The organism is Halomonas icarae, assembly GCF_009901955.1.
Classification (GTDB): domain Bacteria; phylum Pseudomonadota; class Gammaproteobacteria; order Pseudomonadales; family Halomonadaceae; genus Halomonas; species Halomonas icarae.
Window position 1 is genome coordinate 1,493,876 of record NZ_WUTS01000001.1, and the last position, 115,343, is coordinate 1,609,218.

Genomic DNA, 115,343 nt, shown 5'->3' on the forward strand with positions numbered 1-115,343 from the left:
ATGATCATCGTCGCGGCGGTCTACCTGCTGATCGCCAGCGTCTCCGAGTGGGGCTTCGCCCGCCTGCAGAAGCGCTATGACGTCGGCTTCGGGGAGGTCAAGTGATGGACACCCTGATGAGTCGACTCGAGGCCCTGCTGGCCGACAACAGCATCTTCACCCTGCAGACCCTCGGCTACTACGGCGAAGGGCTGGTGACCACCGTGCAACTGGTGTTCCTGTCGCTGGTGATCGGCCTGGTGCTGGCCATTCCCCTGGCCATCGGCCGCGGTTCACGGCATCGCTGGATCAGCCTGCCGATCTTTCTCTACTGCTACGTGTTCCGGGGCACACCCCTGCTGGTACAGCTTTACCTCATCTACTACGGAGTGGTGTTCGTCGAGGGCATCCAGGATACCTGGCTATGGGTGCTGCTCGAGAAGCCCTTCGTGCCGGCGCTGGTCGCCTTCACCCTCAACACCGCGGCCTACACCACCGAGATTTTCCGTGGTGCCATCAAGGCCACCCCCCGCGGTGAGATCGAGGCGGCACGCGCCTATGGCATGACCCAGCGCCTCATGCTGCGCCGAATCGTGCTGCCCAGCGCCTTCCGCCGCGCGCTGCCCGCCTACGGCAACGAGGTGATCTTCATGCTCCACGCCAGCGCCATCGCCAGCGTGGTTACCATCATGGACCTGACCGGGGCGGCGCGTTTCGTCTATGCACGCTTCTATGCCCCCTTCGACGCCTTCCTGTTCGTGGCGGCCATCTATCTCTGCCTGACCTTCGCCATCCTCTACCTGTTCCGCTATCTGGAGAAGCGGCTGCTGGCCCACCTCAAGCCCGCCGGCGGCTGAGAATGCGTCAAACGATCGTTGGGAGCTGGCGTTTACCTCCACGCCGGCTCCCCTTTCGACCCTCTGTCGGATCCGCTAAGGTTGGCCTGTCATCACCCCCAAGGTGATTCCATCAACAATGACAGGACCCACCCATGAAGCTACACAAGATTCTGAGCCTCGGCACCGTCGGTGCCGCCCTGGTGGCAGGCGCCGCCAGTGCCGAGGTGCGTGACCTCCGCATCGCCGTCGACGTCCCCTACGAGCCCATGGAGTACCGTACCCCGGATGGCGAACTCACCGGCTTCGATATCGATCTGGGCAACGCCCTGTGTGCCGAGATCGGTATCGACTGCGAATGGGTCGTGCAGGGATGGGACGGCATCATCCCCGGCCTGATGGCGCGCAAGTACGACGCCATCATGTCGTCGATGACCATCAATGAGCAGCGCCGTGAGCAGGTACTCTTTTCCGACCCCTACATCACCCCACCCTCGGCCTGGTTCGCCCCTGGCGACATGCAGATCGGCACCCCCTCCAAGGAGACCCTCGAGGGTCTGACCATCGGCGTGCAGCGTGGCACCCTGCAGGACAACTACGCCACCGACATGTATGGCGACGTGGCCGACGTGAAACGCTACGCCACCGCCGACGACATGGTGCTGGACATGGACTCCGGCCGCCTCGACGCGGTCTTCCTCGACTTCCCGATCGGCAAGTCCACCCTGCTCGACAGCGACGCGGGTGACTACAAGGTGGTCGGCGAGATGATCACCGAGCCCAGGGAATACTTCGGTGAGGGCTTCGGCATCGCCTTCCGCAAGCGTGACCAGGAGCTGGCCGAGACCTTCAACGAGGCCCTGGCCGAACTGAAGGCGAATGGCACCTACGACGAGATCCACGCCAAGTACTTCGGCGAGTGATTGATGTTCTGCCCCGGCACCCCCGGGGCAGTCCACGACCCGACCCGCGACCACGCTCCCTTCCTCTTTCGCCTCCCCCCTTCTCTCGCCTACGCCATGACCTCCCGGCATTGAGTCGACCCTGCAACTCCTCCTACCTGTCATTCGCTCTGCCATACAGCTTCGTACTGGCTGTTTGCTCTGAAAAACTCGCTTCATCTCGATATAATTGACGGGACAAACCTCCATTCTCGAAGATTGTTTCTGCCCTCTCTCTATATCGCGAGACCTTACATGTATCGACCCAAGCTACTGCTGGCCGCCGCCCTGTGCACCAGCCTGGCCACCTCATCCGTCCAGGCCGAGGCACCTCTGCGCCTGGCCACCGACGTGCCCTATCAGCCCTTCGAGTACAGCCTGCCCGACGGCACCCTGGCCGGCTTCGACATCGAGCTGGGCAACGCGATATGCGCCTACCTTGAGCGGGAGTGCGAGTGGGTGGTGCAGAGCTGGGATGGGTTGATTCCGGGGCTCAAGGCCCGCAAGTACGACGCCATCATGTCTGCCATGACCATCTCCGAGGTGCGTCGTCGCCAGGTGCTGTTCTCCGACGCCTACTTCCGGATGCCCAGCGTCTGGGTCGCCCACCAGGATAGCGACATCGATATCAGTGACCCCTCCAGCCTCGAGGGCAAGGTCGTCGGGGTGCAGACCGCCACCCTGCAGGACAACTACGTGACCGACCTCCATGGCGACAGCCTCGAGGTGCGTCGTTACGCCAGCTGGGCCGACGTGGTCGCCGACATGCGCACCCAGCGCCTGGATCTGGCCTTCATGGAGTACCCCACCGCACAGTCCTTCGTGGATATCGACGAGCAGGAGAGCGACTTCCGGCGCCTCGGCGAACTGGTTCGCGAACCGGCCCGTTACTTCGACCAGGGCGTGGGCGTCGCCTTTCGCAAGCGCGACCGCGAGCTGGCCAGAGACTTCAACGAGGCCTTGACCGCCCTGAAGGAAGACGGCACCTACGACGCCATCGCCCGGAAGTACTTCGATACGCCTGACCTCTGAGAGCTCCCCACCAGCAGGCTAGCGCTGAGCCGGGACTGCCTGTAGGTGTTCAACGGGTGTGGACTCGCGAAGGAACACCTTGAACGCCTGCCACAGCGGGCTGCGATAACGCCCGGGGTGCCATACCAGGGAAAAGGTCCGACGCAGGTCCAGTTCGCTGTCCAGCGGGACGAGCTCGCCGCGGGCGAGCTCCCCGGCCACGCTCAGTCGTGACAGGCACCCCAGCCCCAGGCCGGCCAGCACCGCCTGCTTGATCGCCTCATGCTGCCCAAGCTCCATGCGTACCCGGGGCAACACCCCGCGATCGCGCATCGCCTGCTCGAAGACCTCTCGCGTCCCGGAGCCCGGTTCCCGCAGGATCCATGCCGCCTCTTCCAGGGCGATATCATCCAGCCGCGCGTGACCCGCCAGTGGATGAGAGGGGGCACAGACCACCACCAGGCGGTCTTCACACCAGGATTCGCTCTCCAGCCTCGGCTCCCGGCACTCGCCCTCGACCAGGCCGAGATCCGCCTCCAGGCGCAATACATCGCGGATCACCTCGTGAGTATTGCGCAGCCGCAGGCGCAGATCCGTCCCCGGGTGGGCCTCGCTGAAGCGCCCGACCAGCCCCGGTAGCAGGTAGGTGCCCACGGTGGCACTGGCCGCCACATCGAGCACGCCATGCAGCTCACCTTCGGGCTCGGTGGCCGCCGCCACGAAGGCGTCTACGCCATCGAGCAGCTGTTCGGCCCTGGGCAGCAGCTGGCGCCCCAGGTCATTGAGCCGCAAGCGCCGGCCATGGCGTTCGAACAGTGCCACCCCCAGCTGGCGCTCCAGCTCCGAGAGGGCCTGGCTGGTCGCCGACTGCGACAGGCACAGCTCTCGGGCCGCGGCGCTGACCGAGCCGAGACGCGCCACCGTGGCGAAGACCTGAAGCTGACGAAAGCTCACCATAGGTGTCATATCGGTTTTTCCGAAAAGCCAGTTCGTTATTAACTGATAACCTGATGTGTTATTAGGGCATAACATACGCCACATCAACAGCACTAGAGAGTAACGACATGTGGCAAGGCTTGCTGGTCTGCACCACCCTGACGATAACCGGCTTCGGCCTGACGCGGCTCCCTCCGCTGGCCGATGCCGGGATAAGCCCCCTGGTGCTGGCGCTGCTGCTGGGCATCGTGGCTGGTAACCTGCCCCTGGCCCGGCGGCTTACCGCCACCGGCCCGGGGTTGAAGTTCGCCACTCGCTGGCTGTTGCGCGGCGGCATCGTGCTGTTCGGTCTCTCCCTGACCCTGCAGCAGATCATGGCACTCGGGCCAAGGGTCCTGCTGCTCGACGCCCTGGTGATCATCAGCGTGCTCACCGCGGGCTACTTGATCGGCACCCGGGTGCTCGGCATGGATCGCGAGACCACCCTGCTGACCAGCGCCGGAAGCGCCATCTGTGGCGCCGCGGCGGTACTCGCCACCGAATCGACCATTCGCTCGCGCCCCGCTGCCACCTCCATGGCCGTGGCCACGGTGGTGCTGTTCGGTTCCCTGGCGATGCTGGTCTACCCGCTGCTCTACCCGCTGCTGGGCATGGATGAGGGGCTATTCGGTGTCTATATCGGTGCCACCGTGCACGAGGTCGCCCAGGTGGTCGCCGCTGGCGAGGCGGTGGGCCCCGATGCTCTGGCCAATGCGGTGATCGTCAAGCTGGTGCGGGTGATGCTGCTGGTGCCTTTCCTGCTGATCGTCGGACAGTGGTGGCTGCGCCACCAGCCCGCCGAGGCCGGCGCAGGAAAGGCCAGCCTGGTGATCCCCTGGTTCGCGTTCGGCTTCCTGGCCATGGTGGTGTTCAACAGCCTGGTCACCCTGCCTGCCCCGCTGCACGCTGGGTTGGTCATGGCCGGCCAGCTGGCGCTGACCATGGCCATGGCGGCACTGGGCTACGAAACGCGGGTAGAGAAACTCAAGGCCCTGGGTATCAAGCCCTTTATCCTGGCCCTGACACTGTTCGTGCTGTTGCTCGGGGGTGGCCTGCTGGCCAGTACACTGCTGATGGGCTGAGCCCCTCCTCCGCTACCGGTTCATGGAGCGTCCAGGACATACAATGCAGACAGGCCGCCCCAACCGGGGCGGCCTGTCTGATTGAGACTCTGACACGGCCGGGGCGGGCCTGCCGGCCTACTCGAAGCTGAAGCTCGGCGCGGGTGCCTCAGGGAGCAGCGCGGCACAGGCGCGAACCCGCTCCAGCAGCGCCTCGTGAGTCGGCGCGAGAAGATTGACATGGGCCAGCTTGCGGCCGGCGCGCTCGGTCTTGTCGTAGCGGTGCAGATGGGCGTCCGCAAGCGCCAGGATGGCGGACGGGTCGCCTTCCTGGCCGATCACGTTGACCATGCAGGTGGGCATGCGTGCGGCGGTATCCCCCAGCGGCAGCCCCTGAATCGCACGCAGATGGTTCTCGAACTGGCTGGTCACCGCACCATCCTGTGTCCAGTGACCGGAGTTGTGCACTCGAGGCGCCATCTCGTTGGCCAGCAGGCTGCCGTCGGCACACTGGAACAGCTCCAGGGTCAGCACGCCCACATAGTCGAGCTCATCGAGCAGCGCCCGAATATAGCCATCGGCGGTCTGCTGCAGGCTGTCGGCCAGGTCCGGCAAGGGAGCGATGGAGTAGCGCAGGATGCCATCCACGTGCTGGTTCTCGGCCATGGGGTAGAAGACCACCTCGCCATCGCGACCACGCACCGCGATGATCGACACCTCACGCACGAAGTCGACGAAGGCCTCCACGATCAACCGCGGATGGGCGATGGCACGCCACGCCTCGGCCGCCTCGGCGGGATCTCGCAACACCGCCTGCCCCTTGCCGTCGTAGCCCTCGGTGATCGACTTGGCCACCACCGGCGTGCCCAGTTCTCGGGCCGCCGCCTCCAGCTCGTCGGCACTCTCCACCAGGCGGTAGGCCGGGGTGGGAATGCTCAGGCGATCGAACAGCGCCTTCTCCTCGGCGCGGTTCTGGCAGACGCGAATCGCTTCGCTGGAGGGGTAGACCGGTTTCACCTCCTCGATCTCCTGCACCAGCGACACCGGCAGATGCTCGAACTCGTAGGTGACCAGATCCACCTTCTCGAGGAAGGCCGCCAGGTGCCTGCGGTCGGTATCTACCATCACATCGCCGATACCGGCACTGGGATGCCCGGTGGTATCGAGAAAGGTGAAACGGTTGGCCAGCGGGTAGCCGGCCAGGGCCAGCATGCGGCCGAGCTGACCGGCACCCAGAACACCGATGTTCATGATGATCTCCTCATTGTCTCTCTATCAGGCTATCAGGGCTGGCTATTCAGGGCTCGGTCCGTGAATCAGGCCGGGGGTCAGGATTGTCGAGCACCGTCTGCGTCTGCTCGGCGCGAAACGCCTCCACGGCGGCGCGCACCCTGTCATCCTGAAGCCCCACGATCTGCGCCGCCAGCAGTCCCGCATTGGTGGCACCCGCCTTGCCGATGGCCAGGGTACCCACGGCGATGCCACCGGGCATCTGCACGATGGAGAGCAGTGAGTCCAGCCCCTTGAGCGACTTGGACTCCACCGGCACCCCCAGCACGGGCAGCGCGGTCTGGGAGGCCACCATGCCCGGCAGATGGGCGGCGCCGCCGGCGCCGGCGACGATCACCTCGAGGCCGCGCTCGGCCGCCGACTTCGCATAATCGAACAGCAGGTCCGGGGTACGGTGGGCCGAGACGACTCGGGTCTCGTAGGCCACTCCCAGACGCTCGAGCATCTCGACGGCATGTTCCATTATCGGCCAGTCAGATTTCGACCCCATGATCACGCCGACCTTCGGCGTCTGTGTAGCGGACTGCATGGCCTGCTCCTCGGAACTTCCCCTAGAGGAAAAGAGTGAATAAAAGGAAAGCCGGCCATTTTAGCGATACAGGCCTTTCCAGTCATCTTGACCGGTCAGTCAGCCAGATTCACGCCTCAGGTGTTGCCGAGAGCAGACAGCAGCTTTCATGCTGCCTGCTTCATTGGCTGCTACAGTGCTGCTGTGTGGGCAGATTGGACTAGCTCGCCTGAAACTCAAAGAAGGAGACTAACCATGAAGCGTTCCCTGATTTTCACCGCGGCATTCGCCGGCTCGCTGCTGCTGGTCGGTTGCGACTCCGATAACGACCAGACGACTCAGCACGAGGAGGCCGCCAAGCAGGAGGCGCAACAGGCAGCCGAGTCCGCCGAACAGGCCGTCGAGGAGTCGGCCGACGCTACCGCAGAGGCCGCAGCGGCCGCGGAAGCGGAGCTCGATGAGGCGTCCGGCGAGGCCGGCGAGGCCCTGGACGAAGCCGCCGCCGAGACCGAGCAGGCACTGGATGAGGCCGCTGCCGAATCCGAACAGGCCGCCGAGGAGGCAGAGCAGGCACTGGATGAAGCCGCTGCCGAATCCGAACAGGCCGCCGAGGAGGCAGAGCAGGCCCTGGAGGAAGCGGGTGACGAAGCCGCCCAGGAAACCGGTGAGGCCGCCGAGGCCGCCGGCGAGAACCTGGAGGCCGCAGGTGACGAGGCCGCTGACGAAACCGCCAGCGCCCTGGATGCGGCGGGTGACGCCACCGCCAATGTTGTCGACTCGGCCAAGGAGATGACCGCCGACGCAGTCGAGGCCGCTCGCGAGAAGACCGGCGAGCTGGTCGAGGGCGCCAAGGAGATGGCACTGGGTGCCACCGAAGAGACGGCCGAGGCCACCAAGGAAGCCGCAAATGCCACGGCGGACGTGGCGGCAGAAGCCGAGGCGGAGGCCGAAGCGGAAGCCTCGACCCAGTAACTCACGCATCTTGCATCAATCCTGCACCAAACGGAGGCCCGCTCGGGGAAACCGAGCGGGCCTCTTTCGTCATGCCACGCTTCGGGCGATGGCCGTGGCGTCAGGCGGGGAGAGCGCTACGCCGGCTCGCCACCCAGTTGCCGACGATCACGGCAAGCATCGTCGCAGCGCCGGCGGCTTCCACCATCAGACTGGGGTAGAACACCGCCACGATGGCCGGCAGCAGCAGCGCCCGCGAGGGCCAGCCCATGCGGGTAAACAGATAGCCCTCCAGCGCCGCGGCGAAGGCGGCCAGGGCAAGGAACCCCGTCAAGCCGGTCCATATCAGCAGCGGCAAGGGCCCCCCCATGATGATCTCGGGGTTGTAGACCATGAACAGCGGGATCAGATAGAGCCCCTTGGCAAACTTCCAGGCCTGGAAGCCCGTTTCCATCGGCTTGGCCCCGGCGATCGCCGCCCCGGCGAAGCCGGCCAGGGCGATGGGTGGGGTGACGTTGGAGTCCTGGGAGTACCAGAACACCACCAGGTGGGCGATCAGCAGCGGAACGCCGAACTCGGCGGTCAGTGCCGGGCCGACCAGCACGATCAGCACGATATAGCTGGCGGTCACCGGTAGCCCCATGCCCAGCACCAGGCTGGCCAGCAGCACCATGACCAGAGCCAGCAGCAGATTGCCGCCCGAGAAGGCCAGCATCATGGAGGAGAACTTCAGACCCAGCCCGGTCAGCCCCACCACCCCGACGATGATGCCGGCCACCGCACAGGCCATGGAGACGGCAACCGCATTGCGAGCCCCCAGCTCGAGTCCTTCCATCAGCTTCAGCAGGCCATTGCGGATGGCGGTGGCCAGGCGTTCGCCGGTGACCGGCTCCCCCTGCTGCGGGGCCACGAAGAGCATCCACACCACAAAGCGCAGCACCGCCACGGCCAGCATGGTGAGGATGGCGTAATACCCCACCCGCATCGGCGACATGTTCATCACCAGCAGCCACACCAGCACCGCCAGCGGCAGCAGGAAGTGCCAGCCGGAAGACATCACGTCGCGCATCTGCGGCAGCTCACTCCTGGCCATGCCCTGCATGCCCTGCTTCAGGGCAATGATGTGCACGAAGAGGTAGACCGTACCGAAGTACATGATCGCCGGCAGGATGCTGACCTTGACCACATCGAGGTAAGGCATCCGAGTGTACTCGGCGATCAGGAAGGCGCCGGCGCCCATCAGCGGCGGCATGATCTGCCCACCGGTGGAGGCCGCCGCCTCGATGCCCCCGGCCTGATGGGGCTTGTAGCCAAGACGCTTCATCAGCGGGATGGTAAAGGCGCCGGTGGTCACCACGTTGGCGATGGCGCTGCCGGAGATCGATCCCATGCCGGCCGAGGCGATCACCGCCGCCTTGGCCGGTCCACCACGCTGACGGCCGGTAGCGGCGTAGGCCAGGTCGATGAAGAACTTGCCGGCGCCGGTAATCTCGAGAAAGGCGCCGAACAGCACGAAGATGAAGATATAGGTGGCCGCCACGCCCATGGGCAGGCCGAAGATGCCCTCCTGCCCCAGGTAGAGCTGGCCTACCAGACGATCGAGACTGTAGCCACGGTGCTCGAGGATGCCGGGCAGCCACTCGCCCAGCCACGGCAGGTCACCACGCGGGCCGGCGAAGGCGTAGAGCAGCGCGACCACTCCGATCACCGTCATGCCCAGGCCTACCGCACGGCGCGCCGCCTCGAGCACGGTGATGACCGCGATGCAGCCGACCATGATATCGGTCTGACTCCAGAAGCCGGCACGATTGATGATCTCGTCGAGGTAGAGCACCAGGTAGCCGCCGGTGACCAGCGCCCCGGCGAAGAAGGTGGCATCGAGCAGCCAGCCGACGAGCCCGCGGGGTCGTCGCGATCCGAATACCGGAAACATCAGGAAGGCCAGCATCATGATCAGCATCAGGTGAATGCTGCGCTGGTAGAAGAGCCCCAGCGGCTCGATGCCGGCGGAGTAGAGCTGGAACAGCGACAGGCCCACCGCCACCAGCGTGATCAGCCACAACACCGGCCGGGCGTGGCTCGCCTGGCTGCCGGGCACGATAGGAGAGTTGTCCGAATCATTCATTGCGATTTTCTCAGGGTGTTGGATCGCCAGCGGGAGTGACCAGGCGCACGGTAACGCGGTGGTCGGCGGCCAGCTGGCTCAGACTGATGCGTTGCCCATCCACCACCAGGCGGTGATCGACGGCGAGACTCCCCACCCGCAGGCGGTAGGCATTGCCCGGCACCGGTTCGTCGAGATCCTCGATCCAGTACCCCCCTTCGCCGTCCGATACCTGGCGACCACGGCCGGGGATATGATCGAGCCCGGCGGCAAAGTCCGGCAGGTGGCTGCGCTCGAGCACCATGCGTCCATCACGATGGCGATAGCAGTCGAGGACCGGGAACCCCTCTACCGAGTGGTTCCACTCCAGGCACCAGTCCTCGCCCTCGGGCATGGGCAGCGACACCAGGGTGGCCCCCTGCTCGCCGCTTACCTCCAGGCGGGCCGGCTCCTGACCCACCGCCGGGCTGGCCAGAAACAGGCCTGCACACAGCAGCAGGGCGGGCCTGGCGGCCCGCCCTGCAGTCAGATGCCAGTCACGCACCGCCTCAGGGACGCTGGTGGTCGGCGATCTCGGCACCAACTTCCTCGTAGTAGCGCAGAGCGCCCGGATGGAAGGCGATGGGGGTGGAGTTGACACTGAACTCCACGGTGGTGTCGTTGGCCGCCGGGTGGACCTCGATCAGCTCATCGGTACGCTCGAAGAGCATCCTGGTGATCTGGTAGGCGAGCTCCTCGTCCATCTCGCTGCTCACCGCCAGCACGTTGGGGATACCAATGGTCTGCACGCCCTCTTCCATGCCCTCATAGAGGCCGGCACGCAGCTCGTAGGGAGCGAACACCGAGACACTCTCGCGAGCATTGGCCACCTCCTCGTCGGAGAGGCCGACCAGGCGGACATCCCGGGTGGTGGCCAGGTTCATGATCGAGCTGGTGGGCGGTCCCACGCTCCAGAAGCCGGCGGCGATATCACCGTCACGGATGGCATCGGCCGTCTCGTTGAAGTTGAGGCGGCGCGGATCGAAATCCTCGTAGCTGATGCCGTTGGCCTCGAGCAGCGCCCTGGCGTTGAGCTCGGTGCCACTGCCCGGCGCCCCTACCGACACCGTCTTGCCCTTCAGGTCGGCAAGGCTCTCGACACCGGAGTCGGCCAGGGTCACCAGCTGAACGGCGTTGGGGTAGACCGATGCCAGCGCACGGATGTTCTCGAGCTGGCGGCCCTCGAAGTCGCCGGTGCCGCTGTAGGCCTGGTGAACGGTGTCGGCCAGGGCCAGGGCGAGGTCCGAGTCACCGCGCCACACCAGCCCCATGTTCTCCACCGAGGCCCCCGTCACTTCGGCGACGGCCTCGTAACCCTCGAGATGCTTGCCGATCATCTCGGCAAGGCCACCCCCCAGTGGGTAGTAGGTGCCGCCGGTACCACCGGTGGCGATGGAGAGCTGCTGCTGGGCAGCCGCCAACGGAGCCGTCGCGATCAGCGAGGCGACAGCGGCATACTTCAAGGCTTTCATGGCATTCCTCCGGTCCTGCAACCAGGTTGTCTTGTAGTCGTTTCCGACGCCTGAACAGCGTACGGCCCCCAAGCTAGCACGGACCCAGCGTGAGAACCTATCGGCGCAAATTCTACGTTTCAGAGGAATTTCGGCAATGCCACGATGGTCTGGGGCTCACCCCTCAACCATCGTCTTCACCTGGTCGACGATATGACTGCCGATGGGGAGCGCCGAGGTCGCGGCTGGCGACGGTGCATTGCCCACGTTGAGGGTACGCCGGGTGTTCACGAACAGGAAGTCGTCCACCAGCTTGCCGTCTCGGGATACCGCCTGGGCGCGCACGCCCGCCGGATAGGGCTCGAGATCCTCGACCGTCAGCTCCGGACAGTACTTGCGCACCAGCTCGAGATAGCCGCGCTTGTGCAGGGAGTTCTTCATCTCGACAAGGCCCGGGCGCAGGTTCTTGCCCAGCACCTTGAGGATCCCCGGATTGGTGAACATCTGTGCCAGGTCGCGAGGCGAGATATCACGACGACGATAGCCCTCGCGCTTGAACGCCAGCACCGCATTGGGGCCCACCGTCACGCTGCCGTCGATCATGCGGGTCAGATGCACCCCGAGAAACGGCATGGAGGGGTCGGGGATCGGGTAGATCAGGTGATTGACGATGCGGTTGTGCTTCTCCGGCAGCCGATAGTATTCGCCGCGAAAGGGGCAGATGGTGAAGCCCGGGTCCTGGCCCAGCATGCGGACCACTCGATCGGCCATCAGCCCCGAGCAGGTGACGAGATAACGCCCGGTGAACTCACCGGCCGAGCTGGCGACCACCACCTCCCGGGAGCGCTCCTCCAGGCCGGTGACCTCGGCGTTGTAGCGGATCTCGCCGCCCATCCGCTCGAACTCGGCGGCCATCGCGCGCGTCACCTCGGCATAGTCGACGATGCCGCTGGAGGGCACGAAGATTCCGCCCAGCCCGGTGATATTGGGCTCACGCTCGGCCAGCGCCTCGGCGGAGAGCCACTCCCGCTCAAGACCGTTGGCGGCGGTACGCTCCCATAGCGCCTCCATGCGCTGCATCTCGAGGTCGCTGGTTGCCACCAACAGCTTCCCGCAGGTGTCGTAGGCGATGCCGTGCTCGTCACAGAACGCCCTGGTGGCGCGATTTCCCTCGAGACAGAAGCGCGCCTTGAGGCTGCCCGGGGTGTAATAGACCCCGGCATGAATCACGCCGCTGTTATGGCCGGTCTGATGCCGTGCCGGTCCCGCCTCCTTCTCCAGCAACAGCATCCTGCGGTCGGGATACGCCTGCTTGAGTTGCATGGCGGTGGACATGCCCAGGATGCCACCGCCGATGATGATAAAGTCGTGCATGCCGTTCTCGCTCCAGCAGTCAGTCTCGTTCCAGCAATAGAATAGCCACGCCGTTTCCACGGCGTGGCCTCGTCAGGGTAACCCGTTGATCCCGGACACGCTTACACCTGGCGCGGATCGCGCAGGGTCTTGGCGTGGGTAAAGTAACCGCGCTGGCGCATCAGCTCGCGACGCAGGTCCGGATGCGGCTTGAAGCGATCGCGACCATGCAGCCAGAAGTGGTTGTTGATCAGCAGGAAGCTGCCCACCGGATTGGGCACCGAGAGAATGCCCGGGCTGTTCTCCAGGGAGTCGGAGAGGTCGGTCAGCCAGTTGCCCTCCTCGAAGTCCCTGGGCTGCACGAACTGGTCGATATAGGACATGACCGGGCGACCTTCGCGGTCGACATCGAACACCGGGTGGAAGACGTCACGGGCCACGTTCTTGCTGGGTGGCGCCGTCCAGCGCATGGGGCGATGAGCCAGCGGGTGAGCAAAGAACCGCTCCAGCTCCTCCCAGTCGTCCAGGTGCAGCAGCAGGGAGTTGCCGCCCTCCATGTTCTGCTCGTCGATCTTCATCATCAGCACATAGTCGGTGTCCTGCTCGACGAAGGTGCCGTCATTGTGCAGCTCCATCACGCGATGCGGCTGGCGCAGGTAGCTGTCGGAGTTGTCGACGTTCTTGACCACGAAGCGCGCATAGTACTGCCCGCTCATGGCATCGAAGTTGGAACGTCCCATCAGGTGAGCCACGGCGGTGGCCAGCTTGACCATGTCATCGGCCTGCTCGACATCATCCAGACCTTCCGGCACCACCTGGAAGCCACCGGTGTCACGATCCACCAGGGTGTTGATCAGCACCGGCTGCAGGGTGTTGTCGCACAGGTCATCGAGAATCCTGGCGACCCGAAACCGCAGCATCGACTTGTACTCCAGCGCCTGCACCGGCCACTCGCTGACCGCCGCGAGGAAGGCCTCGACCACCTCGCGGGAAATGGTCAGCTGCAGCAGACGCGGGGACTGGGCAGAAGGTGCCAGGGTAAAGCCGCGGATATCGGCGGGCAGAGGCATGGCGATTTGGGGAAGCTGGCTCAGCACGGTCATGTCAGGGACTCCAGGGGATATCGGATTGCCCAGACAAAATATCGATACTTTTCAATATCGTCAACTGTATTTGTTTTTATAATTTTTATTGAGGCGCGCCTGCTCGATCGTACGCTGTGACTTTCCCTGCCGATATCCGCCCCATGACACACAAGCAGGGCACACCAACAGGGCACACCAACAGGGCACACCAACAGGGCACACCAACAGGGCACACCAACAGGGCACACCAACAGGGCACGCAAGCGGAACACACACGACATCGCCCCGCCACGGGGCCGAGGCGAAAAACAGACTTCAAAGGCCTACTCGTGCAGGAGGGCGTCAACGTCCCGAGTAGGGGTCACCGCCGGCCAGCTCACGCTGCATCATCCTGTCGCTGTAGGCGACACCGTAGCGGACACGGGACCAGGCATAGAGGGCCAGGCCAAGCAGCATCCAGCCGGCGAAGAGCATCCACTCGACGGCCGACAGTGCCGAGGGGCTGCCCGGCAGATACATGGCGGAAAGCCCGAGGGAGAGCAGTACCGCCAGGGCCCCGACCAGCTTGCCGTGGCGTACCTTGAAGGGGCGCTCCATGTCGGGCTCGCGACGGCGCAGCACGACGAAGGAGAGCGAGACGAACAGATAGGCAATCACGATCCCGAGGCCGCCAGCCACCACCAGCCATACCAGTGCCGGACGGCCCAGGAAGGGTGCGATCGCCGAGAGCACCCCCATCACCAGGATGGCGTTGGTGGGCGTGCGATAGCGCGGATGCAGCTTGCCGAGCCAGGCCGGCAGCATGCCGGAGTGCGCCAGGGCGTAGATGGCACGCGAACCGCCGATATAGAAGGCATTCCAGCTGGTGATGATCCCCGCGATACCCGCCAGGATCATGAGATTGCCCGCCCAGGGCGCCTGAAAGACCGCCTGCATGGCGTCCGGTACCGCCAGCGAGCTCTCGCCCAGCGCCTCGGGGTCGAGCATCAGGGAGGTGCCAAGAATGATGAAGGCATACCAGAACACCGCCAGGATCACCGAAATCATCAGCACTCGACCGATCTCGCGAAACGGCAGGTTGATCTCCTCGGCGGCCTGGGGAATCACGTCGAAGCCGACGAACATGAACGGCACCATGATGATCACCGTCATGATGCCGCCCATCACGCCCTGCTCGACGCTGAACAGCGGCTGCATGGTATCGCTGCTGCCCTGGAACAGGGCCCCGGTAATGAACATCACGCCTACTGCCAGGATCAACAGGGTCACCACCTTCTGGACCAGTGCCGCGGTGCGCACGCCGACATAGTTGATCCACATCATCAGCAGCGAGCCGATGACACCGACCGCCACCCAGGTGGCCTTCACTTCCCAGCCGGCGATGGTCCACAGGTGCCCTACCGCGTAGCCGGGAAACAGGTGCTCCACCACGGTGGGTAGCGCCACGGCCTCGAAGGAGACCACGCTGACATAGCCCAGGGTGATCGCCCAGGTGCACAGGAAGGAGGCGAAGTGGCCAAGGGCGCGATAACTATAGACGTGCTCGCCACCGACCTGGGGCATCGCCGAGGCCAGCTCGGCGTAGGTCAGGCCCACCAGCACGATGATCAACCCGCCCAGCAGGAAGGCGGTGATCGCCCCCAGGCTGCCGGCCGACTGGATCCAGCTGCCGGTCAGCACGATCCAACCCCAGCCGATCATGGCCCCGAAGGCCAGGGCGAGAACGTCCTTGCGAGCCAGCACACGCGAGAGCTGGCCCTGAGAGGTCTCGACATCTTGAGTCATGGGGATCCTCGAAAATTATCGTTTTAAGGAAAAAATTCTGTTTTGAATTAACGTCGACAAAATAGAGAAGCCCACGGCTCACAGCAATAGTCGTGCCACATACCTGGGGTAGACATTCGTCGACAGTTCCCCACTACCCCCCACCAAAGCCGTAGGCAATCGCCACTGGAAAAAACGGCAACGAGTCGCCATAGTGTCTCTGTCGCAACCGCCTAATGGAGCATCATGAGCACGGCACGACAGTCCCGACCCGCGGAACTCCTGGACCCTCCGCGAAGCAGCCCTGACCTCGATGTCAGGGACCTGGAACAACGTACACGCCTCATGCGCATCGTGACCCGGCTGATCGCCGTGTCAGACCTCGGCAGCCGCGAGATCGCACGCCGCGCCGGGCTACCGATGCAGAAAATCAGCGACCTCCTGGCGGGGAAGCTGGAGCACCTCTCGATCGATGAGCTACGCCTCGTCCACCGCACGGTGGCTGAGCAGGGGGCTACCCACTGACGACGCGATCGATGACCCTCCCCCGAACAGCGAACGCCCTGCCCTGAGCAGGGCGTTTTTTATGGCTGGCATTTCAAAATAAAGTCTATATCTATCAATATTTTAATGAATCATTAAGCCAAAATTAATCGCCTGCTAATAAAACCTTGACCGACATCAAGCGCCTCGACCTTGGTCGCCGGTAGCCTAGTGGTATCAGCCTTCCCCTTGTTCATACGGAAGCTCCCGCTCACCACAGGCTGCCGGAGGCGCCATGGACCCCATACGCCGCACCCTTCTCGGCCAACTGGCCCGCTTGAGTGCGGGGGCCGCTCTGATCCCGCTCGCAGGCGTCGCCAACGCCGGCATCAACGACCAGCCACCGCGGCGCGAAGGCGACCCCACCAAGCGCTACGGCATGCTGATTGATCTGCGCCAGTGCATCGGCTGCCAGGCCTGTACCGTGTCGTGCCATATCGAGAATGCCGCTCCACTGGGCAACTTCCGCACCGTGGTGTCGCAGTTCGAAGTGGAGGAGCAAGGCAGCGGAGAGGTAGCGACCTTCATGCTGCCCCGCCTCTGCAACCATTGCGAGAACCCGCCCTGCGTGCCGGTCTGCCCGGTGCAGGCCACCTACCAGCGCCAGGACGGCATCGTGGTGGTCGACAGCGACCGCTGCGTCGGTTGCGCCTACTGCGTCAACGCCTGCCCCTACGACGCCCGCTTCATCAACGAGCAGACCCAGACCGCCGACAAGTGCACCTTCTGCGCCCACCGCCTGGAAGCCGGCCTGCTGCCGGCCTGCGTGGAGTCCTGCGTGGGCGGCGCGCGGATCATCGGCGACATGCGAGACCCCGACAGCGAAATCAGCCGCCTGATCGAGAAGCACCGCGAGCAGCTGATGGTGCTGCAACCGGAAAGGAACACCCTGCCGCAGGTTTTCTACCTGGGCATGGACGAGCGCTTCACCACTCGCCCCCAGGCCGAGGCGGGCATCTGGGATGTGCTGGGAATGGATGGCAAGGAGGTGGGCTATGAGTTTGGTCACTGAAGTCGTCGTGCCGCGCTACGGCATCGCCTGGTATCCCTGGGCGGTCCAGTATTTCTTCCTGATCGCCCTCTCCTACTCGACGCTATGGCTGGCCGCCCCGGGGCTGATCCTGGGCAAGCAGGCGTGGATGACCACCGCACGCATCGCGCTGCTGGCCTGTGTCTCCACCACCCTGGTGGCCCCCGTTGCCCTGCTGGCCGATCTGCACCAGCCGCTGCGCTTCTGGCACTTCTACGCCCACCCGACACCCTGGTCGTGGATGTCGCTCGGCAGTTTCCTGCTGCCGATATATCTTGGTGCCGTGGTGCTGCTGGCCTGGCTGGCCTGGCGTCCTGCCCTCAAGGCACGCAGCCACCAGAACGATGGCTGGTTCTCCCGCGTGGCAGGATGGCTGGCCTGGGGCGAGTGGCAGGCGCCGCGTGCGGTGCTCGCACTCGTCGGCGCAGGAGCACTGGTCGCCTCGCTGGGTATCATGCTCTACACCGGGTTCGAGGTGGCCATCGTCAAGGGGCGTCCGCTGTGGAACACCAACTGGCTGCCGCCGATGTTCGTCGCCACCGGCGTGATCGGCGGCTGTGGCCTGATTCTGGTGCTCAACCGCATCACATCCATCCGTCATCCTGACACCAACCGCCAGATGCTTGCCATCCTGGTCGGCGCCTGCGTGGTCACCGGTTTCATCGCCCTGACCTGGTTCCTCGACGGCGTCAACGCCGTCTCGGGTTCGGTGGCCGCCGCGCTGGATTCGGTCAGCCAGAGCGCCGCCTGGCGCAGCACCGCCATCGAAGGCGGCATCGCCGGTGGACTGCTGGCCACCCTGGCCTTCGTCATGCGCCGCTCACCGGCGCGCCGCAAGGCCATGGGCTGGATTCTCGGCCTGCTGGCCCTGCACGTCGCCTGGATGTTCCGCTGGGTGGTGCTGATGAACGTCCAGACCGTGGCCCGCAACAGCGCCGGCTTCCACGACTATCACGTCGCCTTCGGCTCCTACGGCCTGCTCGGCATCATTGGCATCTTCGGCCTGTGGCTGACTGCCGTAATGCTGATCGACCTGTTCGTGCCCTGGCGCGAGGCCTCCAGCGATCCGCAGGCAGAGCCTGTCGCCACCGCGCCCGAGGCCACTTCCATCTCCGCATCATTTGAAGGAGCCCCCAGCCATGGATAAGTCACGTCGTCGCCTGCTCAAGGGTGCCGTCGCCGCCGGCGGCGCGGCCACCTTCGCCGCCGGCTACTCCGGCCCGCTGGCCAAGATGGCCAAGGGGGTGACCGGCAGCGCCGGCGAGAAGCCGGATCATCACATCTACGGCAACGCCCTGGCGCCGGAGTACCGGGTCGACCTGGAAAGCGGTGAACTGACGCTGAACCCCGATCAGCGCACCGCCTTCACCGTCTGCTACGGCTGCACCACCAAGTGTGGCGTGCGGGTGCGTCTCGACAACGAGAGCGACGAGGTACTGCGTACCATCGGCAACCCCTATCACCCGCTCTCCTCCGACCCGCACCTGCCGATGCACACCCCGGTGGTTGATGCGCTGAAGAGCGTCAGCGCCTATCAGGAGCAGGGCCTGGCCGGACGCTCGACCGCCTGCGCCCGGGGCAACGCCATGATTGCCCAGATGACCGGCCCCCACCGAGTCACCGACTGCCTCAAGCGGGTCGGCGGCCGTGGCGAGCGGCGCTGGGAGCGCATTTCCTTCGAGCGCCTGATCGAGGAGGTCTGCGAGGGGGGTGATCTGTTCAGTGAGGGCCACGTTGACGGCCTGCGTGCCATCCACAACCATGACGAGCTGATCGACCCGGACAACCCCGAATACGGCCCCAGGGCCAATCAGCTGCTGATGATGGAGGCCACCGACTACGGCCGCTCGGCGCTGCTCAAGCGCTTCGCCTTCAACGCCTTCGGCACCCGCAACTACGGCCATCACGGCTCCTACTGCGGCCTGGCGTTTCGCATGGGCTCCGGCGCACTGATGGACGACCTGGCCAAGAACGCGCACGTCAAGCCGGACTACACCAACGCCAGGTTTGCCCTGTTCATCGGCACCGCCCCCAGCCAGGCGGGCAATCCCTTCAAGCGCCAGGGCCGGCTGCTGGCCGAGGCGCGCGCCACCGGCAGCCTGGACTATATCGTCATCGACCCGGGCCTCAACGCGGCGGCATCACACGCCGCCGGCGAGCGCAGCCGCTGGGTGCCGATTCGTCCGGCCAGTGACACCGCCTTCGCCATGGCCATGATCCAGTGGCTGATCGAGCATGAGGCCTACGCCGCCGACTATCTGGCCATCCCCAGCCCTCAGGCCGCCGAAGCGGCCGACGAGAGCGGCCATACCAACGCCACTCACCTGGTGATCGAGACCGACGGCCATCCGCGCCAGGGTCACTTCCTGCGCCTCTCCGACCTGGGCCGGGCCGAGGCCGACAGCGATGTCGACGACCTGCTGGTGGTGGACGCCGACGGCGAGCTCAGGCCCAGCGCCGAGGTGCGGAGGGCGATGCTGTTCGTCGAGCGTGACATCGAGGGCCCGGATGGCACTCTCCGGGTCAAGAGCAGCCTGACCAAGCTGCGCGAAGCGGCCAACGAGTACACTCTGGAGGAGTACGCCGAACATTGCGGCATTGATGCCCGCCTCATTCAGCGTATCGCCGAGCGCTTCGCCGCCTACGGCCGTGACGCCGTGGTCGACACTCACGGCGGCATGATGAATGCCACCGGCTTCTACGGCGCCTACGGCATCATGATGCTCAATCTGCTGGCGGGCAGCTTCAACCGTCAGGGCGGCGCCGCCCTGGGCGGTGGCAAGTTCAACGGCACCGGCAGCGGCCCGCGCTATGACCTGTCGGACTTTCCCGGCAAGCGCGGCCCCCGGGGCGTGTTCGTGTCGCGCAGCCGCTTTGCCTACGAGAGCACCTCGGAATACAAGCGCAAGGTGGCAGCCGGCGAGAACCCCTATCCGGCCAAGGCACCGTGGCGCTCGCTGGCACCGCCCATTCTCACCGAGCAGCTTTCCTCGGCGCTGGATGGCTACCCCTACAGGATCAAGGCGGTGATCGGCTGCATGGCCAACCCCCTCTACGGTCAGGCCGGTCTCGAGAGCACCATCGGAGAAAAGCTCAAGGATCCTCGCAACCTGGGGCTTTACGTGGCCATCGACGGTTTCATCAACGAGACCAACCGCTATGCCGACTACATCGTGCCGGATTCGGTGATGTACGAGGTATGGGGGTTCACCGGCGCCTGGAGCGGCACCCTGACCAGGATGACCACCGCCTGCTGGCCCATCGTCGAGCCGCGTCAGCAGAAGACCGCGGAGGGTGAGCCGGTCAGCATGGAGAGTTTCTTCATCGCCACGGCCAAGCGGCTGGGACTGCCCGGTTTCGGCGACGAAGCCATTCCCGGCGCCGACGGCAAGCTGTATCCGCTCAACCGCGCCGAGGACTTCTTCCTGCGCGCGGCGGCCAATATTGCCTACCAGGGCGAACCGCTGCCCGCGGCGAGCGACAGCGATATTCGGCATGGCGGCATCGAGCCGCTGCTCGGCAAGCTCGAGCGCACCCTGCCGGAAAACGAACGCGGCCCGGTGGCCTATCTCTACGCCCGGGGCGGACGTTTCGAGGAGCACAGCGCCGCCTACAAGGGTAACAAGAAGCTTGGCCACGCCTGGTCACGGCCGCTGTGTGTCTACAACCCCAGGGTGGGTACCGCCATCAACAGCCAGACCGGCAAGCGCCTGGCCGGCACCCCCCGCTTCCAGAAGGCCGAGATGGCCGACGGGCGCCTGATGCGCGAGGTCTACCCCGAGGAGGAGTGGCCGCTGCTGGCGTTCTCCTACAAGTCCAACGTCATGAATTCCTACGCCATCGGCCTGGAGCGCCTGCGCATGATCAAGCCCTACAACCCGGTGCTGCTGCATACCGAGGACGCGGCTCGTCACGGTATCCAGCATGGCGATACGGTGCGCATCGAAAGTCCCGGCGGCACCCTGACCGCCCTCGCGCTGGTCAGCGACGGCGTGATGAAGGGAGCCCTGGGCATCGAGCACAGCTACGGCCACACCGAGCTGGGCGCCAGCCAGCACCTCATCGACGGTGAAGCCTTCTCCGGCAATGAGTGGGTCGGCGCCGGCGTCAACATCAACGACCTGGGCTTCGCCGACCCGACTCGCCAGGTCGCCGGCACCTGGCTCGAGGGCGTCAGCGGTGCCTCCGTGCGTCAGGGCCTGCCGATTCGGGTTTCCCGTATCGAGGCCTGAGGAACGGCGCTTCACCCTTTCCGAGAGTGAAGCGCCGTCCCATCCTCTCGACCCGATAGCCGGGCGCACCAACATCGGACGCCCGGTGTTTTTTGGTATCATGGCGACGGACCATTTCCGACCGGGATCCCCCCATGCTCCGACGCCTCGCTCTCGTGCTGCCCGTGGCTCTGCCACTGCTGTTTGTCACCTCGCTTGCCGCTGCTGCCCCCTTCGTGTTCACCGCCATTCCCGACGAGGACGAGACACGCCTGCAGCAGCGCTTCCAGAAGATCGCCGACTATCTCGCCGACGAGCTGGAGGTCGAGGTCCGCTTCGTGCCGGTGAAGTCCTATGCCGCGGCGGTCACCGCCTTTCGCAACGACCAGGTGCAACTGGCCTGGTTCGGCGGCCTCTCCGGCGTCCAGGCCCGCGAGCGCGTGCCCGGTTCCCGAGCCCTGGCCCAGGGCGTCGAGGACGCCGAGTTCCGGACCTACTTCATCGCCCACGAGAGCACCGGCCTGGAAGAGGGCGCGGGGCTGGTCGAGGCCATGCGCGACATGACCTTCACCTTCGGCGCCAAGGTCTCCACCTCCGGTCGCCTGATGCCCGAACACTACCTGCGCGAGGCCTTCGGCGAGGCACCCGAGGAGGTCTTCTCCCGGGTCGGCTTCAGCGGCAACCACAGCCGCACCGCCTCGCTGGTCGCCTCCGGCGCCTACCAGCTGGGGGCCCTCAACTACACCGTGTGGGAGAACGAGCTCGACGCCGGCAATATCGATACCGACAGCGTCAGGGTGGTATGGGAGACCCCGGCCTATCCCGACTACCAGTGGACGATCCGTGGCGACGTCGACGAGCGCTTCGGCGAGGGTTTCGCCGATCGCGTCCAGCAGGCGCTGCTCGGCATGGATGACCCCGCCCTGCTGGAGAGCTTCCCGCGTTCCGGCTTTATCCCGGTGGACAATGACGACTACGAGATCATCCGCCAGGTCGGTCAGCGCCTCGACATCCTCGATTGATGACCTCGCTGGCTCTCACGGATGTGGTGGCCGATTACGGCGGGGAGCGCGTGATCGGCCCGCTCGATCTGACACTTGCCCGCGGCGAAAGAGTCGCCCTGGTGGGCAGGAGCGGCGCCGGCAAGTCGACACTGCTCGGCGTCATGCAGCAGCGCTGGCGCCATCACGGTGCCGCCCTGATGCCCCAGCAGCTGGGCCTGGTGCCCTCGCTGAGCGTGTTCCACAACGTCTATATGGGCGGGCTCGCCCGGCATCCCACCTGGTACAACCTGGTCACCCTGGCGCGCCCCTTCCGCCGTGATATCGACGCCATCATGCCATTGCTCGAACGCTTCGATATCGCCGACAAGTGCTGGGCCGCGGCCGGCGAGCTGTCCGGCGGCCAGAGCCAGCGCGTCGCGGCCGCCCGCGCGATCCACCAGCGGGGCGATCTGCTGCTGGCCGACGAGCCGATATCGGCGCTCGACGGCCCGCTGGCCGAGCGGGTGCTGACCGCCCTGGGCGAGGCCTACCCCACCTCGGTGATGGCCCTGCACGACGTGGAGCTGGCCCTGCGCTTTACCGACCGCGTGGTGGGCATTGCCGATGGCAGGATCGCCCTGGACGAGGCCAGCCACCGACTCAAGGCTCAGGATCTGCTGGTGATCTACTGACCATGTGGCAATCGAAAACCGTACGCACCAGCCTGGCTCTGGTGGTGCTGGCCATCGCCTGCCTCGCCCTGGCCGACCTCCAGATCAGCGCCCACGACCCCTGGGCGGAGCTGGGCCGCCTGATGCGAGGGCTGATCCATCCGGACTTCACGGCGGTGGACTTTCTCGGCACGGCGGTCGTGCGCACCCTGGCCTTCGCCTTCGTCGGAGTGGGGGCAGGCGCCGCGGCAGGCCTGCTGCTGGCGCTGCTGTTTCAGCATCGCGCGGTACGTACCACCTGCGCCTTTGTCCGCGCCATTCACGAGCTGTTCTGGGCGCTGATCTTCCTGCAGTTCTTCGGCCTGCACCCACTGGCCGGGGTGCTCGCCATCGCCATCCCCTATGCCGGCATCTTCGCCAAGGTGTATGCCGAGATTCTCGACGAGAGCGACCCCCAGCCGTCGAAGGTGATTCCCCACGGCAGCGGCATGGTCTCGGCTCTCCTCTACACCCGTTTCAGCCAGGCACTGCCCCACCTGGTGACCTACACCGCCTACCGGCTGGAGTGCGGCCTGCGCTCAAGCGCCGTGCTGGGCTTCGTGGGCATGCCCACCCTGGGTTTCTACCTCGAATCCTCGTTCGCCCAGGGGCACTACACCACGGTGGGTGCGCTGCTGCTGCTGTTCTATGGGCTGATCGGCACCCTCAGGCTCTGGGTCCGACCGCGCCTGCTGCCGCTCTACCTGCTGGCCGCCCCCTTCCTGCTCGGCGACGGCCTGCCGATTCGCTGGCAGAGCGTCTCGCGTTTCTTCACCGAGGACATCGTTCCCGAGCCACTGCGCCAGGGCGACGGGGTCGCCGGGCTCGTTCCCTGGCTGGGGAACCTGCTGGTCGATGAGGCGCTGCCGGGCATCTGGAACACCCTGCTGCTGACCCAGATCGCCCTGGTGGCGACCGGGCTGCTGGCGCTCATGCTCTATCCGCTGGTCTCGCAGCACTTCACGGGACGCCACGCCAGCGGCCGGGTACGCGGTGCGCTGGGTCACGGCGTGCTGGTGGTCCTGCGCTCGACCCCGGAATACCTGCTGGCCTTTATCCTGCTGCAGCTGTGGGGCCCGTCGATGCTGCCGGCGGTGGTGGCGCTGGCGATCCACAACGGCGGCATCATCGGCCACCTGGTGGGCCAGCGCAGCAACGCGATCGCCCTGCGCGCCGACGCTCCCCACGGCATCGAGCGCTATGCCTTCGAGCTGACGCCGCGGCTCTACGGCCCCTTCCTGGCCCTGCTGTTCTACCGCTGGGAGATCATCATGCGCGAGACCGCCATCCTCGGCATCCTCGGCATCGCCACCCTGGGCTTCCATGTCGACAGCGCCATCCAGGAGATCCGCTTCGACCGGGCGATGATCCTGATCCTGATCACCGCCCTGCTCAATATCGGTGTGGATATCCTGGCTCGCCGCCTACGCAACCGGCTACGCCTGCGGCATACCGCCAGCTGCGAGCCCTGACGCCGACCGACGCTACTCAGGGAGGTCGGTCAGCGCCCCGGTGCTCGCCGAGCTGACCAGCCGGGCGTACTTGGCCAGCACCCCACGGGTGTAGCGCGGGGCCGGCTGTTGCCAGGCGGCGCGGCGGCGCTCCAGCTCCTCGACGGTGAGGGCGACGTCGATGGTGTCGGCCTCGGCATCGATGGTGATCCGGTCGCCATCTTCCACCAGGGCCAGGGGACCACCGTCGAACGCCTCGGGGGTCACATGGCCCACCACGAAGCCATGGCTGCCGCCGGAGAAGCGCCCGTCGGTGATCAGCGCCACCTCGCTGCCGAGCCCCCGGCCCATGATCGCCGAGGTGGGAGTGAGCATCTCGCGCATGCCGGGGCCGCCTCGCGGCCCCTCGTAGCGGATCACCACCACGTCGCCCGCCACCACGCTGCCATCGTTGATGCCCTTCTGGGCCTCCTCCTCGGAGTTGAACACCCGCGCCGTGCCGGCGAAGCGCGTGCCCTCCTTGCCGGTGATCTTGGCCACCGCCCCTTCCGGCGCCAGGTTACCGTGCAGGATACGCAGATGACTCTCCGCCTTGATGGGTGCATCCAGCGCCGCGATGATCTGCTGGTCCTGTGGGTAGGGGGTCACATCGGCGAGGTTCTCGGCCAGGGTCCTGCCGGTCACCGTCAGACAATCGCCGTGCAGCAGGCCGGCATCGAGCAGCATCTTCATCAGCGGCTGGATGCCACCGATCGCCACCAGTTCGCTCATCATGTAGTGGCCACTGGGGCGCAGGTCGGCCACCACCGGCACGCGCTTGCCGATCTCGGTGAAGTCGGCAAGTGACAGCTCGACGCCGATGGTGCGCGCCATGGCGGTCAGGTGCAGCACCGCGTTGGTGGAACCGCCCAGGGCGATCACCACGCTGATGGCGTTCTCGAAGGCCTGGCGGGTCATGATGTCCGAGGGCTTGAGGTCGCGCTCGAGCAGCTCGAGCACCGCGGCACCGGCCGCCTCGCAATCCTCGCGCTTGTCGTTGGAGACGGCGTTCTGAGCCGAGCTGCCCGGCAGGCTCATGCCCAGCGCCTCGATGGCCGATGCCATGGTGTTGGCGGTATACATGCCGCCGCAGGAACCGGGGCCGGGAATGGCGGTCTCCTCGATCTGCTTGAGCTCGATCAGATCGATATCGCCACGACTGTGAGCGCCCATGGCCTCGAACACCGAGACGATATCGGTGTGGTTCTTGCCGGGCTGGATGGTACCGCCGTAGACGAACACGCTGGGACGATCGAGGCGCGCCAGGCCCATCAGACAGCCGGGCATGTTCTTGTCGCAGCCACCGATGGCCACCAGGCCATCGAAGCCCTCGCAGCCGGCCACCGTCTCGATGGAGTCGGCGATCACCTCCCGCGACACCATCGAATACTTCATGCCCTCGGTACCGTTGGCGATGCCGTCGGAGATGGTGATGGTGTTGAAGATCACCCCCTTGCCGCCGGCGCTGTCCGCCCCGTCGCTGGCGTGACGCGCCAGCTCGTCGATATGGCTGTTGCAGGGGGTGAGGTTGCTCCAGGTCGAGGCGACTCCCACCTGGGGCTTCGCGAAGTCCTCGTCCTGAAAGCCGACCGCCCGCAACATGGCCCGGCTGGCCGCCTTGCCGGGGCCATCCACCACCTGGGCGGAGTGGCGGCGAAGATCTTTGGGGTTATCGGACATGGCGGGCCTCCTGGGCATGCAAACTTGGACAGCTCACTAGAGTGGACCGTGAAGCCAGCGGCTGTCCATGGCGACGTGTCGGCAATATCGTCACTTGACGTCACGGCCCTCATTGGATGGAATAAAATTCTTACAAACAGCACAAAAGAGAAATAAAAATGCCAATTGACAGCTTCGACTCCAAAATACTTGATCAACTTCAGCGCGATGCTAGCTTATCCGTTGCGAAAATCGCAGATCGCATCGGCCTGTCGCCGACCCCCTGCTGGCGGCGAATCCAGCGCCTGGAAAAGGAAGGCTTCATCGAGCGGCGTGTCGCGGTACTCAACCCCGAGAAGCTGGACCTCGGATTGACCGTGTTCGTGATGATCAAGACCGACAAGCACAATCAGGCCTGGCTGGACCGCTTTCAGGCGGCCACCCAGGCGCTCGATGAGATCATCGAGGTCAATCGCCTGGCCGGCGAGTACGACTACCTGCTCAAGGTCATCACCCGTGACAACCAGTCCTTCGATGCCTTCTACAAGCGACTCATTTCAAGAATCGAGCTGAGCAATGTCACATCCTGTTTCTCCATGGAACACGTCAAGCGCACCCACGCCCTCCCTCTCCCCTCGGGCCAGTGAGTGGGTCGAGCGCATTCGCAACGACATCATCGGCGAGGGGCGAGCCATTCCCGGCCCCTTCGGGCTGCGCCCGCTGGTCTACACCGACTACACCGCCTCGGGCCGTGCCCTGCACATGATCGAGCGGGCCATTCAGGAGACGGTGCTACCCGACTACGGCAACACCCATACCGAGACCTCCTACACCGGCATGCGCACCACCCGGCTGCGCGAGGCGGCCCGCCAGGCCGTGCGCGAGGGAGTGGGGGCCGGCCCAGAGCATGCGGTCATCTTCGCCGGTGCCGGCGCCACCGCGGCCATCGACCGCTTCTCGCGCATTCTCGACCTCCCTGGCCTGCACCGGCCTGCCAAGGCGGCACGCCCGGTGATCTTCATCGGCCCCTTCGAGCACCACTCCAACGATCTGGCCTGGCGCGAGGCGGATGCCGACCTGGTACGCATCCCCCTGGATGCCGACGGCCTGCCCGACCTGGCCGCACTGGAGCACGCGCTGCAGGCCCATGCCGAGCGGCCTCTGAAGGTGGCGGCCTTCTCCGCGGCCTCCAACGTCACCGGCGTGCTGGCCGACGTACGCCAACTGGCCGCGCTGGTCCACCGCCACGGCGGCATCCTGGCCTGTGACTATGCCGCCGCGGGCCCCTATGTGCCGATCGACATGGCACAGAGTGCCCCCGGGGCCAACGATCATCTCGATGCCATCTTCCTGTCGCCCCACAAGTTCATCGGCGGCCCCGGCACCTCCGGAGTGCTGGTCATCGATCGTGCCCTGTGCCGCAACACCGTACCCGGCGTGGCCGGCGGCGGCACCGTCTCCTATGTGACCGAAGGCGAACATCACTACGTCAGCGACCCCGAGCGACGCGAGGAGGGGGGCACCCCTGGCATCGTCGAAAATATCCGCACCGGACTGGTCTTCACGCTCAAGCAGCAGGTGGGTGCTACACACATCGCCGAGCTCGAGACGGCACTGACCCGACAGGCCATGGAGCGCTGGTCGAGGCTCGACAACCTGCACCTCCTGGGGCCCCAGCACACGCCGCGTCTGGGCATCCTCTCATTCAACCTCTCGGCCGGGCCGCGGATGCTGCACCACAATCTGGTGGTGGCACTGCTCAACGACCTGTTCGGTATCCAGGCTCGCGGTGGCTGCTCCTGCGCCGGCCCCTATGCTCACGCCCTGCTGAACATCGACGACACCCAGGCCCGGCAGCATGCCGAATTAGTCCATAAGGGAAAAAGCTTATTCCGTCCAGGCTGGGTAAGGCTCGGTTTTAATTACTTCTTTAACAGTGAGACGGCTTGCTATATTATCGACGCGGTCGAATTTATCGCCCGTCATGCCGCCGTGCTGATGCGGCTCTATCGTGTCGACGTGCAGAGTGGTACCTGGCGTGCTCGCCAGGCACAGGTGCCAGGCGAAACGCCCTCGCTGAGCGCTCTGTTGAGCCCCGTTGCCCCCCACCCTGAAACGACTCCGCCGGACTTCGCCGAGTGCTTCGCACAGGCCCGGGCGCTGGTCGAGCACGCCCGCACGTCAGTCATCGAGCCGCCAACGAGCCCCTGCGCCGAAGAGGAAGCGCTGCGCTGGTTCTGGTGGCCGCACGAGTCCAACGAGGCCGCTTCCGCCCAAGACGAGATGATCCCATGACCCAGACGCCGTCCTTCGCCACCGCCGGCCTCGACCAGCTCAATGCCCGGGTACGCCACGACCTGGCGTGTCTCAACCTGCCCGCCGCCAACTGGGTGCCCTCCCGGCACACCGCCAGTGGCAGGCACGTCCACGATGTGGTGATCATCGGTGGCGGGCAGTGCGGCATGGTGGCCGCCTTTGCCCTGCTCTCCGGCGGCATCCGCAACATTCGCATCCTTGATCGCAGTCCCGCGGGCCATGAAGGGCCCTGGCTGGACTATGCACGCATGGAGACGCTGCGCTCCCCCAAGACGCTGCCCGGCCCCAGCTACGGCATGGGTTCGTTGACGTTTCGTGCCTGGTACGAGGCGCAGTTCGGCAGCGACGCCTGGGAGACGCTGGACAAGATCCCGCGCCCGATGTGGATGGACTATCTGCGCTGGTATCGCCAGGTGCTCGACCTACCCATCGATAACGAGGTAACGGTGGAGCATGTGCGTCCCGAGGGCGACCTGCTGCAGCTGGAGCTCTCCGGCCGCAACGCCCCCGACGAGCCACTGCTCACCCGCAAGCTGATCATGGCAACCGGCCGGGAAGGCACCGGCGGCCCCAAGATCCCGACCTTCGTCGACCCGCTGCCACGCCACGTCTGGGCCCACTCCGCCGACGAGATCGACTTCGCCACCCTGGCCGACAAGCGAGTGGTGGTGGTCGGCGTCGGCGCCTCGGCGGTGGACAACGCCGCCGAGGCGCTCGAGCACGGTGCCCGGGAGGTCCGCCATCTGATTCGCCGGCCGGCGATGCCGACCGTCAACAAGATGATGGGCATCGGCTCGTTCGGCTTCACCCATGGCTACGCCGACCTGCCCGACGCGTGGCGCTGGCGCTTCATGCACTACTCCTTCGTCACCCAGACGCCGCCGCCCCGCGGCTCGACCCTGCGCGTCAGCCGCCACTCCAACGCTCACTTTCATTTCAATGCCGGCGTCACCGCCACGCGCATGGAGGGCGACGAGATCGTCATCGAGACCTCCCAGGGCAAGGCGCTGCGCTGCGACTTCCTGATCCTGGGTACCGGTTTCGAGATCGACCCCATGGCGCGCACCGAGCTGGCCGGCTATGCCGATCGCATCCTGCTGTGGAAGGATCGCTACCGTCCGCCCGCGGAACTCGAGCACGCCGAGCTGGGCAACTTCCCCTACGTGGGTCGCGACTTCGCCTTCCAGGAACGCGAACCCGGCACGGCTCCCTGGCTCAAGAACATTCACTGCTTCAACTACGGCGCCTCGCTGAGCATGGGCAAGGTGAGCGGTGATATCCCCGGCATCAGCGAGGGCGCCAGCTGGCTGGCCAGCGCCATCGCCGCCCAGCTCTATCGGGAGGATATCGAGACCCATTGGCAGACCCTGCAGGCCTACGACACCCCCGAGCTGCTCGGCGACGAGTGGCAGCCCGAACCGTTGCCCTGACGCCGCGCTCGGTGAACCACTGCCCCGTGAACGATTGTCCAGTGAGCCTTTCCCCAGTGAATCATTGCCCCGTTATCGACAAGGAGTCGTCATGACCTCTTCCTTTAACGCCGCGGACTCGACCCCGCAGCACGTACTCGAGCAGGCCGCCGGCGTCGCGACGGCCCAGGGCCCGCTGGGCGACGCCCTGGCACGGCGCCAGGCGCTGATGAGTCGCACCCAGGCCTCCTACGAGGCCGCCCTGCTGCCCGAGGATCCGGGCGGGTTGTCACACGCCGAGCGCGCCGTGCTGGCCTGCCGCATGGCGCGGGTCTGTCAGCAGGCCGGGCTGACCGAGCACTACGCCGCCCTGCTCGCCGAAAAGGACGCCGCTGACGAGCTGGCCGCGCTGGCCACGCCCGGCGCCCAGCCTCCGGCGGAGGACGCTCGGCTCACGGCCATCGTCGCCTATGTGGACCTCGTCACCGAGTCGCCCCGCGATGCCAGCCCCGAGGATATCCAGCGCCTTCAGCAGGCCGGCATCGCCGAAAGCGATATCGTGCGCCTGGCGGGCCTGGTCGCCTTCGTCAACTACCAGCTGCGCGTGGCCGCGGTGCTGGCCGTGATGGGAGAGCCGACATGAGCCGTGTGATCCGCAAGTTCACCACCCGTGTGCCCCAGTGGCGTCCGCACCTGACCCCGGTGGATCTCGACAATGCGACCCCGGCCCAGCGTGAGGCCCTGAAGGAGACCCCGTCGAATACCAAGGTCTCCGACTATGTGCTGGTGCTGGCCCACGACCCCGAGTCGCTGCGCATTCGCACGGCGCTGTTCAACGGCATCATGTATGACCCCGACGGCCTGTCTCGTGCCGAGCGAGAACTGGGTGCCGTGGCCGCCTCGTTCGTGAACCGCTGCATCTACTGCGCCGCGGTGCACGCCCAGCGCTACAACCAGCTGACTGGCGATGATGCCGTGATGCAGGAGATCTTCTTCCACGGCGAGAAGGCCCGGCTCGACCCCCGCCAGCAGGCCATCCTGCGCTTCGCGGTGGGCCTGTCCGAATGCCCGCCGAAGGTCGGCGCCGATGACATCGCCAGCCTGCGCGAGGCCGGCCTCGACGAGCTGGAGATTCTCGATCTGACCCTGGCGACCACCCTGTTTGGCTGGGCCAATCGCCTGATGCACACCCTGGGCGAGCCGGTGGCCGCCCGCTGAGAAACAACAACACCCGCGCCGGCCTGCCGGCGCACTCCCCACTGACGACCAATGGAGCCCCTCTGATGGCCATAACAACACGTCTCACCCAGCTTACCCTGCTCTCCGCCGCCACCCTGCTGGCCGCCTCCCCCGCCCTGGCCCAGAAGCTGCGCCTGGCCACCGTGGTCAGCGCTCCTCATCCCTGGGTCGATGCCGCCGAGGCCTTCAAGGCCGAGGTCGAGGAGGCGACCGACCAGCGCATCACCGTCGACATCTTCCCCGGCGGCCAGCTGGGTAACGACCAGACCGTGGTCGACGAGATCCGCATCGGCACCACCGACATGATCATCGGCGGGGTGCAGAACATCGCCCCCTACGTGCAGGACTTCGAGATCTTCAGTCTCAACTACCTGTTCGACGACATGGACGCCTTCCGCGCGGCGACCGCCCCCGACTCGGCGGTATTCGCTCACTTTGCCGAAGAGATGGAGAGCACCGGTACCGGCCTCAAGCTGCTGGCCCTGACCGGCGGCGGCACCCGCAACCTGAGCACCAACACCGGGCCGGTCACCGAGCCGTCCGACCTGGATGACGTCAAGATGCGCATCACCGGCTCGCAGCTGGACGCCAAGATGTGGCAGGCGGTGGGTGCACTGACCACCTCGCTGCCCTGGACCGAGATCTACACCGGCATGCAGACCGGGGTCATCGGTGCCTTCGAGAGCACCATCAGCGGCTTCTACTCCAGCCGGCTCTACGAGGTGGCGCCCTACCACGCCAAGACCGAACACCAGGTGATGATGAGCCACTTCTCCATCGGTGAGCGCAGCTTCTCGCGCCTCTCCGAGGAGGACCAGGCGATCGTGCTGGCCGCCGCCCGGCGGGCCGGCGAGCTGGGTACCGAAAAGGGGGTGGAGTACGACGCCGCCCTGATCGACACCCTGAAGGAGCAGGGCGTGACCGTCACCGAGGTGGACAAGCAGGCCTTCATCGATGCCAGCGTACCGCTGCATGACGAATATGCCGCCGAGCGTGGCGTGTCCGACCTGCTGACACTGATTCGCGAGCTGTAACAGTGCCGACACGGCCGCGGCATGCCGCCGCGGTCGTGTCGTTTCGGGAGAGCAACACGACATGCGGCGACTCAACAACCTTATCGAAACCCTGTTCCTGCTGGTGAGCGGGACCCTGTTCGCGGTCTTCATCACCACCATTCTGTATCAGGTACTGGCACGCAACTATCTGAAGATCTCGGTGGCCTGGTCCGACGAGGTGGCCATGGCCTGCTTCATCTGGTCGGTCTTCCTGGGCGCCGCGGTGGCACTACGCCGGCGCAGCCACTATGTGATCGAGATGCTGCCCCCTCGCTTCGCGATCACCAATCGGGCCCTGCGCCTGTTCGGCGGCCTGGCCTGCCTGCCGCTGATCTATGTGCTGGTGGTCCACGGTCAGATCCTCACCGACATGGGCTGGGGGCGCCGCTCGGTATCGCTGGGCACCCCCATGGCCTACGTCTTCATGGCGATGCCGATCGCCGGCGTGGCCATGGCGCTGTTCTCCCTCGAGGTGCTCCACGAGGATGTTCGCGCCCTGATCGGTCGACCCGCCTCGCCGTCCACCACAGCCGAGGAGAGCACCTGCTCATGAGTCCCATCGTCACGCTTATCGCCAGCTTCCTGCTGCTGATCGCGCTGAGCGTCCCCATCGCCTTCGCCATCGGCCTGGCCTCCATCATCACCATCTGGCAGCTCGATATTCCGCTGACCTCGGTGGTCAACCAGATGTTCGCCAGCATCAACTCCTTCCCGCTGCTGGCGGTCCCCTTCTTCCTGCTGCTGGGCCGGCTGATGAACGACGGCGGCATCACCGATCGTCTGCTGCGCTTCGCCGACAGCACCGTCGGCCATATCCGCGGCGGCCTGGGGCATATCAACGTCATGGTGTCGATGATGTTCGCCAGCCTCTCCGGCTCGGCGGCCGCCGACACGGCCAGCGTCGGCGCGGTGCTGATCCCGGCCATGAAGAAGGCCGGCTACCCCTCGCCATTCGCGGTAGCGCTGACCGCCGCCTCCTCGGTGCTGGGCGGCATCATCCCCCCGTCGATCCTGATGGTGATCTACGGTGCCTTCGGCAACGTCTCGGTAGGCGCGCTGTTCCTGGGTGGCGTGGTACCGGGGCTGCTGATCGGACTGGCCCAGATGGGCTACGCCTACAGCGTGGCCCGGCGGCTGAATCTGCAGGCGGAAAGCGAGTTCTCGCTGCGCCAGGTCGCCCGCACCGGTCTGGTCGCCGCCCCGCCGATGATCCTGCCCATCGTGGTGCTGGGTGGCATCACCGCCGGGGTGTTCACCGCCACCGAGGCGGCCTCGGTGGCGGTGCTGGTGGGCCTGCTGCTGGCGGTGGTGTTCTACCGCGCCATCCGCCTGCGCGCCCTGCCCGGCATCCTCGCCGAGTCGGTGATCGCCTACTCGCTGCCGATGTTCGCCGTGGCCGCCGCCGGCATCATGGGCTGGCTGATCTCCTATCTGGGCATTGCCGACGAGGTGGCCCGCTTCATCCTCTCGGTCACCGACGCTCGCATCGGCATCATGTTGATGATCATGGCCTTCATGTTGATCATCGGTACCGTGCTCAGCCCGGTCACCGCGGTGATCATCTTCCTGCCGATCATTCAGAGCATCTGCGTGGCCGCCGACATCAACCAGATCCACATGGCGCTGATCGTGATCCTGTCGCTGACCCTGGGCCTGGTGACGCCGCCCTACGGCATCTGCCTGCTGATCGCCAGCCAGATCGGCGAGGTCTCCACCCCCAGAGCCTTCGTCGCCATCCTGCCGTTGATCGGGCTGGTGATGCTGATTATTCTGGCCGGCATCCTGATTCCGGACCTGTTCCTGATCCTGCCCCAGACGATCATGCCCGAGGCATTCGGCGGCCGCTGAGCCCCGTCCTGCGGCACCCGTAAAACCAGCGACGCCCTGCCGGTCATCCCCGGCAGGGCGTCGTTTCCTTTACGAGGCAGCAGATGCCGAGACAGTTACCGGAATGGGTACCGGTGCTGACCGGTTGCTGATAAGACCGTCACCTCATGGCCTTGGCGGTGAGGTGGCCTGACCTGGCCGACTAAGGCGACTCCGCGGCGATCTCCTGCAGCGCGCTCACCAGTGTTTCTGGCTCCTGAGCCCCGGCAATCAGGTACTTCTCGTTGATAATGTAGGCCGGCACGGACGAGACACCGGCATGTTGATAGCGGGCCTCATCCTCGCGCACGGCATCGGCATACTGCGCCGACTCAAGCACTTCCCGGGCGCCTTCCGGCGCCAGCCCCGCGGCGTTAACACAACGGACAAGAATCTCATGGTCCGAGACATCTTCCGCCCTGCCGAAATAGGCCTCGAACAGCGCCTGCTTCATGGCGGTGGCCTCGCCCTGCTCACCGGCCCACTTCACCAACCGGTGGGCATCGAAGGTATTGCAGGAGCGTCGCTCCTGGAGCTTCGCGAAGTTGATGCCGAGCTCCTTCGCGATGGTCATCATCCGGCCCTGGCTCGCGCGCATCTCCTCCTCGCTGCGCCCATACTTGCGCGCCAGCGCCGACAGGATCGGCTCCCCCTCTCCGCTCTGCTCAGGATTCAGTTCGAAGGCATGCCAGCGAATCGTGAACGCGAACTCTGACGCCAGCCGCTGCATGGCCAGCTCCAGCCGAGCATAGCCGATGGCACACCAGGGGCAGGCAATATCCGAAACAATATCTATATCGATCTTCTTCATGACCGTCACACCTCCAATAACTGATTGTTCGCCCGGTATATGACCCTTTTCGACGATTAGCCTACCAGCCTATACATCGCGCCAATCAATTATTGGAGTTCGCGGCCTACTTCTCCCGCGGTACCCGCCCCATCAAATAGAATTCCTCGTTGGGAGGCGTCCCGGTCAGGGTGACCAGGCGGTTGGAGAGGCCGAAGAAGGCGGCGACGGCGCCGATGTCCCAGATATCGTCGTGGGTAAAGCCCGCCGCCTTCAGGCGAACCTCCCACTCCTCGGTCAGCTCTCCCACCTCCAGGCTGCAGTGCATGGCGAAGTCGAGCATGGTGCGATGCCGCTCGCTGATCGGCGCGGTGCGATGGTTGATCGCCACCTGATCCGCCAGCAACGGATCCTTGCTGTAGATCCGCACCAGGGCACCGTGGGCCACCACACAGTAGAGGCAACGATTGCGGGCGCTGGTGGCCACCACGATCATCTCCTTCTCCGCCTTGGTCAGCGTATCGGACTCACGCTCCATCAGGGCGTCATGGTAGGCGAAGAAGGCGCGGAACTCGGCCGGACGATGCGCCAGCATCAAAAAGACATTGGGCACGAAGCCGGCCTTCTCCTGCACCGCCAGGATGGCGTCGCGAATATCCTCGGGCAGGTCGTGGATCGATTCCGGAACGGGGAAACGGCTGATTGCGTTGGTCATGGTGAGTGGTGAGTCCTGGTTTGTGGTTGTTGTCGCCTCGCTCACGATATCAGCTTACGTCAACGTCAACACGCCTGCCAAAGTCGCATGCGGCTTGTTGAGGCCTCGGCTACGCCGGCCTCGCCTCCTCAAACATCCCGGCCGGCATGGGGTGAGCCAGTTCCCAGGTCATGGCGATGGGCCGGTCCCCCTGAAGGCTCGTCAATGCCTTCGCTGGCCCCAGGAAGATAAAGGGTGCCGTCTCGCCCTCGATTCGCTTGGTCAAGCGTGCGAAGAAGAGGATGGTATAGCCACGCTCTTGAAAATGAAGGTAGTTCTGCCCCGTAGAACTAAGCTGCGTGGTGTTCGACTGGCTCTCCCAGTGAAGTAGTGTACGGCTGATGGGGTAGTCGCGATAACGCGTCGTGGGGGAAAAATCGCTGTCATCCTTCTGGAAGGTCACCAGGTGGATATAGGCGTGAATCTCCTTAGCATGGATCACCCCCACGCCTGTCGAGCCCGGCCTCTCCAAGCTTGCTAGGCCAAGTGCTGCCTTGATTTCTGCCATCCCGTAGGCGCCATGCAATAGCAGCCCACAGTCGAACGGAAGGTCATTAAGGGGACGCAGCGGTACCTGCTGGTGGCCGCGACGCCAGGCAGCCACTTCGGCGGCATCTGCCGCCACACTGGGGTTATCACGCCACTTGTGCAGCGACTGCTCGAGAGTGTCGACGCCCACCAGGCCGCCCTTCCTTCCCCACAGCAGGTAGTGCAATGCCGTCTGTTGCGCGGTGTCGTAGCGCCCTAGCGCTTCCTCGACGCCCTCGGGTTGCCCCAGGGTTTCGATGGCCGTGAGCAGTTCGGGGTCGCTACGCAGTGCGATACGCGGCAACGATTTGCGCGCCTGATCGAGATCGGGGTCCTCGGGCATCGCTCGCCGCTCCGCCAACGCCTTCCACTCGGACCAGCTACGGCGTGACAGCACTTGGACAGGCGTCAGCCCGGTCGCCTCCAGAAAGCGTCCGAAGGTGAGCGGCTGCCCCACCTCTTCCGACCAGGTGCGCAATGTCTCGGGAATAAAATGGTTAAGGTCGGCCAGTACCGAGCGGATTTTGCCAAGCACTCGCTCTCGCGCCACCCGCTCGAGCTGAATGCTGCAGCCGGGCGGCAGGCTGGGAAAGTCGGCTTCCACCTCTCGATCCAGGCGCTGGCGCCGTCCGGTTAGCAAGGCCGTAAACCGGGTATCCAGTCGGTAGCGTCGATGGGTTTGCCCAACGAAGTCCAGGACGGTAAGGCACTCTTTACCTAGCGCATGACGGAGTCCACGACCCAGCTGCTGCAGAAACACCGTCAGACTCTCGGTAGGACGCAGGAACATCACCAGGTTGATATCGGGAACATCGACCCCTTCGCTCAGTACATCGACGGTGAAGAGAAAGGGGAGTTTTCCTTCGCGGAACTCGCGCAGTCGCTCGGCGCGCAGCTCGGCCGGCGTGTCACCAACAATCACGGCGGCCCGGTACGCTCCGCCCAGCCGATTGAAGCACTCCGCCATATACTCGGCGTGGCGTACCCCGGCACAGAATCCCACTGCGCGCACACCTTGCAGGTCGGGCTGATAACGCGACAAAGCCTGTACAACGGTATCCACCCGCTGCTTGGCACGGAAGTCGTGTCCGGTCAGCAAGTTCTCCAGCTGCCGAGCATCATAGCGGCCATTGCGCCACAGGGAGTCATCGCTGAGATCGACGCTATCGCTGACCCCGAAGTAGTGAAAGGGACAAAGCAGCTTCTCTTCCAACGCTTCTGGCAGACGAATCTCGGCGGCAAAGTCGCCATCGAAGTCCGGCAGGATGCTGCTTCCATCCATTCGTTCGGGCGTCGCCGTCAGTCCCAACAGCACCCTAGGATCAAGCTCTTCGAGAAGTGCCCGATAGCTGCTGGCGGTCTCATGATGGGCCTCGTCGATCACCACATAGTGGAAGTGGTCGGCCCCCAATGACGCCCATGGCCGCTGTCTGTTCAGCATTTGAACCGAGGCAAATAAATGACGATGTTCCGTCGGCACGTAGCCACCGACCCAAAGCTCACCGAAGTTCTGATCGCGAAGCACGGTGCGGAAGCAGGAGTGAGCCTGCTCCAGGATCTCCTTGCGATGGGCAACGAATAGCAGAGGCACCTGACGCCCCTCTCGCTCACAGACCCGCCGATAATCCAGCGCCGATATCACCGTCTTGCCGGTGCCGGTGGCCGCGACTACCAGATTTCGATATGAGCCGCGCTGGCGTGCGGCTGCCAGGGCCTCCAAAATCCGTAACTGAAAAGGCCGAGGCGTAATCTCGGCGAAGAAGGTTGCCCCGCTACGGTCGCGTTCTTTATGAGCCGCGATCGCACGCCGAAACCGCGGAAAGTCCGCTGGGGTATAGGCTTCGAACTCGTCGCTTTCCCAGTAGGCGGCAAACTCTGCCTCGAAGCGCTCAAGGACATGGGCCATATCCTGTGCGGTGACCTTGACGGTCCACTCCAATCCCTGGGTCATCGCCGAATGGGACATGTTGGCGGAACCGATATAGGCGGTCGAATACCCACTTGCACGTCGGAAGTGATAGGCCTTGGCGTGCAGTCGCGTGCCACCGGTATCGTAGGAGACACGCACGGTGACATTGGGCTGCTGGGTCAACCACTCCAGCGCCGTCGGGTCACTGGCCCCCATATAGCTGGTGGAGATCAGGCGAACCGGTATATTACGATCGGCCAGGCGCTCGAAGGCGGGCATCAACAGCCTTAACCCCGACCACTTAATAAACGACACCAGGATATCGACGCCATCGGCCGTGGCTATTTCGGCGCGAAGTTCGTGCTCCAAGGGCGGGTCATGTCCCAGCCCGGTCAACAGAGCACTGGTCGCCAATGGCGTAGCCGGTCGGGGCAGACGCTGGGCTCCCTGCACCAGCTCGCCAAGCACCGGCTTATCCGTCTCCAGCAGTTTCTTTCGGGCCAGATAGTCGAGACCATCGGTGGCCGATATCAGCTCGATAAGGCGATTAACAAGTGGAAGGCGATGGTCGTCATCGACGATTCGCAAGGCTTGCTGAAGCAGCCGGCCGAGGAACTGAGCGTAGGCGTGGGGAGCCGTCTCATCATCGAGTTTCCGCAACACTGGCTTGAGATCAGGCTGCGCCTCCAGCTGCTCCCTGAGTTCTTCATCGAGAAGCCGCTCATAGAGCCCTTCCGGTAACCGTTCCATGGTGTTCCTCTCCCTGCCCTATCGACGCCACCCAGGGTAGCAGCAATAGAGCGCTACTAGTGATTATGGCGACCCTCTCGGCGGGACAGGACATTGCTAGATTCGCGGCCACCCCGTGGTCCTAAACGCAAGCGGCCCCGCCTCTTTCGAGACGGGGCCGCCGTTCACTGCGCCGAAAGGATCAGCCCAGAGAGATGGTGCTGTTGATGCCGCTGGAGACGTTCTCCGGCTCGTACCAGCGTGCGGTGACGGTCTTGGTCTGGGTCCAGAAGGTGATGGCCTGCTTGCCGTTGGGGCCCAGATCGCCGAGCTTGGAGGCACGCGAGCCGGTGAAGCTGAAGTAGGCGACCGGCACCGGGATCGGCACGTTGATGCCGATCTGGCCTACATCGATATCGGTCTCGAAGCGTCGCGCCACCCAGCCGGAGTTGGTGAAGATCGAGGTGCCGTTGCCGTTGGGGTTGGCGTTGATGAACTCGATCGCTTCGTCCAGGGTCTCGACGTTGACCACGCAGAGCACCGGTCCGAAGATCTCCTCACGATAGATGGTCATCTCCGGGGTCACGTCGGCGAACAGGGTCGGACCGACGAAGTTGCCGTTCGGGTAGCCTTCCACCTCATAGCCGCGGCCATCGACCACCAGCCTGGCGCCCTCCTTCTCGCCGGCAGTGATCAGGCGCTCGACACGCTCCTTGGCCTGGGGCGAGACGAGCGGACCGAGATCGGCGTCGGTCTGGGTGCCGGGGCCAACCTTCATGTTGCGGGCGCCCTCGACGATATCGTCCAGCCACTCGCGCGCCTCGCCCACCAGCACCACCACGGAGTTGGCCATGCAGCGCTGGCCGGCGGCACCGAAGGCGGAGCCCAGCAGGTTGTTGATCGCCTGGCTGCGGTTGGCATCCGGCATCACGACACAGTGGTTCTTGGCGCCCATCATCGACTGCATGCGCTTGCCGGCGGCCGCGGCGCGGTTGTAGAGCAGCGAGCCCACGTGGGTGGAGCCGATGAAGGAGAGCGCCTTGATGTCCTGGTGGTCGGCGATCTGGTTGGCCACGTCCGGGCCACCGTGAACCACGTTGAGCACGCCGGCCGGCACGCCCGCCTCGTGGGCCAGTTCGACGAGACGCATGGAGGAGCTGGGATCCTGCTCGGAGGGCTTGAGCACGAAGGTGTTGCCGGTGGCGATGGCCAGCGGGAACATGAAGCAGGGCAGCATGATCGGGAAGTTGAAGGCGGTGATGCCGGCGCCCACACCCAGCGGCTGGTGCATGGTGTAGACATCCACCTCGTTGGCGGCATTCTCGGCCAGCTCGCCCAGCTGCAGGGAGGTGATCGAGCAGGCGTGCTCGACCACCTCCAGGCCACGGCCCACTTCGCCGACGGCATCGGGCAGGGTCTTGCCGTGCTCTTCGGTGATCAGCGCGGCCAGCTCATCGGTATGCTCGCGGATCAGCGCCTGCAGCTTGAGCATGATGCGCATGCGCTTGCCGAGCGGCACCTTGCGCCAGGTCTTGAAGGCCTCCTTGGCGCTGGCCACGGCACGCTCCACCTCCTCGGCGGTACAGAACGGTACCCGTGCCACCACTTCCTGGGTCGCGGGGTTGACCACATCGCGCCACTCCTGGCTGGCGGACTGGATGGGCTGGCCGTCGATGTACATCGGGATTTCGCGGACTGACATGGGCGTGCTCCTCGGGATTGTCGCTACCGGCATCGGGTCGTGCCGGCGTCATGCTGTGGCTGGCGGAGGAAGGCTTGTCGTTGTGGGCCGCATCAACGGCCGTTGCCATCATCCGTTTTTAGACTTTGTGTGTAGAAATACACGCAAGTTGATGAAGATGAGTCTATCCAGAGGTCGCATGGCGTGACAACGGGTACTCGGGCACATTGCTTGTGCATTAATGCACAAGCAAGCCATGCGACGGGGAGCCATCATGCTCGACTGGCACGACATCCAGATCTTCCTCGAGGTCGCCCGCAGCCAGCGGCTTACCGATGCCGCTCGACGCCTGGGCCTGGACCACTCCACCCTGTCGCGGCGCACGCGGCGCTTCGAGCAGAAGCTCAACACCCAGCTCTTCGAGCGCAGCACCCATGGCTATCACCTCACCGAGGCCGGCCAGCAGCTGCTCGCCCACGCCGAGGAGATGGCCCGTCACGCCTTCGAGGCCGGCGAGAGCCTGACCGACAAGAACCACCAGATCAGTGGTCAGATCCGCCTCGGCGTGACCGAAGGCTTCAGCACCTGGGTGATCGCCCCCCTGCTCTCGGCCTTCTGCGAGCGCCATCCGGGGATCACCCTCGATCTGCTCGCCCTGCCGCGGGTGGTCAATCTGAGCCGCCACGAGGCAGACCTGGCGATCACCGTGGAGCGCCCGGTCAGCCCGGGCCTGGTGATCTCGCGGCTATGTGACTATCGCCTGCGGCTCTATGGCAGCGAAGGCTATCTGGCCCGCCACGGCACGCCACGGCATCTCGCCGAGCTGAGTGCCCACCGCCTGGTGGGCTATGTCGACGACCTGATCTTCAGCGAACAGCTCAGCTATCTGGAGCCGCTGCTCGAGCCGTCGGCCATCGGCAAGCCGCCCCACTTCGCCATGCGCAGCACCAGTGTGACCACCCAGCACGCCGCCTGCGTCCACGGCGCGGGGCTCACCATCCTGCCCTGCTTCATGGCCAGCACCACACCCTCCCTGTGTAACGTGCTGGAGCAGGAGGTCGCGGTGGACCGCCAGTTCTGGATCACCGCCCGCCAGGAGCAGCGCCGGCTGGCCAGGGTGCGCCTGCTGTGGGATTACCTGCGCGGGGCGCTGGAGGCCAACCGCGCCTTTCTGATGGGGGAGGCGAAGGAGATGGTGATCCCCGCGACCGACGCCGGCTGAGGCGCCTTGCCATGGGGCTGCGTCGCGGCAGGCCCGGAGCCTCCTTGCCGGCCCCCGGCAGTGCCACTCGCGCGGCCACCGCATCGTTATAGGGATTGTCTATCATCCTGGTCGGCAATCTCGCTTAGTGCTTATGTACCAACAGCGACTAACTTGTAGAGGAGAACAGGGAGCGAGTCAGCCCACCGAGTGACCGTGGTCGAGAGGTGACAGCGCGTTATCTCATCCGGGATGCCACCGTCCTCTCAGAGCTGGCAGCGTCTCAACACCCTTGGCAGGAGGAAGTGCAGATGAGTGATCAACAGCAGTCAGGCAGGTGTCCGGTCATACACGGCGGCAATACCGCCACGGGGCGCGACAACATGAACTGGTGGCCGGAGAGCCTGAACCTGGACATCCTGCACCAGCACGATCGCAAGACCGATCCGATGGGCGAGACATTCGACTACCGCCAGGAGGTGCGCAAGCTCGACTTCGAAGCGCTGAACAAGGACATGCACGCCCTGATGACCGACAGCCAGGCGTGGTGGCCGGCCGACTGGGGGCACTACGGCGGCCTGTTCATCCGCATGTCCTGGCACGCGGCGGGCACCTACCGCATCGCCGACGGCCGCGGCGGCGGCGGCACCGGCAACCAGCGCTTCGCGCCCATCAGCTCCTGGCCGGACAACGCCAGCCTGGACAAGGCGCGCCGTCTGCTGTGGCCGATCAAGAAGAAGTACGGCAACCGGATCAGCTGGGCCGACCTGATCATCCTGGCCGGCAACGTGGCCTATGAATCCATGGGCTTCAAGACCTTCGGCTTCTCCTTCGGCCGCGAGGACATCTGGCACCCGGAGAAGGACATCTACTGGGGTGCCGAGAAGGAGTGGCTGGCGCCCTCCGATGAGCGCTACGAAGATGTCTCGAATCCCGCGACCATGGAAAACCCCCTGGCCGCGGTGCAGATGGGCCTGATCTACGTGAACCCCGAGGGCGTCAACGGCCAGTCGGACCCGATCAAGACCGGCGATCAGGTGCTGGAAACCTTCGCTCGCATGGCCATGAATGCCGAGGAGACCGCCGCCCTGACTGCCGGAGGCCACACCGTGGGCAAGTGTCACGGTAACGGCGACGCCGATGCGCTGGGTCCGGAGCCCGAGGCAGGAGGTGTCGAGGAGCAGGGTCTGGGCTGGACCAACCCCAATATGGGCGGCAAGGCCGCCAACGCCGTGACCTCGGGCATCGAAGGGGCCTGGACCACGAACCCGACCCGGTTCGACATGGGCTACTTCGACCTGCTATTCGGCTACGAGTGGGAGCTGAAGAAGAGCCCCGCCGGCGCCAACCAGTGGGAACCGGTGAACATCAAGGAGGAGGACAAGCCGGTCGACGCCAGCGACCCGTCCATTCGCCGCAACCCGATCATGACCGACGCCGACATGGCGATGAAGATGCACCCCGACTTCCGGCCCGTCTGCGAGAAGTTCATGGCGGATCCCGAGTACTTCAAGGAGTGCTTCGCCCGCGCCTGGTTCAAGCTGATCCACCGCGACATGGGGCCCAGAACCCGCTACATCGGCCCGGACGCTCCGCAGGATGACCTGATCTGGCAGGATCCGATACCGGCCGGCAGTACTGACTACTCCATCGAGAAGGCCAGGAAGAGAATCGCCGAGAGCGGCCTCTCGATCGGCGAGATGGTCAGCACCGCCTGGGACAGCGCGCGTACCTTCCGCGGCTCCGACATGCGCGGCGGTGCCAACGGTGCCCGCATCCGCCTGGCCCCCCAGAAGGAGTGGGAAGGCAACGAGCCACAGCGCCTGGCCAGGGTGCTCGAGGTCTACGAAAAGATCGCCGCCGAGACCGGTGCCAGCCTGGCCGATATCATCGTGCTGGGTGGCAGCGTCGGCATCGAGCAGGCCGCCCGGGCTGCCGGCCACGATATCCTGGTGCCGTTCATCCCCGGCCGTGGCGATGCCAGCGAGGAGATGACCGACGCGGACTCCTTCGAGCCTCTGGAGCCGGTGGCCGATGGCTTCCGCAACTGGCTGAAGCGGGACTATGCGGTCAAGCCCGAGGAGCTGCTGCTCGACCGCGCCCAGCTGATGGGGCTGACCGCGCCGGAGATGACGGTACTGATCGGCGGCATGCGCATGCTGGGCACGAACCACGGCGGGACGAAGCATGGCGTGCTCACCGACCGCGAGGGCCAGCTGACCAACGACTTCTTCGTCAATCTGATCGACATGGCCAATGCCTGGAAGCCCGCCGGCAACGGGACCTACGAGATCCGCGACCGCCAGAGCGACCGGGTGAAGTGGACCGCCAGCCGCATCGACCTGGTGCTCGGCTCTCACTCCATCCTGCGCAGCTACGCCGAGGTCTACGCCCAGGACGACAACGAGGCCAAGTTCGTGAATGACTTCGTGGCTGCCTGGTGCAAGGTGATGAACGCCGACCGCTTCGACCTGGAGCCGCTCCAGCATTGATCGTGCCCCGCGCCGGGCGCTTCACCCGGTTAGTTCGATGATTGAGGCCTGATGACTGAGACCTGATGACTGAGACCTGAGGCCTGAATAAAGAGACGCCCGGGGTGCCAAGCCCCGGGCGTTCCGTTTCTGCCTGTTGGCAATGGCGGGTCAGGTCCCGCAGAAGGTCCGAAAGACCCGCTCGGTGGACGGGGCAGGCTGCGCATACTCCTCTCGACCGGGCTGCTCGACAAAGGGCTCGGCCAGCACCTCACCCAGAACCTCGAAGGGGCCGAAGTCAGCGTGTTCGACGGCGGCGGCAATCACCCTTTCCACCTGATGGTTACGCGGGATATAGAGCGGGTTGACGCCGTTCATGCGTGCGGCGATCGCACCGGCATCGGCCGACTCCCGAGCCAGGCGCTCGCGCCAGCGCGGCAGCCAGGCGGCCAGGCCGTCGCCGGTCTCGAACAGTTCGAACAGCGCGGAAGCATCCTGCTCCAGCGCCTCGCTCAGGCGACGAAAGGTCAGGGTGAAGTCGGCGCGCCCGGCCTGCATCGCCTCGAGCAGGGCCTCGACCAGCTCACGGTCGCCCTCCTCCTCCCGCTCCAGCCCCAGCTTGGCACGCATCACCGCCAGCCATTCGGCCTCATAGTGCGGCTCATAGCGCTTGATCACCTCGGTGGCCTTCGCGACCGCCGTCTCCTGATCATCGTCGATCAGCGGGATCAGGGTCTCGGCGAGTCGCGCCAGGTTCCACTGGGCGATCCACGGCTGATTGCGATAGGCGTAGCGCCCCTGCTCGTCGATGGAGCTGAACACCATGGTCGGCGAATAGGCCTCCATGAAGGCGCAAGGCCCGTAGTCGATGGTCTCCCCGGAGATGGTGCAGTTGTCGGTATTCATCACCCCGTGGACAAAGCCGAGCCCCATCCACTTCGCCACCAGCGACGCCTGCCGATCGGCCACCGCCTCCAGCAGCCCCAGATAACGCTCGCCCTCGCTCTCGCCCTGCTCGGCGGTCAGCAGGCCTGGATAGTGCCGTTCGATGGCCATATCGGCCAGCATTCGCACCGCCTCACCGTCATCACGTGCGGCGAAGTACTGGAAGGTGCCTACCCGCAGATGGCTCGCCGCCACCCGGGTCAGCACGGCCCCCGGCTCCGGCACGCGGCGAAACAGCCGCTCGCCGCTGGTCACCGCGGCAAGAGCCCGGGTGGTGGGCACCCCGAGCCGATGCATCGCCTCGCTGATCAGGTATTCGCGAAGCACCGGTCCCAGCGGCGCACGCCCATCGGCACCCCGTGAGAAGGGGGTCATGCCGGCGCCCTTGAGCTGAATATCCCGCAGGCGTCCCTGTCGATCGGTCACCTCGCCGAGCAGCACCGCCCGGCCGTCGCCGAGACGCGGGTTGAAGTGCCCGAACTGGTGGCCCGCATAGGCCTGGGCGAGGGGCTCGGCGCCCTGTGGCACACGATTGCCGGAGAGCCACTGGGCGGCGCCTTGCGCTTCGAAGGCGTCGAGATCGAAGCCCAGCGCCTCCGCCAGCGGCCGATTGAAGGCGACCAGTCGAGGCTCGGGCACCGGCACGGGATCGAAGCGCAGATAGAAACGTTCGGGCAGGCGCGCGAAGCGCAGTGTGAACTCGGGAAACATGGCGGCTCCAGTCGCGGGCCAGCGTGGCCGGGGGAAAGAGATGAGTAAATACCCGAGTATAACGCTCGGACATCTCCCTATCGACCCAACTCGTCCCGGCTGACCCAGCTCATTCTGGCCGGCGCCAGCTCTTCACGGATCAGTTCGGCCAGGCGCCGGGCGGGCTCGGTCGGGCGGCGGGCGGCACGATGCAGAGCCAGCTCCACGGCCGGCAGCGGCGGCATTCCACTGGATTCGTCCAGGGCACGCAGCTGGGGCCCGAGCATGCTGCGGGTGACCACCACGATGGCCAGACCCGCCTGTACCACCGGTGCCAGCCCGGCCATGGATTGACTGGTATAGGCCACCCGCCAGTCGCGACCCGCGGCGGCCAGGGCGTCCTCCGCCGACTCACGAAAGAGGTCCGCGCCGGGCGAATAGAGCGCCAGCGGCAGGGGGTCGGAGAGCGGTGGCTGACGCTCCAGCCCCACCGCCCAGGTCAGCGGTTCACGGCGGATCACCTCGCCGCCCGGCGAACGGCGTTGACGAGTGACCAGCGCCAGGTCGAGTTCATCGGCACGCACGCGCTCCACCAGCTCGGCACTGACGCCGCAGGTGACCTGTAGACCGACATCCGGATAGAGCTGATGAAACCAGGAGAACACCGCCGTCAGCAGCGGGGCATAGTCCTCGGGAATCCCCAGGTTGAGCTCGCCGGTGACACGCCGTGTACGCATGTCGGCCAGCACCTCGTCGTTGAGCGCCAGCAGCCGTCGGGCATGCTCCAGCAGCCGCTCCCCCTCGGCGGTGAAACGGATGCGCCGCCCCTGCCGCTCGTGGAGCGACACCTCGAGCACCGCCTCCAGGCGCGAGAGCTGCATGCTCACGGTCGACTGGGTAAAGGCCAGGCGCCGTGCGGCGGCGGTAACGCTGCCGGTATCGGCCACCGCCACCAGGGTACGCAGCAGGGCGAGGTCGAGGGTCGGGGCACGCATGATTCATCAATCCTCTTGATGAGAATGATCAATTAAGATCGATATTGTGATGAGTATGGCACGGCTAGCATGGGGGCAACATCCAGCCTGACTCCATCCACGCTTCACGGGAGGCCGCGACCATGCAGCTTCAGCGCCCACACCTCACACACTCTCCCTGGCTCGGCGGTAGCGCCGCGGCGCTGGCGGTACTGCTGTGGGCGCTGGTACCGCTGCTGGCCAATCAGGCGGGCGACCTGCCGCCGTTGCGCCTCTCGGCGTTGGCACTGCTGGCCGGTGCGCTGGGCACCCTGCCCATGGCACGCCGTCGCCGCCACCGGGATGCCGCTCTGCGTCCGCTGGAGGGGGTGGTCGTCTACCTGGGCGTGCCACTGCTGACCGCCGGTGCGGTAGGCGCCTGCTTCGCCGCCTTCAACCGGGCGCCGGCCGAACAGGTCGCGCTGATTCTCTACACCTGGCCGGTGCTGTTTCTGCTGGTCAGTCAGTGGCGAGCCCTGGGCCGCCTGCCGGGGAACTGCCTGCTCGGTACCAGCCTGGCCTTCTCCGGCGCCGCACTGCTGGTGGGACCCCAGGCACTGAGCGGCGGTGCCTCCGGCTCCTGGGTGGGCTACCTGCTGGCTGCGCTGGGCGCGCTGTGCTGGGCGCTCTACTCCCTGGCGGGACAGGTCGCGGCCTGGCGCCTGGGGGATCGCATGCCACACCTGCTGCTGATCGCCAGCCTGCTGACCGGCACCGCCAGCCTGGCCCTGGAGGGCACCATCGCCCTGCCCGCCAGGGACACTTTGGTGATCGTCGTCGCCCTGGGGCTGGGCCCCTACGGGCTGGCCATGCTGGCCTGGGACCGCGCCATGCGCGATCCCCTGGCCCACCGCGTCGGCAACCTGGCCCATGGCGTGCCGGTGGTGGCCACCCTCTTCCTGGTACTGGCGGGCGTCAGCGTACCGGACTGGCGACTGCCGCTGGCGGCCGTGCTGGTGGTCACGGGCAGCGTGGTCGCCGCCGCGGAGCCGAAGCGCGTGGCCCCCTCCTTCTCCAGGCGAGCTTTTCGGCGTAGCTGAGCACAATTGCCTTCTGATTCGAGACCGATTGGACATATCCCGCTTGTGTGGGTAGGGTAAGTGGGCCCTGGATCAGGCCACCGTGCCTCCAGCGGCTCTCTGACGGGCGATGGCCCCTGCGCCCCGCCCACCTGGTCTTGCCTCATCGCAGACTGGATCGCCGTTACCTCGGCCGATCGTCGATGACGTTATCGAAAGAGAAGGAATCCATGTCGCTACACTTTGCCAACAAGGGCAGGCGCATGCCGTCACGCCCTCCACCTGCTCCCCCCGCGCTGGGGTAATACCGTATTGCCGCGGCACTCGCCTGCCGCCATAGAGCCGACCACCCGCTACAGCGCCGCTGCCGCCGCCCAGGAAACTCCTGCGCGCGCAAGCCCCTGTCTATCGTTCGGATCTTGCCCGGCTCGGCCCACTGCGTCCTGCTGACAGCACCGACAAGAAGTGCTCAGGACGTGTTCTATCCACCTACCGAGGGACTGCCCTTGAACAGCGAATCTCTATACCAATTCTCCACCCTGACCGTGATCCTGCTGCTGCTGGCCTTCTACGGCGGCACCTACCTGCTCACGCTCGGCATCCGCAAGAAGAAGGAGTGTGCCGACGAGTTCATGGTCTCCAACCATCGCATCGGGTTCGGCATCGGCGCCGCCAGCATGACCGCCACCTGGATCTGGGCCGCCTCCTTCTATGCCGCCGCCACCTCGGGCTACACCTATGGCGTCTCGGGCCCCATCCACTATGGCCTGTGGGGTGCCCTGATGATCCTGTTCATCTATCCGTTCGGCCGGCGCTTCAGGAAGCTCGCCCCCAACGCCGCCACCCTGGGCGAGCTGATCCACGCTCGTCACGGCAGTTCCAGCCAGCTGATTCTGGCGCTTTCCAACGTGCTGGGCAGCATCATCAGCCTGATGGTCAACTTCACCGCCGCCGGTGCGCTGGTTTCGGTACTTTCGCCGCTCTCCTTCCAGGCCGGCGTGATCATCTCCGGTGTCGGCGTGCTGCTCTATACCCTGTGGTCGGGCTTTCGTGCCTCGGTACTCACCGACTTCGCCCAGCTGGTGGCGCTCATGGCCATTGCCATCGTGATCATTCCCGCGGTGTTCTTCGCCATGGGCGGCCCGACTGAGCTGGTCGCCGGTCTCGACAACCTGACCGCGGAGCAGACCAACTTCTTCTCCAGCGACGCCATCCTCAACCAGGGCGCGCCCTTCTTCGTCGCCGTGCTGGCCTATGCCATCGGCAACCAGACCATCTCCCAGCGCCTGTTCGCGGTGAACGAAGACCACATCAAGCCGACCTTCCTGACCGCCACCGTGGGGTACGGCGCCATCGTCATCGGCCTGGGCATGATCGGCCTGATGGCACTGACGCTGGGCATGGAGCCGCTGAACGGCAACATGAACAACCTGATCCCGCAGATGGTCTCCGGCTACCTGCCGCCGATCTTCATCGCGCTGTTCTTTATCCTGGTGATCGGCTCGCTCTCCTCCACCGCCGACTCCGACCTCTCGGCACTGTCGGCGATCATGATGGCCGACGTCTACGGCAAGAATATCGCCCGCGGCAAGGTGGATCCTCAGCGCATGCTGCTGGTCGGCCGCCTGACCATGATCACCGCCACGGTCGTCGGCATCGTCTTCGCCAGCTTCTCGCTGGATATCCTGGTGATGCTGGTCTTCGTCGGTGCCCTGTGGGGGGCCATTGTCTTCCCGGTGATCGCCAGCTGCTTCTGGGACCGCATTACCAACCAGGCCTTTACCGTCTCGGTACTGGTCGCCATGGTGCTGTTCTGTGTCGCGCGTTTCGAGCTGGTCGACCTGGCCGGTCCCGGTGGCCTGTTCTTCGAACTGCTGGCCAGCATCGGTGGTGGCGTGATCATCGGCCTGATGGCATTCGGCTTCTTCGGCCGCACCGTCGGCTTTATCGCCGGCACCCTGGCGCTGATCGCCATGCTGATCTTCGCCACCGGTTTCCTGCGCGACTACACAGTGCTGCTGGCCTCACTGACCGCCTACGGCACCAGCACCCTGGTCTGCGTGGTGATGAGCCTGAGCAGCCGCGAGCGCTTCGATTTCGACACCATCGCCGAACGGGTGGGCAACTACAGCGACTCGGCACAGAACGACAAGCCGACCGCGGCACCGGAAGAAGCACCTGCCGCCGCCGGCCTCGCCACCCAGCGCTGATATCCACCCATCAACCACGAGGATGAGGCCGGCAGCGCCGACCTCATCCAGAGGAGACCGATGATGACTACGCTGTTTGCCTTCTATGTACTGATCTGGCCCGCCCTGACCCTGGGCGTACTGGCACTGATCTGCCGCGCCGTGATCCGCGATCGTCGCCAGGCGCGCGAAGAGAATCGCGAACTGGTCTGACACTCAGGTGTGAAACTCAGGCGTCGCCCGCAACGGCCCCGCGCGCACGAGCTGCCCGCGGGGCCGTTTCACTCTGTAGTCCCCCATCAAAGCGGGTAGACTCCGGGAAGGCCTTCGCACTGCCAGGAGCACCCCATGAGCCGCGACACCCTCGACTACTATCGCCCACCGGCGGCCGACGCTCTCGGCCTGATTCGCCTTCGCGCCAATGCAACCGGCATCACCGAGATCGATTTCGTCGATACCGAGACCGAACCGCCCCACCCCGGCCCGCTGACCGACCAGGCCCGCGAGCAGCTGGCCGAGTACTTTGCCGGCACCCGCCGCGACTTCGACCTGCCGCTGTCCCCCTCGGGCACCGACTTCCAGCGCCGAGTGTGGTCCGCTCTCGAGAAGATTCCCTATGGCGAGACCCGCAACTACGGTGAACTCGCCGAGCAGCTGGGCAGCAAGGGCGGCCAGCGCGCGGTAGGCGCCGCCAATGGCAGAAACCCCATCTCCATCGTGGTGCCCTGCCACCGGGTGATCGGCAGTGACGGTCGTATGACCGGCTACGCCGGCGGCATCGGCCGCAAGCGCTGGCTGCTCGCCTTCGAGGCGGGCGAGGTGCCGATGCTGCTGTGATAATCCTGTGAGAGGCTAGCGAGAGGTCTAACCACCGTCCATTGCTTCCCGACCGAGTCCGAAACGTCGCACGCTGGAAACGAAGTCGCTGAACCGCTCCCCTTGGATCAGCACATGCTCGCGCAGGGCTTGTTCGGCACCTGCTGCATCACCGGACTCGATCGCCGCGACAATGTCGCGATGCTCCTCCAACGATGACATGAGTCGCTGGCGTACCTGCAGCTGTAGCCGTCGGTAGGGCTTCAGGCGTTGTTTCAGCTGCCTCGCTTCACCGGCCAGAAAGCCGTTGTGGCTGGCGAGATATATGCAGTCATGAAAGGCCTCGTTCTCATAGTAGTAGTCGTCCGAGTCCCCAGCCCTGGCGGCGACCTCACAACGCTCATGGGCCTGGCGCAGCGATTCCAGCTCAGCCTGATCGATGCGACGAGCGGCCAGGCGACCACACATACCCTCCAGCTCGGCCATTACCTCAAACATCTCGATAAGCTCATCGATGCCAACTCTGGCAACAAAGGTGCCTTTCTTGGGCGAGACCGTTACCAAACCACTGGCCACCAGCTGCTGCACTGCCTCCCGCACCGGTGTACGCGACACTCCGAACTCATGACACAACGCATCGGCATCCAGACGCTCCCCCGGGGCTCGTCGACCATTGATGATGTCATCCTCGAGAGCGTCCCTGAGGCGCTGTGCATTGGAGCGTTTCATGGCACGATTTCCTCCATTCCGGCAGATGACCCACCTTGGTCTAACACCGCAATATTGACACTGGCATACCGATAGGTCTATTGAAGTATACATCAGCCTTGCTGATAAACACTTCATACAAGAACAACCTTAGTTGGAGATGCCATGAAACGCTCAATCAGCCCACTATTGGCGGGCCTGACCATCGCCACCCTGGCCGTCAGCACCACCGCCTCGGCTCAGACTGTCCTGCGGGCCTCTCACCAGTTTCCTGGTGGCCAGGGAGATGTGCGTGACGAGATGGTCCAGATGATCGCCGACAAGGTCGCCGAAGCCGATGTCGGCCTGGAAATTGAAGTGTATCCGGGTCAGTCGCTGTTCAAGGCGCGCGAGCAGTGGGCCGCGCTCTCTCGAGGTCGCCTGGACATTACAGCCTTGCCCCTCGACTACGCCAGTGGCCGTCATCCTGAGTTCTCCGCAACCTTGATGCCCGGCCTGGTGCGCAACCACGAGCACGCCCAGCGCCTGAATGATTCCGAGTTCATGGACATGATCAAGGAGGTCATCAACGAAGGTGGGGCCCGCGTGCTTGCCGACGCCTGGCTGGCCGGTGGCTTCGCTTCAAGCCAGAACTGCATCACGTCCCCCGAGACAGTCGACGGCCAGACCTTCCGCGCAGCGGGGCCCGCCTTCGAGCAGATGCTGGAAGGCGCCGGAGCCTCGATCGCCTCCATGCCCTCTTCGGAGATCTATACCGCACTGCAGACCGGAGTCCTGGACGCCGCCAACACCTCCTCGATGTCCTTCGTCTCCTACCGTATCTACGAGCAAGTAGATTGCCTCACCGAGCCCGGCGAGCACGCCCTGTGGTTCATGTACGAACCGGTCCTGATCTCAAACCAGAGCTGGGAGAAGCTCAACGACGAGCAGCAGCAGGCATTGACCGCCGCTGCCGAGGAGGCCGAGGCCTTCTTCGCCGCCGAGGCTGCTGGCCTGGACCAGAAGATGGTCGAAGCCTACGAGGAGAATGGCGTCGAGGTGGTCAGCATGAGCGAGGAGGACTACAACGCCTGGCTGAAGATTGCCAAGGAGACCTCCTACAAGAACTTCGCCGACAACGTCCCCAACGGCCAGGCTCTGATCGACGCCGCTCTGGCCGTCGAGTAAAGCGGTTCGTTTTTCAGCCATCGGCGCCGGCCCAGGTGGCTGGCGCCCCTGACTCATGAGGGACGACATGACCATGGCCATTTCCTCGCCACACTCCCGGCGCCTGGCGCTTGTTCACGTCTATATCCGCCTGATGGATAGCATTTCCCGCGCATCGGCCTATCTCGCCGCCGCGATGTTCATCGCCGGTGTGCTGGCCATCTGCCACATGGTCTTCGTGCGCTACCTGCTGGGACAGAGCACCAGCTGGCAGACCGAGTTCACCATCTTCTCGGTCACCGGCGCCATGCTGATGGGTAGTGCCTATGTGCTGATGACCGGTGGGCACGTGGCCATCACCCTGCTGCCCGATGCCCTGGGCGGAATCGCCAAGCGGGTCATGTGGTGGATCGCCTCGCTCTTCGGCCTGGTCTTCTGTGCCGCCCTGGCCTACGGCAGCTGGGTCTACGTCGTCGAGGCCTTCCACGGCAAGTGGACCACCGGCACTGTGTGGAACCCTCCACTGTGGCCGGCTCTGCTGCCAGTCTCTGTTGGCGCCACCCTGCTGACGCTGCAGTACGTCGCCGAAATGCTGCGAGGGGAGGACTGACATGGACCCTATTACCCTGGGCATCATCGTCGCCGTCGCCCTCATGGTACTGATGGCCATTGGCACCCCCATCGCCTTCGCACTGGGCGGCGTCTCGTTGATGGCACTGCTCTATGACCGCGGCTTGCCCGAGCTCACCTACTTCGGCGAGACCTTCTTCGAACGACTCGCCGAGTTCGGCTTCGTGGCCATTCCGATGTTCATCCTGATGGGTGCTGCGGTAGCCTCCTCCCCAACCGGCCGCGATCTCTATCGATCGCTGGACCTGTGGATGGGCCGTTTGCCCGCCGGCCTGGCCGTCTCCAATATCGGCGCCTGCTCGATCTTCGCCGCCCTCTCCGGCTCATCGCCCGCCACCTGTGCGGCCATCGGCAAGATGGGTATTCCCGAGATGCGCAGCCGCGGCTACCCGGACGGCGTCGCCGCCGGCTGCATCGCCGCCGGCGGCACCCTGGGCATTCTGATCCCGCCGTCGGTGACCATGATCATCTACGGTATCGCCAGCGAGACCTCCATAGGCCGTCTGTTCATTGCCGGCGTGGTGCCGGGCTTCATGCTGGCCGGTCTGTTCATGATCTGGACGGTAATCGCCTGCAAGATGGCTGGAGGGTACGACAACCCCTTGGGGCAGGCTGCCGGGCAGATGAAGGAGACCATCAAGGCCAACGTCGACACCAATCTCAAGGCGCTGGTTCGTGTATTGCCCTTCCTGGCGGTGGTGGTAGGCATCCTCTTCGCACTCTACGGTGGCGTGGCACCCCCCTCCGAAGCGGCTGGCGTCGGTGCCTTCCTGTGCCTGGCCCTGGCGATCATCATCTATCGCATGTGGCAGCTCAGACCGATCAAGCTGATCATGCGTGACTCGCTGCGTGAGAGTGTGATGATCATGCTGGTGATTGCCTGTGCGGAGGTGTTTGCCTATGCGCTCTCGTCACTGTTCATTACCCAGACCGTAGCCGGCGCTATCGCCGACCTGGAGGTCAATCGCTGGGTATTGATGGCGGTGATCAACCTCTTCCTACTGGTCGCCGGCTTCTTCCTGCCACCGGTAGCGGTGATTGTGATGACAGCCCCCATCCTGCTGCCGATCATTCTCGCCGCCAATTTCGACCCCTACTGGTTTGCAGTTGTGCTGACCATCAACCTGGAGATCGGCCTGATCACTCCGCCGGTCGGGCTCAACTTGTTCATTATCAAGGGCATCGCGCCGGATATATCGCTGCGCAACATTTTGATGGGCAGCCTGCCCTACGCCCTGTGCATGGTGCTGGCGATCATTCTGCTTTGCTTCTTCCCGGGTATCGCCCTGTGGCTGCCCAACCTGCTGATGGGCTGATGGAGTCGACACCATGAACATGACTTTCCTGCAGGAGCTGTTCAGCAACATTACCCAGCGCGACGCCCTGCTGAGGCGAAGGCGAGGGTCTGGCGAGTCGCCGAATCACGGTGATCTGGTGGCGGCTTGCCACGCACTGCTCGAGAGCGACGGCGAGGCCTCCAGCATTGCCCTGGCCAGCCGCGCTCTGGACATGTACGAGTGCCTAGTCGCAGATGAGCGTCTGGCCTTTTTCACTCGACTGAGTGAAGAGTTTGCCGCCGAGCCGTCGACCATCGATGCCGCCTACGCGGCATACCGCGAGAGCCGCGACAACGCCGCCCTGGAGGCCCTGTTCGAGGCCTGTGAGCCGCGCCGCCAGGAACTGTTCCGGCGTCTCAACCTGGCCCCTGACGGAACCTACTCGCTGGTTCGCATACGCGAGGATCTTCTCGGCATGCTGCGCAAGCACCCCGAACTCGCGGCCATCGACGCCGACTTCGCGCACCTGTTCGGTTCCTGGTTCAACCGTGGCTTCCTGATGCTCAAACGCATGGACTGGAACACCCCGGCCTCGATCCTGGAGAAGATCATTCGCTACGAGGCTGTCCATGAGATCCGCGACTGGGATGACTTGCGCCGTCGACTCGATGCACGCGACCGGCGCTGCTTCGCCTTCTTTCACCCGGCGATCGGCGACGAGCCGCTGATCTTCGTGGAGGTGGCGCTGTGCAAGGGGCTCCCGGCGCGTATCCAGCCGATTCTGGCCGGCGAGGACGGTGGTGTAGAAGAGCCCGAGGAAGCAGACACGGCCGCCTTCTTCGGCATCAGCAACTGCCAGACCGGCCTGCGTGGCATTTCCTTCGGCAACTTCCTGATCAAGCAAGTGGTGCAGGAGCTCAAGCATGAGCTGCCACAGCTCAAGCACTTCGTCACCCTCTCGCCGGTGCCGGGCTTTGCCCAGTGGCTGGCCGAGCGAGGCGACGACGAGAGCCTGTCCTCCGAGCTTCGCGACGCGATCGGCGACATGCAGAATGCCGGCTGGCACCGAAACAATGAACTCACCAAGACGCTTGGCACCCAGCTCCGGCCACTGGCGGCACGCTATCTTGCCGAGGTGAAGAACGCCCGCGGCCTGCCGCTAAATCCGGTGGCCCGCTTTCACCTGGGCAACGGCGCCGAGCTGCATCGAATCAACTGGCTAGGTGACACCTCGTCCAAGGGACTCGAGCAAGGCGCCGGCCTGATGGTCAACTACCTCTACGTGCTCAACGATATCGAGCGAAACCACGAGAACTACACGGCCCAAGGAACCGTGGCCTGCTCGAGCGAGGTCAAGGACCTCGTTCGCAAGGCCAGGAAGCAGGCCAAGGGAGACACGACAAGATGAGCCACAACCTGTTCGAGACCTTTGCCCGCCGCATGCACGAGCGTGGCGACGCCGACTTCATCACCACCCGCGAGGGGCGCGACTATTCATACGCCGATGCGCTGGCCATGAGTGCACGCCTGGCCGGCGCCTTGATCGAGCTGGGCGTGACGCCCGGCGACCGGGTGGCGGTGCAGGTCGACAAGAGCCCGGAGGCGATTCTGCTCTACCTGGCTACCCTGCGCATCGGCGCCGTCTATCTGCCGCTCAATACCGGCTACACCGGGGACGAGATCCGCTACTTCCTCGGTGATGCCGAGCCGGCGCTGTTCGTCTGTCGCCCCGCCGCCGTGGAGGAAGCGCGCACCCTCGCCGCCGAGACCGGCTGCCCTGCGGTACGGACCCTGGGCACCGCCGCCGACGGCAGCCTGATGGAAGCGGCCGCCGCGGCGACCCCGCACGAGGCGGTGGAACCCCGCGACGAGAACGATCTGGCCGCCATCCTCTACACCTCCGGCACCACCGGGCGCTCCAAGGGAGCCATGCTCACCCACCGCAACCTCGGCTCGAATGCCGCCACCCTGGCCGAGGCATGGCACTTCAGCGAAACGGACCGACTGATCCACGCCCTGCCGATCTTCCACACCCACGGCCTCTTCGTGGCCTGCAACGTCACCCTGATGACGGGCGCCAGCATGCTCTTCCTGGCCAAGTTCGATGCCGACATGATCGTCGAGGCGATGGCCCACGGCACGGTGCTGATGGGGGTACCCACCTTCTATACCCGCCTGGTGGCAGACCCGCGCCTGACTCCCGAGGTTACCGCCAGGATGCGACTGTTCGTTTCCGGTTCGGCACCGCTGACCGCCGAGACCCACCATGCCTTCGAGGAGAAGACCGGTCACGCCATCCTCGAACGCTACGGCATGACCGAGACCAACATGAACATCTCCAACCCATATAATGGCGCGCGCCGGGCCGGCACCGTGGGTCGGCCGCTACCGGGGGTGGAGATCCGCATCACCGATCGCGAGACCGGCCGGGAAGTGGCCGATGGCGAGATCGGCATCCTGCAGGTGCGCGGCCCCAACGTCTTCATCGGCTACTGGCGCATGCCCGAGAAGACGCGTGAGGAGCTGCTGGATGACGGCTTCTTCATTACCGGCGACCTGGCCATGATTGACGAACACGGCTATGTGCAGATCGTCGGCCGTGACAAGGACCTGGTGATTTCCGGTGGCTTCAATGTCTACCCCAGGGAGGTAGAAGAGGTCATCGACGAGCATGCAGGCGTGGTGGAGTCGGCGGTGATCGGCCTGCCCCACCCCGACCTTGGCGAGGGCGTTGCCGCCGTGGTGGTACCCAAGCCCGGGGCCAGTCTCGACGAGGCTGAAGTGCTCGGTCACCTCGAGGGGCGCCTGGCCCGCTACAAGCAGCCCAGGCGGGTGTTCTTCATCGACAGCCTGCCACGAAACACCATGGGCAAGGTACAGAAGAATCAACTGCGCCAGCAGTTCCAGGATACCTACCAGTGATGCGAGCCTGCTGAGCCAAGCGCGCGTAGACAATACAGGTTGAGAGGCCCCGGGAAGCTTGCCGGGGCCGGCGGATGTCGCCGGCGTCCTCCAACCCGCTGTCGGGCAAGACAAGATCAGTGAGGCTGCTCCCACTCCCCACGCTCAGGGGCATGCGCCCTCACATGATACCGACTAACAAGCCGGGGCCACCACATCACTCATCATAGACGTCCACATCTAATCGTTCGGCATAATTGCTCTCGGAAAGGTTAAACTTACTACCCAATAGAACTGTCGCCTCGCCCTCTTCATGCGCCACCAGGTTGCAGACCTTTCCACCAAAAACGACTCCAGGTTCACGAAACGGAATCAAGCTCCTCGAGTCCCTGCATTCGATACTTACCACTCTTGGGTTCAGTGTCTTAGCCCATGGGTAATAACCCCACCACCCTGGAAATCCGTCTCCAATTGACAGGAGCTCAACCACCTCGCCTTTTTTAACTCGTAACAAAGGCTCTTCACTGGTCTTATCCAGATGAGACAGGTAGCTATTCCTCACTCCAGCGCACCCATGAAGAAAAGAAAAGACAAAAGCAAGAAATAGCACAACCACCATTCTTATTTTCATACACTTACCCTGGAAAAAGTGTCATAACGCACATGCCACCACGCCTATGCTGGGCAATACGTCAGCGACTCCGTTCACCCCGGCTGAGAGAGCTGCCCGAGTCGGGGCGCTCCACTTCGAAGCGATCGCTGCAGCGGGCGTAGTCATTGCCGGCCATTCGCCCGAGGGGGCGCAGCCCCTCGACGCTGACGTGCCGACCATCCCACACGGCATCGTCGACATGGATCGACACCACCTCGGCGAGCACCAGGTTGCCGGCCAGTGGTTGATCACCGAAGCGGATGATCTCGCACAGTCGACAGCCGAAGGCGACCGGTGCCCCGGCCACCCTGGGTACCGAAACGCCTGCCATGGCCACCTTCTCGAGCCCGGCGTGGATGAATTCGTCATCACCGTGCTCGAGTCCGGCACTGGTCGCGTTCATCTCCTGAACCAATCCCTCACCGCCGATATGCACCACGCACTCGCCCACTTGCTCCAGGTTACGAATGGTGTCCTTGGGGTTGGCGTCACCATCGAGCAGGGGTGAAAACCCCAGCACCGGCGGGTTGACGCTGACGACATTGAAAAACGAGAAGGGTGCCAGGTTGGCATTGCCCCGGTCGTCCAGGGTCGAGACCCAGGCGATGGGCCGCGGACAGATGCTGCCCGAGAACAACCGGTAGATCTTTCCAGCGCTTAGCTCCTGCTCTTCCAGCAGATAATCACTCATGACCGTATCCCCATTATCGAACCTGTTCCCGATGGTACCCCATCCCGGAGTGCGTCCCGCCCCCGAAGGGAATGTGACTGGCAGCGCAAGCTGAAACACTCGGATCAAAATTTTCGTATAAATCGAACATTTAATGCAGAAAATGCCGCTTTCAATCGATTAAAATGAACAACTAACATGCACACATCGCTACGGGACCGAGCCCGCAACGACGCTCTCCATCCGACTTATCTCACCACTCCAGGAGGTACAAGATGATCCTGCGACGCGCCAATGAACGCGGTCATGCCAATCACGGCTGGTTACGCTCCCGTCACACCTTCTCGTTCGCCGACTACTTCGACCCCGACCATCTGGGGTTCAGGAAGCTGCGTGTCATCAACGAAGACCGAGTCCAGGGCGGGGCCGGCTTCGGTGCCCACCCACATCGGAATATGGAGATCATCTCCTACGTGCTGTCGGGCAGCATGGCCCACAAGGACAGCATGGGTAATGGAGCGGTCATGCAACCCGGTGATGTGCAGCGCATGTCGGCGGGCACCGGTGTGGTGCACAGTGAGTTCAACAACTCCTCGAGTGAGGAGCTTCACTTCCTGCAGATCTGGATCGAGCCGAAGCAACAGGGTATCGCTCCCAGCTACGAGCAGAAGCGCTTTCCGGAAGAGCAGCGACAGGGAGAGTGGCGACTGGTGGTTTCCGAAGCGGGCCGCGATGGTTCGGTCAGCATCAACCAGGACGTCAACCTCCATGCCGGACTGTTCGATGCCGGCGAACAGGCAGCGACACCGACGGTACGCCATGCGTGGCTGCATGTGGCCCGCGGCGCGGCCGAGGTCAACGGCCAGCGGCTCTCGGCCGGCGACGCCGCCGCCTTCGAGCCGGGAGAGCCCATCGACGTGACCGGCATCGAGGCCTCGGAAATTCTGCTGTTTGATCTTGCGTAAGTTCGAGATAGTGTCGATCGACGGGGTGTCATCGCCCCTGCTTGCTCGACGCACAATGCCAGTACACCCTTCAAGGAGACGTCATGACTGACACGCTCAAGGTTCTCGCCATTTCCGGCAGCCTGCGAAAGGACTCCTACAATACCGCGGCACTTCGTGCGGCCAGGGACGCGGCCCCTGCCGACATCAGCATCGAGTTCGCCGATCTGTCACGGATCCCCCTCTATGACCAGGACCAGCGTGATCGGGAAGTCCCTGCTGCCGTGGCCAGGCTCGCGGAGCAGATCAAGGAGGCCGACGCGCTGCTGTTTGCCACGCCGGAATACAACTACTCGATGTCCGGTGTGCTGAAGAATGCCATCGACTGGGTCTCTCGCGAACGGCCCCAGCCATTCGCCGGCAAGCCCGCCGCGATCATGAGCGCCAGCATGAGCCTGCTGGGCGGCGTGCGTGCGCAATATGATCTGCGGCGTACCATGGTCGCTCTGGACATGCATTGCGTGAACAAGCCGGAAGTGATGATTTCCTCTGCCCATCAACGCTTCGATGCCGAAGGCCGTCTTGCCGATGAGACCACACGCGAGTTCATCGCCAGGCTGGTAACGGCCCTTGGCGACTGGAGCCGGCAGCTTCAGGCGGGAGAAAAGGCGCTGAGCCCCCAAGCCCGCTAGCCTGACGAGACACTCAATCGGGCCATGACGAACTGCAAGGCCCGTGCCTCGCCCCTTTTCGAAACAGCGCGACATCGGCGGGGGCGTGACTCGCTTCATGCCCCTGCCGATTTACGGCACCATGAGGGTCCGCCTATCGTCGCGAAGGACTCGCCATGCCCTCATGCCTCTTCCAGGAAACCGAGCTTACTCCCGGCTTCATGGTGATCCATGGCAACCGCCTGGAGGCCCTGCGAGGCCTGGCGGTCGAATGGATGCGCCGCCACCCGCTCGCGCCACTGGAGAACGAGACGATCCTGGTGCAGAGCAACGGCATCAGCCAGTGGCTGAAGCTGGCGCTCGCCGAGGACCGCGACCAGGGTGGCGCCGGGATCGCCGCGGCCCTGGACGTGACCCTGCCCGCGCGCTTCCTGTGGCAGGCCTATCGGGCCGTTCTCGCCCAACGAGAAGGCGAAGACGCCGTGCCCCCGGTCTCCCCCTTCGACAAGCCGCGCCTGGTGTGGCGGCTGATGCGGCTGCTGCCGACCCTGCTCGACGCCTCCACCTTCGCTCCCCTGGCACGCTTCCTGGAAGGCGATGACGACCTGCGCAAGCGCCATCAGCTCGCCGAGCGCCTGGCGGACCTCTTCGACCAGTACCAGGTCTATCGCGCCGACTGGCTAGCCGCCTGGGCGAAGGGGGAGGATGTGCTGATCTCCGCCCGGGGCGAGGCGCGTCCCCTCGCCGAGGAGCAGTGCTGGCAGGCCGAGCTGTGGCGGGTACTGCGCGAAGACATCGCCAGGGCCCATGGCGAGGCGGGCCTCGCCTCGAGCCGCGCGGCGGTGCACGAACGCTTTCTGACGGCATGCCAGGAGCTCGACACAACGCATCGTCCGCACGGCCTGCCCCGCCGGGTCATCGTCTTCGGCATCTCCTCGCTGCCCGCCCAGACCCTCGAGGCGCTGGCCGCCATGGCGCGGGTCAGCCAGGTACTGCTCTGCGTGCACAACCCCTGCCGCCACTACTGGGCGGATATCATCGAGCACAAGGATCTCCTTCGGGCGGAGCGCCGGCGCCAGCAGCGGCGCCCCGGCATGCCGGCGGACCTGGCCGAGACCGAGCTGCATCTGCATGCCCAGCCTCTGCTGGCCGCCTGGGGCAAGCAGGGCCGCGACTATCTGCGCCTGCTGGATGAGTTCGACGAGGCCCAGGCCTATCGTCGTCTGTTCGAGGGCGATTCACTGCGCATCGACCTGTTCGAATCCCCCCTGGGCGAGAGCGAGGCAGCGACGGCTTCCCCGGAGATGAGCCCCAACCTGCTTCGCCAGCTGCAGGACGATATCCTCGAGCTGCGCCCTCTCCAGGAGACCCGCGACACCTGGCCTGTGGTGGACCCGTCCCGCGACCGTTCGCTGCGCTTCCAGGTGGCCCACAGCGCCCTGCGTGAGGTGGAGATCCTTCACGACCAGCTGCTCGCCGCCTTCAGCGAGGACCCGACCCTCAAGCCTCGCGACATCCTGGTGATGGTGCCCGACGTGGACCAGTACGCCGCCGCGGTGCAGGCGGTATTCGGTCGCCTCGACGCCGACGATCCCCGCCATATCCCCTTCACCCTCTCCGACCAGGCCAGCCGCCACCGCCTGCCGCTGCTGATCGCCCTGGAATCGCTGCTGCGTCTGCCGGAGCTGCGCCTCTCGGTAAGCGACCTGCTCGACCTGCTGGAGGTGCCGGCGCTGCGTGCACGCTTCGGCATCCCGGAGAGTGGCCTGCCCACCCTGCGCCGCTGGATCGAGGGTGCCGGCATCCGCTGGGGGCTCGACGCCCATCAGCGCCAGAGCCTAGACCTGCCGGAGGGCCTCACCGCCAACACCTGGTCCTTCGGCCTGCGCCGGCTGCTGCTCGGCTATGCGGTGGGAAATGCCGCCGCGGGGCCCTGGCAGGATGTGGAACCCTATGACGATATCGGCGGACTGGAGGCGGCTCTGGCCGGCCCGCTGATTGACCTTGTCGATACCCTGGAAACCCAGTGGCGCACCCTGGCCGAGCCCTGTGATGTGGCCACCTGGGGCGAGCGGCTGCGCGGCCTGCTGGAGGCCTGTTTCCTGGCCGACTCGGACCAGGACCTGATGGCGCTGACGCGACTCGAGCAGGCACTGGAAGGCTGGCAGGAGAGCGCCGAGGAGGCCGAGCTCAGCGAACCCCTGCCACTCTCGGTGGTACGCGAGCACTGGCTTGCCCAGATCGACGAGGCGAGCCTCTCCCAGCGTTTCCTGGCCGGGGCGGTGAACATCGCCACCCTGATGCCGATGCGCGCCATCCCCTTCCGCCACGTCTGCCTGCTGGGCATGAACGATGCCGACTACCCGCGGGTACAGCGCCCGCTGGATATCGACCTGATGGCTCAGGATTACCGTCCCGGCGACCGCTCGCGCCGTGAGGACGACCGCTACCTGTTCCTCGAGGCGCTGCTCTCGGCCCGCGACCGGCTGAGCATCAGCTGGGTGGGACGCAGCATCATCGACAACACGGAGCAGCCCCCCTCGGTGCTGCTCGGTCAGCTGCGCGATCACCTCGCCCGGGGCTGGCGCCTGGCCGGAAGCGAGGACGAGGCCAGCGGCGACGCCCTGCTGGCCGCGCTGACCACCGAACACCCGCTGCAACCCTTCAGCATCGACTATTTCCGGGGTGCGGCACCGAGCAGCGGTGGAGAGGGCCCGGGTCTCGCCACCTACGCCCACGAGTGGCGCGAGCTTCACCGCCCAGACGCCGAGCTCGAGGCCGACTCGACCACTGCGACACCGCTGGCGCCATTCCGCCAGGAAAGCCCGCTGACCCTGGCCCAGCTCGGCCACTTCCTCAAGGCACCGGTGGAGGCCTTCTACAACACTCGGCTCAAGGTCCACCTCGACACCGAAGCCACCGAGTCCCTCGACAGCGAACCCTTCACCCTGGATGGCCTCGACCGCTGGCAGCTGCAGAATGCCCTGATCGAGGCGAGCCGCGCGGCGGCGGAGGCCGGAGAGCCCCATGAACCCGCCATGCTGGCCACCCTGGAGCGCCTGGAACGCGAGGGGCGCCTGGCCATGGGCGGCTTCGCCGAGCGCATGCGTGACGAGCTGGTCGAGCCCATGGAGAGTCTCTTCTCCGAATATCGTCAGGTGCTCGAGGAGTGGCCCCACGCCATGCAGGAGCCGCTGGACATCTCGCTCGACCTCCGTGAGACACTGGGCGACGCCCCGGCACTGGAGGACTGGCTGGGCGAGCTGCGGGTCAACGATGCCATGGAGCGCTGCCGGGTGCTGCTCACCACCAGCAGCCTGGTCAACAAGGGCAAGTACCACTGGAAGCACTGGCTCACCCCCTGGGTCGCCCATCTCGCCGGCCAGCTGGAAGGGCCCATGACCACTCGGCTGCTCTCCCGCGCCGGTGGTGGCACCCTCGCTCCGCTGCCCGCCGAGGAGGCCCGCGCGCACCTGGCGACCATCGCCGCCGCCTGGCAGCACGGCATGGCCACGCCCCTGCCACTGGCCAGGGATGCCGCCTTCGCCTGGCTCGAGAAGGGCGGCACGCCCCAGGCCATGCAACGCTGCCTCGCCGGCGAGGCAGGCGATGAGGACACCAAGGCCTGGAGAGCCCTCGTCACCGCCTACTACGGCAGCGGCTTCAACAACGACCACGGCGAGCGTGGCCGCGATGCCTATCTGATGCGCCAGTGGCCACAGCTGGAACTCATGTTGCGTGACGCGCCATTGCCCATGGGGTCTGACCCCATGGGCTTCGCCGAGCTGGCCGAACGGCTCTACGCCCCGCTGCTGCGTGCGGTGAAGAAGCCGAAAGGGAAGAGCACCAGGGGAAGCACCGGAAAGGGCAAGGGAGACAGGACATGAACCCACAGGATCAGACGCCCCCGACCCTGGACCCGATCCAGCTGCCGCTCACCGGCAGTCGGCTGATCGAGGCCAGCGCCGGCACCGGCAAGACCTTCACCATCGCCCTGCTCTACGTGCGCCTGGTACTGGGCCCGCGGGACGAGGCCGATACCGTGAGCTTCCCCCGTGCCCTCACCCCGCCGGAGATCCTGGTGGTCACCTTTACCAACGCCGCCACCCGGGAGCTGCGCGACCGCATCCGGGCGCGACTGGTGGAGGCCGCCGAGGCATTTCAATCACCGGAACCGGAGACGGAACCGGGGACAGTCCCCTATTTCGATGCCGCCGAAGGAGCGCCGGAGGCAGGCCGCAGAGGAGGTCCTACGCCAGGGACGGCGTCGGTAGCGCCCAGGGAGGGGTTCACAGCGCCTACTCGATGGTCCGACACTTCGGGGCCTGCCTCCGGATCAGCTCCGTCCATGAAAGCTCCATCAAAAGACGAGGTCGGCGACCCGTTGCTGGCCCTGCGCGACAGCTACCCCCGGGAGCGCTGGCCCGCCTGCGCGCGGCGCCTGCAGCTGGCCGCCGAGTGGATGGACGAGGCCGCCGTCTCCACCATTCACTCCTGGTGCCACCGCATGCTGCGCGAGCACGCCTTCGAGAGCGGCAGCCTCTTCTCCCTGGAGATGAACCTCGACCAGTCGGAACTCGAGCTCGAGGTCGCCCGGGACTACTGGCGCAGCTTCTACTACGCCCTGGACAGCGAGGCCCTGGCGGTCGTCGGCCGCTACTGGGAGAGCCCCGACGCCCTGGCCGAGGACGTACGCCGCCTGCAGGGTGACGCCGACCTGCTCCACGACGCCCCGCCCCCCGCCGGAGCGCTGGCCAGCATGCAGGCAGAACGCAGGCGAGTGCTGAGCGAGCTCAAGGCGCCCTGGCCCGTATGGCTCGATGAGCTCGACGAGGCCCTGGAGACGGCCGCCGCCGGCAAGGCCTTCGATCAGCGCAAGCTCAACAGCAGAAGCCGCGCCAGCTGGCTGGGCGCCCTGCGCGACTGGGTCAACGACCCCGAACTCGACACCCCGGCCCTGACCGACGCTGCCTGGAAGCGCCTGACCCCCGAGGGCATCGCCGAGATCTGGAAGAGCGGCGCGCCCCTGGACCACCCTGCCCTGCAGGCCATCGCCGAACTGCCGGATCGGCTCCAGGCCCTGCCCGATGCCCATGCCGACCTGCTGGCCCACGCCGTACGCTGGATGAACGAGCGCCGTCGGCGGGCACAGCAGCGTCGCGCCGAACTCGGCCCCGATGACCTGCTCGAGCGCCTCGATGCCGCCTTCGCCGGCCCCTCCGGCGAGGCCCTGGCCGCCCATGTGCGGCGCCAGTTCCCGGTGGCGCTGGTGGACGAGTTCCAGGACACCGACCCGGTGCAGTACCGGCTGTTCGATCATGTCTACCGGCTCGCGGCGGCGCCGGACCCCGACGACCCCAGCGGCATCCTGCTGATCGGCGACCCCAAGCAGGCGATCTACGCCTTCCGCGGCGCCGATATCCACACCTACCTGCAGGCGCGCCGCGACACCGCCGGCCGCCATGTCACCCTGGGCACCAACTTCCGCTCGGCCGAGGCCATGGTGTCGGCCGTCAACCGGGTGTTTCGGTTCGCCGAGTCGCACCCGGCCGGACGCGGTGCCTTCCTGTTTCGCTCGAGCGAAGGCGACAACCCCGTGCCGTTCCTGCCGGTCGCCGCCAAGGGCAGGAAGGACACACTGATCCGCGAGGGGGCTCCGGTGCCCGCGATGACGCTCTGGCATCTCCCCACCGAGCACGGTGCCTCCGAAGAGGGCATCGCCAAGGGGGCCTACTTCGAGGAGATGGCGGCGCGCTGTGCCACCCATATGGCCGAGCTGCTGCGCGAAGGACAGGCCGGGCGCACCGGTTTCAGCGAGCCCGGCGAGCCATTCAGAGCGCTGGCGCCCTCGGATCTGGCGGTGCTGGTCAACAACGCCGGCGAGGCCAGAGCGATCCGCGACGCCTTGCTCGAGCGCGGCATCAAGAGCGTCTATCTCTCCGACAAGGAGGGCGTGTTCGAGACGCCCGCGGCCCTGGAGCTGGAGATATGGCTGGCCGCCTGCGCCGAGCCCGACAGCGATCGTCGCCTGCATGCGGCACTTGCCATGCCCAGCCTGGGCATGAGCCTCGCCGCGCTCGATGCACTGCAGCATGACGAGCTGGTCTGGGAGGAGCGCGTCATGCAGTTCCGGTCCTATCGGCGCCAGTGGCAGCGCCAGGGGGTGCTGCCCATGCTGCACCGATTGCTGGCCGACTTCGGCGTGCCCACCCGGCTATTGAAGAGTACCAGCGGCGAACGTCACCTCACCGACCTTCTACACCTGGGCGAACTGCTCCAGCAGGCCAGTGCCGAACTGGACGGCGAGCACGCCCTGCTCCGCCACCTCGGCGAGGCCCGCGCCCAGCCGCCGGCCCAGGCGGATAGCCACCGGCTGCGCCTGGAGAGTGACGCCGACCTGGTGCAGGTGATCACCATCCACAAGTCCAAGGGACTGGAGTACCCGCTGGTCTTCCTGCCCTTTATCTGCGCCTTCCGGGCGAAGAAGGCCAGCGACCTGCCACTGACCTGGCATGATGAGGCGGGGCGCCGCCGGCTCTCCCTGGAGCCCGACGACACCGTGCTGGCCCGCGCCGACGACGAGCGTCTGGGCGAGGACCTGCGCAAGCTCTATGTGGCCCTGACCCGTGCCCGCCACGCCACCTGGCTGGGTCTCGCGCCGCTCAAGGAGCTGGAGCGCAGCGCCATCGGCCAGGTACTGACCGCCGGAGCGCCACTCTCGCCCCCCTCTACGGATGGCCTGCTCGAGGCCCTCTTTCCCCTTGTCCAGGGGGCGGAGGAGACGGAGCTGCAGGTGCTGCCGGCCCCCGAGGCCGACAACCTGGTAGTGGCTCTCGAGACCAACGACCAGCCCCTTCGCGAGGCGCTGAGCCCCGTCCGTCGCGCCCGGGAACACTGGTGGATCGCCAGCTATTCGGCACTGCAGATAAGCGGTGGACGCATCGGAGGTGAGGGGGAAGAGTCCGCTCTTCCGGAAGAACCCGAAAAGGCACCGTTGATAGAGCCCGAAACCGCCCTGGAGGCCACCGCCCGGGAGTTGCGCGACGAGCCCAGCGACAGGGTGGCACCAGACATGGAACGCCATCGAGCGAAGGCCAGACAAGGCGATATCTTGCGAGAAGGCGGAGTTTACAAGCCGTTAAATGAGCATTTCGAGCAATATATCAACGATGTATGGCCGAGCGCAGATCGTTCCATTCACCGTTTCCCGCGTGGTCCAGCGGCCGGGACCTTCCTCCACGGCCTGCTGGAGTGGGCCGGCCAGGAGGGCTTCTCGCGGCTGGCCGCCGAGCCAGGGCGGCTGGACGATACCCTGGCGCGGCGCGCCAACCTGCGTGGCTGGCGCGAACGCATCCCGGCGCTGCAGGCCTGGCTGCGCGGTCTGCTGGCAAGCGAGCTGCCAATGCCGAATGCCCCCGACGGAGCGGTGGCGCCGCTGCGCCTCGACCGGCTGGAGAGCACTCGCTATCAGGTGGAGCTGGAGTTCTGGTTCGCCGCGCACAGGGTCGATACCACGCGTCTGGATGCGCTGGTCAGCACTCACACCCTGGGCGGCGCGGCACGCCCGGCACTGGAGCGCGACCGTCTCAACGGCATGCTCAAGGGCTTTATCGACCTGGTGGTGGAACACGAGGGGCGCTTCTACGTGCTGGACTGGAAGTCCAACCACCTGGGGCGCGACGACGAGGCCTACTCCGAGGCGGCCATGCGCGATGCGGTGCGCGAGCGACGCTACGACCTGCAGTACTGTCTCTACCTGCTGGCCCTGCACCGCCTGCTCAGGGCGCGGCTGCCCAACTACGATATCGACCGTCATCTGGGCGGGGCGCTCTACGTCTTCCTGCGCGGCCAGCACGCCCCCTCTCGCGGCGTGCATCGCGAACGCCCGCCACGCCAGCTGATCGAGGCGCTCGACGCCCTGTTTCGTGACGCCGACGCTACCGCTCTGGAGGCATAACCATGAGTCACCGCGAGTCCACCGTGAGCGATTTCTCACCCACTACCGAGGCCCTGCACGACACCGCAGCGCTGTTCGCCCTGCTCGACCGCTGGGTGGAGCGCGGCTGGTTACGCGCCCTGGACCGCGCCTTCGCCGCCTTCCTGGCTCGGGAGGTGGCCGGCCCCCCCGCCTCGCTGCTGCTGGCCGCGGCACTCGCCAGCCACCAGCTCGGCCGCGGCCATGTCTGCCTGGACCTGGCCCAGACCCTGGCCGAGCCCGACCTGGCCCTCTCGCTGCCACCGGAGGGCGACAGCCTGGAGGACCCACCGCCTCGACCCAGCCAGCTGCTCACCGAGCTCAGCCTCGCCGACTGGCTGACGGCACTCACTCACCCGGCGATCATCGGCGACGGCCCCGGCAACACCCCGCTGGTGCTCGAGGGCACCCGGCTCTATCTACGCCGCTACTGGCATCATGAGCGCTCGATCCAGCAGCATATCGCCGCCCGGCTGGAGGGCGACGCCGGAGGGGCCACCGATCATGCTCCCCATGCGACAGAGACCAATACACGCTCCCAGGCGCTTGCCGCCCTCTTCCCCACCAGCGATACCCTGGACTGGCAGAAGGCCGCTTGCGCCCTGGCCATCCGCTCGCCCTTCGCGGTGATCACCGGCGGGCCCGGCACCGGCAAGACCACCACCGTGGTCAAGCTGCTGACCCTGCTGCAGGCCCTGGCCCTGAGCGAAGGCCAGCGCCCGCTGCGTATTCGCCTGGCCGCCCCCACCGGCAAGGCCGCCGCGCGACTCAACGAGTCCATCGCCGGGCAGGTCAGCTCCCTGAGACTGGAAGGCCTGGCCACCCTGTGGGAGCCCGATTTATCGGCGACTCATCAGTCCTCCCAGGACAACATCGAGCGACTTCGCCAAGCGGTTCCCACCGAAGTCACCACCCTCCATCGCCTGCTGGGCTCACGTCCCGATACCCGCCACTTCCGCCACTACGCGCGCAACCCCTTGCCACTGGATGTGCTGGTGGTGGACGAGGCCTCCATGGTCGATGTGGAGATGATGGCCGCGCTGCTCGATGCCCTGCCGCCCCGCGCCCGCCTGGTGCTGTTGGGTGACAAGGACCAGCTCGCCTCGGTCGAGGCCGGCTCGGTGCTGGGCGACCTGTGCGCCCGGGCCGAGGGTGGCCACTACACGCCGACCACCGCCGACTGGCTCGGCGAGGCCACCGGCCAGGTGCTGCCCACGGAGATGCTCGACCCCGCTGGGGCGCCACTGGACCAGGCCATCACCATGCTGCGGGTCAGTCACCGCTTCGATGCCGAGAGCGGCATCGGCCAGCTCGCCGGTGCGGTCAACCGCAACGTCCCGGGCAGGCAGAAGCCCGCCGACATTCGCCGCGTGCTCGAGCACGGCTACGCCGACCTCTCGCATCTCAGGCTCTACACCGACCACGACCGCCGACTGGAGCGGCTGGTGGTCTCGGGTCACGCCGAAGGCTTCCCCGGCGCCGGCGAGGGTCGCCGGCTGCGCGGCCAGCCACTGCCGCCACCGGTGGGGTATCGCCACTATCTGGAGACGATAAGAGACGCCGCGCCAACGGCAGGGGCAGACGTCGAGGCACTGGATGACTGGGCCCGCGCGGTGCTGGCCGCCCACGGCCAGTTTCAGCTGCTCTGTGCCCTGCGCCGCGGCCCCTGGGGCGTGGAGGGACTCAACGAGCGCATCCGCACCGCCCTGGAGAAGGAGGGGTTGATCGACACCGGCGACGGACGACGGCTCTGGTACCCCGGACGGCCGGTGCTGGTGACCCGCAACGACTACGGCCTGGGACTGATGAACGGCGATATCGGCATCACCCTGGCGCTGCCGCGGCCGCAAGCTCCATCCGAGGGGCCCGGACGCGACGCCCCAACACTGCGCGTCGCCTTCCCGGCCGGGGACGGCAGCGACCGGATCAAGTGGGTGCTGCCCAGCCGCCTGCAGGCGGTGGAAACGGTCTACGCCATGACGGTGCACAAGTCCCAGGGCTCGGAATTTACCCACACCGCCCTGCTCCTCCCCGACGCCCCCAATCCGATCCTGACCCGGGAGCTGGTCTACACCGGCATCACCCGCGCCAGGCACTGGCTCAGCCTGGTCGAAACCGGCCGCGGCCAGTTACTGGACGCGGTGGAGAGGCGGGTGATGCGGGTGAGCGGGCTGGGAGCGCCGGGGAAGACTCAGTAGGTATCAGTGTGCTGCCCACATACGCCCATCACACGACATGCCGACTGATACCTAGGGAGCGGGCAGCAGACCAGGGAGGCTCCTGAGTTCACTCCAGGGCATGGGCCTGGCGAAGAGGTAGCCCTGCAGCATGTCGCTCTTCCAACCTATCAGGGTCTCCTGCTGTTCGCGCTCCTCGACCCCTTCGGCGACCACCAGCAGGCCCATGTGATGAGCCATGGTAATGATGCCCTGGACCAGCGCGGCACTATTGGCAGAGGTGAGGATATCCCTGATGAAAGAACGGTCGAGCTTGATCTTGTGAATCGGCAGGTCGCGCAGGTAGCCAAGGCTGGAGAAGCCCGTGCCGAAGTCGTCGATGGCGATCGCGATGCTCATCCCGCGTAGGGCATTGATTCTCTCGACGGCCCGCTCGGCGTCATCCATCAGAATGCTTTCGGTCATCTCCAGCTCGAGGAGCTCGGGCGGAAGCCCCGTCTCCTCGAGAATGGCCTGCACCTCACTGAGGAAGCCATCGCGATGGAACTGCAGCGCCGAGATGTTGATCGCCACCGGGAAGACTCGCTCACCCTTGGCACGCATGTCGGCTAGGTGCTCGCAGGCCTGTCGCAGTACCCAGCGACCCAGGGGGATGATCTGCCCGGTCTGCTCGGCGATGGGAATAAAGATCCCGGGAGAGATCATGCCATGTTCCGGATGATGCCAGCGGACCAGGGCCTCGAGGCTACGGATGCGGCCCGTAACGGCATCGACGATGGGCTGGTAATAGAGTTCGAGCTGGTTCTCATGCAGTGCGGTGTAGAGATCATGGCGCAACAGTATATGCTCGCTGGTTGTTTGCTTTCGCTGCTGCCTGAACCACTGCCAGGTATTGCGTCCCTGGCGCTTTGCTATCTCCACGGTCCGATCGGCATTGCGTAACAGATCGTGGGACTGCCGGGTCTCTTCACCGCTACAGGCCACCCCAATGCTGGCACTGATATGCAGAACCAGACCGTCCACCTCAAATGAGTGCCCGAAGGCGGCAAGGACGCACTCGGCCCTTTCAGCGACATCCTCATGAGTTGCCAGGTTGGGCAGCAAGATGGCGAACTCGTCGCTGGTAAGACGAGACAGGGTGTCGTGGGGGCCGAGCAACTGTCGAAGACGATCGGCGATGGCCACCAGCAGGCGGTTTCCGATCTCATACCCCAGGCCTTCGTTGATGGGCTTGAAACCGTCCAGATCGATATACATCACTGCCAGCAGGCACTGCTGTTGTTGGCACCACCGATAGTCCTGCTCGAGACGCTCACCCAGAAGCGTTCGATTGGGCAGGCCAGTGAGTTGGTCGTGGGTGGCCTGGTAGGCAATCTGCTTTTCCTGACTACGCTCCAGAGTGACATCCTCCTGGGTGCCGATGAAGTGGGTGCAGTGACCGGATTCATCGATGACTGGGCTGATCGACACCCGGTTCCAGAAGGTCGTGCCATCCTTGCGATAGTTGAGCAGTGTCACTTGCGCCCTGGTCTGCGTCTGCAGGGCCTTACGCAATATCGCGATGGCATCGGGATCTGTCTGCTCTCCCTGTAGGAAACGACAGTTACGGCCGAGCACCTCGTCCTGCTTGTAGCCCGTCAGCCGGCAAAAGGCCTCATTGGCATAGACGATCGGCAAGTCGCCCCGGGTGGCATCCGCCATCAGCACGCCATCAGGACTGGCCTCGATGCCGCGCTGCAGCAGATGCAGCATCGCCTGCTGATGCTTTTGCTCGGTGATATCGCGGCAGATACCATAGACACCGATGATCTCGCCCTCGACGACAACCGGAAAGTTGGTGACCTCAATGTAGCGATGGCGGCCATCGGCATGAATAGCCTGAGTTTCATAATGGCGCGATGCGCCACTCCTGACGGCATCGAAGGCGGCCTGGGTCAGGTCGCGATAGCCGGGAGAGACGAAGTCATTGAAGTGGCGCCCCAAGAGCTCCTTCATCGAGTAACCGGTGATGTTCTCCAGGGCGGCGTTGCCCTGCAGGAAGTGGCCCTCGAGATCGAACTCATAGACGCCGTCAGGATGATTCACGAATAGAGCTTGGTACCGATCAGCCAGTAAACGGCGCTGACGGCTGTTGCGTTCCTTGATGATCGCCAGGGCGATCAGGACGGCGGCCTGTTGCAGTCGTCGCTGGCTGATGCCGCTGGGCGCGATGGGGTCACGATAGTAGATGCCGAAGGTTCCCAGCAGCTCGCCATCAGGGGAAAGGACCGGGCTCGACCAGCAGGCACGCAGCCCCTCGGCAAGCGCTGCGTCACGGAACCTATCCCAGCGTGGATCCGTCAGAATATCTTCCGTGATGACCTGCCGCCGTCGATAGGCCGCCTCGCCGAAGGACGCCACCCCCTCTCCGATCGGGACATTCTGGAGTCGTTCGAAATAGGGCCGCGAGAAGCGTGAACTGGAGAGCAGGCTGAGGGTGCAACGGGCTGGATCGAAGCGCATGAAGGCCACGATAGCACCGGGTAGTTGAACACCGACCCAGTGGGCGATGGCGTCCAGCGTTGTTTCGAGCGATGCCTGCTGGGCGATCAGTTCGTGAATAGCCTGCTGGGCTTCCAGCAGAGCGAGGTCGTCGGTCACGTACAGGTCCCCATAACATATACCTCCTGGCGTCGTAGGGCGGCCGATACTTACCGTAAATAATGCCCAGCTTATTCAGTTTATACAAGTCAAATATCTAATAACTCAACGTAGATAATCATTGGATTTCCTGCCGCCAACGCCATCAACAAATGGTCCTTAAACCCACCTTCGAAAAGTAATCATCATCAGCAGTTAATGCCATACCATTTCGTAGGAAATATGCCACTACCGAAGTATCCTTGGCTGACAAGCCAATACCCCATGTTGCCATATCTTCAACAACCAAAGAGAGGTCGCCGCTTTTCTATGGCAGCTTATCGCTCGATAAATGCCTAATGGCGATAAGCGTCTCGACAGAGCCCTACATGAGCCTGGTGAAGAGGTTCGTTGGTGTATTGCTTCCCTCCCCTGATACCACTGCCAGGTATTGCGTCCCTTTCGTTCTGCGACTCCCACCAGCAATCTGCAGCAAATCATGAGCCTGCCGGGTAGCTTTATCGCTACAATCGACTCCGATGCTCACACTGATGTGCAGCGCGCACTCCTCGATTTCAAAGAAGCTCTCGAAGGCGGCGAGGATGCGCTCGGTAGCGGCGGCTACTTCCATGCGACTCTCGAGGCTCTGCAACAGAAAGGCGAAGTCATCGTCAAGTGTAAGGGCCTCGGATCATCAGACATTCAAAAAACGGCTGTCAATTGCCGATCCGACAAGCCGCGGAGCTGGTCGAGCTCTCTCCTGAAGGCGGCATGACCTGCATGGCCAGCGCTGTCCAATCATGTCGTTCGGACCACTCGCTGAGCCAGGCCGGCAAATCAGTGCTGGGCATGGGCTTGGCGATGCCATAGCCCTGAGCCTGGGCGCAACCGAGTGCCAACAGCCGCCTGGCATGCTCGATGGTCTCGACACCTTCTGCCAGCATCGGTCGCTTGAACCGGTTGGCCATGAAGATAACGCTCTCGACGATGGCCAGATCGCCAGGGTCATCAAGCATATCGCGCACAAAGCTCTGGTCGATCTTGATCAAGTCGACCGGCAACTGTCGCATATGGGTCAACGATGAGTAGCCGGTACCAAAATCGTCAATGGCGAAATCGATGCCTAATTCTTGACAGCGACGCATTGTCTCCAGGGCCGCTGGCAAGTCGCTCAGGGCGGTACTTTCGAGTATTTCCAACTTCAGGCGCGTAACTGGCACCTCCGGATGGCGTGACAGCATCAGCGTAAGGCGCTCCACGAAGTCTTCTGACAGCAGGTGGGAGGGGCTGATATTGACGTTGATCGGTAGGTTAACGCCTTCCTGCCCCCACGCCTCCAGCTGCTGCAATGCTGCCTCCAGCACCCATTCACCGAGCCGGTCATCGAGGCTGCTGCCTTCGATCAAAGGAAGAAAGGCCCCCGGTGGCAAAAGCCCCCTCTCGGGATGCTGCCACCGCACCAGCGCCTCCAGACCTATTACCCGACCATCGAGCATATCGACCTGGGGCTGATAGTGCAGGCAGAGTTCATTGTCGGTGATAGCACGCTGAAAGCGACGACGCTGTTCCTCCCTGGCCTGCAGTTCACGGTCGAACCGCGAGTCGAAGACATGGAAGATATTTCGGCCTTGCTGCTTGGCACGATGCATCGCCTGAGTGGCGTGACGCAACAAGACGTCGCCCTCCACATCATCCTGTGGATAGAGGGCAACCCCCAGGCTGACGGTCACCTTTAGCATGATCCCCTTGAGAAATAGCGGCGCCGCGATGCTGTTGAGCAGCCACGCCAACGTCTCCTCGTCAGCGCCCTGCTGAAGCAGCAGAGCAAACTCATCACCACCGATACGAGCCAGGATATCGTCACCCTGCACAAGATGGCTGATGCGATGGGCCAGCTGGGTAATCAGCTGGTCGCCTATCTCCTGGCCATGGGTGTCGTTGATGGTCTTGAAGTGGTCAACATCGAGAACACATAGCGCCAGCTGGGCGCCTCGCCGCCTGGCATGTTCGATGGACTCATTCATCAGCTGACCGAGCAGTTCTCGATTGGGCAGACCTGTCAGGGCATCAAAGTACACCTCCCGACCAGTCTTGCGGCCAGAAGCGGCCAATGCCATCAGATCGGAGATCACCATCATGTAATGGCTCAGCTTGCCATCGGCATCACGAACCCCTGACAGGGAGAGAAGCACCGGTGCACTCTGACCCAGATGGTTCCGAAACATGAACTCGGTCTTCACTTGATCACTGGTGCGCAGCATCTCCCGAAGATCCATGGCCATGCAGCTCTCGTCAACCAGCTTGTACAGGCAAAGCCCCTGTAGCTGCGCTGCCTCCAGGCGAGCCAACTCTGCGAAGGCGGTATTGGCGACCAGCACCTTGAGATCGGCATCGGCAACCACCATCGCCTCGCCCGCCTGCTGGAAGGCGGCATGTACCAGGGCGGCCGTCATTCGTCTTCCACCACGATGCAGTTGCGCCCCATCCGCTTGGCACGATAGAGGGCGTCATCGGCCCGCGCCAACAGCGAGTTCATGCCATCTCCAGGTCGATACTGGGCGATACCGGTGCTGATCGTCACTTCCAGGCCGTTGAGGCGTGCACCCGCGATCTGATATCGCAGGCGCTCGGCGAAACTGGCAGCCCCCTTGAGGCAGGTACCCTGCAGCAGGATGGTAAACTCTTCACCCCCCCAGCGGCACAGGATATCGGTGGTACGCAGCGTGCTGGCCACCCGTTCGGTAAGCCGCTTGAGGATGGCATCGCCGACATCATGGCCGTATCGATCGTTGACCTGCTTGAAGTGGTCGATATCGAAGAGCAGCAGAGTGAAGGGCATGCTGTCGCGTTCGGCTTGTTCCAGGGCCTGGCGCAGGGAGTCATCGAAGGCGCGGCGATTTAAGGCGCCAGTGAGGTGATCCCGTGTTGCCTGGCGCTCCAGCTCGTTTTCCATGCGCTTTCGCTCGGCGATATTATGGAAAACCGCGACGAAATGTCGAATCTCGCCCTCGTCGTCGTATACCGCGGTGATCGACTGCCACAACGGATAAACCTCACCGAACTTGTTGCGATTCCAGATCTCCCCCTGCCAATGGCCGGTGTCGAAAAGCGAGTCCCACAGCCGCCGATAGAATGCCGTGCCATGCCTACCCGACTTGAAGATCTTGGGTGTCTTGCCCAGCACTTCATCCTCGCGATACCCGGTGACATCGGTGAATGCCTGGTTGGCACGCTCGATCCGCATCTCGGCGTCGGTAATCATGGTCGCCTGACCGGTCTTGAAGACCGTTGCCAACAGTTCGAGTTCACGCTTCTGGCGACGGCGCTCGGTAACATCCTCCTTGACAGCGACATAGTTGACCACCTGGCCCTGATCATCGCGCACCGGAGTGATCACCTCGGCTTCCCAGTAACACTCCCCGTTCTTGCGCCGGTTGAGCATTTCACCGCGCCACACCTCACCGGCCTTCAGCGTTTCCCAGAGATCCCGGTAGACCGAGGGTGCCGTCTCTCCTGACTGAATCACGGCTGGCGTCTTGCCCAGCAACTCCTCGCGGCTGTAGCCCGTCACATCGACAAAGCGTTGATTGACATACTCGATCTGCCCCTCGGTGTTCGTGATCGCGATGGCGACCGGGCTTTGCTCGACCGCGGTAGAGAGTTGATTGAGGCGCTGGCGCAAGGCTGACATCGTGCTGCAGTGACAGGTAGCGCCTTCCGCCTCCGCATTACCGGCCGACTGAACCGGGTTCACTCCTGCACGGTTATTTTTGACAGTCATACCACCTCCCATGCCGGCCCAGCTGTCGGTTCAGCACACTGCACTCCTCTTATGATTGACGTCCAGAGCTACGGTTAATGTGCAGAACATTAGCCGGCTCAACAGAGTAGGCAACACGGTCAAAAAGCCATAATCCTATAACACCCTCTCGCCACCTTCTTGACCATCATCAAGATTTTTCGAATCTACCAGCACTTGATTGACGAGCCCTCTGCGCCCAGCCACTGAAGTCCGAGCTGAGCCCCCACCTGACTCGCCATGCCTGAAGGGCTCTCCCGATCAGCCACTCAACGACTACAGTCAAGCCGCCCGCACATTGCATGAAGGATATGCTGGCAGGCTGACAAACAGGCCCACTTGCGGATGAGAGGGTTGATGTGAATCAGAGAATTGAAGGCCCTGTGTGACGTTGCCGGCCTCGCTGCCCCAACAAGGCTACGCGTCGGCGAATACCGCGTAGGCCGATTAAACGTCTGGCAACGCCCGGTTCCGATATCCTGACCCGGGATCCAGTCGCCTTCGGGTCCACCATGCCCGACGGGAGACGCAATGCCCTTCAACCCAAACTGGACGGGGAGAACCTGGCCTTGCCGGCACCAGGAACCACACATCACTTGCACCGGTTGACCGGTCAGTTCCACGAGCAGAGCAGAGCAGGGAAGCGCTGTATCGCCGGAGCATCCAGCCGCGAGTCCGAACCGAAACCTGCCTGGCGCTATGCGTGGCGGCTCTGATCTTCGGCATGTTTGCCATCTCGGACTACTTTTATGCCGGCTTGACCCGGGAGTTCTGCCTGCTGAGCATCATGCGTACCCTGGTGGTCGCCTCATGCCTGACACTCGCCTTCATGATCAGACGCCGAGGCAGCGATACTCGCCCAGCCTGGCTACACGCCCTGCCACTCTGGATACTGGCGAGCGGCATCATCCTGATCGTGCCCTTGCGCCCCGAGAGCCTTTCAACCCAGGTCCCGGCGGTCGTGGTCGCCACCATGGCGTTCTATCTGCTCATCCCCAACTTACTGCCTATCGCGACAGCCGCCAGCCTCTATCTGGGCGTCGGCTTTCTGGTGGCGTCCGTGATGGCGGCGGACGCCTCTGCCGTGGTCGTGATGCGCACCACCCTGCTGCTTATCATGACCAATGGCGTAGGCTTCTTCACCCTGCTGCGTCTCGAGAAGCTGCAGCGCAAGCAGTTCGCGCTTCTGCAGGAGGAGCGCATACAGAACCGCCAGCTGGTCGAGGAGATCGCGCACCGCAAGTCGCTGGAGGCACAGCTGCGCAGGATCGCCGAGCAGGATGCGCTGACCGGCCTGGACTCCCGCGGTCACTTCATGACTCGCGCCGAGGCATTGCTACGGCGCTCGCGGCACGCCGAGGCGCCCTTCTGCCTGTTCATGGTCGACGTGGATCACTTCAAGGCCATCAACGATACCTGGGGGCATAGCCAGGGCGACCGGGTGCTGGCCGCGATCGCGGAAGCCTGTCGGCGATCCCTCCGTCCCCAGGATGTGATCGGGCGTTTCGGGGGCGAGGAGTTCATCGTGGCCCTGCCGGAGACCCATCTGAAGGACGCACGAATGGTGGCGGAGCGCCTGCGGAGCAAGGTCAGAGAGCTGACGGTGATGGAGGCCATGCCCGACCACCGCCTCACCGTCACCATCGGCATCGCCGAAGTTCTCGACGAGGAAACCGATCTGGACGAGCTGATCCAGCGGGCCGACCGCGCGCTCTACGATGGCAAGCACGGCGGCAGGAACCGGGTAGTGGTCAGTCACGAGGTGGCGGCGGAGGTCTCATCTTCATCCTCGAGAGGATCCTCCAGCGGCTCACCCTCCTCGTTCTGAAGCTGGTGGTCGTAGGCCGCCTGAAGACCGCCCTCCTCCTCGGAGGCCTCCTCCTCCGCCTGGGCGATGGCGCCGGGGTAGAAGGGCGAGAGCACGGCCACCAGAATGCCGAGGGCCGCGAACATGGCGAACGCATCGGCATAGCCAAAGCCATCCACCAGCGCCCCCACTGCCGGCGAGCCGGTGGCCTGGCCCAGCGATACCGCCATGAAGGGCAGCACTGGCCCCATCGAGAGCCGGCCCGGCAGCAACCGGATGCCGGTCATCAGATAGAGACCGGTCAGGCTCATGTAGGCCAGGCCGAAGACCAGCGCGGAAAAGGCCGCCAGCACAGAGTTGGCGGGGCTTGCCGCCAGCAGCGCCAGGCTCGCCGCCAACATCATCAGCATCAGCGCCTGGGTAATCGGCGGGTTGTTGCGATCGGCCAGATCGGCCACCACGGCACCGCCAAGCCCCGCGATGCCCACCGCCAGCCATAACCACCCAGTAACGCCCGAGGGAAGGCCACCCAGGGTGACCACCAGGTCAGGCGCGAAGATCCAGTAGGCGGAGGAGACCAAGCCCATCACATAGGCAAACAGCGATAGCCTGACCAGCCGTGACCACGGCAGCTCGCCGAGCGGCGGTGGTGATGCCGCGTCGGCCGGCACGACCCGCGAGACCGAGGGCAGGAGGAGCCAGGTGGCGATCACACCGAGAACGGCAAGAACGGCGAAGGAGAGATAGGCGTGGCGCCAGGCGCCAGCCAGGAACAGCACCGTCGGGACGGCCACGATCACGCCGATGCTGGTCCCCGCGTTCATCACCGAGCTGACGCGGCCATGCAACGACCGCCTGACTGTTGCCTGCATGGCCGCGGTCAGCGCAGGCATCATCAAGCCGGTGCAGATGCCACACGCGAATACCCCCGAGCCCAGCATCAGCGGCCCACTGGCTCGACTGATCAGCGCAAGCCCGGCGGCACCGAAGAGCCCCGAGAGCACCGCCGTATAGCGGGCGCCGAGATGATCGGTGATCACGGGGGCCACCGCGGTGGCCAGCAGGAAGCTGATCAGCGGCAGTGAGCCGATGATGCCGATCACATAGGAGGAGAGGCTCAGCTCGTCGCGTATAGGGGGCACGAAGAGCCCGAAGGCGAAGCGTGCCAACCCATAGCTGATGGCAATCAGGGCGGCCCCGAAGATCGCGAACCCCGTTCCCGAAAGCGGTTTCATGGCGACTCCTCCTGTCGGATTTCGAGGGTGCGTGACCGGCGTGGCCGAGATTGCGACGCGGGCACGTCAGACTCGACAATGCCACCGACCCGGGCCGCCTTGCCACCCTGAAGCGAGGGTGTCTTGTTTGATAGCCCTCGAAATGGCCGCCCCCGAGCGATACGATTACCATCAATGCCATCACCACACAGGGAGCACTCCATGGCGGCCGCGTACCGCGCACCGGGCCAGATCATCACCTCACTGCTCGATACCGACTGGTACAAGCTGACCATGATGCAGGGGGTGCACCACAAGTACCCCAACGCCAGCGTGGCCTGGGAGTTTCGCTGCCGCAACGCCGAGAACCTGGCGCCCTATCTGGGGGAGATTCGCGACCAGATCGACCGGCTGGCCAGCCTGGCCCTGAGCCGCGACGAGTCCGCCTACCTGAGCGGTTTTCCCTACCTGTCCCCCGACTTCATTCGCTTCCTGGAGCTCTACCGCTTTCGCCCGGAGTACGTGGCCACCTACATGGAAGGCAGTGAGCTGTGCATCGTCATCGACGGCCCCTGGTCGCACAGCATCCTGTTCGAGATCGTGATCCTGGCGATCATCAGCGAGGTGCGCAATCGGGTGCTGCACCCCGACGCCAGCATCGACCAGGCGGTGAGCCGGCTGCGCGACAAGCTGGGGGCGCTGCGTCGCGACTACACGTCGGCCCAGCTGGCCGACTTCCGCCTGGCCGACTTCGGCACCCGAAGGCGGCTGTCGCAACCGGTGCAGGAGGCGATTATCGGCGTGCTGGCCGAGGAGTTTCCGGGCCAGTTCGTCGGCACCAGCAATGTCGATATCGCGCGCCGCCACGGCCTGGCACCGATGGGCACCATGGCCCACGAGTGGGTGATGGCCCACCAGCAGCTGGGCAGCCGGCTGGTGGACAGCCAGCGCGCCGCCCTGGAGGCCTGGGTCCAGGAGTATCGAGGCCATCTCGGCGTGGCGCTCACCGACACCATCACCCTGGATGCCTTCCTGGCCGACTTCGATCTCTACTTCGCCAAGCTGTTCGACGGCCTGCGCCACGACAGCGGCGATCCGCTGGTGTTCGCCGAGAAGTGCATCCGCCACTATGAGCGGCTGGGCATCGACCCCAGAGGCAAGACGCTGATCTTCAGCGATGCACTGACCTTCGACTCGGCCATGGCCATCAAGCAGGCGCTGGAGGGGCGCATTCGCACCAGCTTCGGCATCGGCACCAGCCTGACCTGCGACCTGCCCGGGGTGACGCCGATGAACATCGTCATCAAGATGGTCTCGTGCAACGGTCAGCCGGTAGCCAAGATCTCCGATGCCCCGGGCAAGGCCACCACCCGCGACCCGGAATATGTCCACTACCTGAGAAGCGTGTTCAACGTCGAAGAGCCGGCAGAGTCCGGACGATAGCCCCCGCATCTGCCAGCAGCGCATGGGGCACAAGCGTACCAGGCCCACCAATGGGCTCCTGACGGAGGCCTGACGACAAGGATGTCGCAAGGCGCAACCCAGGCCCTTTGCGACAGGGTGCGCCTCTAACTTCCTCTCCATGTGACCCGACGCCCTATCCTGCCGCCCTTCTCCGGCTCCAGGCATCGAACCCCGTTCCTGGACGAACGGGGAAATCGGCCTCTTGTATTTATTGTTGGATATGTAAGTATTCGCCGCCTCATTTTGGCCACCTCGCTGCTCCAAGGAGGCCTGCCCGCGTGGGCCGCACTCATACCACCTGTTTCTGTCTACAAGGACGTCTGCATGTTTTTCAGTACCCTGGCGATCGTTATCTCGCTGCTGCTGCTGATGTATCTGGCCTACCGCGGCTACTCGGTGCTGCTGCTGGCACCGCTGATGGCCACTCTGGCGGTGCTGCTCTCCGGCGATATCGCCCTGATGCTGCCGATCTATACCGAGACCTTCATGAGCGCACTCGGCGGCTACCTGCTGAAGTTTTTCCCGATCTTCCTGCTTGGGGCACTGTTCGGGCAGCTGATGGCCGATTCCGGGGCGGCCAGCGCCATCGCCAACTGGATCACCCGAGTGCTTGGGGTGCGTCACGCCATCCTGACCGTGGTGCTGGCCTGTGGCCTGCTGACCTACGGCGGGGTATCACTGTTCGTGGTGGCATTCGCCATCTACCCCATCGCCCGGGAGCTGTTTCGCGCCGCCGCGATTCCCAAGCGGCTGATTCCGGCCGCCATCGCCCTTGGCTCGTTCACCTTCACCATGACCGCCCTGCCGGGGACTCCGGCGATCCAGAACGCCATTCCGATTCCCTACTTCGGCACCAACGCCTTCGCCGCGCCTGGCCTTGGCATCATCGCGGCGCTGATCATGTTCGGGGTCGGCTGGTGGTGGCTGAACGGTCGCGCCCTGCGCGCCCAGACCGCCGGTGAAGGCTACGGCGAGCATGACGAAAGCCGCGAGGCAAACCTGACTCCCGAGGGCGACAGTCGCCCTGTCGATGGCATGCCCTTCATGCTGGCCATAACACCGCTGGTGCTGGTGATCGGAATCAACGCGCTGTTCACCTACGCGATCTTCCCCCGTCTGGACATGAGTGCACTGAGTGCCGCCTATCCGGAGCTGCAGGTGGCCAACCAGACCGGCCTGTGGGCAATCATCATCGCCCTGCTGACGGCCTGCGCCTGGCTGGTACTGACCCGGCTACGCCACTGGCAAAGCCTGCAGGACACCCTCAACCGGGGTGCCCTGGGTTCGATGCTGCCGATCTTCAATACCGCCTCGGAGGTGGGCTACGGCGCGGTGATCGCCTCGCTAGCGGGCTTCGCCATCCTGCGCGACGCGGTGCTCGGCGTGGCGCCTGGCAATCCGCTGGTCTCCGAGGCAGTGGCCATGACCACACTGGCAGGCATCACCGGCTCCTCCTCCGGCGGCCTCAGCATCGCCCTGCAGACCCTCGGTAGCGACTACCTGGCGCTGGCCGAGCAGGCCGGCATCGCCCCGGAGCTGATGCACCGGGTGGCGGTGCTCGCCGCCGGCGGCTTCGACACCCTGCCCCACTGCGGCGCGGTGATCACCCTGCTCTCCATCTGCGGGCTGACCCACCGCCAGTCCTACCTCAACATCGCCATGGTCACCATCATCATTCCGATGCTGGCGCTGATCAGCGTCATCACCCTGGGCAGCCTGTTCGGCGCCTTCTGACCTCAGCATGGCCTCCGCTATTCAGGACGAGTGCGCGGGGGCCGGTCGCCGATGGTCGTCGTGGGGCGCTGTCAACTGGCGGGGCGCCAGGCGGAAACCCCGTAGTACGCCCCGACGATCGCCGTCAGAAAGCCCATGATCCAGGCGATCAGGGTCTGACTATTCTCGATGGAACCGAGGATGCCCTGGCAGGTCTGGCCCGGCGGACAGTTGAGCCCATCGACAAGCGCGGCAATCAGTATAAAGGCAAGTGAACCGATCAAGGCGGTGAGTGCCATGTAGGCCATGCGCCGCCGATTGGTAAATCGTTGCTGGGAGTAGGTGATCAAGGCGGCCTTGTCGCGGTCCGACAGCTTGTCATCCTTGGCAATTTCGATCATCTTCGTCAAGGGATCCTTTCCCGCCTCTGGCGCCGTTTTCACCTCAATTGGCACGACAGAAGGCTGATCGCTCATTGTCTTGTCTCCTTGTTCAGAGATAAACGTTCGATGATGAACGCTCGGTGATAAACGGCTGCGTATCGGTAACTCCTGGTGCGATCGGAGGGGATCCTTACGAGTGTTGTCCAGGAAGGTGGATGGCAAGGCCTTGCAGAGGGCAGAGGGCAGCGTTTACAGCAAACCGGCCCGTTTCTTGCCTTCCTGACCTTTCTTTCCTGACCTTTCTTTCCTGACCTTTCTTTCTTGTCCTTTCTACAAGATAGCATCACAGCTATCGACCCGCCCTTCACTGACCGTGGCCCGGTATGCTCTTGTCCCGCCGGCGGAGAGATGTCATCGTCGGCGGAGAATGTCATCAGGAGTGCCACCCTTGCCGCGAGGGGCTCTATCCAGGCACACCGAACTTCGAGGGGTTCGAGGTTATCCAGACCGTCGACAACGAGGAGGACGCATGAGCAACCGTGACGCCTATGAACAGAAGCTGCGCGCCAAGCTGGACGAATGGAAAGCGGAGATCGACAAGCTGAAGGCTCAGGCCCGTCACTCCGAGGCCGATGCCAGACTCAAGGAGGAGCGGGAGCAGGAGGCCGAGCAGCTGGAGCAGAAGCGTGAAGAGCTGCGCCAGAAGCTGGAGGAGATGCGTGCATCCGGCGATGACGCCTGGGATGACCTCAAGGAGGGTGCCGAGCGCGCCTGGAAGTCGATGAGCGACTCCTTCGAGAAGGCTCGCTCACGCTTCAACTAGGCCGCTGGTGTGCAGAACAGGCCAGGAGGTCCCATGCCGGAGACACGCCAGCCTCCACTCACCCCGCAAGGGGAACGCGTTCATCTGGCCTGGGACCTGCTGATCATTGCGCTGGTCATCGCCAACCTGACACTGCTGCTGTTCGACAGCCTCTTTCTGCTGCCGCCGCTGAACAGCGCCTTCGAGGCCATGACGCCAGGCCTTCACGGCGCCTACGAACGCCATATCCATGCCCACTTTCTCACCATCGACCTGGCGTTCGTGGCGGTCTTCCTGCTTGATGTCCTGCTGGGCTGGGCGGTGGCCATCGCCGAGCGGCGCTATCACCGCTGGTTCTTCTACCCCTTCGTGCACTGGTACGACGTGCTCGGCTGCATTCCGCTGGGTGGCTTCCGTCTGCTGCGCGTCCTGCGGGTCATCTCGCTGCTGCACCGTCTGCAGCGGCTGGGGATGATCGATGTACGCCGCTGGTACCTCTATGCCGTTCTCGCCAAGTACTACGACATTCTGATGGAGGAGCTTGCCGACCGCATCGCCATCCGCATGCTGGGCAACATCCAGGCCCAGGTACGTTCTCGCGACTCCCTCACCGGTGGCGTGGTGGAGCGGGTGGTGCGGCCTCGCCAGCAGGCACTGATTCAGGAGATCAGCCAGCGCCTGGAGGCCATGGCCGGCAGTGCCTACACCCACAACCGACCCGATATCCTGCGTTATGTGCGGGGTCTGGTCGGCCGTACCCTGACGGAGAGTCCCGAGATCCAGCGACTCTCGCGCTTGCCAATGGGCGGCCAGTTGACCCGGGGGCTCGAGGCCTCGCTCTCGGATCTGGCCTGCCGCCTGGTCAACGAGGCCCTGGCAGGGCTGCAGTCGCCGGAGTTCTCCACCCTGGTGGAGCATCTGGCCGAAAGTGGCTTCGATGCCTGGCTGCGCACCGACCCGCACACCGAACAGGTCACCGAGCAGGTGCTGGTCGACATGCTGGAGCTGCTCAAGGAGCAGATCGCGGTCAAGGAGTGGCGACAGCGCTACCGGTAAGGACCTTGCTTCAGGTCACCGGCGCCACCATGAGCCTGCTCGCTGCTGCACAACTGGTGATCGCTCAGTACCTCGATGATGCGACAGCTCTCGACCTTGCCACCGGCACACTGCCCCACCATTCTGCGCAGCTCGTCGCGCAGTGCCTCTAGACGCTGCAACCGTGTCTCCACCCCCTCGAGGTGGTGCTTGGCGATGACATCCACCTCATGGCAGGACATGTCGGGCCGATCCGACATCGTCAGCAGCTCACGCACCGCGTCCACCGAGAACCCGAAGTCCCGGGCATGACGAATGAAGGTCAGCCGCCTCACGGCCTCCTCACCATAGCGGCGCTGGCCACCTTCGGTACGCACCGCACCACTCATCAGTCCGACACGTTCGTAGTAGCGCACCGTTTCAGGTTTGCAGCCGGCACACCGCGCCAGCTCTCCGATGCCGATGGCGGCCCTGGTCTCCGACATGATGACGCTCCTTCCAAACGGCTTGAACCTGTCATTTGAACCTATGCCTTGAGCCTACACCTTGAACCTATAGTTGCTACAAGGTTTATGCTGGAGACAGTAACCTACCAGCAGGAGTGCCACCATGGAACATTCACCCGCTATGCAAGCCTCCTCGGCGCTGACGCTCCGGGTCGAAGGCATGGACTGCGGCGGCTGCGAGCGCAAGGTCGAGTCCGCCCTGGGGCGCCTGGAGGGCATCGAGCAGGTGCAGGCAAGCTCGGTCACCGGCTCGGTGAAGATTGTCCCGGCATCGCAGGGCTCTCCGAACCACGAGACAATCGAGCGTACCCTCGACGAGCTGGGCTATCGGGTCGTCCCCGGTGACCAGCGACATCAGGCGAGTGACTCGCCAGCCCCCTGGTGGCAAACCGCCAAGGGGCGGCTGGTGCTGGTCACGGGTGGCCTGCTGGCGCTGGCCTTTATCCTGCGCATGACCTTTCCGGCCCTGGGCAACTGGCCCTTCGTGGCGGCCACCGTGGTGGGCCTGGTGCCCATCATCAAGGGCGCCTGGGGGGCGCTGAAGATGCGCAACCCCTTCACCATCGAGATGCTGATGAGCATCGCCGCCCTGGGCGCGCTGGCGATCGATGCCGCCGCCGAGGCCGCCGTGGTGGTGTTCCTGTTTGCCGTGGGAGAGCTTCTGGAAGGCGTGGCCGCCTCCCGCGCGCGACGCAGCATCTCGGCCCTGGCCGACCTGGCGCCGTCGACGGCGAGGCTGATCGATGAGCAGGGAACTCGCGAGGTGTCGGCCTCCTCCCTCACACCGGGCCAGCGCGTCATGATTCGGCCGGGTGACCGCGTTCCCTGCGATGGTCGCATCCTGGCGGGAACCTCCGAGCTGGACGAGTCACCGGTCAATGGCGAGTCCGTGCCCCGCACGCGCTCGGTCGACGACGAGGTCCTGGCGGGCACGGTGAACCTGAACGCCGCCCTCGAGGTGGAGGTGACCCGTGGTGCCGAGGACAATACCATCGCGCGGGTCATTCGCCTGGTCGAGGAGGCCCAGGCCGCCAAGGCGCCGGTGGCACGCTTCATCGACCGCTTCGCCTACTACTACATGCCGGCGGTGGTCGGGCTGGCCCTGCTGATGGCGGTGGTGCCGCCGCTGGCCTCGAGCATGGCCTGGTCGGAGTCGATCTATCGCGCCCTGGCGCTGCTGTTGATCGCCTGCCCCTGTGCCCTGGTGATCTCGACCCCGGCGGCGATCGCGGCCGGCCTCTCGGCGGGGGCGCGTCGTGGGCTGCTGATCAAGGGCGGCGCCGTGCTCGAACAGCTGGGCAAGCTACGCCTGGTGGCGCTGGACAAGACCGGCACGCTCACCGTCGGTGCACCTCGTGTCACCGATGTGGCTGACTGGACTGGCGAACATGGCGAACACGAGGTGCTGCGCCTGGCGGCGGCGATGGAGCAGGACTCCAGCCACCCGATCGCTCGGGCCATTCTGGAGCATACCCAGCAGCAGGGTCTCACGCTTCCCCGGGTTAGCGAGAGCCGCGCCGTGGCGGGTCGCGGGATTGCCGCCCGGGTCGAGGGGCGTGAGCTTGGCCTGGTACCACCCCATCACCTCCTCGATCGGGGGCTCCTCGACGATAGGCAGAGCGAACAGGTCAACGCACTGGAGGAGGCCGGCAAGAGCCTCGCCGTGCTGATGGAGGGCGAGCGCCCGCTCGGCCTGATCGCCGTACGCGATGAGCCCCGCGCCGATGCCCGCGAGGGCCTCGCGGCCCTCTCGCGCCTCGGCGTACAGGCGGTGATGCTCAGCGGTGACAACGTGCGCACCGCCAGGGCCATCGGCGACAGCCTGGGCATCGAGGCCCACGGCAAGCTGATGCCAGAAGACAAGGCGCGCCATATTCGCGACTGGCAGGCCGCCGGCCGGGGCCCCATCGGCAAGGTGGGCGACGGCATCAACGATGCGCCGGCCCTGGCCTCGGCTGACGTGGGCATCGCCATGGGCGGTGGCACGGATGTGGCGCTGGAGACCGCCGATGCAGCCCTGCTCAAGAACCGCGTGACCGGCATCGCCGAGCTGATCGACCTGTCTCGCGCCACTCTCAACAACGTGAAGACGAACGTCGCTCTGGCCCTGGGACTCAAGGCCATCTTCCTGGCCACCACGGCGCTGGGCTTCACCGGCATGTGGATTGCCGTGATGGCGGATACCGGTGCCACCGTGCTGGTGACCCTGAATGCCATGCGGCTGCTGGGTTATCGCTTCTCGCCGGTGCAGGCCCCGGCGGTGGCCCAACCCGCCGCCGCTGCATCGTGACGCCCGTGTGCTCGAGCAACGGCAGCACTGTCCTGCTTCTTGCATCGAGTTCAGCCATTGTGCTCAACCACAGGAGGTTTACATGACCGACCTGGCTGCCTTCCCCATCACACGCAAGTGGCCGGCCCGGCATCCCGAGCGCCTGCAGCTCTATTCGCTGCCCACCCCCAACGGGGTCAAGGTATCGATCATGCTGGAGGAGACCGGCCTGCCCTACGAGGCACACCGGGTCAGCTTCGACGGCGATGATCAACGCTCCCCCGAGTTCCTGTCGCTGAATCCCAACGGCAAGATCCCGGCCATCCTCGACCCCGACGGCCCGGGGGGCAAGCCGCTGCCGCTGTTCGAATCGGGGGCGATCCTGATCTATCTCGCCGACAAGACCGGGCAACTCTTGCCCGAGCTCCCCCAAGATCGCTATCGGGCCCTGCAGTGGCTGATGTTCCAGATGGGCGGCATTGGCCCGATGTTCGGCCAGGTGGGCTTCTTCCACAAGTTCGCCGGTCGGGAGATCGAGGACAAGCGCCCGCGGGATCGCTATGTAGGCGAGTCCCGGCGCCTGCTGGGCGTGCTGGACCGGCAGCTGGCGGGGCGTGACTGGTTGCTGGGCGAGGCCTTCTCGATCGCCGACATCGCGGTCTGGCCCTGGGTGCGCAACCTTGGCGGCTTCTACGAGGCGGGGGAGCTGGTGGGGATAGACGACTTCCCCCAGGTCAATCGCGTGCTGGCCGCCTTCCTGGCGCGCCCCGCCGTGCAACGTGGGCTGACGATTCCAGCAGAGTAATGGCGCGCTCGCGCTTCAACTAGCCGCTGCCTTACTCCTGGCGCCGATATGCGGCGCCCTCATCCCCCGCCGTTCAGGGCCTTCTCCCGCTCCCGGCGATAGGCCTCCACGTGCTCGGCCGGGGCGGCGGGAAGGCGGCCAAGCTCGACGGCCAGCTCGAAGAAGCCCGCCCGGGGCAGCTCGCCGCGGCGGCTGACCACCAGGGCGGCGATCAGCGGGCGGCCAGCGGCCACGTCCTCGCGCATCAGTGCCTCGAGGGCCAGGGCGACGCGCTGGATGGTACGCGGCGGCGAAAGACCCAACGCCTCGGCGGCCTGCCGATAGGTAATCGGCAGCTGCGCCTCGGGTAACCCCTCCAGCAGCGCTCTTAGACGCGGCGCGAGATCGGTAGCGGCCTGGCTCTCCATGCCGTGGTCCTCCACGAGTGAACGGATAGTTGTGAATGTGCCCCTTGATGAGCCGTGCCAAGCGCCTCTCCACGGCTTGCTCCCTCCAGGGCCATCGTCGTCTTCAGCAGCGGACCGCCCCACCTCCCTTCCAGTCCTCGATATCGAGCTCGGGGCGCTCGGCGCGAAAGCGCGCGTAGAGCTCGATGCCTTGTGCATCCTCGAGGATATCGACCCGCACGCCCCGGCTCTGGAGCAGCGGCTCGGTACCCGAGGCGTTGGTGACATCGCCCACCACGACCCGGCTGAAGCCGCGCATGCTGACCAGCGTGGCACAGATCTCGCAGGGGCTCAGCGAGGTGAAGAGCGTGGTGCGGCTGAAGTCGATTCGTCCGGCGTCACGAATGGCGGAGGTCTCGCCGTGGTGGTAGGGGTGATTCTCCTGCACCAGAGTATTGTGACCCTTGCCGAGGATGCGCCGGGTGGCATTGTCGATGATCACTGCGCCGATGGGACAACCACCCTCATCGAAGCTCTTCTGCGCCAGCAGCACGGCGATACGCATGAAGTCGGCATCGGTGAGGCGACGGGTGAAGCCCTCATCCATCAGCACCGACAGACTGGCGGTGGGCATATGGGCGATGGCGACCAGCGCTGCCTGGGTGGCTTCCGAGTGATTGTCGAGCAGGGTTTGCATGATGACTCCATCAATTTGCGATGGAGACAAGATGCGCAGCACTGCAGCCTTACGTCAACTGTCCCCTGAAGGCGATGCTCGATGGCTGCCTCTCACTTCATCTCGAAGCCGCGCTTGACCAGGAAGTCACGCATATGGGGGCGCAGCTTGGTATCGAACAGTGGGGTGAGGTTCTGTGACCAGTTGGAATCCTTGGGACCGCCCCTCCGCGACTGATAATACGCGTGCATGGCATCGTCGAAGACCGCCACCAGCTCGCTGTCGTCCTGGTAGCTATCCTCCTTGAGGATTGCCTCCACCGGCAGGCGCGGCTTCACGTCGGGGTCGTGGGCCGGGTAGCCGAGGCACATGCCGAACACCGGATAGACATGCTCGGGCAGGCCCAGTAGATCGCTGATCTGCTGAGGGTTGTTGCGAATGCCACCGATATAGCAGATGCCCAGCCCTTCCGACTCGGCGGCCACGGCCATATTCTGGGCCATCAGCGCGGTGTCCACGCTGGCCACCAGCAGCTGCTCGGTCATGCCGCGTACCACCCGCGCCCCGGTGCGCTCGGCCGCCTCGGTGGGACGCTTCATGTCGGCACAGAACACCAGGAAGGCTCCGCAGGTGGCCACATAGCGCTGACCGCCGGCCAGTTCGGCGATCGCCTCGCGGTTGTCGGGCTTCTTCACATGGATGATGCTGTAGGCCTGCACATGGCTCGAGGTGGCCGCGGCCTGGCCGGCACTCACCAGCTCCTCCAGCAGCTCCCGGGAGACCGGCTGGTCGGTGAACTTGCGGATGGAGCGGTGGGACTTGAGCAACTCGATTGTAGGATTCATGGGACCTCTGGGTTGATGTGCCTTTCTGTTGACGCACTCACTCTCTTGGTGTGCCATCGCATCACATGATGTTGCTTAACGGACTCATTGTTCCACGATGCAGGCTCCTCTTGTACCGTCTCGCTCCAGCATGCTTTCCAGCACCAGCGTCAACGGCTAGGGTGAAGCCTCTTGTGCCATCACTTCGAGGCTCCCATGCCACGCATCCTGCTCGTCGACAATGGCTCACTGCGCCCCCAGGCCGTGCTCAACCTGCGCCGCCTGGCCAGCGCCCTGGCCGCGGCAACCGGGGAGCCGGTGGAAGCCGCCTCGCTGCTGCACTCCCACAAGATTCCGGCCGAGCAGCTGGAGGGCGAGCCGGCGGCGACGCTGGGTCCGCTGGCCGAGCGTCTGGCGGCGGAGGGGGTAACCGAACTGGTGATCGTGCCCTTCTTCTTCGGCCCCAGCCAGGCGCTGACCCGCTATCTGCCGGAGCGCCTGGCACAAGTGCAGGAAAGGTACCCGAACCTCGGCATCAAGGTAACGGCGCCACTGGTGGACACCCTCACAGGACTCGACCTGCGCCTGGCCAGGCTGCTGGCCGATAACGTGCGTGAGGTCATGGCGCGCCGCAAGATGAGCGAAAGGCAGCCACCGACGGTGGTGCTGGTCGACCATGGCAGCCCGGTTCCCGAGGTCGCCGCGGTGCGCAACTATGTGGCCGGGCAGCTCGGCGTGCTGCTGGCCGACGAGGTCGGCTGCGTGACCTACGCCTCCATGGAGCGCCGGGATGGCGATGCGTATCGCTTCAATGAGCCGCTGCTGGCCGACCTGCTCGCCTCGAAGGTGTTGGCCGGGCGCGAGGTGATTCTGGCCATGCTGTTTCTCTCCCCGGGTCGCCATGCCGGCGAGGGCGGCGATATCGCCGAGATCTGTGAACAGGCCATGGCCGCCTCTCCCGGCCTGCGCGTGGCCACCACACGCCTGGTGGGTGAGCACGCCGGCATCCTCGAGATACTCGCCAGCCGCGTGGCCCAGGGACGTTCGGGAGACGCCCTGCTGGTGGAGATGCCGGCCATGGGCAGGATCTGCCGATCCCGGTAGCATGGCCGCCCCCCCACCATCAACGAGGAGACAACGTGAACCCCGAGGACCTGCTGACCCTGGTCAGGCTGCGCATGCCCTTCGGCAAGTATCAGGGCTGGCTGCTCGCCGACCTGCCGGGGCCTTACCTGGCATGGTTTGCCCGGGAGGGCTTCCCGAACAGCGAGCTGGGGCGTCTGCTCGCTCTGATGCACGAGATCGATCACAACGGCCTGGGCGGCTTGCTCGACCCGCTGCGCGGCGCCTGACCTGCAGAGAACACTAATGCTGAAAATTTCCAACAGCGTGGAGCTTGGCGACTGGGAGATCGAGCTGAATGCGATCCGCTCCCAGGGTGCCGGCGGCCAGAACGTCAACAAGGTGGCCACGGCGATCCATCTGCGCTTCGATATCCAGCGCTCCAGCCTGCCCGCCTTCTACAAGGAGCGGCTGATGGCGCTCGGCGACCAGCGCATCAGCCAGGAGGGTGTGGTGGTCATCAAGGCCCAGCGCTTTCGCACCCAGGAGCAGAACCGCGAGGATGCCCTGGCTCGGCTGCGCGAACTGATCCGTGAGGCGGTGAAACAGCACAAGGTGCGCAAGCCCACCCGCCCGACCCGCGGTTCCCAGCGTCGCCGGGTGGACAGCAAGACCCGCAAGGGCAAGACCAAGGCTCTGCGGGGCAAGGTGAAGGTGTGATGTTACGGCCCGCTCAGGCCTCGTAGGCGGCCTTGAGACGATAGAATTCGGCGACGATCTCGTCCATGGCCTCGGCGTCGTAGTCACACAGGCCGCTGACCACCAGCTTCTTGGAACCCGTGCCCACCTGCTCGTCTCCCGACTGGATGCTGAACTCGAGCAGGGTGTCGCCACGCTTGCCATTGACCTCCAGCGAGGAGTCGAGCAGCTCCAGTGATGGTGCCAGACCCTCGAGGCGCTCCAGGCAGAAGCCCATGCTGTCGTAGATCACCAGCGGTCGGCGCGGATTGAACATCACGCCCTGCTCTTCCATCAGCGGCTTGAGGTAGTGTGGAAAGTTCTTGCCCGAGAACGAGACATAGCAGCGCGTAAAGGCCTCCACGACCGCCTCGTCGTGGGTGGTCGCTCCGCCGCGCGAGACCTCCAGATAACACTTGCCGGCCTCGTCGCAGACACGAATCAGCCCATCTCCACCCTCCTGGAAGCCGAGCGGAGTACCATCGCCAACCATGTTCAGGAAACGGAACTCCATGCGCTGGGAGAGGCCGAAGCGCGCCAATACCAGCGCGAACAGCAGGTCTCCCGGAACGCAGAATCGCCGTGCCTCGGGGTTGTGGATGGGGTTGTAGTCGCCGGCGACTCCCTTGGCGAATCGGCTGGCCTGCTCAGCCGAGATGGTGATGCGATCCCCTGCCAGGGTATGAAATTCATCGAGAAACATGCGTGGCTTGCCTGCGTCGTTGGCGATCCGAAAGCGGCCGGCGGCTGCCGGAGCGCAGATAATGCCATAAAACAGCCCGGGTGGCAGACCGAGGGCCTCCATCGACACCACTACTCCTTTGGTGGTAAGGGGTTGCGTCTATATTGCAGTGCACTACAGGTGTTAGACTCGAGGTGCTTTCACACCCTTCCCAAGAACCTCGTTTTCGGAAAACATCGCCATGTCATCCTTCGGATACCCAACCCTACGGCCCCGGCACACCGCCTGGTGGTCGGGATGTCTCGTGCTTGTCTGTCTGCTGTTCGCCCCCACCGCCTTCGCAGTAACCGGCGAGCTCGATCTCACCAGTTCGGTGGTCGGTCTTGTCGCGGTGAGTATCTTCGTCCTCGCCTATGCGCTCGTCATGGGCGAGGAGAAGCTGCACATGCGAAAGTCCAAGCCGGTGCTGGTCGCCGCCGGCATCATCTGGGCGCTGATCGGCTGGGTCTACGTCCAGGCCGGGATGCCCACCGAGGCCGAGCATGCCTTTCGGACTACCCTGCTCGAATTTACCGAGCTGATGCTCTTCCTGCTGGTAGCGATGACCTATATCAACGCCCTGGATGAGCGACGCGCCTTCGATGTGCTGCGCAGCTGGATGGTGCGCAAGGGATTCACCTACCGTCAGCTGTTCTGGATCACCGGTGTCCTGGCCTTCGTCATTTCGCCCATTGCCGACAACCTGACCACCGCTCTGTTGATGTGTGCCGTGGTGACCAAGGTTGCCGAGGGCGACAAGCGCTTTATCAATCTGGCCTGCGTCAACATCGTGGTGGCGGCCAACGCCGGCGGCGCCTTCAGCCCCTTCGGCGATATCACCACCTTGATGGTGTGGCAGGCCGGCATGATCAAGTTCCAGGAGTTCTTCGTGCTGCTTGCCCCCTCGCTGGTCAATTTCCTGATCCCGGCGGTGGTGATGACCCTGTTCATCAAGAACCGCAAGCCGGACAGCCTCGAGGAAGAGGTCTGGCTAAAGCGCGGCGCACGCCGCATCGTGCTGCTGTTCCTGTTTACCGTGGCCACTGCGGTAGCCTGTCACACCTTCCTGCATCTGCCGCCAGTGCTGGGCATGATGACGGGGCTTGGCTATCTGCAGTTCTTTGGCTACTTTCTGCGCCGCACCCTACCCCGCTCGCTGGAGAAGAAGCGTACCCGCTACGCCCGCCGCGGCGACGACAAGAAGCTCGCCCAGCTGGGGAGCGTGGTGCCTTTCGATGTCTTCAATCGTGTCGCCCGCGCGGAGTGGGATACCCTGCTGTTCTTCTACGGCGTGGTGATGTGTGTCGGCGGTCTGGGCTACATGGGCTATCTGGGGATGCTCTCCGAGGCGCTTTACACCGGCTGGGATGCCACCTGGGCCAACATCGCCCTGGGGTTGATCTCGGCGGTGGTCGATAACATCCCGGTAATGTTCGCGGTGCTGACCATGGAGCCGGAGATGTCCCAGGGCCACTGGCTACTGATCACTCTCACCGCCGGTGTCGGCGGCAGCCTGCTCTCCATTGGCTCGGCTGCCGGCGTGGCGCTGATGGGCCAGGCTCGCGGCAACTACACCTTCATGGGCCATCTGCGCTGGGCCCCGGTGATCGCGCTGGGCTATGCCGCCAGCATTGCCGTGCACCTGTGGATCAATGCCGGAAGCTTTCAGGTCCTCGGCTGAGCGCACTGCCCGGCGGCACCGTCGCCGGGCAGCCACGTTGAAGGTCCCGCTTTACATCTCCTTCGCGTCATGTAGCTTATGAGCCGAAGCCTGCCTCGATTCACCGTGGTCTTCAGCGCCATACCCGCCCTGTGACGCGATCAGAGACGCCATTGCACATGCCACACTTCTGCCACCCCGCCTCGCTGCCGCACCGCGATGCCACCCTGCCCGAGGGCGAAACATGGGGTGGCTGAAGACCGCTCTGTTACTCTGTCTAATTGCCCTGACGGGGAGCAGAAGCGTCGCCGGCGATCAGACGTTACTGCTTGTCGCTCATGCCGATGTCACCACTCAGCACCTTACGCGGGATACCACGCGAGCCATTTTTGCCATGCGCCAGCGTACCTGGCCGGATGGTCAGGCTGTTCGAGTGTTCGTGCTACCCAACGGCCATCCGGTCCATGAACGCTTCGTCAAGGAGCGCCTGACTGTCTATCCCCATCAACTGCAGCTGGCTTGGGATCGCATGGTCTTCTCCGGCACCGGCCAGGCGCCGGACCGCGTGAGGCACCAGACCGAGATGCTCGAGCGCATCGCCACCACACCCGGCGCAATAGGCTATCTGGAAAGGGAGTACCTGGATGAACGTGTCCAAGTCATTTCAATGGATTGAAAGACGCCTCGCGCCTCTGTTGGTGACTGCCCTGACGACCTTGTCGGGACAGGCACTGGCCAGCGAAGGCGCGCTGGATACCCTGCAGATGCATGGCTTCCTTAGCCAGGCGCTGGTGATCACCGATGACAATAATGTCTTTGGTCCCAGCAGCGAGGACGGAGGCAGCCTTAAATATACCGAGATCGGAGCCAATGTCTCGCTTCGCCCCCATCAGGATCTGCTGCTTGCCGCCCAGGTACTCAGTCGACGGGCTGGCGGCGACGGCAGAGACGCCAGGCCAGTCCTGGACTACGGGGTGCTCGACTATCAGATGGTATCCAGTCAGCAACGGACCTTCGGCATTCAGCTCGGGCGCAGCAAGAATCCTTTCGGTTTCTACAACCAGACACGTGATGTCGCCTTTACACGTCCGAGCATCCTGCTGCCCCAGTCCATCTATTTCGACAGGACACGCTCGTTGGCACTCTCCGGTGACGGCGTCACGCTCTATCACGAAGAGAGCCTGCCACACGGCACACTGAGAACACAGATAGGCTTTGGCAAGCCCCAGGCTGAGGACGACCTGCGCCGAACCATGCGCCTGGAGGACACGCCAGGTGAGCTTGAGCCGCGTGAGTCCACCATCGCTCAGATCAAGTACGAACATGATGGTGGCAGAGTCATCGCCGCACTCAGTGCAGCGAGTGCCAAGGCCAGGTTCGAACCACGAACCTCCGGGATGAACAGTGGCGACTTTCATTTCCAACCCTGGATCCTGTCGCTGCAGTACAACGCGGAACTCTGGAGTCTCACCGGGGAATATGCGATTCGCCAATCGACACTCGAGGGTTTCGCCAATCCCTTCCTGAACTTCGACGTGACCGGCGAGAGCTGGTACCTGCAGTATGCTCGCCGCTTTCATGACGACTGGCAGTGGCTGGTTCGTTATGACAGCCTGATCAGCAATCGCGATGATCGCTCCGGTCAAGCCTATGAGTCGAGTGGAGCCGGTCCTGCCCACAGCCAGTTTGCCGATGACATCACACTGGGGCTGCAGTGGAATGTAAGCCACCGCCTGAAGCTGGCGGCCGAGTACCACCACGTGGATGGCACGGGGTGGCTACCCGCGCAGGACAACCCGGACCCCGCCGCCACAAGCCGCCGCTGGAATATGTTGCTCTTCCAACTCTCCCTGCGCTTCTAGGCGCCTGCACCGAACCAGGATGCCTTGGCGAAATGAGATCAGCGCCTCCCCCCGCAGTACGCCGTCGACGCCTCAGCCTGACCTGGCGTGTCATCGCCTTGAGCAGTCTGCTGGTGCTGGGTCTTGTACTGGCGTTCTCATGGATCGGCCATGCCAATCTGTCGCGACAGTTCGAGCAGAGCAGGCTGAAAAACGCTCAACGTCAGGCCAGTGAAATGCATCAGGCCATTCAGCGTTCAGAGGAGAGCGTTCGCCAACTCGCCTCGCTGGTGGCCGCGACCCAAGGGCTGGGGGCCGCGCTGCCGGATCGCGGGGGCGAAGCACTGCCGGAGACACTGGAGCCGCAGTGGCCAACACTCCAGCTGGAATCTGGAGTCGACGAAATTCTTATCTTCGACACCCAGGGAACACAGACGGCCAGCTGGGGCGCTGCCCAGTCATCGCATGGACGACCGGTGCAGCGCTGGGTCCAACGGGTCATCGATACCGACAAGCCGCTGACGTCCCTGCGCTGTAGCATTGATTGTCGACAGTACGCGGCAGTTCCAGTACTGGTCGAAGGCAGAAGCGTCGGGGTGGTGGTCCTGTCGCGCTCGCTGGCCGACGTCATGCGCCAGGCCCACCAGATCACCCAGGGCGACGTCGGCCTGCTACTGGTCGAAGGGACGCAGAGCAGGGACCTCCCCGAAGAGCGCTGGTTGAGTGAGTGGCGAGGGCAGCTGATCGCCCTGACCGGGCAGGACGAGAGCCTGCCGGCGCTGCGTCAGGCCTCCCGTGAGACTCGTCTCGAGGAGCTCACACAGCGCCCCTATCGTTTTCGCCATGCAACGCGCGAAATAGAAGTAAGCGGCGTGTCCATGAGCGAAGACGACGATCAGCGAGGTGCTGGCTACATTCTCTTCACCAACGATATTACCGACCAGGTCGAGGCCATCCGCCAGGATACTCGCACCCTGGCGATCATCGGTCTCGGCGGCTGGCTGGCCGCTGAACTGCTGTTGCTGGCCATTCTGCTCAGCCCCATGGCACGGCTGCGCCGCATCTCGGGCATACTGCCGAGCCTGGCCCAGGGAGAGTTCGACAGCGCCAGGAGGGCCATTCCTCGCCCCGACAGCCGCTTCCCGGATGAGATCGATAGCCTCGAAGGTGCAACCCTGCATCTGGCCAATCAGCTGGAGGATCTCGAGGAAGAGGTTGGCATACGTGGTGACGAGCTGGCCGCACGCGTGGAGGAACTGGCTCAGGAGCGTGACTTCATCGGCAGTCTGCTCGACACCGCTCGGGTCTTTATCATTACTCTGGATGCCGACGACCGCATCACCCTGGTCAACGACTATGCGCTATCCGTCATGGGGGTAAACGAGAAGCTGCTGCTCAAGCGACTCTTCGACGATGTGTTCGGCCCCCATAGCCAGCCGCTAGTCGGCATCGACGGCAGGGGCCAGGAGGAGCGTCTGCTGGTCACTCCCAATGGGCACCAACACACCATCGCCTGGTATCACGCCCCCCTGCCAGGCATGGCCGGGGAGGCGGCTGGCAGGATCTCTGTTGGGCTCGATATCACCGAGCGCAAGGTGGCCGAGGCCCGGCTGACCTGGCTGGCCGAGCGTGACCCGCTGACCGGACTCTACAACCGCCGCTTCTTCAAGGAAGCCCTCGATGACGCGATCACACAGGAGCACTCCGGCGCCCTTCTGCTGCTCGACCTGGACCAGTTCAAGGACGTCAATGAACTCAGCGGTCATCAGGCCGGCGATCAGCTTCTGCGCCAGGTAGCCAGGGTAATGCAGGAGGAGCTGGGGCACCGCGGTACTCTGGCACGCCTGGGCGGCGACGAATTTGCCTTGCTGGTGAGAGGTGCCGACAGAAACCTGGCGACCCGTATCGCTCAGCAGATCAATCAGCTCCTTGCCACCGTGACGCTTGAGCTGGGCGAGCGACGCCACCGGATCGCGGCAAGCACCGGTATTGCCCTCTTCCCGACGCATGGCGACAACGCGACCGACCTGCTGGCCAGTGCCGACATGGCGATGTACAAGGCCAAGGAGTCGAGCAGTCAGCGCTGGCACCTGCTATCGACGCTCGAGAATGCCCGCGGTGAGCTCAAGGAACGCGTCTACTGGGAGGAGCGCATTCATCGCGCCCTGGAAGAGAACGCCTTTGTACTGATGGTGCAGCCCATCGTGCGGCTTAGGGATCGCGATATCCGCCACTATGAAGTGCTGATCCGGATGCAGGACGATAGCGGCGAGTTGATCTCTCCGGGCGCGTTTATCTCGGTGGCCGAACATAGCGGTCAGATCCTTCAGATCGATCGATGGGTCATCCATCAGGCCCTTGACGTGCTGGCCAAGCTGAAGGGCAAGGAGATCAGCCTGGCCATCAACCTTTCCGGTCCCTCGCTCCACGATGAAGACCTGAAGCAATATCTTGCCGAAGAGATCATCACCAGTGGTGTTGCTCCCGAGCAGCTGATCCTGGAGGTTACCGAGACGGCCGCAGTCACTGATTTCGCCACCGCTCGCGGTGTATTGCAGTCGCTGCGCGATTTGGGGTGTCGTACTGCATTGGATGACTTTGGCGTAGGCTTCAGTAACTTCCACTATCTGAGCCGGCTGCCGGTCGATTATATCAAGATTGACGGTAGCTTTATCCGTCAGCTGCTGGACGACAACGAAAGCCGTGTTATCGTCAAGGCTATTGCCGATATCGCCAACGGCTTCGACAAGCAGGTCGTAGCAGAATTCGTCGAACAGGAAGCTCAGCTGCCAATCCTGGCCTCCTATGGAATTTCCTATGGCCAAGGTTACTATCTCGGTAGCCCGATAAAAGCCAGCACAGCCTTTGCACTCAACGAGAACCATGACTTTGCCTCAGACACTCCCCCCCGCTCAGACACTCCCCATCACTACTAAGCAGCCTGAATGAAGAGCCTGCGACCTGATAACGAAGCCGCAAAGGACACGACCCTCTTGCTGGCACGTTTCATGACAGAGTTCAGCTTCCAGATCGCCCGCAGTGAAGCAGAGAGGGAGCAGGCTTTTCGACTGCGCCATGACGTGTATTGCGAAGAAATCAAAGGCATTCCACCCACGGATCCCGTGCGCCGTCTGGAATACGACATCTTCGATAATGAGGCACTGCACTGCCTGGTTCGTCATCGCACCACCGGTCTGACTGCCGCCTGCACCCGACTCGTCACCCCCTTACCCGGAGCCGACGCTCCCCTCGACAGGCTTCCTCTGCAATCCTATGCGGAGGAGAGCCTGTACGACTCACCCCTGCATCCTGACCAGGCGACAAGAGGAAGCTTCTATGAAATTTCACGGCTGGCGATATCGCCACACTTCAGGCCGACACTGAAGGGTAAGCAGGCCTGCGGGCACTCATCCTCGCCTGACCAGGCCCGCTTCAGGGACAGGCGAACCTTCTCCTTTCTGGCCAACGCTCTCTTCCTTTCGGGGTGTGCCGTTGGCCGATTGACCGGCACTCACCTGGCCTACGCCATGATGGAGCCACGGTTGCACCGTCTTCTTTCCATGTCGGGGTTCCACTTCACCCAGGTGGGGGGAGAGATCGATCTCCACGGCAAGAGACGCGCCTACTGCATTAGCCGGAAACAGGCCGAAGCCGGCATGAACCCTCAACTCGTCCCGTTATACCAGCACATACAGAAGCAGCTGTCTGAACAGCTCGAATCAACAAGCCGACTACCGCAAACAGCGGCGACCAATCTTTAGAGAGCCGGCCAGGCAGGCCCCGGATACAGCCGCCCCTGCCACCCCAGCACCATGATCGCCAACACATTGCGGTGCTCGCCCTCCTCCAGGTTGGTGCTGCGGTCCGGCGAGGGAATCATGCCGCTGGCGGGTTCCACCGCCGCGGCCAGGAGGTCACGAATCTGCCTGACCAGCGGATGCTCCTCCTGGCCGGCGAGCAGGAAGCTCAACGCCACCTCCGCCTGGATATCCTCGGTGGCGTCGCGCATGATCCGCTCGGACTGTTCCGAGAATGCTTCGAGTATCCAGGCATACTCCTCGTCATCCACTTTCTGCTGGTAGTAACGGCTCGCGGCAATGATGAAGTGTGTCAGCCCGTAGAGCCAGTTGCGATACTCGGCGGTCGACAGGAGCGCCAGAGTGTCCGGGGGATAGCGCCGCCGGAAGACGGCCTCCACCTCCCGGCGCAGATCCATCACGCCGAGCTGGTGAAGGAAGTGCACCTGATTGGCGACCTGGGCGGCATAGACTTCCAGCACTTCCGGGTCGGTCAGGAACGCCTCCCAGGGTAGATCTTCCAGATAGTCCAGCGCCCGCTCATGGCCGGGAACCTCGTCCAGCATGCCGTGGCAGTGCGCCTGCACCAGTCGGAACAGCAGCCCCTTGGCATAGGCGAACTCGCCCCACCGGGAGAACATCTCGGCCCGGGCACGCTGCTTTGCGGTGCGCCGCGGGTACCCCTCGACGCTCTCTCTGGCGAGCCGTTCGATCTGCCCTGGCACTGCGAGCTCGGCAATCTCGGCCTCCAGGCGCCCCGCCAGGTGCAGCATATACTCACGGTTGGCCGGCAGGTAACGCTCCTCGCCGCTCACTCGGTAGAGGCGCTGGGCGTAGTGGCGGCGCTTGCCGCCGGAGAGTTCGGGGAGCACGGCTTCATAGGTCGCCCGGATTCGCTCCGCCGCCAGCCGGTGGCGTTCGGCCGGGCCGGCATCGAGCTGCTGCACGGCACAGGCCGAAAGCTGCAGCGCCAGCACACAGAGGGCAAGCCATGACAGCTGCCGCGCGTGGAGGCTGGGCAGGGGCAGGCTCATGAGCGTTTCTTCCTGCGCCGTGACTGCTCGGGACGAATCATGCGGACTCTTACCTTGGGCCGTGGTGGCTCGGCAGGCGGTGCCGGCGGCTCGCCCTTGGCGACCGGCGGAGATGGCTCGGGAGTTCTAGGGATCTCCACCCAGGCAAAGGTCGGCAGAGCCAGCCGCCAGTATATGGCGGCCAGGCGGATACCGAGAGTCGTCAGCAGCGACAGGGCAATGGCCAGGGGGCCGGGAGCCCCGAACGCATCCAGACTCACATAGGCGGTTCCACCGGCGATCGCCGCGGTGGCGTAGATCTCCTCACGCAGCACCATGGGCACACGGCGCGCCAGCACATCGCGCACCATGCCGCCGGCCACCCCGGTCATCATCCCCATCAGTACGGCCACCAGCCCCGACGTCCCCATCTGGAGCGCCTTGTGGGCACCGATCACCACGAACAGCGCCAGCCCAAAGGCATCGGCCACCGGCAGAAAGCCGCGCGAGAGGCGGTGGATATAGTGGAACCCGAGGATGGCGAGGGCCACCGTGGCCAGGATGACCCACAGGTAGGTCGGGTCGGTGACCCAGAATACCGGCCGTACACCGAGCACGAGGTCGCGCAGGGTGCCTCCGCCGATACCGGTCACGGCGGCCAGCACCAGCATGCCGAAGGGGTCCATGCTCTTGCGGCAGGCCAGCACCACCCCCGACAACGCAAAGACAATGACTCCCGCCAGGTCCAGCCAGTAGATCAACTCATTCACGGTATGCCCTCTCCCGCTGGTCCGGCCTCGAATGGCCGCACAGCATAGACCATGTCACACGGCTCCGAAGGAGTCAGTCTCCTCCTGTGCCGAATCGGGCCAGCTGCATCTCCCGCAGCCGACTGAGGGTGCGTCGAAAGGGAAAGGCCAGGTGTCCCTGGGGATAGAGCGCCTCCATGGCGACTTCCGCCTCCAGATAGAGCGGCGTGCGTCGGTCATAGCACTCGTCGACCAGGGCGATGAAACGCCGCACGCCATCATCGCGGCGCGTCAGCGGTGGCAGCTCCCGATCTCCCGCCTCGACACGGCTGACGCCATCCTCGGTTCCCCTGGCGATGCCTCGCACCAGAGGTGCATCACTCAGGCAGGGCACGTCATCGAGCAGGATATGCCCAAAGCGGTCGACCAGCTCGATGAAGTCCAGCGCCGCCAGGGGTTGCTCGCAGAGCTCCGAGTAGCCGCACCAGACGACCGAGTCGCTGCGCCCAAGCACCGCGATGGTGCGATGGCCCAGTTCGATGGGGGCCTGGGTCGTCTGCTCGCCGGCCGTCAGCTCGTCGAAGAGAGTGGGCAGCGCCCTCGGGCTTCCGCTCTCGACGACCCAATAGCGCTGATGGCGGCGCCCGGGATGCAAACGATGATCCTGCTCCTCGCCGAGATCGACGGTACGCATATGGCGCTCGATGGCGGCAATGGCGGGCAGGAAGCGCTCGCGATTGAAGCCGTCGGCATACAGCTGATGAGGTGCCTGATTGGAGGTGCAGACCAGCACGACACCCTGCTCGAAGAGTGCCGTCAGGAGACCGCCAAGCAGCATGGCATCGGCGATATCGTTGACGAACAGCTCGTCGAGACAGAGCACGCGGACCTCGGCCGCCAGCTCCCGGGCCAGGGCAACCAGAGGTTCCGGGGTGCCGCCGAGCTGGAACTGTCGACGGTGCACCCAGCGCATGAAGTGATGGAAGTGCTGACGTCGCGCGGGCACGCGAAGGCCCCGATGGAAGGCGTCCATCAGCCAGGTCTTGCCGCGCCCCACTGGCCCCCACAGGTAGACGCCCGCCACCCGGGGCTGTGGCGCCACGGCATGCACGTCATCGAAACAGGCCTCGAGGGCCTCGGCGGCGACCCGCTGGGGCCTGTCCTCGACGAACCCCTGGTGGGCCAGGGCATGCCGATAGGCGCTCAACGGCGTGCTCGTCACGAGAGGCCGGCGGGACGTCTCCTCACTCAATGCCTCACCGGGCAGCGCCTCATCACGTCTCGGTTGCGTCACACCCCCTCCAGCTGGAAGGGATAGACGCTACCGATGCCCAGCAGCTGGCTGAGTTCATCGAGTGCCGTCAGTGTCTCCCTGGCCAGGGCCGGATCGGCGAGATCCTCGGGGGTGAGGCGGTCGCGGTAGTGACGCTTCACCCAGCCCACCAGCTCGGCATGCAGCGCGTCATCGAGCAGCACACGACCGGAGAGCGCGGCACGCTCCTCGGCCGCCAGCACCACCCGCAGTCGCAGACAGGCGGGGCCACCACCATTACGCATGCTCTGCTTGACGTCCTTGACCACCACCTCGCCGATGGGGTTGGCCCCGGCCAGCAGATGGTCCTGCAGGGTACGCCAGACACTCTCGTTCTCTCGACACTCGCCGGGCACCACCAGGGTCATGGAGCCATCCGCATTGGAGAGCAGCTGTGAGTTGAAGAGATACGACCCCACCGCATCCTCGAGACTCACCGCCTCTCGGGGGATTCGCAGGGGAATCAGCGGCGTGCTCATGCGCTCGCGCAGGGCCTCCAGGGTGCCCTCCTCATCCAGGAAGGCCATCTCGTGGTAGAGCAGCACCGGGCCGTTGCCCACCGCGATCACATCGTTGTGGAAGACCCCGGCGTCGATGGCCCCGGGGTGCTGCTGAGCGAATACCGTCTGCGCCGCGGAGAGGCCATGCTGGCGCGCCACCGCCTGGCTCGCCTCCAGGGTCTGACGCGCCGGAAAGCGCCGGGGCGCCGGGTTCTCCTGATTGCCCCAGCCGAAGGCGGTGCGGCCATAGACGTAGAGATGCACTCCCGCCTCGCCATGCTCGCCGGCCAGGCGGGTATGGTTGGCCGCCCCCTCGTCGGAGAAGGCCGGGGTGGCGGGCAGCACCGGATGGTGGGCGAAGCGCGCCGGGTCGCGGAAGATCGCCGCCAGCACGCGTCCGGTGGTGGCGGGCTCGAGATAGCGGTGGAAGCTCGACTGCAGGTTGGCAGGGGTAAAGTGCACGCGGCCATCGGGAGCATCTCGGCTGGGCGTCACGGTAGCGGCATTGGCGGTCCACATGCTCGCGGCGGAACATACCGCGCGCAGTAGCTGCGGCGCCTCGCCAGCGGCCCGTGCCAGCACCTGCTCATCACTGCCGGTAAAGCCCAGCGTTCGCAACGCGCCCAGGTCCGGGCGCTGCTGGGGCGGCAGCACTCCCTGGAGGTAGCCGGCATTCATCAACGCCTTCATCTTGGCCAGCCCCTGCAGGGCCCCCTCCCTGGGGTTGGCCTCCAGGCCCCCATGGCGCATCGATGCCACATTGCCCAGCGCCAGGCCGGCATAGTTGTGGGTGGGGCCCACCAGGCCATCAAAATTGACCTCACGGTAATCCGTGAGACCCTGCTCTGGCTTCAGGTTCTCGTTCACAGGCTCACTCCCGGGGGCAGCTGGTCGGGCAGGTGCAGGTCTTCGCTCTCCATGGAGGCCACCGGATAGGCACAGTAGTCCGCCGCGTAGTAGGCACTCGGCCGATGGTTGCCGCTATCCCCCACCCCGCCGAAGGGAGCATCGCCGGAGGCGCCGGTGGTCTGGCGGTTCCAGTTGACGATGCCCGCCCGAATGCGCAGCAGGAAGTCGTCCCAGTCGGCGGGCGTGCCACCGATCAGCCCCGCAGACAACCCGTAGCGAGTGGCATTGGCCAGCTCCAGCGCCTCGTCCCAGCTGCGGTAACGATGCACCCGCAGCAACGGGCCGAAGTGCTCCTCGTCGGGCACCTCCAGGCCGGTGACATCGATCAGCGCCGGACTGAGCAGGCTGGTGCCCTCCTCGAGTCGCTCCATGCGCGCCAGCACCGTGCCACCCTGCGCCTCCAGGGCCGCCTGGGCCGCCAGCAGGCCGTCGGCGGCGGCCACGCTGACCAGGCCGCCGTAGAAGGGGGCCGGTTCGCTGAAGGGGGCGGCGACCCGCAACCGTGAGATGGCATCCACCAGGGCCTCGACAAGGCGGTCGCCCACATCCCCCTCGGGTACGATCAGGCGACGCGCGCAGGTGCAACGCTGGCCGCCGGAGAGAAAGGCCGACTGCAGGATGGTCAGGACCGCGGCATCCTGGTCGGGCACGTCCCGGATCACCAGCGGATTGTTGCCGCCCAGCTCCAGCGCCAGGATCTTGTCCAGCTGACCAGCGAACTGACGGTGCAGGATCCCCCCCACCTTGGCGCTGCCGGTGAACAGCAGGCCATCGATGCCGGGGTGTGCGGCCAGTGCCTGACCGGTCTCCGCTCCGCCCTGCACCAGGTTGATCACCCCGGCCGGCAGGCCCGCCTCCTGCCAGCACTGCAGGGTCAGGTCAGCGGTAAGCGGCGACTGCTCGCTGGGCTTGAACACGACACTGTTGCCGGCCAGCAGCGCCGGCACCATATGACCGTTGGGCAGATGCCCCGGGAAGTTATAGGGACCGAACACCGCCATCACCCCATGAGGCCGATGACGCAGCACGGCACGCGCCTCTCCCAGGTCACGCTCGCGCTGACCGGTACGCTCCTGACAGGCTCGCAGCGAGATCGCCACCTTGCCGATCATGGCACCCACCTCCGTGCGCGCCTCCCACAGCGGCTTGCCGGTCTCGTGAGCGATCGCCGCCGCCAGATCCTCGCGGTGGGTCTCCAGCACCTCCCGAAAACGCTCCACCAGCGCCTGGCGCTCGGCGAAGGAGGTCCGGGCCCAGTCCGGAAAGGCCTCGCGTGCCGCATCCACCGCGGCGGCGACGTCCTCGGCGCTGGCACCTCCGCCCTGCCACAGAGCCTCGTTCGTTACCCCATCGAGCTTGGTAAAGGGTGCAGCGGCACCCTCGCGCCAGCGATCACCGATCAGCAACGACTGGGTCGGCTTCATGATGCATCCTCCTCGGTATCCAGGATTCGCAGAGTCGCGCCCGTCTCCACTTCGAGGCGGGCCGCCTCGGCTGCAGTAAGGTGCAGGGTGCCATCCGCATCGGGACCGCGCCCCACCCAGGCGGCACGGAAGTGAGCCATCTCGGTGGTTGCCGCCAGCCAGCGCGGACGCTCGCTTGGCTCGGTCAGGCCAGTATCGGTCTTCGCCACACAGCGTCGTGACAGGCGCACTCCTCGCACATCATCGAGATAGGCCTCGACGGTAGGGCCACCATCGAAGATGTCGATGTAGCCTTCCCAGCGCAGTCCCTCCTTCTTTAGCATGGCCAGGGCCGGCCGGGTCTGCTCGTGAACCTTGCCGATGCAGGCCCGCGCCTCGTCGGAGAGGAAGGGGGTGTAGATCGGATACTTGGGCATCAGCTCCCCGATAAAGCTCTTCTGGCCCAGCCCGGTCAGGCGGTCGGCCTCATCGAAATCCATGGGGAAGAAGTGGCTGCCCAGGCAGTACCAGAAGGGACTCTTGCCCTGCTCGTCGAAGACTCCACGCATCTCCGCGAGCACCTTCTCGGGGAAGCGGTCGCGAAACTCCGCCATGAACAGCCAGCGCACCATGGAGAGCAGGGCGCCGTTACGCTCGTGTCGGTGGTCGCCGCCGCGGTAGGCGGGGCGCAGAAACAGCGAGGCCACCTCCGCGTCACCGGTGTGATCCGAACACAGGAACAGGGTGTCGATGGTGCGATGCAGGTCGAGCTGCACCGATGAGTGGGCCAGTGTTCCCAGACGGTAGTGATAGAAAGGCGTTTCGCGCCCCACCTCACCCTCGATGGCACAGCAGCCGGCGAGTTGACCGCTGACTTCATCCTCGAGCACGAAGAAGTAGTTGCGACGCCCGGGGGGTGTGCGTTCCAGGAAGGTGTCGGTGGTGGCGGCGATCTTTGCGGCCAGGAAGTCGCGATTGTCGGGCAGCGACGTGAAGCCGACGCCGGTCTCCCGGGCCAGCGCCTGAAGCTCCTCCAGATCACCCTCGGCGATGGGTCGAATACGCATTACAGCTCCCCCTCGTCATAGCCCGGGTCATGAACCTCGCCCGACGGATCCTCGCCGCCGGGCAGGCTGAGTGGCGCGGCCAGCACCGCACGCCCCTCCTCCACGCCCAGCACCTCGGCATGCTCCGGCGAGAGCATCAACTGACCGGTGGGGGATAGCGCGTAGCGTGCCACCAGGCAGCGGTAGTCGGCCAGACGCTGGTTGGCGATCATGGCCGGTTCGGCATCGGGCAGGGTGTGGGCGGGACGGATGCGCACGGGATGCCAGGCGGCGCGACGGAAGCTGTGCAGGCGCTCCCGCTCGGCCTTGATCACCGGGCCGGCGTCGAAGATATCGACGTGACGGGAGCGCTGAAACCCTTCGCCGAGCATCTCCGCCAGGGCTACCTCATGGTCGGGGTGTTCACGACCGATGGCGGCCCGTGCCTGGGGCGTAAGCAGCGAGAGGTAGAGCGGAAACTGCGGCATCACCTCGGCGATAAAGCTCTTCGAGCGCACCCCGGCCAGGGTATTGATCTCTTCATAGTCACGCACGAAGAAGTGGCGCCCCACGCTGTTCCAGAAAGGCGACTCTCCATCCACGTCCAGATAGCCCGGGAAGGCCATGGCCAGCAGCTTGGCAAAGCGCTCGGGATACTGAGCGATCAGCATCAGGCGTGCTCGTCGCAACAGGCTCTCGGCGCTGGTGCCACGGTAGCGCGGCGCCAGCGAGTAGGCACACAGCAGACTCGCCTCAGAGACCTCGTGGGATAGCGCCAGGGTCTGCACCTCACGACGCACATTGAGCTGTTGGGAGGCGTGGATCAGCGTCTCCTGGCGATAGGTGTAGTAGGCATCCTGGGCGCCGGCCTGGGCCCGCACGGTAGCGGTACCCACCACCTCGCCAAGGACCAGGTCCTCGAGCACGAAGGTATAGTGCTCGTCACCGGGGCACTCCACCGACTTGGTGAAGGCCTGACGCGAGCGTGCGATACGCTCCTCGAGACGATCGCGATGGACCGGGAGGTTGGTAAGTCGCGGCACGGCGCCCCCCGCCAGCCGCTCCAGGGCGGGCAGATCGGCCGCGGCAATCGGACGCACGACGAGCATGGTGGCGTCTCCTCTCTCGTTCACGAGGCATCGACCAGGCGCGCCACGGCTCGCTCCAGACGTACCATGCCCTCGGCAATATCGGCTTCGGGAATCACCAGCGAGGGTGCCATGCGCAACACATTGGGCCCGGCGACCAGGGCCATCACACCCTCCTCGATGGCCAGCGGCAGGATATCCTTGGCCCGGTCACGCCACGCCTCGCTCATCTCGGCACCGACCAGCAGTCCCATGCCGCGCACTTCGCGGAACACCCCGTACCTGGCGTTGATCGCCTCCAGATGCTCACGGAACAGGTCGTGACGCTGCCTGACGCCCTCCAGCACCTCGGGGGTGTCGATATATTCGATGGCCGCAAGTGCCACCGCCGAGGCCAGCGGGTTGCCACCATAGGTGGAGCCATGGGTGCCCATGGAAAAGGACGGCGCGACACGGTCGGTGGCCAGCATGGCACCTACCGGGAAGCCGCCACCCAGGGCCTTGGCGCTGGTGAGAATATCCGGGGTCACGCCGAGCTGCTGGTAAGCATAGAGCGAGCCGGTACGGCCCACGCCAGTCTGCACCTCGTCGAAGATCAGCAGGGCATCGTGGGCATCGCACAGGTCGCGCAGCCCCTGCAGGAAGTCACGCTGACCGGGCAGCACCCCACCCTCGCCCTGCATCGGTTCCACCATCACCGCGCAGGTATCGTCGTTGATCAGGTCCCGTACACTGTCGAGATTGTTGTACTCACCATGGACGATGCCACCCGGCACCGGGCCGAACCCCTGGGCATACTTGGGCTGACCGCCCACGCTGACGGTGAAGAAGGTGCGCCCGTGAAAGGATTGGGAGAAGGAGACGATACGGTGCTTGTGTTCACCGGCCTGATCGAAGGCCCAGCGCCGGGCCAGCTTGAGCGCTGCCTCGTTGGCCTCTCCCCCGGAGGAGCACAGGAACACCTTGTCGGCGAAGGTGCGCTCCACCAGGGTACGCGCCAGCTTGAGGGCAGGCTCGTTGGTATAGACGTTGGAGAGATGCCAGAGCCGATCGGCCTGCTCCTTGAGCGCCTCGACCAGCACCGGATGGCAGTGTCCCAGCCCGTTGACCGCAATGCCGCCGGCGAAGTCGATATATTCACGGCCCTGCTGGTCCCACAGTCGGCTGCCTTCGCCGCGCACCGGAATCACCTGCTGGGGGGAGTAGTTCGGCACCATGTAGTGGTCGAAGTCGGCGCGGGTCGGGGTCTGGCTCATGACATCCTCCTGTGAAGTCGGGAAAGCGCATTCTGGATGCGCCAGCCCTCGAGTATAGAGAGACGCGCCCCTCTTCGCTTTCAGCGTTGGGACGCCAACTTTTGAAAAAGCCCCCCACTCCAGCTGGTTGGGCTAGGCTGGAGACGTTCCCCTGCGAGGAGCCGCGCATGTTCAATACCACCACCTGGAACCGACGGCGCTATAGCCTCTATGCGCCCATCTACGACGCCGTGGCCCGGCGCGTCTTCCGCCGTGCACGCCGCATCGCCCTCTCCCAGGTGCACTGGCAGCGCGGCATGCGGGTGCTGGTGGTGGGCGCCGGTACCGGGCTCGATCTCTACTTCCTGCCCCGGGACGTCGAACTGCATGCCAGCGACCTTGCGCCGGCCATGGTGCGACGTCTCGCGCGCCGCGCCGAATCGCTGGGCATGGACGTCCAGACCACGGTGATGGATGCCGAGTGCCTGGAGTACCCGGACGACCACTTCGATGTGGTGGTGATGCACCTGATACTCGCGGTGATGCCCGACCCGCAGCGTGGTCTGGACGAGGCAAGGCGGGTGATGAAACCGGACGGCCAGCTATGCGTGCTGGACAAGTTTCAGGCCGATGATCGCCCCTCCGGCATGGGTCGCCAGGCCCTCAACGCCCTGACCTCGGCCATCGCCACCGACATTACCCGTCAGGCCCGCCCGCTGCTCGAGGCCGGCGGCTTCGTTATCGAGCAGGATACGCCGGTGATGATGGGCTCGCTGGTTCGCGCCCTGCTGGCCAGGCCGGCCTGATCAGCTCAGGCGCTCTTCGCTGGGCGTTTGTCCGAAGTGGTTGCGGTAGGTGGTGGAGAAGTGCGCCGCCGAGGAGAAGCCGGTCAGCAGAGCGATCTCGCCCGCCGGACGGTCGCTCTCGCGCAGCAGGCGCCGGGCCCGCTGCAGCCGAAGCCCCATGTAGTAGCGGCTCGGCACCGCCTGCAGGTGTTTCTTGAACAGGCGCTCCAGCTGGCGACGGGAGACCCCCAGATGCTCGGCCAGCTCATGGGTCGTCAGGGGCTCCTCGATATTGGCTTCCATCAGGCTCACGGCATCGACCAGGCTCTGAGGAGCGCCGGCCAGCGGCGCCGATGACTGGGGCTCGTCGGCCATGCGGACTCGCTCCAGCACGAAGTGCGCCGAGACCCGCTCGGCAAGCTCGCTGCCATGATGCGTCGCTATCAGGGTCATCATCATGTCCATGGCCGCGGTACCGCCGCCGCAGGTCAACCGGTCGCGGTCGATCTCGAACAGCTGACGCGAGAGGCGGACCCTCGGATGAGCGCCCGCCACCGCCTCGAACCGAGGCCAGGGCACCGTGGCCCGATAACCGTCGAGCAGGCCGGCACTGGCCAGCAGCTCGGCACCACCACCGATGCCCGCCAGGCTGCGTCCCTGGGCGGCCAGCCGCCGTAGCCAGACAAGCAGCGTCGGCTCCGGTGCCTCGCCCCAGGGAGCGCAGACCAACAGCAGGTCTAGGGCGTCATCCTTGGCGATGGCGCGATCGGGAGTCAGCACCTGACGCGAACCGCTGGGAACCGGACGATCATCCAGCCCCAGGGTGACGAGAGAATAGAGAGGAGTGTCGGCCAGCCGATTGGCCACCGCCAACGGCTCGGTGGCACATGCCTCGGACAGCAGGGAGAATCCCGGCATTACCACCACCCCTACCCGACGCAGGGGTGAGGCGGTGGAGGTGGCTGGCATATCGGGCATGCGGGACTCTCGAAACAACAGGATCGCCCATTGTAGCCAAAGCCCCGACTCGCGGCAGCCCTACCGGTCGCGCACGGCTAGCCGCTCATGCCCACCACCAGTAGATAACCCAGCACGGCAACCGCCAGCACGATGACCAGCGGCAGCAGCCAAGGCAGGCCCCGGGAGGGCTCGCGCGCCTCGGGCTGCGTCTCATCGGGCTCGGGGTGGGCGAAGTCTTCGGGCTCGTTCACTTCCTTGAGGTGCTGCAGTTCCTCTTCGGGGGTCTGGCTCTGACGGGTATCCATGCGCCCTCCGGGTCTGCGAGTATCAGGCAGGCCGCCGGGAGGCGCCCTGCCCTTACAGGGTTACGACATCGAATTCCGCCACGGGATCCACGTCGGCATCATAGTCGACATCATCCCGCTCGAAGCCGAACAGCTTCAGGAACTCGTGCTTGTACCCAGCATAGTCGGTAATCTCGAAGAGGTTCTCGGTGGTCACGCGCGGCCAGAGCTCCTTGCACGCCTGCTGAACATCATCGCGCAGCTCCCAGTCATCCAGGCGCAGACGGCCGGCCTCATCGGTCTCGGCGCTGTCGCCCTGCCCCTCGCCCAGGTAGAGACGCTCGCCGAACAGCCGGTTGAGCTGATCGATGGTGCCCTCGTGCAGCCCCTTCTCCTTCATTACCTTGTAGACCATGGCGATATAGAGCGGCATGACTGGAATGGCCGCACTGGCCTGGGTCACCACCGACTTGAGCACCGCCACATTGGCGCCACCGCCGGTGGCCATAAGACGCTGATTGATCTCGCCGGCGGCGCGATCCAGATCCTCCTTGGCCTTGCCCAGGGCACCATGCCAGTAGATCGGCCAGGTGATCTCGGTACCGATATAGCTGAAGGCCACGCTGCGGGCACCGGGGGCCAGCACGCCGGCACGATCCAGGGCATCGATCCACAGTTCCCAGTCTTCACCGCCCATCACCGCTCGAGTATCCTCGATCTCCTGCTCGGTGGCGGGCTCGACCTCGGCCTCGATGATGGTGTCCTTGTTGGTATCGATGGCGGTGGCGCGATAGGTCTCGCCGATCGGCTTGAGGCTGGAACGCTTGAGCTCGCCCGAGTCGGGCAGCTTGCGTACCGGTGAAGCCAGCGAGTAGACCACCAGGTCGACCTGCCCCAGGTCCTGCTGGATCAGCTCGATCGCCTTCTCGCGGGCCTCATGGGAGAACGCATCGCCGTTGATCGACTTGCTGTAGAGTCCTTCGGCCTTGGCGAACTTGTCGAAGGCGGCGCTGTTGTACCAGCCGGCGGTGCCCGGCTTCTTCTCGCTGCCGGGCTTCTCGAAGAACACTCCCAGGGTATCGGCGCCGTAGCCGAAGGCGGCGGTGACGCGGGCCGCCAGGCCGTAGCCGCTGGAGGCGCCGATCACCAGCACCTTCTTGGGGCGCGGCTCTCCGTCACCGAGGGCCTTGTCCAGGCCGCGAGCCCGGGTCGCCTCGATCTGCTCGAGCACGTTCTTCTCGCAACCGACGGGGTGGGTAGTGGTGCAGATGAAACCGCGTACCTTGGGCTTGATGATCACGTCAGACCTCGCTGTTTGTGTGGTGGGCGGCCTCGGCCACCCTGTCATGGAGTGGTAATCGCTCTATTCTAGCCGTTCACATCCACCGCTGTCCGCCCTTGAGCCCGACCGGTAGCTGGGGCAGGATGCCGTCCTGAAGCTGGTTACCCTTGCCTAACCCCCGGGAGCAAACGATGGATGCCCAGACCCTGGTCGATGAACGCGGTGAACTGTGGCTGGCGCTGGCACCGCTATGGCTGGAGCGTGAACCCGGCGAGCGCGACTATGCGCAGATGCTCGAGGTGATCGAACGCCACGGGCTTACGGTCAACGAACTGGAGTGGGTGTTTCGCATCGAGCTGGCGCCGGTCCTGGCGCGCCACCAGATGTCGGTGGTCGGCGAGTGGCGGCGCTTCGACGAATATGCGCTGATGAAGCAGCTGGTGGCCCACAATCTGCGGCTCAAGGGGTGGCGACGCAAGAGCTGGGCGCTCTTCTCGGGGCTGACGACCATGATGACGCGGCATCGCTGGAACGAACTGATCGGCCGCCTGATGGTAGAGCGCGGCGAGACACCTCCATGATGAACAGGCTCTCGCAACGTCAGGCTGGAACGAGAGGATCTCGAGCCCCCCTCAGGTCTCATCCAGGGCCAGCTCGATGGCGATGCGTAGCTCATCCTCCCCGTCACGGGGCGAGAAGCGACGGATCACCCGGCCATCACGCCCCACCAGGAACTTGGTGAAGTTCCACTTGATCATGCCGGTGCCCAGCAGTCCGGGTGCCTGGCGCTTGAGCTCGACAAACAGCGGGTCGGCATCACCGCCGTTGACCTTCACCTTCTCCATCAGCGGAAAGCTGACCTGGTAGTCGCGCGCACTCAAGGTGCAGAACTCCTGCGCGGACTCCGGCGATTGGCGGCCAAACTGATTGCAGGGGAAGCCGATCACCATGAAACCACGTTGGCGATAACGTCGATAGAGTCGCTCCAGCTCACGCAGCTGGGGCGTGAAGCCGCAACGACTGGCGACATTGACGATAAGCAGCACCTGGCCACGCAGCGCGCCGAAGTTGAAGGGCTCGCCCTGGGCGGTGCGACACTGTTGATCGTGGATGGTCATGCGCGGGCCCCGATAGTCGATATCCTTCACGATGCCACGCCGCCCACGGCGGCGCTACCCCGGGCGACCCTGACTGGCCAATCGCCGCTTCACCTCGGCGACCCGACGCCCCAGGATCTGGCGGCGGCTGCGGCGCTCGCCGGGCCCCAGACGTGCATAGCGCAGGCGCTCGAACTGGTGGGCACAGTCACGCAGGGCGGGGCCAGCCGCTTCGGCGGAACCGGCCAGGCGGCGCAGATGAGCGGCCGGCGACTCTCCACCGTGGGGCGGCATGCCACGCCGCGTGAGCCAGGCCTGCAGCCGACGGATCCTGAGCGCCTCGTCGCGCCCCTCGCGATGCCCTCGCCAGGCGGCCCGTAACCCGACCAGCAATCCGCATAGCCCCACGCCCACCAGCACCAAGCCCATCAGCCACGTCAGGGGGGCGCGGCTGGAGAGCTGCTCCTGCAGGGCGTTCCAGAAGGCCTGGAGCCGTTCGACCACCCGGGCCACCAGTGCGCTGCGCGCTTCGTCGCGGTAGCCGATCACGCCACGCTGCCAGCGGTATTCCAGACGCTCCCAGTCCAGCCGCAGACGATTCACCCAACCCACGCCCCGCAGATGGAGCGGCGAGAAGGGGGCGTCGGCCAGATAGGCATCGCCAGCCCCCTCCACCGCCGCCGCGCCCTGCTCGATACGCTCAGGTGCGATGGCGGCAGTGGGATCCAGGCGCCGCCAGCTATCGTCCAGCCACACCTCGACCCACGCATGAGCGTCGTAGTCGCGCACCGTGAAGTGACCGTCCGGGTGGCGCTCACCGCCCAGGAAGCCCGCCACGATGCGTGCCGGCAACCCGACGGAGCGGGCCATTACCGCCATGGCCGAGGCGTAGTGGGTGCAGTAGCCGGCACGACTCTCGAACAGGAACTCGTCGACCCGATCGCGTGAGGTCAGCCGCGGTGGGGACAGGGTGTAGCGGAACGGCGCCTCGCCGAAACGCGACATCAGGGCCGCCAGGAAGGCCCGAGGCTCGCCCTCAGCCTGCTGCCACAGGCGCTGGGCCAGCTCACGGCTGCGTGGATTGCCCTCGGCGGGCAGTCGGGTGTGCCGATGCATACCCTGGGGCTCGAGCCAGCTCGGGGCCATGCCGCTGCTCGAAAGGTGCAGCAGATCACGCGAGGCGAGCGGCGTGAGCCCCTCCACGGTACCGTCGG

At 64.9% G+C, this 115,343-nt stretch carries 96 protein-coding genes and 1 pseudogene (2 of these 97 running past the window's edge); 54 read left to right on the plus strand and 43 right to left on the minus strand.

What is annotated here, in order from left to right; all coding sequences use genetic code 11:
- The 4 genes from GRB80_RS06980 to GRB80_RS06995 form a co-directional block, all read left to right on the plus strand.
- Nucleotides 1–105: the 3' end of an ABC transporter permease gene (locus tag GRB80_RS06980; RefSeq protein WP_161423037.1), read on the plus strand. 600 nt of this gene lie to the left of the window's left edge; the window shows 105 of its 705 coding nt (coding positions 601–705); the start codon falls outside the window, past its left edge; it ends in the stop codon at nt 103–105.
- Nucleotides 105–836: an ABC transporter permease gene (locus GRB80_RS06985; RefSeq protein ID WP_161423038.1), complete on the plus strand. Its 732-nt coding sequence runs from the start codon at nt 105–107 to the stop codon at nt 834–836. Before GRB80_RS06980 ends, GRB80_RS06985 begins: the two co-directional genes overlap by 1 nt.
- Nucleotides 837–970: 134 nt before the next feature.
- Nucleotides 971–1,738, plus strand: a complete 768-nt coding sequence (locus tag GRB80_RS06990; RefSeq protein WP_161423039.1) for an ABC transporter substrate-binding protein — start codon at nt 971–973, stop codon at nt 1,736–1,738.
- Between the two features lie 273 nt (nt 1,739–2,011).
- Complete coding sequence (locus GRB80_RS06995; RefSeq protein WP_161423040.1) at nt 2,012–2,788, plus strand: transporter substrate-binding domain-containing protein; 777 nt, start codon at nt 2,012–2,014, stop codon at nt 2,786–2,788.
- 18 nt (nt 2,789–2,806) lie between these two features.
- On the opposite strand, the gene GRB80_RS07000 is transcribed toward GRB80_RS06995, so the two are convergent.
- Entirely contained in the window at nt 2,807–3,733 is a 927-nt protein-coding gene (locus GRB80_RS07000; protein ID WP_161423041.1) for a LysR family transcriptional regulator, read from the minus strand.
- A gap of 98 nt (nt 3,734–3,831) precedes the next feature.
- Here GRB80_RS07000 and GRB80_RS07005 point away from each other — a divergent pair, with 98 nt between their 5' ends.
- Entirely contained in the window at nt 3,832–4,824 is a 993-nt protein-coding gene (locus tag GRB80_RS07005; protein ID WP_161423042.1) for a YeiH family protein, read from the plus strand.
- Nucleotides 4,825–4,941: 117 nt separating this feature from the next.
- On the opposite strand, the gene GRB80_RS07010 is transcribed toward GRB80_RS07005, so the two are convergent.
- Together GRB80_RS07010 and purE are read right to left on the minus strand one after the other, a co-directional pair.
- Complete coding sequence (locus tag GRB80_RS07010; protein WP_161423043.1) at nt 4,942–6,054, minus strand: 5-(carboxyamino)imidazole ribonucleotide synthase; 1,113 nt, start codon at nt 6,052–6,054, stop codon at nt 4,942–4,944.
- 46 nt (nt 6,055–6,100) lie between these two features.
- Entirely contained in the window at nt 6,101–6,622 is a 522-nt protein-coding gene (gene purE, locus GRB80_RS07015) for a 5-(carboxyamino)imidazole ribonucleotide mutase (protein WP_132044481.1), read from the minus strand.
- 234 nt (nt 6,623–6,856) lie between these two features.
- Here purE and GRB80_RS07020 point away from each other — a divergent pair, with 234 nt between their 5' ends.
- The gene (locus GRB80_RS07020; protein WP_132042079.1) at nt 6,857–7,573 is read left to right on the plus strand and encodes a hypothetical protein; all 717 of its coding nucleotides are present in this window, start codon (nt 6,857–6,859) and stop codon (nt 7,571–7,573) included.
- A 100-nt stretch (nt 7,574–7,673) separates the two neighbouring features.
- Here the strand turns inward: GRB80_RS07020 and GRB80_RS07025 are convergent, their stop codons facing one another.
- The 6 genes from GRB80_RS07025 to GRB80_RS07050 form a co-directional block, all read right to left on the minus strand.
- On the minus strand, nt 7,674–9,677 hold the full coding sequence (locus tag GRB80_RS07025; RefSeq protein WP_161423044.1) for a TRAP transporter permease: 2,004 nt from the start codon (nt 9,675–9,677) through the stop codon (nt 7,674–7,676).
- A 10-nt stretch (nt 9,678–9,687) separates the two neighbouring features.
- On the minus strand, nt 9,688–10,236 hold the full coding sequence (locus GRB80_RS07030) for a DUF1850 domain-containing protein (protein WP_374708634.1): 549 nt from the start codon (nt 10,234–10,236) through the stop codon (nt 9,688–9,690).
- Nucleotides 10,205–11,167, minus strand: a complete 963-nt coding sequence (locus GRB80_RS07035) for a TAXI family TRAP transporter solute-binding subunit (RefSeq protein ID WP_132042077.1) — start codon at nt 11,165–11,167, stop codon at nt 10,205–10,207. Before GRB80_RS07035 ends, GRB80_RS07030 begins: the two co-directional genes overlap by 32 nt.
- Nucleotides 11,168–11,323: 156 nt before the next feature.
- On the minus strand, nt 11,324–12,520 hold the full coding sequence (gene lhgO, locus GRB80_RS07040; RefSeq protein ID WP_161423045.1) for an L-2-hydroxyglutarate oxidase: 1,197 nt from the start codon (nt 12,518–12,520) through the stop codon (nt 11,324–11,326).
- Nucleotides 12,521–12,621: 101 nt separating this feature from the next.
- A complete protein-coding gene (gene glaH / locus GRB80_RS07045; RefSeq protein ID WP_161423046.1) occupies nt 12,622–13,602 on the minus strand; it encodes a glutarate dioxygenase GlaH in 981 nt (326 codons plus the stop codon).
- Between the two features lie 324 nt (nt 13,603–13,926).
- On the minus strand, nt 13,927–15,369 hold the full coding sequence (locus tag GRB80_RS07050; RefSeq protein WP_161423047.1) for an APC family permease: 1,443 nt from the start codon (nt 15,367–15,369) through the stop codon (nt 13,927–13,929).
- A gap of 225 nt (nt 15,370–15,594) precedes the next feature.
- Between GRB80_RS07050 and GRB80_RS07055 the strand changes: the two genes are divergently transcribed.
- The 7 genes from GRB80_RS07055 to GRB80_RS07085 all read left to right on the plus strand — a co-directional run bounded on the left by GRB80_RS07055 (nt 15,595) and on the right by GRB80_RS07085 (nt 24,297).
- Nucleotides 15,595–15,873 (plus strand): XRE family transcriptional regulator, encoded by a 279-nt coding sequence (locus GRB80_RS07055; protein ID WP_132042074.1) that lies wholly within the window; start codon nt 15,595–15,597, stop codon nt 15,871–15,873.
- A 253-nt stretch (nt 15,874–16,126) separates the two neighbouring features.
- Nucleotides 16,127–16,903 carry a sulfate reduction electron transfer complex DsrMKJOP subunit DsrO gene (gene dsrO / locus GRB80_RS07060; protein WP_161423048.1) on the plus strand — a complete coding sequence of 259 codons (777 nt, stop codon included), beginning with the start codon at nt 16,127–16,129 and terminating at the stop codon, nt 16,901–16,903.
- Nucleotides 16,887–18,068, plus strand: a complete 1,182-nt coding sequence (gene nrfD, locus GRB80_RS07065) for an NrfD/PsrC family molybdoenzyme membrane anchor subunit (protein ID WP_161423049.1) — start codon at nt 16,887–16,889, stop codon at nt 18,066–18,068. The genes dsrO and nrfD overlap by 17 nt, the downstream gene beginning before the upstream one ends.
- On the plus strand, nt 18,061–21,153 hold the full coding sequence (locus tag GRB80_RS07070) for a molybdopterin dinucleotide binding domain-containing protein (protein WP_161423050.1): 3,093 nt from the start codon (nt 18,061–18,063) through the stop codon (nt 21,151–21,153). The genes nrfD and GRB80_RS07070 overlap by 8 nt, the downstream gene beginning before the upstream one ends.
- Nucleotides 21,154–21,287: 134 nt before the next feature.
- The gene (locus GRB80_RS07075; RefSeq protein WP_161423051.1) at nt 21,288–22,154 is read left to right on the plus strand and encodes a putative selenate ABC transporter substrate-binding protein; all 867 of its coding nucleotides are present in this window, start codon (nt 21,288–21,290) and stop codon (nt 22,152–22,154) included.
- A complete protein-coding gene (locus GRB80_RS07080) occupies nt 22,154–22,807 on the plus strand; it encodes an ATP-binding cassette domain-containing protein (protein ID WP_161423052.1) in 654 nt (217 codons plus the stop codon). The genes GRB80_RS07075 and GRB80_RS07080 overlap by 1 nt, the downstream gene beginning before the upstream one ends.
- 2 nt (nt 22,808–22,809) lie before the next feature.
- Complete coding sequence (locus GRB80_RS07085; protein WP_161423053.1) at nt 22,810–24,297, plus strand: PhnE/PtxC family ABC transporter permease; 1,488 nt, start codon at nt 22,810–22,812, stop codon at nt 24,295–24,297.
- 12 nt (nt 24,298–24,309) lie between these two features.
- Here the strand turns inward: GRB80_RS07085 and ilvD are convergent, their stop codons facing one another.
- The gene (gene ilvD / locus GRB80_RS07090; protein ID WP_161423054.1) at nt 24,310–25,995 is read right to left on the minus strand and encodes a dihydroxy-acid dehydratase; all 1,686 of its coding nucleotides are present in this window, start codon (nt 25,993–25,995) and stop codon (nt 24,310–24,312) included.
- 158 nt (nt 25,996–26,153) lie between these two features.
- On the opposite strand from ilvD, the gene GRB80_RS07095 reads away from it, so the two are divergent.
- From GRB80_RS07095 to GRB80_RS07130, 8 genes are all read left to right on the plus strand, one after another.
- Nucleotides 26,154–26,621, plus strand: coding sequence for an Lrp/AsnC family transcriptional regulator (locus GRB80_RS07095; RefSeq protein WP_202597180.1), 468 nt, complete (start codon nt 26,154–26,156; stop codon nt 26,619–26,621).
- Nucleotides 26,551–28,269, plus strand: a complete 1,719-nt coding sequence (locus GRB80_RS07100; protein WP_202597181.1) for an aminotransferase class V-fold PLP-dependent enzyme — start codon at nt 26,551–26,553, stop codon at nt 28,267–28,269. Before GRB80_RS07095 ends, GRB80_RS07100 begins: the two co-directional genes overlap by 71 nt.
- A complete protein-coding gene (locus GRB80_RS07105) occupies nt 28,266–29,720 on the plus strand; it encodes an NAD(P)-binding domain-containing protein (protein WP_161423055.1) in 1,455 nt (484 codons plus the stop codon). Before GRB80_RS07100 ends, GRB80_RS07105 begins: the two co-directional genes overlap by 4 nt.
- Before the next feature lie 91 nt (nt 29,721–29,811).
- Nucleotides 29,812–30,342, plus strand: a complete 531-nt coding sequence (locus tag GRB80_RS07110) for a CMD domain-containing protein (protein ID WP_161423056.1) — start codon at nt 29,812–29,814, stop codon at nt 30,340–30,342.
- The gene (locus tag GRB80_RS07115) at nt 30,339–30,917 is read left to right on the plus strand and encodes a peroxidase-related enzyme (RefSeq protein WP_132042064.1); all 579 of its coding nucleotides are present in this window, start codon (nt 30,339–30,341) and stop codon (nt 30,915–30,917) included. Before GRB80_RS07110 ends, GRB80_RS07115 begins: the two co-directional genes overlap by 4 nt.
- A 65-nt stretch (nt 30,918–30,982) precedes the next feature.
- The gene (locus GRB80_RS07120; RefSeq protein ID WP_161423057.1) at nt 30,983–31,972 is read left to right on the plus strand and encodes a TRAP transporter substrate-binding protein; all 990 of its coding nucleotides are present in this window, start codon (nt 30,983–30,985) and stop codon (nt 31,970–31,972) included.
- Nucleotides 31,973–32,033: 61 nt separating this feature from the next.
- Nucleotides 32,034–32,546 carry a TRAP transporter small permease gene (locus tag GRB80_RS07125; protein ID WP_161423058.1) on the plus strand — a complete coding sequence of 171 codons (513 nt, stop codon included), beginning with the start codon at nt 32,034–32,036 and terminating at the stop codon, nt 32,544–32,546.
- Nucleotides 32,543–33,841 carry a TRAP transporter large permease gene (locus GRB80_RS07130; RefSeq protein WP_132042061.1) on the plus strand — a complete coding sequence of 433 codons (1,299 nt, stop codon included), beginning with the start codon at nt 32,543–32,545 and terminating at the stop codon, nt 33,839–33,841. The genes GRB80_RS07125 and GRB80_RS07130 overlap by 4 nt, the downstream gene beginning before the upstream one ends.
- Nucleotides 33,842–34,022: 181 nt before the next feature.
- Here the strand turns inward: GRB80_RS07130 and GRB80_RS07135 are convergent, their stop codons facing one another.
- The 4 genes from GRB80_RS07135 to GRB80_RS07150 form a co-directional block, all read right to left on the minus strand.
- The gene (locus GRB80_RS07135; protein ID WP_161423059.1) at nt 34,023–34,670 is read right to left on the minus strand and encodes a DsbA family oxidoreductase; all 648 of its coding nucleotides are present in this window, start codon (nt 34,668–34,670) and stop codon (nt 34,023–34,025) included.
- Nucleotides 34,671–34,776: 106 nt separating this feature from the next.
- Nucleotides 34,777–35,364, minus strand: coding sequence for a peroxidase-related enzyme (locus GRB80_RS07140; RefSeq protein WP_161423060.1), 588 nt, complete (start codon nt 35,362–35,364; stop codon nt 34,777–34,779).
- Nucleotides 35,365–35,473: 109 nt separating this feature from the next.
- On the minus strand, nt 35,474–38,590 hold the full coding sequence (locus GRB80_RS07145; protein ID WP_161423061.1) for a DEAD/DEAH box helicase: 3,117 nt from the start codon (nt 38,588–38,590) through the stop codon (nt 35,474–35,476).
- Between the two features lie 181 nt (nt 38,591–38,771).
- Nucleotides 38,772–40,271 (minus strand): CoA-acylating methylmalonate-semialdehyde dehydrogenase, encoded by a 1,500-nt coding sequence (locus GRB80_RS07150; protein ID WP_161423062.1) that lies wholly within the window; start codon nt 40,269–40,271, stop codon nt 38,772–38,774.
- Between the two features lie 253 nt (nt 40,272–40,524).
- Between GRB80_RS07150 and GRB80_RS07155 the strand changes: the two genes are divergently transcribed.
- A complete protein-coding gene (locus GRB80_RS07155) occupies nt 40,525–41,472 on the plus strand; it encodes a LysR family transcriptional regulator (protein WP_161423063.1) in 948 nt (315 codons plus the stop codon).
- Nucleotides 41,473–41,762: 290 nt separating this feature from the next.
- Nucleotides 41,763–43,943: a catalase/peroxidase HPI gene (gene katG / locus GRB80_RS07160; RefSeq protein WP_161423064.1), complete on the plus strand. Its 2,181-nt coding sequence runs from the start codon at nt 41,763–41,765 to the stop codon at nt 43,941–43,943.
- 150 nt (nt 43,944–44,093) lie between these two features.
- Here katG and GRB80_RS07165 read toward each other — a convergent pair whose 3' ends face one another.
- Nucleotides 44,094–45,578 (minus strand): protein adenylyltransferase SelO, encoded by a 1,485-nt coding sequence (locus tag GRB80_RS07165; protein ID WP_161423065.1) that lies wholly within the window; start codon nt 45,576–45,578, stop codon nt 44,094–44,096.
- Nucleotides 45,579–45,655: 77 nt separating this feature from the next.
- A complete protein-coding gene (locus GRB80_RS07170) occupies nt 45,656–46,552 on the minus strand; it encodes a LysR substrate-binding domain-containing protein (RefSeq protein ID WP_132042053.1) in 897 nt (298 codons plus the stop codon).
- Nucleotides 46,553–46,674: 122 nt separating this feature from the next.
- Between GRB80_RS07170 and GRB80_RS07175 the strand changes: the two genes are divergently transcribed.
- The 4 genes from GRB80_RS07175 to GRB80_RS07185 all read left to right on the plus strand — a co-directional run bounded on the left by GRB80_RS07175 (nt 46,675) and on the right by GRB80_RS07185 (nt 50,615).
- Entirely contained in the window at nt 46,675–47,610 is a 936-nt protein-coding gene (locus GRB80_RS07175) for a DMT family transporter (RefSeq protein ID WP_161423066.1), read from the plus strand.
- A 485-nt stretch (nt 47,611–48,095) separates the two neighbouring features.
- Nucleotides 48,096–49,799, plus strand: a complete 1,704-nt coding sequence (locus GRB80_RS07180) for a sodium:solute symporter family protein (RefSeq protein ID WP_161423067.1) — start codon at nt 48,096–48,098, stop codon at nt 49,797–49,799.
- Between the two features lie 63 nt (nt 49,800–49,862).
- Nucleotides 49,863–49,991 carry a putative transporter small subunit gene (locus GRB80_RS16345; RefSeq protein ID WP_237561934.1) on the plus strand — a complete coding sequence of 43 codons (129 nt, stop codon included), beginning with the start codon at nt 49,863–49,865 and terminating at the stop codon, nt 49,989–49,991.
- 135 nt (nt 49,992–50,126) lie between these two features.
- On the plus strand, nt 50,127–50,615 hold the full coding sequence (locus GRB80_RS07185) for a methylated-DNA--[protein]-cysteine S-methyltransferase (RefSeq protein ID WP_161423068.1): 489 nt from the start codon (nt 50,127–50,129) through the stop codon (nt 50,613–50,615).
- Nucleotides 50,616–50,642: 27 nt separating this feature from the next.
- Here GRB80_RS07185 and GRB80_RS07190 read toward each other — a convergent pair whose 3' ends face one another.
- Nucleotides 50,643–51,323 (minus strand): GntR family transcriptional regulator, encoded by a 681-nt coding sequence (locus GRB80_RS07190; protein WP_161423069.1) that lies wholly within the window; start codon nt 51,321–51,323, stop codon nt 50,643–50,645.
- 144 nt (nt 51,324–51,467) lie between these two features.
- Between GRB80_RS07190 and dctP the strand changes: the two genes are divergently transcribed.
- From dctP to GRB80_RS07215, 5 genes are all read left to right on the plus strand, one after another.
- Nucleotides 51,468–52,469, plus strand: coding sequence for a TRAP transporter substrate-binding protein DctP (gene dctP, locus GRB80_RS07195; RefSeq protein WP_161423070.1), 1,002 nt, complete (start codon nt 51,468–51,470; stop codon nt 52,467–52,469).
- A gap of 67 nt (nt 52,470–52,536) precedes the next feature.
- The gene (locus tag GRB80_RS07200) at nt 52,537–53,058 is read left to right on the plus strand and encodes a TRAP transporter small permease subunit (protein ID WP_161423071.1); all 522 of its coding nucleotides are present in this window, start codon (nt 52,537–52,539) and stop codon (nt 53,056–53,058) included.
- A gap of 1 nt (nt 53,059) precedes the next feature.
- Nucleotides 53,060–54,394, plus strand: coding sequence for a TRAP transporter large permease (locus GRB80_RS07205; protein WP_161423072.1), 1,335 nt, complete (start codon nt 53,060–53,062; stop codon nt 54,392–54,394).
- Between the two features lie 13 nt (nt 54,395–54,407).
- A complete protein-coding gene (locus GRB80_RS07210; protein ID WP_161423073.1) occupies nt 54,408–55,763 on the plus strand; it encodes a malonyl-CoA decarboxylase in 1,356 nt (451 codons plus the stop codon).
- Nucleotides 55,760–57,277, plus strand: a complete 1,518-nt coding sequence (locus GRB80_RS07215; RefSeq protein WP_161423074.1) for a malonate--CoA ligase — start codon at nt 55,760–55,762, stop codon at nt 57,275–57,277. Before GRB80_RS07210 ends, GRB80_RS07215 begins: the two co-directional genes overlap by 4 nt.
- Before the next feature lie 196 nt (nt 57,278–57,473).
- Here GRB80_RS07215 and GRB80_RS07220 read toward each other — a convergent pair whose 3' ends face one another.
- Together GRB80_RS07220 and GRB80_RS07225 are read right to left on the minus strand one after the other, a co-directional pair.
- On the minus strand, nt 57,474–57,887 hold the full coding sequence (locus tag GRB80_RS07220; protein WP_237561935.1) for a hypothetical protein: 414 nt from the start codon (nt 57,885–57,887) through the stop codon (nt 57,474–57,476).
- A gap of 61 nt (nt 57,888–57,948) precedes the next feature.
- Nucleotides 57,949–58,599: a flavin reductase family protein gene (locus tag GRB80_RS07225; RefSeq protein ID WP_161423075.1), complete on the minus strand. Its 651-nt coding sequence runs from the start codon at nt 58,597–58,599 to the stop codon at nt 57,949–57,951.
- Between the two features lie 254 nt (nt 58,600–58,853).
- On the opposite strand from GRB80_RS07225, the gene GRB80_RS07230 reads away from it, so the two are divergent.
- From GRB80_RS07230 to recD, 5 genes are all read left to right on the plus strand, one after another.
- Nucleotides 58,854–59,543 (plus strand): pirin family protein, encoded by a 690-nt coding sequence (locus tag GRB80_RS07230; protein WP_161423076.1) that lies wholly within the window; start codon nt 58,854–58,856, stop codon nt 59,541–59,543.
- Nucleotides 59,544–59,626: 83 nt separating this feature from the next.
- Nucleotides 59,627–60,214 (plus strand): NADPH-dependent FMN reductase, encoded by a 588-nt coding sequence (locus GRB80_RS07235; protein ID WP_161423077.1) that lies wholly within the window; start codon nt 59,627–59,629, stop codon nt 60,212–60,214.
- 155 nt (nt 60,215–60,369) lie between these two features.
- Nucleotides 60,370–64,080, plus strand: a complete 3,711-nt coding sequence (recC, locus tag GRB80_RS07240; RefSeq protein ID WP_161423078.1) for an exodeoxyribonuclease V subunit gamma — start codon at nt 60,370–60,372, stop codon at nt 64,078–64,080.
- A complete protein-coding gene (recB, locus tag GRB80_RS07245) occupies nt 64,077–68,150 on the plus strand; it encodes an exodeoxyribonuclease V subunit beta (protein WP_161423079.1) in 4,074 nt (1,357 codons plus the stop codon). The genes recC and recB overlap by 4 nt, the downstream gene beginning before the upstream one ends.
- A gap of 2 nt (nt 68,151–68,152) precedes the next feature.
- Nucleotides 68,153–70,366, plus strand: a complete 2,214-nt coding sequence (recD, locus tag GRB80_RS07250) for an exodeoxyribonuclease V subunit alpha (protein WP_161423080.1) — start codon at nt 68,153–68,155, stop codon at nt 70,364–70,366.
- A 51-nt stretch (nt 70,367–70,417) separates the two neighbouring features.
- Here the strand turns inward: recD and GRB80_RS07255 are convergent, their stop codons facing one another.
- The 4 genes and pseudogenes from GRB80_RS07255 to GRB80_RS07270 all read right to left on the minus strand — a co-directional run bounded on the left by GRB80_RS07255 (nt 70,418) and on the right by GRB80_RS07270 (nt 76,655).
- Nucleotides 70,418–72,985, minus strand: a complete 2,568-nt coding sequence (locus GRB80_RS07255) for a bifunctional diguanylate cyclase/phosphodiesterase (RefSeq protein WP_309663524.1) — start codon at nt 72,983–72,985, stop codon at nt 70,418–70,420.
- 364 nt (nt 72,986–73,349) lie between these two features.
- A pseudogene (locus GRB80_RS07260) lies at nt 73,350–73,625 on the minus strand (hypothetical protein); the annotation flags it as partial.
- Nucleotides 73,626–73,680: 55 nt separating this feature from the next.
- Nucleotides 73,681–75,417 (minus strand): putative bifunctional diguanylate cyclase/phosphodiesterase, encoded by a 1,737-nt coding sequence (locus GRB80_RS07265; protein WP_161423082.1) that lies wholly within the window; start codon nt 75,415–75,417, stop codon nt 73,681–73,683.
- Complete coding sequence (locus GRB80_RS07270; RefSeq protein ID WP_161423083.1) at nt 75,414–76,655, minus strand: sensor domain-containing diguanylate cyclase; 1,242 nt, start codon at nt 76,653–76,655, stop codon at nt 75,414–75,416. Before GRB80_RS07270 ends, GRB80_RS07265 begins: the two co-directional genes overlap by 4 nt.
- Before the next feature lie 811 nt (nt 76,656–77,466).
- Here GRB80_RS07270 and GRB80_RS07275 point away from each other — a divergent pair.
- Complete coding sequence (locus GRB80_RS07275; protein ID WP_309663522.1) at nt 77,467–78,591, plus strand: GGDEF domain-containing protein; 1,125 nt, start codon at nt 77,467–77,469, stop codon at nt 78,589–78,591.
- Here the strand turns inward: GRB80_RS07275 and GRB80_RS07280 are convergent.
- A complete protein-coding gene (locus GRB80_RS07280) occupies nt 78,519–79,805 on the minus strand; it encodes an MFS transporter (RefSeq protein WP_161423084.1) in 1,287 nt (428 codons plus the stop codon). The genes GRB80_RS07275 and GRB80_RS07280 overlap by 73 nt on opposite strands.
- A gap of 201 nt (nt 79,806–80,006) precedes the next feature.
- Here GRB80_RS07280 and pncB point away from each other — a divergent pair, with 201 nt between their 5' ends.
- Both pncB and GRB80_RS07290 read left to right on the plus strand, forming a co-directional pair.
- Nucleotides 80,007–81,227: a nicotinate phosphoribosyltransferase gene (gene pncB / locus GRB80_RS07285; protein ID WP_161423085.1), complete on the plus strand. Its 1,221-nt coding sequence runs from the start codon at nt 80,007–80,009 to the stop codon at nt 81,225–81,227.
- 345 nt (nt 81,228–81,572) lie between these two features.
- Entirely contained in the window at nt 81,573–82,982 is a 1,410-nt protein-coding gene (locus GRB80_RS07290) for a GntP family permease (RefSeq protein ID WP_161423086.1), read from the plus strand.
- A gap of 71 nt (nt 82,983–83,053) precedes the next feature.
- On the opposite strand, the gene GRB80_RS07295 is transcribed toward GRB80_RS07290, so the two are convergent.
- Entirely contained in the window at nt 83,054–83,371 is a 318-nt protein-coding gene (locus tag GRB80_RS07295) for a hypothetical protein (protein ID WP_161423087.1), read from the minus strand.
- A gap of 502 nt (nt 83,372–83,873) precedes the next feature.
- Here GRB80_RS07295 and GRB80_RS07300 point away from each other — a divergent pair.
- Nucleotides 83,874–84,167 carry a sll1863 family stress response protein gene (locus tag GRB80_RS07300; RefSeq protein WP_161423088.1) on the plus strand — a complete coding sequence of 98 codons (294 nt, stop codon included), beginning with the start codon at nt 83,874–83,876 and terminating at the stop codon, nt 84,165–84,167.
- A gap of 33 nt (nt 84,168–84,200) precedes the next feature.
- Nucleotides 84,201–85,202 (plus strand): ion transporter, encoded by a 1,002-nt coding sequence (locus GRB80_RS07305; RefSeq protein WP_161423089.1) that lies wholly within the window; start codon nt 84,201–84,203, stop codon nt 85,200–85,202.
- Here the strand turns inward: GRB80_RS07305 and GRB80_RS07310 are convergent.
- The gene (locus GRB80_RS07310; RefSeq protein WP_161423090.1) at nt 85,193–85,666 is read right to left on the minus strand and encodes a MerR family transcriptional regulator; all 474 of its coding nucleotides are present in this window, start codon (nt 85,664–85,666) and stop codon (nt 85,193–85,195) included. The two genes, GRB80_RS07305 and GRB80_RS07310, sit on opposite strands and share 10 nt — an antisense overlap.
- A 124-nt stretch (nt 85,667–85,790) precedes the next feature.
- Here GRB80_RS07310 and GRB80_RS07315 point away from each other — a divergent pair, with 124 nt between their 5' ends.
- On the plus strand, nt 85,791–87,977 hold the full coding sequence (locus GRB80_RS07315; RefSeq protein ID WP_161423091.1) for a heavy metal translocating P-type ATPase: 2,187 nt from the start codon (nt 85,791–85,793) through the stop codon (nt 87,975–87,977).
- 82 nt (nt 87,978–88,059) lie between these two features.
- Nucleotides 88,060–88,761: a glutathione S-transferase N-terminal domain-containing protein gene (locus tag GRB80_RS07320; protein ID WP_161423092.1), complete on the plus strand. Its 702-nt coding sequence runs from the start codon at nt 88,060–88,062 to the stop codon at nt 88,759–88,761.
- A gap of 59 nt (nt 88,762–88,820) precedes the next feature.
- On the opposite strand, the gene GRB80_RS07325 is transcribed toward GRB80_RS07320, so the two are convergent.
- From GRB80_RS07325 to nfsA, 3 genes are all read right to left on the minus strand, one after another.
- Complete coding sequence (locus GRB80_RS07325; RefSeq protein WP_161423093.1) at nt 88,821–89,168, minus strand: hypothetical protein; 348 nt, start codon at nt 89,166–89,168, stop codon at nt 88,821–88,823.
- A 103-nt stretch (nt 89,169–89,271) separates the two neighbouring features.
- Nucleotides 89,272–89,844: a nucleoside deaminase gene (locus tag GRB80_RS07330; protein WP_161423094.1), complete on the minus strand. Its 573-nt coding sequence runs from the start codon at nt 89,842–89,844 to the stop codon at nt 89,272–89,274.
- Between the two features lie 92 nt (nt 89,845–89,936).
- Nucleotides 89,937–90,668 (minus strand): oxygen-insensitive NADPH nitroreductase, encoded by a 732-nt coding sequence (gene nfsA / locus GRB80_RS07335; RefSeq protein ID WP_161423095.1) that lies wholly within the window; start codon nt 90,666–90,668, stop codon nt 89,937–89,939.
- A 195-nt stretch (nt 90,669–90,863) separates the two neighbouring features.
- On the opposite strand from nfsA, the gene GRB80_RS07340 reads away from it, so the two are divergent.
- From GRB80_RS07340 to arfB, 3 genes are read left to right on the plus strand one after another with little or no spacing between them, the layout of a single operon-like run.
- The gene (locus GRB80_RS07340) at nt 90,864–91,751 is read left to right on the plus strand and encodes a sirohydrochlorin chelatase (RefSeq protein WP_161423096.1); all 888 of its coding nucleotides are present in this window, start codon (nt 90,864–90,866) and stop codon (nt 91,749–91,751) included.
- Nucleotides 91,752–91,786: 35 nt separating this feature from the next.
- The gene (locus tag GRB80_RS07345; protein ID WP_161423097.1) at nt 91,787–91,999 is read left to right on the plus strand and encodes a DUF3820 family protein; all 213 of its coding nucleotides are present in this window, start codon (nt 91,787–91,789) and stop codon (nt 91,997–91,999) included.
- A gap of 16 nt (nt 92,000–92,015) precedes the next feature.
- A complete protein-coding gene (gene arfB, locus GRB80_RS07350) occupies nt 92,016–92,429 on the plus strand; it encodes an alternative ribosome rescue aminoacyl-tRNA hydrolase ArfB (RefSeq protein WP_132042026.1) in 414 nt (137 codons plus the stop codon).
- A 13-nt stretch (nt 92,430–92,442) separates the two neighbouring features.
- Here the strand turns inward: arfB and GRB80_RS07355 are convergent, their stop codons facing one another.
- Nucleotides 92,443–93,150 carry a DUF3581 domain-containing protein gene (locus GRB80_RS07355; protein WP_161424261.1) on the minus strand — a complete coding sequence of 236 codons (708 nt, stop codon included), beginning with the start codon at nt 93,148–93,150 and terminating at the stop codon, nt 92,443–92,445.
- A 220-nt stretch (nt 93,151–93,370) separates the two neighbouring features.
- Between GRB80_RS07355 and nhaD the strand changes: the two genes are divergently transcribed.
- The 5 genes from nhaD to GRB80_RS07380 all read left to right on the plus strand — a co-directional run bounded on the left by nhaD (nt 93,371) and on the right by GRB80_RS07380 (nt 100,430).
- Nucleotides 93,371–94,849, plus strand: coding sequence for a sodium:proton antiporter NhaD (nhaD, locus tag GRB80_RS07360; protein ID WP_161423098.1), 1,479 nt, complete (start codon nt 93,371–93,373; stop codon nt 94,847–94,849).
- Between the two features lie 223 nt (nt 94,850–95,072).
- Nucleotides 95,073–95,504, plus strand: coding sequence for a hypothetical protein (locus GRB80_RS07365; protein WP_161423099.1), 432 nt, complete (start codon nt 95,073–95,075; stop codon nt 95,502–95,504).
- Nucleotides 95,473–96,690, plus strand: a complete 1,218-nt coding sequence (locus GRB80_RS07370; RefSeq protein ID WP_237561937.1) for a hypothetical protein — start codon at nt 95,473–95,475, stop codon at nt 96,688–96,690. Before GRB80_RS07365 ends, GRB80_RS07370 begins: the two co-directional genes overlap by 32 nt.
- 32 nt (nt 96,691–96,722) lie before the next feature.
- Nucleotides 96,723–99,605: a bifunctional diguanylate cyclase/phosphodiesterase gene (locus GRB80_RS07375; RefSeq protein WP_161423100.1), complete on the plus strand. Its 2,883-nt coding sequence runs from the start codon at nt 96,723–96,725 to the stop codon at nt 99,603–99,605.
- Between the two features lie 9 nt (nt 99,606–99,614).
- Entirely contained in the window at nt 99,615–100,430 is an 816-nt protein-coding gene (locus GRB80_RS07380; RefSeq protein ID WP_161423101.1) for a PEP-CTERM/exosortase system-associated acyltransferase, read from the plus strand.
- Here the strand turns inward: GRB80_RS07380 and GRB80_RS07385 are convergent.
- From GRB80_RS07385 to GRB80_RS07420, 8 genes are all read right to left on the minus strand, one after another.
- Nucleotides 100,427–101,500 (minus strand): DUF3541 domain-containing protein, encoded by a 1,074-nt coding sequence (locus GRB80_RS07385; RefSeq protein WP_161423102.1) that lies wholly within the window; start codon nt 101,498–101,500, stop codon nt 100,427–100,429. The genes GRB80_RS07380 and GRB80_RS07385 overlap by 4 nt on opposite strands.
- Nucleotides 101,497–102,249 (minus strand): trimeric intracellular cation channel family protein, encoded by a 753-nt coding sequence (locus GRB80_RS07390; protein ID WP_161423103.1) that lies wholly within the window; start codon nt 102,247–102,249, stop codon nt 101,497–101,499. Before GRB80_RS07390 ends, GRB80_RS07385 begins: the two co-directional genes overlap by 4 nt.
- Before the next feature lie 73 nt (nt 102,250–102,322).
- Entirely contained in the window at nt 102,323–103,522 is a 1,200-nt protein-coding gene (gene zapE / locus GRB80_RS07395; protein ID WP_309663519.1) for a cell division protein ZapE, read from the minus strand.
- Nucleotides 103,519–104,907 (minus strand): N-succinylarginine dihydrolase, encoded by a 1,389-nt coding sequence (gene astB / locus GRB80_RS07400; RefSeq protein WP_309663517.1) that lies wholly within the window; start codon nt 104,905–104,907, stop codon nt 103,519–103,521. Before astB ends, zapE begins: the two co-directional genes overlap by 4 nt.
- The gene (astD, locus tag GRB80_RS07405; RefSeq protein WP_161423104.1) at nt 104,904–106,373 is read right to left on the minus strand and encodes a succinylglutamate-semialdehyde dehydrogenase; all 1,470 of its coding nucleotides are present in this window, start codon (nt 106,371–106,373) and stop codon (nt 104,904–104,906) included. Before astD ends, astB begins: the two co-directional genes overlap by 4 nt.
- A complete protein-coding gene (gene astA, locus GRB80_RS07410) occupies nt 106,370–107,419 on the minus strand; it encodes an arginine N-succinyltransferase (protein WP_161423105.1) in 1,050 nt (349 codons plus the stop codon). The genes astD and astA overlap by 4 nt, the downstream gene beginning before the upstream one ends.
- Nucleotides 107,419–108,507 carry an arginine N-succinyltransferase gene (locus tag GRB80_RS07415; protein WP_161423106.1) on the minus strand — a complete coding sequence of 363 codons (1,089 nt, stop codon included), beginning with the start codon at nt 108,505–108,507 and terminating at the stop codon, nt 107,419–107,421. The genes astA and GRB80_RS07415 overlap by 1 nt, the downstream gene beginning before the upstream one ends.
- A 20-nt stretch (nt 108,508–108,527) precedes the next feature.
- A complete protein-coding gene (locus GRB80_RS07420; RefSeq protein ID WP_161423107.1) occupies nt 108,528–109,742 on the minus strand; it encodes an aspartate aminotransferase family protein in 1,215 nt (404 codons plus the stop codon).
- A gap of 167 nt (nt 109,743–109,909) precedes the next feature.
- Here GRB80_RS07420 and GRB80_RS07425 point away from each other — a divergent pair, with 167 nt between their 5' ends.
- The gene (locus tag GRB80_RS07425; protein ID WP_161423108.1) at nt 109,910–110,527 is read left to right on the plus strand and encodes a class I SAM-dependent methyltransferase; all 618 of its coding nucleotides are present in this window, start codon (nt 109,910–109,912) and stop codon (nt 110,525–110,527) included.
- Here GRB80_RS07425 and GRB80_RS07430 read toward each other — a convergent pair whose 3' ends face one another.
- The 3 genes from GRB80_RS07430 to fabV form a co-directional block, all read right to left on the minus strand.
- Complete coding sequence (locus GRB80_RS07430; protein ID WP_202597182.1) at nt 110,528–111,484, minus strand: GlxA family transcriptional regulator; 957 nt, start codon at nt 111,482–111,484, stop codon at nt 110,528–110,530. It abuts the gene before it with no gap.
- A gap of 77 nt (nt 111,485–111,561) precedes the next feature.
- Nucleotides 111,562–111,771, minus strand: a complete 210-nt coding sequence (locus GRB80_RS07435; protein WP_132042014.1) for a hypothetical protein — start codon at nt 111,769–111,771, stop codon at nt 111,562–111,564.
- A 52-nt stretch (nt 111,772–111,823) separates the two neighbouring features.
- Nucleotides 111,824–113,050, minus strand: coding sequence for an enoyl-ACP reductase FabV (gene fabV / locus GRB80_RS07440; protein ID WP_132042013.1), 1,227 nt, complete (start codon nt 113,048–113,050; stop codon nt 111,824–111,826).
- A 173-nt stretch (nt 113,051–113,223) separates the two neighbouring features.
- Here fabV and GRB80_RS07445 point away from each other — a divergent pair, with 173 nt between their 5' ends.
- Nucleotides 113,224–113,613, plus strand: a complete 390-nt coding sequence (locus GRB80_RS07445) for a DUF7079 family protein (protein WP_161423109.1) — start codon at nt 113,224–113,226, stop codon at nt 113,611–113,613.
- A gap of 51 nt (nt 113,614–113,664) precedes the next feature.
- Here the strand turns inward: GRB80_RS07445 and GRB80_RS07450 are convergent, their stop codons facing one another.
- The gene (locus tag GRB80_RS07450; RefSeq protein WP_132042083.1) at nt 113,665–114,150 is read right to left on the minus strand and encodes a glutathione peroxidase; all 486 of its coding nucleotides are present in this window, start codon (nt 114,148–114,150) and stop codon (nt 113,665–113,667) included.
- Nucleotides 114,151–114,204: 54 nt separating this feature from the next.
- A protein-coding gene (locus GRB80_RS07455; RefSeq protein ID WP_161423110.1) for a transglutaminase TgpA family protein crosses the window boundary here: on the minus strand, nt 114,205–115,343 show its 3' portion. 967 nt of this gene lie beyond the right edge of the window; the window shows 1,139 of its 2,106 coding nt (coding positions 968–2,106); its start codon lies off the right edge, out of view; it ends in the stop codon at nt 114,205–114,207.

Bases quoted from the DNA above. Each gene is read 5' to 3' on its own strand.
- GRB80_RS07305 (WP_161423089.1), top strand. From the start codon at position 84,201: ATGCCGGAGACACGCCAGCCTCCACTCACCCCGCAAGGGGAACGCGTT.
- GRB80_RS07115 (WP_132042064.1), top strand. From the start codon at position 30,339: ATGAGCCGTGTGATCCGCAAGTTCACCACCCGTGTGCCCCAGTGGCGT.
- glaH (WP_161423046.1), bottom strand. From the start codon at position 13,602: ATGACCGTGCTGAGCCAGCTTCCCCAAATCGCCATGCCTCTGCCCGCC.
- GRB80_RS07225 (WP_161423075.1), bottom strand. From the start codon at position 58,599: ATGAGTGATTATCTGCTGGAAGAGCAGGAGCTAAGCGCTGGAAAGATC.
- GRB80_RS16345 (WP_237561934.1), top strand. From the start codon at position 49,863: ATGACTACGCTGTTTGCCTTCTATGTACTGATCTGGCCCGCCCTGACC.
- nfsA (WP_161423095.1), bottom strand. From the start codon at position 90,668: ATGAATCCTACAATCGAGTTGCTCAAGTCCCACCGCTCCATCCGCAAG.
- purE (WP_132044481.1), bottom strand. From the start codon at position 6,622: ATGCAGTCCGCTACACAGACGCCGAAGGTCGGCGTGATCATGGGGTCG.
- GRB80_RS07425 (WP_161423108.1), top strand. From the start codon at position 109,910: ATGTTCAATACCACCACCTGGAACCGACGGCGCTATAGCCTCTATGCG.
- recD (WP_161423080.1), top strand. From the start codon at position 68,153: ATGAGTCACCGCGAGTCCACCGTGAGCGATTTCTCACCCACTACCGAG.
- GRB80_RS07110 (WP_161423056.1), top strand. From the start codon at position 29,812: ATGACCTCTTCCTTTAACGCCGCGGACTCGACCCCGCAGCACGTACTC.
- GRB80_RS07175 (WP_161423066.1), top strand. From the start codon at position 46,675: ATGCAGCTTCAGCGCCCACACCTCACACACTCTCCCTGGCTCGGCGGT.
- GRB80_RS07190 (WP_161423069.1), bottom strand. From the start codon at position 51,323: ATGAAACGCTCCAATGCACAGCGCCTCAGGGACGCTCTCGAGGATGAC.
- GRB80_RS07210 (WP_161423073.1), top strand. From the start codon at position 54,408: ATGAACATGACTTTCCTGCAGGAGCTGTTCAGCAACATTACCCAGCGC.
- GRB80_RS07230 (WP_161423076.1), top strand. From the start codon at position 58,854: ATGATCCTGCGACGCGCCAATGAACGCGGTCATGCCAATCACGGCTGG.
- GRB80_RS07385 (WP_161423102.1), bottom strand. From the start codon at position 101,500: ATGAGCCTGCCCCTGCCCAGCCTCCACGCGCGGCAGCTGTCATGGCTT.
- dctP (WP_161423070.1), top strand. From the start codon at position 51,468: ATGAAACGCTCAATCAGCCCACTATTGGCGGGCCTGACCATCGCCACC.
- katG (WP_161423064.1), top strand. From the start codon at position 41,763: ATGAGTGATCAACAGCAGTCAGGCAGGTGTCCGGTCATACACGGCGGC.
- GRB80_RS07075 (WP_161423051.1), top strand. From the start codon at position 21,288: ATGCTCCGACGCCTCGCTCTCGTGCTGCCCGTGGCTCTGCCACTGCTG.
- GRB80_RS07005 (WP_161423042.1), top strand. From the start codon at position 3,832: ATGTGGCAAGGCTTGCTGGTCTGCACCACCCTGACGATAACCGGCTTC.
- GRB80_RS07000 (WP_161423041.1), bottom strand. From the start codon at position 3,733: ATGACACCTATGGTGAGCTTTCGTCAGCTTCAGGTCTTCGCCACGGTG.
- astD (WP_161423104.1), bottom strand. From the start codon at position 106,373: ATGAAGCCGACCCAGTCGTTGCTGATCGGTGATCGCTGGCGCGAGGGT.
- GRB80_RS06995 (WP_161423040.1), top strand. From the start codon at position 2,012: ATGTATCGACCCAAGCTACTGCTGGCCGCCGCCCTGTGCACCAGCCTG.
- GRB80_RS07270 (WP_161423083.1), bottom strand. From the start codon at position 76,655: ATGTCAGCCTTGCGCCAGCGCCTCAATCAACTCTCTACCGCGGTCGAG.
- GRB80_RS07070 (WP_161423050.1), top strand. From the start codon at position 18,061: ATGGATAAGTCACGTCGTCGCCTGCTCAAGGGTGCCGTCGCCGCCGGC.
- nrfD (WP_161423049.1), top strand. From the start codon at position 16,887: ATGAGTTTGGTCACTGAAGTCGTCGTGCCGCGCTACGGCATCGCCTGG.
- GRB80_RS07450 (WP_132042083.1), bottom strand. From the start codon at position 114,150: ATGACCATCCACGATCAACAGTGTCGCACCGCCCAGGGCGAGCCCTTC.
- pncB (WP_161423085.1), top strand. From the start codon at position 80,007: ATGGCGGCCGCGTACCGCGCACCGGGCCAGATCATCACCTCACTGCTC.
- astA (WP_161423105.1), bottom strand. From the start codon at position 107,419: ATGCGTATTCGACCCATCGCCGAGGGTGATCTGGAGGAGCTTCAGGCG.
- GRB80_RS07155 (WP_161423063.1), top strand. From the start codon at position 40,525: ATGCTCGACTGGCACGACATCCAGATCTTCCTCGAGGTCGCCCGCAGC.
- recC (WP_161423078.1), top strand. From the start codon at position 60,370: ATGCCCTCATGCCTCTTCCAGGAAACCGAGCTTACTCCCGGCTTCATG.
- recB (WP_161423079.1), top strand. From the start codon at position 64,077: ATGAACCCACAGGATCAGACGCCCCCGACCCTGGACCCGATCCAGCTG.
- GRB80_RS07200 (WP_161423071.1), top strand. From the start codon at position 52,537: ATGACCATGGCCATTTCCTCGCCACACTCCCGGCGCCTGGCGCTTGTT.
- GRB80_RS07445 (WP_161423109.1), top strand. From the start codon at position 113,224: ATGGATGCCCAGACCCTGGTCGATGAACGCGGTGAACTGTGGCTGGCG.
- GRB80_RS07140 (WP_161423060.1), bottom strand. From the start codon at position 35,364: ATGACCAACGCAATCAGCCGTTTCCCCGTTCCGGAATCGATCCACGAC.
- GRB80_RS07370 (WP_237561937.1), top strand. From the start codon at position 95,473: ATGAACGTGTCCAAGTCATTTCAATGGATTGAAAGACGCCTCGCGCCT.
- GRB80_RS07095 (WP_202597180.1), top strand. From the start codon at position 26,154: ATGCCAATTGACAGCTTCGACTCCAAAATACTTGATCAACTTCAGCGC.
- GRB80_RS07165 (WP_161423065.1), bottom strand. From the start codon at position 45,578: ATGTTTCCCGAGTTCACACTGCGCTTCGCGCGCCTGCCCGAACGTTTC.
- GRB80_RS07080 (WP_161423052.1), top strand. From the start codon at position 22,154: ATGACCTCGCTGGCTCTCACGGATGTGGTGGCCGATTACGGCGGGGAG.
- GRB80_RS07135 (WP_161423059.1), bottom strand. From the start codon at position 34,670: ATGAAGAAGATCGATATAGATATTGTTTCGGATATTGCCTGCCCCTGG.
- GRB80_RS07420 (WP_161423107.1), bottom strand. From the start codon at position 109,742: ATGAGCCAGACCCCGACCCGCGCCGACTTCGACCACTACATGGTGCCG.
- GRB80_RS07235 (WP_161423077.1), top strand. From the start codon at position 59,627: ATGACTGACACGCTCAAGGTTCTCGCCATTTCCGGCAGCCTGCGAAAG.
- GRB80_RS07330 (WP_161423094.1), bottom strand. From the start codon at position 89,844: ATGCAAACCCTGCTCGACAATCACTCGGAAGCCACCCAGGCAGCGCTG.
- GRB80_RS07035 (WP_132042077.1), bottom strand. From the start codon at position 11,167: ATGAAAGCCTTGAAGTATGCCGCTGTCGCCTCGCTGATCGCGACGGCT.
- GRB80_RS07100 (WP_202597181.1), top strand. From the start codon at position 26,551: ATGTCACATCCTGTTTCTCCATGGAACACGTCAAGCGCACCCACGCCC.
- GRB80_RS07265 (WP_161423082.1), bottom strand. From the start codon at position 75,417: ATGACGGCCGCCCTGGTACATGCCGCCTTCCAGCAGGCGGGCGAGGCG.
- GRB80_RS07300 (WP_161423088.1), top strand. From the start codon at position 83,874: ATGAGCAACCGTGACGCCTATGAACAGAAGCTGCGCGCCAAGCTGGAC.
- GRB80_RS07085 (WP_161423053.1), top strand. From the start codon at position 22,810: ATGTGGCAATCGAAAACCGTACGCACCAGCCTGGCTCTGGTGGTGCTG.
- GRB80_RS07375 (WP_161423100.1), top strand. From the start codon at position 96,723: ATGAGATCAGCGCCTCCCCCCGCAGTACGCCGTCGACGCCTCAGCCTG.
- GRB80_RS07020 (WP_132042079.1), top strand. From the start codon at position 6,857: ATGAAGCGTTCCCTGATTTTCACCGCGGCATTCGCCGGCTCGCTGCTG.
- GRB80_RS07025 (WP_161423044.1), bottom strand. From the start codon at position 9,677: ATGAATGATTCGGACAACTCTCCTATCGTGCCCGGCAGCCAGGCGAGC.
- GRB80_RS07315 (WP_161423091.1), top strand. From the start codon at position 85,791: ATGGAACATTCACCCGCTATGCAAGCCTCCTCGGCGCTGACGCTCCGG.
- GRB80_RS07340 (WP_161423096.1), top strand. From the start codon at position 90,864: ATGCCACGCATCCTGCTCGTCGACAATGGCTCACTGCGCCCCCAGGCC.
- GRB80_RS07105 (WP_161423055.1), top strand. From the start codon at position 28,266: ATGACCCAGACGCCGTCCTTCGCCACCGCCGGCCTCGACCAGCTCAAT.
- nhaD (WP_161423098.1), top strand. From the start codon at position 93,371: ATGTCATCCTTCGGATACCCAACCCTACGGCCCCGGCACACCGCCTGG.
- GRB80_RS07220 (WP_237561935.1), bottom strand. From the start codon at position 57,887: ATGAAAATAAGAATGGTGGTTGTGCTATTTCTTGCTTTTGTCTTTTCT.
- GRB80_RS07120 (WP_161423057.1), top strand. From the start codon at position 30,983: ATGGCCATAACAACACGTCTCACCCAGCTTACCCTGCTCTCCGCCGCC.
- GRB80_RS07185 (WP_161423068.1), top strand. From the start codon at position 50,127: ATGAGCCGCGACACCCTCGACTACTATCGCCCACCGGCGGCCGACGCT.
- GRB80_RS07355 (WP_161424261.1), bottom strand. From the start codon at position 93,150: ATGTTTCTCGATGAATTTCATACCCTGGCAGGGGATCGCATCACCATC.
- GRB80_RS07215 (WP_161423074.1), top strand. From the start codon at position 55,760: ATGAGCCACAACCTGTTCGAGACCTTTGCCCGCCGCATGCACGAGCGT.
- GRB80_RS07050 (WP_161423047.1), bottom strand. From the start codon at position 15,369: ATGACTCAAGATGTCGAGACCTCTCAGGGCCAGCTCTCGCGTGTGCTG.
- GRB80_RS07055 (WP_132042074.1), top strand. From the start codon at position 15,595: ATGAGCACGGCACGACAGTCCCGACCCGCGGAACTCCTGGACCCTCCG.
- GRB80_RS07310 (WP_161423090.1), bottom strand. From the start codon at position 85,666: ATGTCGGAGACCAGGGCCGCCATCGGCATCGGAGAGCTGGCGCGGTGT.
- GRB80_RS07125 (WP_161423058.1), top strand. From the start codon at position 32,034: ATGCGGCGACTCAACAACCTTATCGAAACCCTGTTCCTGCTGGTGAGC.
- GRB80_RS07365 (WP_161423099.1), top strand. From the start codon at position 95,073: ATGGGGTGGCTGAAGACCGCTCTGTTACTCTGTCTAATTGCCCTGACG.
- GRB80_RS07380 (WP_161423101.1), top strand. From the start codon at position 99,615: ATGAAGAGCCTGCGACCTGATAACGAAGCCGCAAAGGACACGACCCTC.
- GRB80_RS07415 (WP_161423106.1), bottom strand. From the start codon at position 108,507: ATGCTCGTCGTGCGTCCGATTGCCGCGGCCGATCTGCCCGCCCTGGAG.
- GRB80_RS06990 (WP_161423039.1), top strand. From the start codon at position 971: ATGAAGCTACACAAGATTCTGAGCCTCGGCACCGTCGGTGCCGCCCTG.
- arfB (WP_132042026.1), top strand. From the start codon at position 92,016: ATGCTGAAAATTTCCAACAGCGTGGAGCTTGGCGACTGGGAGATCGAG.
- GRB80_RS07145 (WP_161423061.1), bottom strand. From the start codon at position 38,590: ATGGAACGGTTACCGGAAGGGCTCTATGAGCGGCTTCTCGATGAAGAA.
- GRB80_RS07280 (WP_161423084.1), bottom strand. From the start codon at position 79,805: ATGAAACCGCTTTCGGGAACGGGGTTCGCGATCTTCGGGGCCGCCCTG.
- GRB80_RS07150 (WP_161423062.1), bottom strand. From the start codon at position 40,271: ATGTCAGTCCGCGAAATCCCGATGTACATCGACGGCCAGCCCATCCAG.
- GRB80_RS07325 (WP_161423093.1), bottom strand. From the start codon at position 89,168: ATGGAGAGCCAGGCCGCTACCGATCTCGCGCCGCGTCTAAGAGCGCTG.
- GRB80_RS06985 (WP_161423038.1), top strand. From the start codon at position 105: ATGGACACCCTGATGAGTCGACTCGAGGCCCTGCTGGCCGACAACAGC.
- GRB80_RS07430 (WP_202597182.1), bottom strand. From the start codon at position 111,484: ATGCCCGATATGCCAGCCACCTCCACCGCCTCACCCCTGCGTCGGGTA.
- GRB80_RS07435 (WP_132042014.1), bottom strand. From the start codon at position 111,771: ATGGATACCCGTCAGAGCCAGACCCCCGAAGAGGAACTGCAGCACCTC.
- lhgO (WP_161423045.1), bottom strand. From the start codon at position 12,520: ATGCACGACTTTATCATCATCGGCGGTGGCATCCTGGGCATGTCCACC.
- GRB80_RS07290 (WP_161423086.1), top strand. From the start codon at position 81,573: ATGTTTTTCAGTACCCTGGCGATCGTTATCTCGCTGCTGCTGCTGATG.
- GRB80_RS07205 (WP_161423072.1), top strand. From the start codon at position 53,060: ATGGACCCTATTACCCTGGGCATCATCGTCGCCGTCGCCCTCATGGTA.
- GRB80_RS07130 (WP_132042061.1), top strand. From the start codon at position 32,543: ATGAGTCCCATCGTCACGCTTATCGCCAGCTTCCTGCTGCTGATCGCG.
- GRB80_RS07170 (WP_132042053.1), bottom strand. From the start codon at position 46,552: ATGCGTGCCCCGACCCTCGACCTCGCCCTGCTGCGTACCCTGGTGGCG.
- GRB80_RS07320 (WP_161423092.1), top strand. From the start codon at position 88,060: ATGACCGACCTGGCTGCCTTCCCCATCACACGCAAGTGGCCGGCCCGG.
- GRB80_RS07010 (WP_161423043.1), bottom strand. From the start codon at position 6,054: ATGAACATCGGTGTTCTGGGTGCCGGTCAGCTCGGCCGCATGCTGGCC.
- dsrO (WP_161423048.1), top strand. From the start codon at position 16,127: ATGGACCCCATACGCCGCACCCTTCTCGGCCAACTGGCCCGCTTGAGT.
- ilvD (WP_161423054.1), bottom strand. From the start codon at position 25,995: ATGTCCGATAACCCCAAAGATCTTCGCCGCCACTCCGCCCAGGTGGTG.